The organism is Butyrivibrio sp. TB (assembly GCF_900110805.1).
Classification (GTDB): Bacteria; Bacillota; Clostridia; order Lachnospirales; family Lachnospiraceae; genus Butyrivibrio; species Butyrivibrio fibrisolvens_C.
Map to the genome: position 1 here is coordinate 57,672 of NZ_FOER01000010.1, position 97,357 is coordinate 155,028.

61 protein-coding genes and 1 pseudogene (1 of these 62 running past the window's edge) are annotated in these 97,357 nt (G+C 40.5%); 12 read left to right on the plus strand and 50 right to left on the minus strand.

Annotated features, from left to right (window positions below; genetic code table 11):
• On the minus strand, positions 1-1,223 hold the 5' portion of the coding sequence (locus tag BMX21_RS08385) for an MFS transporter (protein WP_092043293.1). Its footprint begins 256 nt before the window's first position; only the first 1,223 of its 1,479 coding nucleotides appear in the window; its start codon is at positions 1,221-1,223; its stop codon lies off the left edge, out of view.
• A gap of 287 nt (positions 1,224-1,510) precedes the next feature.
• Between BMX21_RS08385 and BMX21_RS08390 the strand changes: the two genes are divergently transcribed.
• Positions 1,511-2,734, plus strand: a complete 1,224-nt coding sequence (locus BMX21_RS08390; protein ID WP_092043296.1) for an AraC family transcriptional regulator — start codon at positions 1,511-1,513, stop codon at positions 2,732-2,734.
• Between the two features lie 131 nt (positions 2,735-2,865).
• Here BMX21_RS08390 and BMX21_RS08395 read toward each other — a convergent pair whose 3' ends face one another.
• From BMX21_RS08395 to queA, 3 genes are all read right to left on the minus strand, one after another.
• A complete protein-coding gene (locus BMX21_RS08395) occupies positions 2,866-5,211 on the minus strand; it encodes a glycoside hydrolase family 2 protein (RefSeq protein ID WP_092043299.1) in 2,346 nt (781 codons plus the stop codon).
• 817 nt (positions 5,212-6,028) lie between these two features.
• Positions 6,029-7,000, minus strand: a complete 972-nt coding sequence (locus BMX21_RS08400) for a hypothetical protein (RefSeq protein ID WP_092043302.1) — start codon at positions 6,998-7,000, stop codon at positions 6,029-6,031.
• Positions 7,001-7,087: 87 nt separating this feature from the next.
• Positions 7,088-8,176, minus strand: a complete 1,089-nt coding sequence (gene queA / locus BMX21_RS08405; protein ID WP_022752995.1) for a tRNA preQ1(34) S-adenosylmethionine ribosyltransferase-isomerase QueA — start codon at positions 8,174-8,176, stop codon at positions 7,088-7,090.
• A 490-nt stretch (positions 8,177-8,666) separates the two neighbouring features.
• Here queA and BMX21_RS08410 point away from each other — a divergent pair, with 490 nt between their 5' ends.
• Positions 8,667-9,470 (plus strand): FRG domain-containing protein, encoded by an 804-nt coding sequence (locus tag BMX21_RS08410; protein ID WP_092043304.1) that lies wholly within the window; start codon positions 8,667-8,669, stop codon positions 9,468-9,470.
• 228 nt (positions 9,471-9,698) lie between these two features.
• Here BMX21_RS08410 and BMX21_RS19675 read toward each other — a convergent pair whose 3' ends face one another.
• From BMX21_RS19675 to BMX21_RS08425, 3 genes are all read right to left on the minus strand, one after another.
• Positions 9,699-12,161 (minus strand): hypothetical protein, encoded by a 2,463-nt coding sequence (locus BMX21_RS19675; RefSeq protein WP_242952899.1) that lies wholly within the window; start codon positions 12,159-12,161, stop codon positions 9,699-9,701.
• 118 nt (positions 12,162-12,279) lie between these two features.
• Positions 12,280-13,389 carry a sensor histidine kinase gene (locus BMX21_RS08420; RefSeq protein WP_092043307.1) on the minus strand — a complete coding sequence of 370 codons (1,110 nt, stop codon included), beginning with the start codon at positions 13,387-13,389 and terminating at the stop codon, positions 12,280-12,282.
• A gap of 89 nt (positions 13,390-13,478) precedes the next feature.
• Positions 13,479-14,162: a response regulator transcription factor gene (locus BMX21_RS08425; RefSeq protein WP_092043310.1), complete on the minus strand. Its 684-nt coding sequence runs from the start codon at positions 14,160-14,162 to the stop codon at positions 13,479-13,481.
• Positions 14,163-14,463: 301 nt separating this feature from the next.
• Here BMX21_RS08425 and iorA point away from each other — a divergent pair, with 301 nt between their 5' ends.
• The 5 genes from iorA to BMX21_RS08450 all read left to right on the plus strand — a co-directional run bounded on the left by iorA (position 14,464) and on the right by BMX21_RS08450 (position 19,159).
• Positions 14,464-16,212, plus strand: a complete 1,749-nt coding sequence (iorA, locus tag BMX21_RS08430) for an indolepyruvate ferredoxin oxidoreductase subunit alpha (RefSeq protein WP_092043312.1) — start codon at positions 14,464-14,466, stop codon at positions 16,210-16,212.
• Positions 16,209-16,787, plus strand: a complete 579-nt coding sequence (locus BMX21_RS08435; RefSeq protein ID WP_022753001.1) for an indolepyruvate oxidoreductase subunit beta — start codon at positions 16,209-16,211, stop codon at positions 16,785-16,787. The genes iorA and BMX21_RS08435 overlap by 4 nt, the downstream gene beginning before the upstream one ends.
• A 103-nt stretch (positions 16,788-16,890) precedes the next feature.
• Complete coding sequence (locus tag BMX21_RS08440; RefSeq protein ID WP_177173975.1) at positions 16,891-17,301, plus strand: PaaI family thioesterase; 411 nt, start codon at positions 16,891-16,893, stop codon at positions 17,299-17,301.
• Positions 17,302-17,369: 68 nt separating this feature from the next.
• Positions 17,370-18,671, plus strand: coding sequence for a phenylacetate--CoA ligase family protein (locus BMX21_RS08445; protein ID WP_092043318.1), 1,302 nt, complete (start codon positions 17,370-17,372; stop codon positions 18,669-18,671).
• A gap of 68 nt (positions 18,672-18,739) precedes the next feature.
• On the plus strand, positions 18,740-19,159 hold the full coding sequence (locus BMX21_RS08450; protein ID WP_022753004.1) for an ACT domain-containing protein: 420 nt from the start codon (positions 18,740-18,742) through the stop codon (positions 19,157-19,159).
• Between the two features lie 69 nt (positions 19,160-19,228).
• On the opposite strand, the gene BMX21_RS08455 is transcribed toward BMX21_RS08450, so the two are convergent.
• From BMX21_RS08455 to BMX21_RS08505, 11 genes are all read right to left on the minus strand, one after another.
• Positions 19,229-20,722: an aminopeptidase gene (locus BMX21_RS08455; protein ID WP_092043321.1), complete on the minus strand. Its 1,494-nt coding sequence runs from the start codon at positions 20,720-20,722 to the stop codon at positions 19,229-19,231.
• Positions 20,723-21,150: 428 nt separating this feature from the next.
• Entirely contained in the window at positions 21,151-23,571 is a 2,421-nt protein-coding gene (gene pheT, locus BMX21_RS08460) for a phenylalanine--tRNA ligase subunit beta (protein WP_092043324.1), read from the minus strand.
• Positions 23,572-23,677: 106 nt separating this feature from the next.
• Positions 23,678-24,727, minus strand: a complete 1,050-nt coding sequence (gene pheS, locus BMX21_RS08465; RefSeq protein ID WP_092043327.1) for a phenylalanine--tRNA ligase subunit alpha — start codon at positions 24,725-24,727, stop codon at positions 23,678-23,680.
• 572 nt (positions 24,728-25,299) lie between these two features.
• Positions 25,300-25,971, minus strand: coding sequence for a DUF4956 domain-containing protein (locus tag BMX21_RS08470; RefSeq protein ID WP_092043330.1), 672 nt, complete (start codon positions 25,969-25,971; stop codon positions 25,300-25,302).
• 55 nt (positions 25,972-26,026) lie between these two features.
• Positions 26,027-26,770, minus strand: coding sequence for a polyphosphate polymerase domain-containing protein (locus BMX21_RS08475; RefSeq protein WP_092043332.1), 744 nt, complete (start codon positions 26,768-26,770; stop codon positions 26,027-26,029).
• Between the two features lie 67 nt (positions 26,771-26,837).
• Positions 26,838-28,625, minus strand: a complete 1,788-nt coding sequence (locus BMX21_RS08480) for a CotH kinase family protein (RefSeq protein WP_092043335.1) — start codon at positions 28,623-28,625, stop codon at positions 26,838-26,840.
• 150 nt (positions 28,626-28,775) lie between these two features.
• The gene (gene pelG / locus BMX21_RS08485; protein ID WP_092043337.1) at positions 28,776-30,290 is read right to left on the minus strand and encodes an exopolysaccharide Pel transporter PelG; all 1,515 of its coding nucleotides are present in this window, start codon (positions 30,288-30,290) and stop codon (positions 28,776-28,778) included.
• Positions 30,291-30,319: 29 nt separating this feature from the next.
• The gene (gene pelF, locus BMX21_RS08490; RefSeq protein ID WP_092043340.1) at positions 30,320-31,723 is read right to left on the minus strand and encodes a GT4 family glycosyltransferase PelF; all 1,404 of its coding nucleotides are present in this window, start codon (positions 31,721-31,723) and stop codon (positions 30,320-30,322) included.
• Between the two features lie 13 nt (positions 31,724-31,736).
• Positions 31,737-33,542 (minus strand): DUF2194 domain-containing protein, encoded by a 1,806-nt coding sequence (locus tag BMX21_RS08495; protein ID WP_092043343.1) that lies wholly within the window; start codon positions 33,540-33,542, stop codon positions 31,737-31,739.
• Positions 33,539-34,489 (minus strand): hypothetical protein, encoded by a 951-nt coding sequence (locus BMX21_RS08500; protein ID WP_051216884.1) that lies wholly within the window; start codon positions 34,487-34,489, stop codon positions 33,539-33,541. The genes BMX21_RS08495 and BMX21_RS08500 overlap by 4 nt, the downstream gene beginning before the upstream one ends.
• Positions 34,490-34,562: 73 nt before the next feature.
• Positions 34,563-36,695, minus strand: a complete 2,133-nt coding sequence (locus tag BMX21_RS08505) for a hypothetical protein (protein WP_092043345.1) — start codon at positions 36,693-36,695, stop codon at positions 34,563-34,565.
• A 269-nt stretch (positions 36,696-36,964) separates the two neighbouring features.
• Here BMX21_RS08505 and BMX21_RS08510 point away from each other — a divergent pair, with 269 nt between their 5' ends.
• On the plus strand, positions 36,965-38,449 hold the full coding sequence (locus BMX21_RS08510) for a diguanylate cyclase domain-containing protein (protein ID WP_177173976.1): 1,485 nt from the start codon (positions 36,965-36,967) through the stop codon (positions 38,447-38,449).
• A gap of 104 nt (positions 38,450-38,553) precedes the next feature.
• Here the strand turns inward: BMX21_RS08510 and BMX21_RS08515 are convergent, their stop codons facing one another.
• The 12 genes from BMX21_RS08515 to BMX21_RS08575 all read right to left on the minus strand — a co-directional run bounded on the left by BMX21_RS08515 (position 38,554) and on the right by BMX21_RS08575 (position 61,340).
• Positions 38,554-38,853, minus strand: a complete 300-nt coding sequence (locus tag BMX21_RS08515) for a hypothetical protein (protein WP_022753018.1) — start codon at positions 38,851-38,853, stop codon at positions 38,554-38,556.
• 262 nt (positions 38,854-39,115) lie between these two features.
• Positions 39,116-49,018 carry a DUF5057 domain-containing protein gene (locus tag BMX21_RS08525; RefSeq protein ID WP_092043352.1) on the minus strand — a complete coding sequence of 3,301 codons (9,903 nt, stop codon included), beginning with the start codon at positions 49,016-49,018 and terminating at the stop codon, positions 39,116-39,118.
• Between the two features lie 117 nt (positions 49,019-49,135).
• Positions 49,136-49,870: a type II secretion system protein gene (locus tag BMX21_RS08530; RefSeq protein WP_092043355.1), complete on the minus strand. Its 735-nt coding sequence runs from the start codon at positions 49,868-49,870 to the stop codon at positions 49,136-49,138.
• Positions 49,871-49,949: 79 nt separating this feature from the next.
• Positions 49,950-50,498: a pilus assembly FimT family protein gene (locus BMX21_RS08535; protein ID WP_092043357.1), complete on the minus strand. Its 549-nt coding sequence runs from the start codon at positions 50,496-50,498 to the stop codon at positions 49,950-49,952.
• Positions 50,499-50,543: 45 nt separating this feature from the next.
• Entirely contained in the window at positions 50,544-52,958 is a 2,415-nt protein-coding gene (locus tag BMX21_RS08540; protein ID WP_092043359.1) for a hypothetical protein, read from the minus strand.
• A 103-nt stretch (positions 52,959-53,061) separates the two neighbouring features.
• Positions 53,062-54,390 (minus strand): prepilin-type N-terminal cleavage/methylation domain-containing protein, encoded by a 1,329-nt coding sequence (locus BMX21_RS08545; protein ID WP_177173977.1) that lies wholly within the window; start codon positions 54,388-54,390, stop codon positions 53,062-53,064.
• A gap of 109 nt (positions 54,391-54,499) precedes the next feature.
• Complete coding sequence (locus BMX21_RS08550) at positions 54,500-55,252, minus strand: hypothetical protein (RefSeq protein ID WP_092043363.1); 753 nt, start codon at positions 55,250-55,252, stop codon at positions 54,500-54,502.
• Positions 55,253-55,357: 105 nt separating this feature from the next.
• Positions 55,358-57,553 (minus strand): pilus assembly protein PilM, encoded by a 2,196-nt coding sequence (gene pilM / locus BMX21_RS08555; protein WP_092043366.1) that lies wholly within the window; start codon positions 57,551-57,553, stop codon positions 55,358-55,360.
• Between the two features lie 42 nt (positions 57,554-57,595).
• Positions 57,596-58,354, minus strand: coding sequence for a prepilin peptidase (locus BMX21_RS08560; protein WP_092043369.1), 759 nt, complete (start codon positions 58,352-58,354; stop codon positions 57,596-57,598).
• Positions 58,355-58,362: 8 nt separating this feature from the next.
• Positions 58,363-60,312, minus strand: a complete 1,950-nt coding sequence (locus tag BMX21_RS08565; protein WP_092043372.1) for an EAL domain-containing protein — start codon at positions 60,310-60,312, stop codon at positions 58,363-58,365.
• A gap of 144 nt (positions 60,313-60,456) precedes the next feature.
• Positions 60,457-60,672: a hypothetical protein gene (locus tag BMX21_RS08570; protein ID WP_022753028.1), complete on the minus strand. Its 216-nt coding sequence runs from the start codon at positions 60,670-60,672 to the stop codon at positions 60,457-60,459.
• Between the two features lie 53 nt (positions 60,673-60,725).
• Positions 60,726-61,340 carry a LexA family protein gene (locus BMX21_RS08575; protein WP_022759152.1) on the minus strand — a complete coding sequence of 205 codons (615 nt, stop codon included), beginning with the start codon at positions 61,338-61,340 and terminating at the stop codon, positions 60,726-60,728.
• Between the two features lie 287 nt (positions 61,341-61,627).
• On the opposite strand from BMX21_RS08575, the gene BMX21_RS08580 reads away from it, so the two are divergent.
• Positions 61,628-63,046, plus strand: coding sequence for an MATE family efflux transporter (locus BMX21_RS08580; RefSeq protein WP_092043375.1), 1,419 nt, complete (start codon positions 61,628-61,630; stop codon positions 63,044-63,046).
• 104 nt (positions 63,047-63,150) lie between these two features.
• Here BMX21_RS08580 and BMX21_RS08585 read toward each other — a convergent pair whose 3' ends face one another.
• The 3 genes from BMX21_RS08585 to BMX21_RS08595 form a co-directional block, all read right to left on the minus strand.
• Positions 63,151-65,544: an ATP-binding response regulator gene (locus BMX21_RS08585; RefSeq protein ID WP_092043378.1), complete on the minus strand. Its 2,394-nt coding sequence runs from the start codon at positions 65,542-65,544 to the stop codon at positions 63,151-63,153.
• A gap of 37 nt (positions 65,545-65,581) precedes the next feature.
• A complete protein-coding gene (locus BMX21_RS08590; protein WP_143057228.1) occupies positions 65,582-68,575 on the minus strand; it encodes a response regulator in 2,994 nt (997 codons plus the stop codon).
• Between the two features lie 120 nt (positions 68,576-68,695).
• On the minus strand, positions 68,696-70,753 hold the full coding sequence (locus tag BMX21_RS08595; protein WP_092043383.1) for a M13 family metallopeptidase: 2,058 nt from the start codon (positions 70,751-70,753) through the stop codon (positions 68,696-68,698).
• 255 nt (positions 70,754-71,008) lie between these two features.
• On the opposite strand from BMX21_RS08595, the gene BMX21_RS08600 reads away from it, so the two are divergent.
• The gene (locus tag BMX21_RS08600) at positions 71,009-72,748 is read left to right on the plus strand and encodes an ABC transporter substrate binding protein (RefSeq protein WP_092043385.1); all 1,740 of its coding nucleotides are present in this window, start codon (positions 71,009-71,011) and stop codon (positions 72,746-72,748) included.
• Here BMX21_RS08600 and BMX21_RS08605 read toward each other — a convergent pair.
• The 7 genes from BMX21_RS08605 to BMX21_RS08640 form a co-directional block, all read right to left on the minus strand.
• Positions 72,731-73,939, minus strand: a complete 1,209-nt coding sequence (locus tag BMX21_RS08605) for a substrate-binding domain-containing protein (protein ID WP_092043387.1) — start codon at positions 73,937-73,939, stop codon at positions 72,731-72,733. The genes BMX21_RS08600 and BMX21_RS08605 overlap by 18 nt on opposite strands.
• Before the next feature lie 584 nt (positions 73,940-74,523).
• On the minus strand, positions 74,524-74,928 hold the full coding sequence (locus tag BMX21_RS08610; RefSeq protein WP_092043389.1) for a (deoxy)nucleoside triphosphate pyrophosphohydrolase: 405 nt from the start codon (positions 74,926-74,928) through the stop codon (positions 74,524-74,526).
• Positions 74,929-75,000: 72 nt separating this feature from the next.
• Positions 75,001-77,160 (minus strand): WG repeat-containing protein, encoded by a 2,160-nt coding sequence (locus BMX21_RS08615; protein WP_177173978.1) that lies wholly within the window; start codon positions 77,158-77,160, stop codon positions 75,001-75,003.
• Between the two features lie 891 nt (positions 77,161-78,051).
• Positions 78,052-78,363: a glutaredoxin gene (locus BMX21_RS08625; RefSeq protein ID WP_022756098.1), complete on the minus strand. Its 312-nt coding sequence runs from the start codon at positions 78,361-78,363 to the stop codon at positions 78,052-78,054.
• A gap of 77 nt (positions 78,364-78,440) precedes the next feature.
• Positions 78,441-78,758, minus strand: a complete 318-nt coding sequence (locus tag BMX21_RS08630) for an SCP2 sterol-binding domain-containing protein (RefSeq protein WP_092043397.1) — start codon at positions 78,756-78,758, stop codon at positions 78,441-78,443.
• 211 nt (positions 78,759-78,969) lie between these two features.
• Positions 78,970-80,112 (minus strand): glycerate kinase family protein, encoded by a 1,143-nt coding sequence (locus BMX21_RS08635; protein ID WP_092043399.1) that lies wholly within the window; start codon positions 80,110-80,112, stop codon positions 78,970-78,972.
• Between the two features lie 30 nt (positions 80,113-80,142).
• Entirely contained in the window at positions 80,143-81,141 is a 999-nt protein-coding gene (locus BMX21_RS08640) for an asparaginase (RefSeq protein ID WP_022756095.1), read from the minus strand.
• A gap of 260 nt (positions 81,142-81,401) precedes the next feature.
• On the opposite strand from BMX21_RS08640, the gene BMX21_RS08645 reads away from it, so the two are divergent.
• A complete protein-coding gene (locus tag BMX21_RS08645) occupies positions 81,402-82,160 on the plus strand; it encodes a hypothetical protein (RefSeq protein ID WP_092043401.1) in 759 nt (252 codons plus the stop codon).
• Positions 82,161-82,191: 31 nt separating this feature from the next.
• Here BMX21_RS08645 and BMX21_RS08650 read toward each other — a convergent pair whose 3' ends face one another.
• From BMX21_RS08650 to BMX21_RS08670, 5 genes are all read right to left on the minus strand, one after another.
• Positions 82,192-82,752 carry a hypothetical protein gene (locus BMX21_RS08650; protein ID WP_092043404.1) on the minus strand — a complete coding sequence of 187 codons (561 nt, stop codon included), beginning with the start codon at positions 82,750-82,752 and terminating at the stop codon, positions 82,192-82,194.
• A 2-nt stretch (positions 82,753-82,754) separates the two neighbouring features.
• Positions 82,755-83,297, minus strand: a complete 543-nt coding sequence (locus tag BMX21_RS08655; RefSeq protein ID WP_092043407.1) for a histidine phosphatase family protein — start codon at positions 83,295-83,297, stop codon at positions 82,755-82,757.
• A gap of 321 nt (positions 83,298-83,618) precedes the next feature.
• Positions 83,619-86,156, minus strand: coding sequence for a hypothetical protein (locus BMX21_RS08660; protein ID WP_092043409.1), 2,538 nt, complete (start codon positions 86,154-86,156; stop codon positions 83,619-83,621).
• A gap of 73 nt (positions 86,157-86,229) precedes the next feature.
• Positions 86,230-86,553 (minus strand): PilZ domain-containing protein, encoded by a 324-nt coding sequence (locus tag BMX21_RS08665; protein WP_022756091.1) that lies wholly within the window; start codon positions 86,551-86,553, stop codon positions 86,230-86,232.
• A 1,001-nt stretch (positions 86,554-87,554) separates the two neighbouring features.
• Positions 87,555-89,921, minus strand: a complete 2,367-nt coding sequence (locus BMX21_RS08670; protein ID WP_092043412.1) for an EAL domain-containing protein — start codon at positions 89,919-89,921, stop codon at positions 87,555-87,557.
• A gap of 240 nt (positions 89,922-90,161) precedes the next feature.
• On the opposite strand from BMX21_RS08670, the gene BMX21_RS08675 reads away from it, so the two are divergent.
• Positions 90,162-91,502 (plus strand): GGDEF domain-containing protein, encoded by a 1,341-nt coding sequence (locus BMX21_RS08675; RefSeq protein WP_092043415.1) that lies wholly within the window; start codon positions 90,162-90,164, stop codon positions 91,500-91,502.
• A 391-nt stretch (positions 91,503-91,893) separates the two neighbouring features.
• On the opposite strand, the gene BMX21_RS08680 is transcribed toward BMX21_RS08675, so the two are convergent.
• From BMX21_RS08680 to BMX21_RS19540, 5 genes and pseudogenes are all read right to left on the minus strand, one after another.
• Complete coding sequence (locus BMX21_RS08680) at positions 91,894-92,403, minus strand: prepilin-type N-terminal cleavage/methylation domain-containing protein (protein WP_242952900.1); 510 nt, start codon at positions 92,401-92,403, stop codon at positions 91,894-91,896.
• A 286-nt stretch (positions 92,404-92,689) separates the two neighbouring features.
• A complete protein-coding gene (locus BMX21_RS08685) occupies positions 92,690-93,901 on the minus strand; it encodes a type II secretion system F family protein (RefSeq protein ID WP_027203521.1) in 1,212 nt (403 codons plus the stop codon).
• A gap of 44 nt (positions 93,902-93,945) precedes the next feature.
• Complete coding sequence (locus BMX21_RS08690; protein ID WP_092043417.1) at positions 93,946-95,637, minus strand: GspE/PulE family protein; 1,692 nt, start codon at positions 95,635-95,637, stop codon at positions 93,946-93,948.
• A gap of 345 nt (positions 95,638-95,982) precedes the next feature.
• Complete coding sequence (locus BMX21_RS08695; protein WP_143057229.1) at positions 95,983-97,056, minus strand: GGDEF domain-containing protein; 1,074 nt, start codon at positions 97,054-97,056, stop codon at positions 95,983-95,985.
• 57 nt (positions 97,057-97,113) lie between these two features.
• Positions 97,114-97,357 (minus strand): annotated as a pseudogene (locus BMX21_RS19540) (group II intron reverse transcriptase/maturase); the annotation flags it as partial.

Consider the following 97,357-nt stretch of genomic DNA (forward strand, 5'->3'; position numbering starts at 1 on the left):
AGCTTATCAATGAAACTAAAGATTGTTCCGATAAGACCAGGCACATATCTTCCGCTTCTATATACTTCGTAATCTGTACAATCAGCAGTCATAGGATATACAAGACTTCCTGCGATCTGCTTAAATCCTGTGAAGCACACCATAAGTACTACAAAAGCAATTGAGAATGCGTTCCATCCTGTGAACTTGCCATCACCCGGAAGTGAAAGCTGTGTAGGATCGCCAAATGCAAACATTGCTGTAAGTATGCACATGATGATAAGTGCTGCATAGCTTGCAAACTTAAATCCCTTCATCTGTCCAAAGTTTCTGGCTACAAAACCAATACCAAATGCAAGGATAAGTATACTTGGAACAATAGTATATGTTCCGATAAGTCCGTTAGCACCTGCATTGCCGCATACAATAGCATAGATAATGATAGCAACAGTAGCATTACCATTCATCTGTGTAGCAAGCTTGTCTGTGGATGCTGATACTACAAGCATCTGAAGAGCTCTGTTGTGCTTAAGGACATCTATATAGTCTTTAAGTTTAATCTTCTGCTTATCTGTATTACCTGTTCCGTAGAATTCAGGTCTGTCCTTACTTCTTATAGCTATGTAAGTTATAACTGTTAGGAAAAGAGAAAGCGCTGCTACAACCACCCACATCTCCTGGAAGTAGTCCATACCAAATTGATAGTTATGTTTCTTAAGAAGATATGTATATGAGTAAAGAGGTGCAACTGTGAAGAATATTGTATTAAGGGCACCTGCATAGATACCGAATGTAGGTCTTTGCTTAGGATCATTGGTAAGACATGTCTGTGCTGACTTGGTAACTACACACTGGCATGTGTATCCAACGATATATACTGCATAGAATATAACGAAAATCCAGAACTGAGCTGCCTTAGGAAACTTAGGTGTTACAAAGAACATGAATGCTGACATTACAAGCATTATAATCTGACCGCATACAAGGAAAGGTCTGTTCTTACCAAATCTGCCCTTGGTCTTATCAAGGATTATTCCGATGATAGGATCTGTAATACCATCCCATAATCTCATAACTGTAGCAAGTGAAGATGCGATGACAACGCTTGCACCTATTATTCCGTTAAGATAGTAGGATATAAAGATCATCTCCCACATATACAGGTTTGTGGCGATATCATTTACTGCAAGGCCTGCAATCTGCCACCATTTAGCCTTATTTAACCCATTTTTTTCTTGTTCCATTTTAAATTCTCCTTTGTAATCCCCAATAAGGTTTTTCATTGATGTTATGTTATAATAAACTTCGCAAGAAATAAGAACAATGAGTATGTTTGTTAAAAATAGGACAATATTTATATTTTATTTTTTTATATAAATATAGTACAATATTTCCAAAATTTAGTCCGTCTCACAAACTTATTACTCTTCACTTTGGCGAACCAGCATCTCCAAAGCCTTTACAGAATTAGGCAGTATATGGATCATTATCACACTGTTAATCATTTTATGGCAGGAATCAGAGGTTATTTATGAAAAATCAGTACTTAGACTATGCTGTTTCTTTTTTTAACAAATTAAATCTTGGAACCAATATTGTAAATGCAGGTGAACCACTTCCAGATGACATAGACCTCGGGCTCAGAAAAGCCATTATGTCCAAAAAGACTGAATCAATTCTCGATTTTGAAGGAATAAACCAGTCTTTTATCGATCAGCATGTCATCTATATGCTCACAGATATATACAGTTGTCACAGTATTATCATCCCAATTCCCGAGCAGGAACTCAATACCGCTTTATTCGTAGGCCCTTATCTTACCGAAATATCAGGAATCCACCGTACGATAGCAATCTGTGACAAACTTGGGATTCCTAAAAACCTAAGAGTATTTATCAATCAGTTTTTTGCAACTATCCCCTCGATCAGCGACTCATCAGTATTAGAAGCTTTTCTGGAAACACTTGGCGAAAATATATACGGCCCCGGTCAGTTCAAGATAGAATATCTAAAGCAGCAGGAAAACGGCGATGCAGAGTATCTGCCCACCATGGACAAGGACAATTATGAAGATATCATGGAACGCCTGGAATACAGATATCAGCTTGAAGAGAAGGTCATCGATTGCATATCCAGAGGCGATTTTAATGCTGCCATGAAATACAGTACCGATCAAGCGATCAGTAATATCGACAACAGATCCACCAATACCTTAAGAAGTAAAAAAAATAACATGCTGGCATTCAACACAATATGCAGAAAAGGCGCAGAGAGAGGCAATGTGCATCCTGTCCATCTAGATGAAATGTCACGAAGAATGGCTATACTGATTGAAAACATGACTTCGCCAAATCAGGTACAGGACGTTCATAGAGAAATACTAAAAAAATACTGTAATATGGTTCAGCGCAATTCTACAACCGGCTACTCTCCTACAATGCAGAAGGTCATCAATCACATAATGCTAAGCCTTACAGATACAGATCTTACTCTTCAAAGTACTGCAGACAGCCTTGGCCTTAACAAAAGCTACCTTGCTACTCTTTTCAAAAAAGAGACCGGCAAGACCTTCACCACTTATGTTAATGACAAGCGCATAGATCATGCCATCTTCTTATTGAATTCATCGGATCTTCAGGTCCAGGAGATTGCAAGTTCCTGCGGGATCCCCGATGTAACATACTTTACAAGGATCTTCAAAAAAGAAAAAGGCATGACCCCAAAACAGTATCGTAAGATGCTGTCACAAAAATAATGTGCTGTCTCGTTTACTATAGTTAAAGCTCTATAATTCCCACTTGAAAAGTCCATATCCAAGCTGGAATTTGAGTTATAGATAAACGAGACAGTTCGCCATATTTTTAAGTTCTGCATCAAAGGCTTTTATCACTTTTGTATGATCTTGGTAAGTTCTGCATTAAGAGCTTTCATCTCTTCTTCTGTATAATCAGGTTTTGCATAGAAGAAGAACTTCTCCAATGTAAAGGTTCCTACCATATCTCTAAGCGCCTCACCAACGTCGGGCATTCTCTTATCTATAACTGCAGTAGCTTCCTTAGATGCAAGAAGGTCATTTATAGTACTTCTTATAGACAGATAACCCTCAGGAAACAGTTCCTTCTCACTCTGCTCATCAAGGAACCAGTTACGTACGTTAAGTCCCGGGTTCTGATCTACATATACATAAGATGTATCAGCTTCTTCTACTCTTACAAATGTAGCTTCATCGCACACATCTTTTGCCCTTGCAACGATCTTATTATCTCCCATTTCAAGAGGTATATTATCAAAGACTGCACTGCCGTTATCTACCTTGGCACTATATTCATGTCCTGATGCGATAAGAGTCACTTCTTCAAGATTAGAATATACCTTGACTGTGATCTTATCAGCGCACCTGTTCACATATCTCTTACTTGCAATAGATACGAAAGGATCTGATGACCACATTGCCTTGTAGTAATAGAAACTGTCTTTACGAGTCTGTCTGTCAAAAGTCACAAGGCCCTTAATATTCCTATTCTTGATATTGGCAGCTTGTCTTACAGGACTTGTAAAGTCGAACATATTCCATACAAAACTGCCCCAGACAAAATCACGCCCAGCCATCTCAGGATACACGCTCTCATGATACAGAGCCTGAAACTCTTCTGAATAGTCGTTTACCTTAGGATCATCACTATGATAAGCAGTATTGGTATCAGCGCCATACTCAGATATACCAAGAGGCATGTTCGGGTTCACCTTATGGAACTCGTCAAGGAACTTGCCATGGTCAGCGAATTCTCCGTAGTACCAGCCATAATAGATGTTATAAGCTGTAACATCTGTAACCTGATTAAGAGTGCTGTCAGAGTGAACCACATTAAGGTTAGCACAGGTAGACAGTCTGCTGTCATCGAGAGCATGAACCATATCATTAAGCACATGGAGTCTGTCTGCCATATACGGAAACTCTCCGTATATAGCAATCTCATTCTGAATCCCCCAGAAACATATGGAAGGATGATGCATATTCTGAAGGATCATCTCTGTAAGCTGATGCTTGGCATCTTCAAATATGTCATCTTCTTCAGGGAGCTTAAGCAGCGGAATCTCAGCCCATACAACAAGCCCCATCTCATCGCACATAGAATATACTTCCTGAGGATGAGGATAGTGAGACAGACGCACAGCGTTAGCTCCAATCTCATGGATAAGTTCCATATCCTTCTTCCAGTTATCCATAGTAGCTGCCGAGAATACGCCGTCAGTATCCTGATGCTTGGCAACGCCGCGGAGCTTTACATGCTCACCGTTTAAGAAAAAGCCCTTATCCGCATCCATCTTAATACTTCTAAAGCCGACCTCTTTATCAACCCTGTCGACTTCTATACCATCTATATATAAAGATGCTCTTGCAGTATACATATGAGCATCATCTCTTCCATTCCAAAGTTTTGGAGAAGGGATAGTTACAGCTCTGCATAGCTTATCGCCGGACTCACAGTTTGAGAATTTCTTGCCGCTTGTAAGATCCAGATCATTGGCTTTCTGAACATCCATTTCATGAGTCATATGAACATCTGTTTCAGAAGTCTTCTGAATAGCTGTTTCGTCAGCTTTCTGAATATCAATTTCATCAGCTGCAAGCTCTCTGCCATCTTCAAGGATAGAGATCCTGACCTTTGCATTATCTGTATCTGATTCCAATGAACAGATCGTTCTTGCAAGAAGCTCTCCGTCTCCATTCTCATTTACAAGAGTATTAAAAAGGACACCATCACATCCATAGAAGGTTCTGTCAAAGCAGTTATACTCAGTCTCTATGAATTCAACTTTTCTATGAATACCGCCAAAGACTGCAAAATCGCCTGAAATAGGGGATACCATCAGCTTCTTGTCAGTACTTACAAGGACAGTGAATATATTCTCACCATTTATAAGACTATCTGTGAGCTCTACTGCAAAAAGGTTGTATCCACCTGCATGGCTGCCTATCTCATGCCCGTTAAGGAATATCTTACAGAATTTATCTACTCCGTAGAACTTTACAAATACTCTCTGACTATCTTTTTTGACATAATCAAATCTCTTCTGATAGAAAGCTTCTCCCTGATAATAATCACCATCTTTGTACCAGGTATGGGGGACAGTAACTATCTCACCGTCCAGACATTGTGACGGATCGATCTCCTGCCACATCTTCTTTCCAAAGTACCAATAATTGTTCCATTCTACTGTATGTACCATATAAACCTCACCATATATGTTTTTGAAACTTCACGCTCTGGTGGTGCAGTATCAACAAAGGATTTACAGGGGGATGTGGTCCGCGGTGGACAGAATATAAATCATCACCACGCTGTTAATTGTTTTATTATTCATGGCATGCTATCTGGAGCTTTCCATTCTGGGGGCCGAAACTCGCTTACGCTCAAACATGCGGCCCCCTGGCAGAATGAAAATCTCCATCTATCACGCTCATGAATTATATAAAACAATTAAAAGCGTGGTGATGTTTTATATTCTGTCCACCGCGGGCCACATCCCCCTGCAAATCCTTTGTTGATACTAGATCGTCCAAATTGAAAGTTTAGTTACTTATTCGATTCTAAATGTTAGCATATTCGATCAGTAGATAATAGGAAAATATATCAGCAAATAGCAATATTTGTTTCATTCATGATCTTGCCATAAATAATGAAAATTTACAGACTTCCCACTTGGACGGTGCGCTATCGCCAAAGGATTTGCAGGGGCTGGTAGTATATAGATCATTGCCATGCTTTTTAATCGTTTTATTAACTTCATGAGCATGATAGATGGAGATTTTCATTCTGCCCGGGGTCCAACTGCCTGAGCGAAGCGAGTTTTGGACCCCAGAATGAAAAGCACCAGCTATCGTGCCATGAAGTTTAAAACGATTAACAGCATGGCAATGATCTATATACTGCTTGCCCCAGCAAAGCTTTTGGTGATAGCGCGCCGTTCAAGTGGGCAGCGCTGGCGAAAAAAAACATGCCACTGTATCAGTAAAGCGGCATGTTCTGAAAAAATTTATTATCTTTTAGTACTTGAATGTAAAGTCGTAGGATTCTTCCTGACTTACTATAGATCCATCACTTGCAGATACGTAGAATGTTGCTCCTAATGCAAAGCAGTCGATAGTTCCTTCAACTGCTGCGTCATCACTTGTAAACGCAATTACTTCACTACCATCAGAGTTCTCATCTACGCTGCCCCATCCGCGAATCTCTTTGGTATCATCTATATGGATCACGATGTCATAAGATCCGCTTTCCATTCCTTCAGTGATGATAAGATAGCTGTCACTCTTATAATCGCCATAATAGCCGCACATAGTAGAGTCAGGGAAGCTGAAAGTTACCTCTCCCTGAATATCTGCAAGCGAACTTGCAAGGATATAAGCATACCTTTTATATCTCATGGCTGTATTATAAGAATAGATCACCGGGTAGATGCTGCCATCTGCATAGCTATCGCTCATCTTCTGGGCCATAGCTGGTACATATTTTTCCCAGTTATCATATTCTGACTTAACATCCTGATAACCGGCAGGATCACTTGTTTCCATCCTGCCCAGAAGACTAAGACACTCTTCTTTCCATACAACAGTTCCCCATCCGCAGACTTCGTTCATTGCTGTCTGGTTAGGAGCGTTCGTACTAAGACTATCATACTCATCATAAAGAGCTACTATACTTGTAAGCTCATCTGTCAGTGAATTAGAAGAAGCTGTAATCTCTGTAACCTTTGTCTTTATATCATCTGTATAATCTTTGGTGAATTGTTCATAATCACCATCTACAGATTCATCAGTTACAGCACTATCTTCAACTGCTGTATCATCTGCAGATACCGCATCATCACCGGCTTCTGAATCATTACCTTGTTCTACATTTTCATCAGAAGCACCATCTGTAAGATTCACGCCTTCTACATACGGAGCTGATCCTGTCGCGCATCCTTCTAAAACAACTGATCCTGCAAGTAACATTACCAATACATATTTTTTCATATCGTGTCTCCTGGAACTGCATTGAATAAATAATGTTACCCCCAACGAATTGTTCCACTATACCATTAACTTAAGCTACTTACAAATTCACTTTGGCATTTTGTCTGTAAAAAAGCATGCATCTCCAAATGAGAAAAATCTGTACTTAAGCTTTATAGCCTCATTATATGCATTAAGCACATGTTCTCTTCCTGCGAGTGCTGAAACAAGCATTACAAGCGTTGACTCCGGAAGATGGAAGTTAGTGATAAGACAGTCAAGGACCTTAAACTTATATCCTGGATATATGAATATTGAAGTGTTATCAGAGCATTCCTTAAGGTGACCGTTCTCATCAGCAGCGCTTTCAATAGTCCTGCAGCTTGTAGTTCCTACGCAGATAACTCTGTGTCCGGACTCTTTTGCTTTATTGATCTTATCAGCAGCTTCCTGTGTTACCTGATACCACTCTGTATGCATATGATGCTCAAGGACATTATCAACCTTAACAGGTCTGAAAGTTCCAAGACCTACGTGAAGAGTTACGTATGCAAGATCTATGCCTTTTTTCTCAATGGCATCAAGAAGCTCACGTGTAAAGTGAAGTCCTGCTGTAGGAGCAGCTGCTGATCCGTCAAACTTGGCATAAACAGTCTGGTACATATTCTTGTCCTGAAGTTTATGTGTGATATATGGAGGAAGAGGCATCTCGCCAAGAGAATCAAGCACTTCTTCCCAGATACCGTCATAATAGAACTTAACGAGTCTGTTACCATCTTCAATTACTTCAAGAACCTCAGCCTTGAGCCTTCCGTCGCCAAATGTCACTCTGGCACCGGGGCGCATCTTCTTACCGGGCTTTACAAGAGTCTCCCAGACATCATTCTCTCTTCTTTTAAGAAGGAGAATCTCAATTGCAGCACCGGTCTCTTCCTTGGTTCCAAGAAGTCTTGCAGGGATAACCTTGGTATTATTAAGAACAAGGCAGTCTCCGGGCTCAAGATAATCTATGATATCTTTGAAAACATGGTGCTGGATCTCTCCGGTTTTTTTGTCCATAACAAGAAGCTTTGATGCAGCACGGTCCTCAAGTGGATCCTGCGCTATAAGCTCCTGTGGAAGGTCAAAATAATAATCCGATGTGCGAAGTCCGAGCATCGGATCATTTTCTTTGTTATTAATCTCATTGGTACTCATATCTATTACTTCCTTACCGTATTAGTCAAAATATCTCTAATACTTATGATATCAATCCATAAATATGAATGAGTCAGTATACTGGTATGCTGACACTAAGAGCCATATTTATGAACATCATTTAACAATCATTGTCTCGAAATTCTAATTATACTCTATTTCTTTGAATTTTACACTCATATTTTTTATTAGCAATATCAAATAATTCTCGTACTTCTTCATTAGGAATATATGCTTCATTGATCCTTGCATCGTATCCCAGATCCCCAATATGTACAAGGGCTGCAAGTACATCTATAATTTCCAGGATCCAGATACATTCCCATGAACAGCCCCCATCCTTCCGATATACTATAGTTTATTATAAGCTCATGCCAGGATATGTTCAAACGCCGCTTACTCTGTCATAATTAAAGTAACCATTTTACTAAAGATGTGATATACTCTCCAAGTACATAAAGAGTTAATTAGGAACAATAAAGAGGTTTTTATGATCAAAGAAGTACAGATAAAAACATTAGAACAGCTTTTGCCAATGCTTACAGAACAGGAATACAGGCCTGACCTTGACAGAAACAGAAGTCCTTATGTCTATAGAGGAATGTCAGACTCATCTTTCAAGATGTATACAAGTCTTAGCAGGAATTGCAAAGGTCTTCAGAAAAGCTTAGAACCGGCTATTCTTGAGAACTTTGCCAAATATGCCATACAAGAAGACCCTAATATCGGCCATTCCGTATGGAGACAGATGATACTGGGCCAACACTATGGCCTTCCAACAAGGCTTCTTGACTGGACACAGTCAGCACTTGTAGCACTTAACTTCGCTACAACAGAAGAGTCTCTTGAAGAGATGGACAAGCATGACTGCATAGTATGGCGTATCAATATGCATGAGATGGTAGAGATCCTTCCTGACCCATACAAATATGCGGTTAAGAAAAAGCACTCATCCATCTTTACAGTAGATATGCTCAAGTCTCTTACAGGCAACAGCTTAAAGCAGTATGACAGCGATATGAAAGATAATGCAATGGTCATCATAGAGCCTCCGTCACTTAATCAAAGGATCATCAACCAGCATTCATTCTTTGCAGTAGTACCTACAGGAATTGAAGATATCGAGAAGTTCCTTGCTGATAATACTAAGGACACAGTCAAATATGTAATAGACAAGTCTCTTAGATGGCGCGTAAGAGATATGCTAGATCAGCTCAACATGAGCGAGCGAATCGTCTATCCCGGCCTTGAAGGCTTGTCCAAGTGGATTGCAAGACACTACTATGTAAAATAATACATTTTTGAATCAAAGATTCAAAAATGCAGCAATAGAGCCAATTAAGTTCACCTTCGGTGAAGGCTCTATTGCCAACAGATTCATTGAATCACGAAACACGCAGTAAATGCGCGTTTCTGTAATTTACATTCAAGAAGTCATACTTTTTTGAACAGCCCAAAAGCAGGTGGAAGTTTCTAACTTATTAGATACTGCCACCTGCTTTTATTATTCACTCAAACTTCGTTATTCTCCGCTGTTAAACAGCTCTTCAAGTTCGTCCTGATGCTCTTCCAGTACTTTTAGTACCCATACACTCCAGTGTCTTGCATCGCTGTCGGAGTCTCCGAATACATAATCTTCCTGACCATAATCTATTACGTCAAATCCCGTAGTTGACTTGCTGGCGCCTGCAGTTCTGTAGCTTACTGCATCTGCAAGACTAAATGATACTGCTGATGTATCATCATAATCTACCCAGCTGCTGATATCTGTTCCTGTTGCCTCAGTTGCATCGCCATTTTGGGTCTGGGTCTGTGCTTCAGACTTAGTGATCTTAACTGCACCTTCTACGTACTCGCCGTACATAGTATCTACAGTAAGTGCCAGGGACTCACCAAGTACTTCAGATGGTACATGTCCGCCATCCCACTGCCACTCTATTGTTGCGTCTACGCCGCTTGATAAGAATGCAAGCTGCAGGTTAAGTGAATTGAACATCGAGATATCGCCCTCAGCTGCTCCGCATACCATTCTGATCCAGACAGGGTCATCTCCGTCCTCATCTCCTATATAGTTAAGAGGATTGTAGAGTTCTACCGATACATTGCCATATTCATCGCCTGCATAAACTTCTGCAACATCGTTTTGATATGCTTCAAGCATCTCAGCATATGTTGAGTAGTTAGCAGAATCTGTAGAGCTTCCGGCAGACTGAGTTGTGCCCTCATCAGGAGTTCCTACGTCCATGGTATCTCCTGCAGAGTTAGCAGCTACATCTGAGTTTGCAAAGCTTCTGTCATCTTCAGATTCAGCATCTGCAGTTTCTACATCTGAGTTTTCTGTATCAGTGTTTTCTGTATCAGAAGCTTCTGTATTATCAGTATCTGCTGCCTCTGTCATATCTTCAGGCGCACCTGTCATGTCACCATCAGGAGTCTGACCCATATCGCCGCCGGGGCCGCCTGTCATTCCATCTGGTTTCTCACCGTTCATCATGCCCATTCCGCCGCCAGGGCCTCCCATGCCGCCTTGAGATGAGCTGCTTTTAGCATATCTTCCTTCTATAAATGCTGTAGCTTTATCCTCAGAAGTCATAGCTGCAACTTCTTCATCAGACAGAGCATTGCCATCTTCATCAAACCATGTCCAGCCATCAGCATAGTCAAGGTTATCGAGATACCACTGAAGATTGGATTCAAACTCCGCAAGATACAGATCAAGATATGTTCCGCCATATCCGTTGGTATCAGCATATTTTTCCAGATCATATTCTATATAAAGATCTATGGTATCCTCCATGTCACCGTCGCCATTGATGTCCAGTTCTACATCAGCTTCACTGACTGTAAGATTCTGGTCATTGATATAAGTCATATACTCTTCAGAGAGGTACTTGGCCATCTGCTCCTGGAACGATGTATTGAAGTCATAATCAGTATCCATGTAGTACTCAAAAGCCATAGCCATATCAGCTTCGTATAAAGAAGTGATAGGTGAGTATGCAACTGCGCCCCAGGCTCCGTCAGACAGATCATAGGTTACACCATCAATCGTAACAGTTGTATCATATGTACCATCTTCATTGACATATACACCAACTGATCCAACCTCGATCTGATAGTCATAAAAATCTGAGCTGTTGGATGTAGCTGCAAACATTGTCGCATGAGCTCCGCCGCCGCTGCCTCCTGTTGATACCCAGTACTCTGTGCTTCCGGGAAGATTTCCAAGAAGGATATTGTATCTTACGAATCTTGCTGCCGCCTTTTGATCTGCAAGACATGAAGGCGCATCACCTGTATAGGATTCATTGCCGTCTTCATCAGTAACAGTATCATTTTTACCTCTGTTACCACAGGATACATTGATATAGCCTTCTGATGCATATGATGTAGCTGCAGTAGTATTAGTTGATGAGCTATAGCCTGCAGCTCCTGTATTGAGTATCACAGGCGCGGTAGATGCTGTATACACCTGACCATTTGAGCTTGTAACCTCAGCTTCGTAGTCTATGACAAGCTGTCCATGCACAGCTTCTGTATAGGAATCAGCTGTGATATCAGCTTCACCGTCGCCGTCTGTATCTATACCTTTAATATATGCTCCGGGAATACATACAGATACGCCCTCTTCATCTTCAATCTCTGCATATGCAACTGCTGTTACTATGCTCATGATCCATGCATCAGCATCAGCATCATATGTCCAGGTAACCTCTTCATTATTGGCTAGGTTAAGTGTCTCTTCGATATATGCTCTTTCTTCAGCTGATGTAGCTTCAAGTGATGAAGTAGCCGTGCTTTCTGACTCATCAGAGGTCTCCTGTGCGGCTGTTTGAGCAAGATCTTCTGCTTCATCTGCAGATGACTCACTTGCACTACTGGTAGTATCAGATGATGTCGTAGTAGATGCAGCACCTGAACATCCTACAATAGATGTTGTAAGTGCTGTTGTTGTTAAAAGAGTAAGAAGTTTCTTTTTCTTCATATACGCCTCCAGATAATATATTGCGATAACTCGCATGTGTTTCTCATTTGCTTATATCTACATTATCAACACGAACATTGAAGTAACATTGAAGATTTCTTAAAGAATAATAAAGCTTTCACAGTTCTACAGTAAACACATTTACGCCGCCACCGCTCTTAACACTGATAGACCCTTTATGAGAAGTTACTATCGCCTTTGCAATAGCAAGGCCAAGTCCATAGTGCCCGTTATCACTATGAGCTTTATCTGCTCTATAGAATCTTTCAAACAGATTCTTCATATCTTCATCTGTGATCTCATCTCCGGGATTACTAATGCTTAAGATAACCCGTGACCTGTCTTTTTTTAAAGATATATTAATAGCTCCATCACCGCTTGCATGGTCTATGGCATTGTCAATAAGTATCGCTGCAAGCTGCTCCATCTGCCCTTTGTCTGCATGTATCACTATATCATCATCTATATCTGTCTCGATAAGATACCCTTTTTCAAAGGCAACAGCTTCATAAACAAGAGCGCTTCCCATAACTATCCGTCCAAGATCAACATCTTCCTTGATATTCTTAACAGTCTCAGTCCTTACAAGATCCAACAGCTGCCTGATAAGCTCAGTCATGCGCCTGCTTTCATAGCGGATGTTGTCAAGCCACTTGTTGTCTCCGATATCACCGTATAGAAGCTCTGCATTAGCATCTATAGTTGCAACCGGAGTTTTAAGCTCATGCCCTGCATCTGATATGAACTGTTTCTGCCTCTTATAGCTCTCTTCCAAAGGCTTCAATATCCATCCTGCGATGAAATAAGATAAAGAGAACACGAGGATGACTATGAACAGACCTATTCTAAAAGTATTCCTGATAAGAACACCTACAAAGCGCTTTATAATGCTAAGCTGAGCCTCCATATCCTTTCGGGGAAGACTACTATGATCATAGCCCCACTCAGTACCTGATTCTTCACCGCTATCCTCACCGCCTGTTTTTTCAAGAGCCGCCTCTCCACTTGTTTTTTCAATGCCGTCTTCACTACCTGTTTTTGTAGCAGCATCCTCATCCGGCACCGAATATTCGAACAGTTCCAATAATCCGTTCTTATCAGCTCCCACTGTCTGGTTATATTCTTCTATATACGAAGACAGTGCTATCGCCCCAACTGTTCCTACTAGCAACAGCATAACTGTCGTCGTTATGAAGATCATTATCTTAAGCCTTGTCCTTTTAAACATATCTGTATACCTTCTAAATTTGTTTACTATAAATATACTCACTAGAGCTCACCACTTAAGTGCTATGGCATCCCTAAAGTTTTTATCTATCATCCGTTTTTTGGCTGAATCCGGTATCCGATTCCTCTATGAGCCTTTATCTCCATATCAGTTCCTATAAATGCAAGCTTTTTTCTGGTAAAAGAGATATAGACTTCCACATTGTTATATTCAGCCTCATTTTCAAATCCCCATATCTTAGTAGCTATCTGCTCTCTTGATACTATCTGTTCCTGATTAGAAATAAGATATTCCATGATCCTTAGCTCTTTTTCACTAAGCCTTACTGTCTGAGAGGTTTTACTGCAGGTAAGATTGCAGCCTTGCACATCCAGCGACAAGTCTCCTGCAGTAAGACTTCCATCTGTAGACTGAACATTCCTTCTTAATAGCGCCCTTAGTCTTGCAAGAAGCTCCTTTGTCATAAAGGGCTTAGTAAGATAGTCATCCGCCCCGCTATCAAGGCCGTTGACCTTATCATCAAGTTCGCTCATGGCAGTCAGCATCAATATCGGCGTCTTGATCCCATTAGCGCGTGTCTTTCTTGCAACTTCAATTCCTGAAAGCTTCGGGATCATCACATCAAGGACAATAGCATCATAGACACCGGTAAGAATCTCAGAAAGAGCACTCTCACCATCATCTACTGCAGTTACATCATATCCCTCTCTTTTTAATATCTCTTTTAGAGCAGACTGCATCTTAAGTTCATCTTCTACCAGCAATAATTTCATTTTAAACAGACACCTCTATTTCCCTATTTCTCTTTTTTTATGTTAAGACTTCCACTTATATTTCATATCAGGTAATGTTACATAAATATTTCGACAATTCTGTGAACATAATTAACAACGCACTTTTGAGGATCAATATCCTCTAAGACATAGTAAGCGAAGGTCAGAATACAGATTTTTGCAATTGACACTTCCATACTTTAACGCTTTAATATATAATAGAAAGAAGTATTGGCAAAAAGGATACACGCGCGGGGCAATATAGCGTGTATATTCTAAATATATTAGGAGGAGAACGGACATGAAAGAAATAATGTTAGGCAATAAAGCCCTTGCTCGTGGTCTGTACGAAGCAGGTGTATGCGTTGCCAGCAGCTATCCCGGTACACCCAGTACCGAGACCACGGAGGAAGCTGCCAAGTATGATGAAATCTACTGCGAATGGGCACCAAATGAGAAGGTAGCGCTGGAGACAGCCTTTGGTGCATCACTTGCAGGTAAGAGAAGCTATTGCGCCATGAAGCACGTAGGTCTTAACGTTGCGGCAGATCCCCTTTTTACAATAGCATATACAGGAGTTAATGCAGGTCTTGTTATCAATGTAGCTGATGACCCGGGCATGCACTCATCTCAGAATGAGCAGGATTCACGTCACTATGCGATCGCAGCCAAGATCCCGATGCTTGAGCCATCTGACTCTCAGGAAGCCCTTGATTTTGCCAAAAGAGCTTATGAGATCTCAGAACAGTTCGATACTCCTGTCCTTCTTAAGATGTGCACAAGAGTTGCTCACTCTCAGAGCATCGTAGAACTTCATGACAGAGTAGAACTTCCTGTCAAAACTTATGAAAAAAATCCCTCAAAATATATCATGACGCCCGCTAATGCCAAAAGGCGCCATCCTTTCGTTGAAGAGCGTACCAAAAAGCTTATCGAGTATGCTGAAACATGTGACCTTAACCGAGTAGAGATGGCAGATACCAAGATAGGTATCATCACCTCTTCTACTTCTTATCAGTATGTCAAAGAAGTATATGGGGACAGCGTAAGCGTTCTTAAGCTCGGTCTTATTAATCCTCTTCCTGTTAAGCTTATCAAGGACTTCGCAGCCAAGGTTGAAAAACTTGTAGTAATCGAAGAGCTTGATCCTATCATCGAAACTCACTGCAAAGTATTAGGTCTTACAGTAACAGGCAAGGATGTTTTCCCAATGATAGATGAGTTCTCACAAGGCCTAATTGCTTCCAAGATGGGACTAGAGGAGAAAACGCACTGCACTCCTATCGAGAACCTCCCTGTCCGTCCACCTGTTATGTGCGCAGGCTGCCCTCACAGAGGTATGTATTATGCCCTTTCCAAGAACAAGATCACAGTCCTTGGCGATATCGGCTGCTACACACTTGGATCTGCACAGCCACTTAATGCCGTTGATACAACAGAATGTATGGGCGCATCAGTAAGCTCCATCCACGGATTTAATAAGGCTCTTGGCAAAGAAAGTGAAGGCCGAACCGTAGCTGTTATCGGTGACTCAACTTTCATGCACTCCGGTATGACAGGCCTTGCCAATATCGCTTATAACCAGACCAACTCTACAGTGCTCATCCTTGATAACTCCATAACCGGTATGACAGGACATCAGCAGAATCCCACAACAGGCTATAACATCAAAGGTGATCCTGCAGGTAAGATCAATCTTGAAGCCCTGTGCCGTGCTATGGGTATAGAGAACGTGCGCGTTGTAGATCCATATAACATATCTGAGTGCGAGACTGCTGTCAAAGAAGAACTTGCCAAAGAGGCTCCTTCTGTAATCATCAGCCGTCGTCCATGCGCACTTTTAAAACAGGTCAAGCATAACCCTCCTATCAAGGTCAACACAGATAAGTGCAAGAGCTGTAAATCCTGTATGAAGATAGGATGTCCTGCAATCTCTATGAAGAATGGCAAAGCCCACGTTGATCCTACTCTCTGCGTAGGGTGCAATGTATGTACTCAGCTGTGCCACTTCGAAGCTTTTGAAACACAGGAGGGGGTAACAATAAAATGAACAATACAACAAATGTAATGATAGTCGGTGTCGGAGGACAGGGCTCCCTTCTTGCAAGTAAGCTCCTGGGTCACGTAATGCTCAAAAAGGGCGTAGATGTTAAGGTTTCAGAAGTTCACGGCATGAGCCAGAGAGGCGGAAGCGTTGTAACTTATGTAAGATTTGGCGACAAGGTCTACTCTCCTATTATTGATAAAGGAGAAGCTGACTACATCATCTCTTTCGAAACTCTTGAAGCAGCCCGCTATATGGCCAACTTAAAGCCCGGCGGCCAGGTTATCGTCAATGATCAGCAGATGGATCCAATGCCTGTAATCACAGGTGCAGCAACCTATCCTGAAGGTCTGATCGACAAGATGAAGGATGCAGGAGCTAAAGTTGATGCCATCGATGCTCTTGGACTAGCTATGGAAGCCGGAAGCGCAAAGGCTGCAAACGTAGTTCTCATGGGACGCTTTTCAACATATTTTACCGATGTGACAGAAGCAGAATGGCTTGAAGCATTGGAAGAATGCGTACCACCAAAATTCATCGAACTTAATAAAAAAGCCTTCGACTTAGGACGTAAGGCATAATTATAATGCCCATCACATTTTAGTGATGGGTATTTTGATTATTTTAAAAGTTTAGTTCTAATATATGGATCATTAAAATTCCTAACTCAAACTGGAGATGACATTGAAAACACTAGATGAAGTTCGTGATTTTTTTTCTAATGACAAATACGCAACAAAGGTTACGGGAATTGAAATAGTCAAAGCAGATCCCGGACATAGTGAAGTCAGACTCAAAATAGATGATCGGCATATAAATGCTGTTGGCGGACTCATGGGCGCAGTCTTTTTTACTATGGCAGACTTCGCTTTTGCAGTTGCAGTTAATTCAGATATCGATTCGGAATATGTAACCGTGACACTTCAAAGTTCTATAAGCTTTATGAGAACTGTTGGAAGCGGCACCTTAACTGCCAAGGCTGACGTTGTTAGAGACGGAAAATCCACCTGTGTATATGAGATCAGCATCTATTCTGATGACAATACGGAACTATGCAGAGTCGTAACAACAGGATCCAGGGTAAGAAAAAAATAAATATCTATTAAACAAAGGCAAAATAAAAAGAGATACGAAAAATAAAAGTATTTGGAGGAGACAAACACATGATATGGAATGAAACCAAAGAGTGCATGTCACGTGATGAACTTGCAAGTCTTCAAAGCGCAAGGCTTGTCAAAGTCGTCAATAAGGTGTACCACAACGTTGAGTATTATCGTAAGAAAATGCAGGAGCTGGGACTTGAGCCAGGAGATATCAAAGGAATTGAAGATATAGAAAAGCTTCCTTTCACAACTTATGAAGATCTTAACAAAACCTATCCTTTCGGCCTTGCTGCTGTTCCAACATCTGAACTTGTAAGAGTCCATGCATCAAGCGGAACTACAGGTAAGCCCAAGATCGGAGTATATACAAGACGTGATATTGAAGTATGGTCAGAGTGCGTTGCAAGATGTCTGTCTATGGCAGGTATCACAAGAGATGACATAATCCAGGTCGGCTACGGTTATGGCCTTTTTACAGGTGGTCTTGGTGCTCACTACGGCGCTGAGTATCTTGGAGCTCTTGTTCTGCCTATGTCTACCGGCAATACTCAAAAGCTTCTTGATATGATGATTGACTGCAAGGCTACTGCTATTGCCTGCACACCATCATACCTTCTACATGTAGCAGAAGATATAGAAAAGCTTGGGCTTCTTGATAAAATAAAGCTCAAAACAGCCATCTGCGGAGCTGAGCCCTGGACTGATGAGATGCGTGATCAGATGGAGAAAAGGCTCAATATCAAAGCCCATGATATCTACGGCCTTACAGAGATCTGTGGTCCCGGTGTTGCCTGCGACTGCGAGTACCACAAGGGTCTCCACATCTGGGAAGATCACTTCCTTCCTGAGATCATCGATCCTGCAACACATAAGGACCTTCCTGCAGGATCAGACGGCGAACTTGTTATTACTAATCTGACAAAAGAAGGTATGCCTCTTATCCGTTATCGTACTAAAGACCTTACATCTCTTGAGATCGACAAGTGTGAATGCGGCAGAACCATGGCAAGGATCCAGAGATTTAAAGGCCGTACCGATGACATGCTTATAATCCGAGGCGTCAACGTATTCCCTTCACAGGTAGAAGCTGCTCTTCTGAATATAGATGGCACAACTCCTCACTACATGCTGGTTGTAGACCGTGTTGACAATACAGATACACTTGAAGTTCAGGTTGAGATTGCAGAAAAAGTTTTCACAGATGAAGTAAGAGGACTTGAGAAACTTTCAAATGAGATTCATAATAAACTTAAGAGCGCAATAGGTCTTAATGCCAAGGTTAAATTAGTAGAGCCCAATGGTCTCGTACATTCAGACGGCAAGACCAAACATGTTATAGACAAGAGAAAGCTCTATAGCTAAATCTACGCCCAAAAATCATAATATAGCAAAGCAACTAACAGCCATCTTTTTGAAAGAAAGGAATATCTATGTTTGTAAAACAGCTTTCCGTATTTCTTGAAAATAAAACAGGACGCCTTAACGACGTCCTCTCAATTATAAGCGGCAACGGTATTAATATCTTATCTATCTCAATTGCAGATACAAGCGAATTTGGCGTTCTTCGTATGCTCTGCGAAGATCCTGCAAAAGCCCATGAACTTTTAAAAGAACATGGTATCACTTCTAAGGTCAACGATGTCATCGTAGTATCAATACCTCAGGAAGTCGGTAGTCTTGAAAAGGTGGTAAGAAGCCTTGAGCAGAATGATATAAATATACAATACGTATATGGACTGTCACTTGACGATGAAGGCGCTTCTATCGCAATGAAGACAGATGATCTGGAAAAGACACTGGAAGTTCTTAAGAACGAGAATGTGAAGCTCTATAGCCAGGATGATATGTAGAACTCAATATGGCATAAAAAAGGAGCGCCTGAATAATATCAGACGCTCTTTTTCTATACTAATATTTAATCAATATACAAGATCCATATCTGTAAGGAATGCCTTGTATCCGCGAAGTGACTCATAAAGGTCAGCCTTGGAGATTGCTTCCCATGGAGCGTGCATGTTAAGAACTGCTACGCCTGAATCTACAACGTTCATTCCGTAAAGTGCAAGGATGTAAGCGATTGTTCCGCCGCCGCCAACATCTACCTTACCAAGCTCAGCTGTCTGGTATACGATCTTGTTGTCATCGCATACTCTTCTGATAGCTGCAAGATACTCAGCATTAGCATCATTAGAGCCGCTCTTTCCACGAGCGCCTGTAAACTTATTGAATACAAGACCGCCGCCAAGAAGTGCTGCGTTCTTCTTCTCAAAGCTTGCTGCAAATGTAGGATCATAAGCAGCACTTACGTCTGAAGAAAGCATGCAGGAATTTGCAAGGCATCTTCTAAGTGCAAGATCATTGTAACCTTCTTTTGTAAGATTCATAAGCTCTGCAACAGCATTTTCAAAGAACTTACTCTGCATACCTGTTGCACCGACTGATCCGATCTCTTCTTTATCAACAAGGATGCAGCATCCTGTTCTCTTAAGATCCTTAGTTTCAAGAAGTGCTCTCATAGAAGGATAAGCACATACTCTGTCATCATGGCCATAGCCAAGGATCATGGATCTGTCAAAGCCTGCGTCTCTTGCTTTACCTGCAGGAACGATCTCAAGCTCAGCTGAGATGAAGTCCTCTTCCTCGATACCATACAGATCATAGAGGATAGCCATTACGCCTCTCTTTACAGCATTGCTTGCATCGATAGAATCTGTGATCTCCTGCTTTACATAGCCTATAGCATAGTTTTCACCGTCTGTAAGCTTAGCATCAGCCTTAGTCTCTTTCTTAGCCTTACCGGGAACCATAAAAGGTCTGCTACCAACGATAAGATCAAGAGCCTCACCCTCGATAACCTTAGCAGCCTTCTTGTCCATCTGCTCTGCAGCAAGGTGGATCAGAAGATCTGAGAAGAAGAATACCGGATCGTCCTCATCTTCACCGACATTGAGCTGTACTGTTGTTCCGTCTTTCTTAACAACAACTCCGTGAAGAGCAAGTGGCATAGCTACGAACTGATACTTCTTGATACCGCCGTAGTAGTGTGTATCGAAGTATCCGATTCCTTCTTTCTCGAAAAGAGGATTCTGTTTAACATCTACACGAGGAGAATCAATGTGAGCACCAAGGATATTGAGACCCTTTTCAAGTGGCTCAGATCCAATCTGGAACATAACGATAGACTTGTTCATCCATACGCTGTAAACCTTATCGCCCTTCTTGAGCTTAGTCTTGCCGCCGATAAGAGTATTAAGCTCTCTGTATCCGGCTGCTTCGATCTCGTTAACGATAGTATCAATTGCTTCACGCTCTGTCTTAGCATTGTTGAGGAAGTTCTTGTAGTCATCTGCAAACTTCTCTACAGCCTTAAGCTGTGTTTTGTTATACGTATTCCACGCATTTGTTTTAAGCATATTATCACACTCCTTAAAAATACAATTAAGATTATTATCAGAAATCCAATAAAACCGGATTTCAGTAGATACTACATATCGGGAAGATACAGGATGTATCTAGTACATGCCCAGAAATACAGGGATGTATTTCTATGTACGGGAATAGATTAGTTGAACTTTATTAATCCCTTTCATTACTCTTAAATACGCAACTAGAGAATCACATTAATTTCACTCTATTACGGTTCAATATTATAGCTGATTATTTCCTACTACAATAGTAGATTTCGGAAATAATCAGCTTTTTTTAATAAAAAGCAAATAATTATTTTATTATTAGCATCACCTAACAACAAATGCATCATAAAGCGCAAAGCTTATATGATGAGTATCTTGCATACGCAACACCTTACATAAGTAGCTTCGCGCTTTATATATAATTATGATCAGCTTCTAAGCTCGATGCCCATTGTGAACTGAAGTTTTCTAAGCATCTTGTCTACATATCCGCTTATAACTTCATCTGTAAGCTCTTCATCCTTAGGAGTGAAGGTTATAGTGAAGGCCATGCTCTTCTTTGTAGGAGGGATAGGAAGTCCTTCATATACGTCGAAGAGTTTAACATCTGTTACATACTTGCAGGAAGAGTAGATAGCTTCTTCTACTTCGCCGCAGGTTGTTGTCTTATCCATAATAAGAGCAAGGTCACGCTTCTGTTTATCGAACTTAGAAAGCGGAACGAATGTAGGTACATTCTCATAGTACTTGGAAAGAGCATCAAGGTCGAGCTCTGCAACATATGCAGGAACTCTCATATCCTCAGCATCCTGGATCTCATATGTAATCTGTCCAAGGTAGCCGACTTCAACACCGTCGCACAGAATCTTAGCTGTTCTGTAAGGATGAAGGAATGGCTTATTGCCTACTTCATATTTGAAACTTATGTGAAGAGTATCTGCTACGTTATCGCAAAGGCCCTTAAGTGTGTAGAAATCCTCGTCCTGTCCAAATATACCGATGCAAAGTGTTACCTTCTCATCCGGATAATCTGTAAGAGGAAGGCTCTTAGGGAAGAATCTGTTACCAACTTCATAAAGTCTTCCTTCAAGAGTACCCTTCTTCTGGTTTCTAGATATAGCATGGATCATCTGAGCTGCAAGAGTTGTTCTCATAACTGAGAGATCCTCGTTGATAGGATTAAGAATCTTAACTACTTCTCTTTCCTTAGCATCATCAGCATATCCAAGAAGATTAAGGTCTGAAGGTGAGAAGAATGAATAGTGCATACATTCATTTGCGCCCTGAGCACAAAGAGCACGCTTAATCCTAAGCTCTGCCTTCTGCTTCTGGTTTCTGCCACCCATTGTTACAGCAGCGCCTTCAAGGAATGTGCCATGTACGTGGTCATAGCCATACATACGGATAACTTCTTCTGCGATATCAGGATAATCTTCCATATCCTCTCTGTATGCAGGAACCTTGATAGTAAGCTCATCGCCATTTACTACTGGCTCGAAGTTAAGGTTTGTAAGGATTCTAACAATATCTTCATCAGGAACTGTGATACCAAGAACTCCGTTAACCTTCTTGATAGATGCCTTCATCTCTTTTTTCTCAAGGCTGTTACCTGTGTTGACGTCTACGTGTGTCTTGGAGATCTTACCACAACCAAGCTCCTCAACAAGGTGAAGTGCTCTCTTCATAGCCATAACGGTTGTGTACTCGTATACGCCCTTAGAGAATGCTGCGCTTGAATCAGATGACTGTCCAAGAGCACGTGATGACTTACGGATGTTGTCACGAGCGAACTTAGCACACTCGAAAGTTACAGCTGTTGTAGTATCTCTGATCTCGGAATTGAGACCGCCCATGATACCTGCAAGAGCTACAGGCTTAACGCCATCGCAGATTACAAGGTTGTCATTCTTAAGAGTGAACTCTTTTTCATCAAGAGTTACGATCTTCTCGCCATCATTAGCTCTTCTAACGACGATCTTGTTGCCTTCAAGGAAGCTTCCGTCGAAAGCGTGCATAGGCTGACCGAACTCTCTCATGATGTAGTTAGTGATATCAACCATGTTGGAGATTGAGTTGTTGCCTACAAGTGCAAGTCTTCTTCTCATCCAGCGTGGGCTCTGACCGATCTTAACATCATGAACATAGTGAGCAATATATCTCGGGCACAGGTCAGGAGCTTCTACAGATACTGTAAAGCCCTCGTTCTCTGTATCATCTTCTGTATAAGAAAGATCAGGCTCTTTTAAAGGCTTCTCAAGAACTGCAGCTACTTCTCTTGCAAGACCGTAAATACTCTGACAGTCAGGTCTGTTAGCTGTAATAGAAACATCGAAGATCCAGTCGTCAAGGCCCAGGATAGGCTTAACATCAGCTCCAACTTCTGTATCTTCAGGGAAAACAAGAAGTCCGTTGTATCCTGCGCCTTCGTACATATCCTCTGTTACGCCAAGCTCAACACCTGAGCAGAGCATACCTTCAGAATCATATCCGCGAAGCTTGCCCTTCTTGATAGTAGCAACGCCTACAACAGTAACATGATCCTTGGCAGTCTCAATAACTGTAGCGCCGTCAAGTGCAAGAGGATACTTGCCACCTGCCTGAACGTTATCAGCACCGCAGACAACCTTGAATGTTCCATGAACGCCGGCATTAACTGTGCATGCATGAAGGTGTGTATCCGGAATAGCTTCGCAGGTCTCTACCTGTCCTACTACAACCTTAGAAATATCCTTACCGACTTCCCAGCTCTCTTCTACTTCGAAACCGCATGAGAAGAGCTTTTTCTCAAGTTCTTTGGGTTCTATATCTATATCTACATAATCTTTAAGCCAACTTAAAGGTACTAACATATTTTCCTCCTTAGCATAATGCTATTATTTAGACTTTGCTACGATGGTATACACTTCATATATTTCACTTTCCATCAAACTGATATTCAGTCTATTTTCTTATTTTTTATTCGTAATGATTAATCTGGTTCAGTACGTCTATATCTGATTCAAACAGCAGTTTGATGTTATTGATACCGTATTTAAGCATTGTTATACGCTCGATACCTATACCAAATGCGAAACCACTATACTCATTAGAATCAATTCCGCAGTTCTCAAGTACCTTCTTGTTAACAACACCGCCGCCGAGAACTTCGATCCAGCCTGTACCCTTGCAGAGGCTGCATCCCTTACCGCCACACTCGAAGCAGCTGCAGTCAACTTCTACAGACGGCTCTGTGAATGGGAAGTATGAAGGACGAAGTCTTGTCTTAGTACCTTCGCCGTATATCTTCTGTACGAATAGATCAAGTGCTCCCTTAAGGTCACAAAGGTTGATGTTCTTATCAACTACAAGGCCTTCCATCTGAGAGAACATAGGTGAATGTGTTGCATCATCATCAGAACGGAATACCTTACCTGGTGAAAGGATCTTGATCGGAGGCTTCTGGCTCTCCATTACGTGGATCTGACCTGCTGATGTCTGTGTACGAAGAAGATATTCAGGACTTAAATAGAAAGTATCCTGCATATCTCTTGCAGGGTGATCTGCAGGAGTATTAAGTGCTGTGAAGTTATAGTAGTCATTCTCTATCTCAGAACCTTCGAAGATCTCGAATCCCATACCTGCAAAGATATCGATAAGAGTCTCTCTCATCTGAGTTACAGGATGAAGGTTACCAGGCTTTCTGATCTTAGCAGGCATTGTTACATCGATCTTCTCGCTCTCATAACGAAGCTTTGCTTCCTTTTCTTTCATCTTCTTATCAAGATCTTCAAAATGCTCAAGCGCCCATGCCTTAAGCTCGTTTACAGCCTTACCATACTCAGCCTTGGACTCCTTGGGAACATTTTTCATCTCCTTCATAAGTGCGCTGATCTTGCCAGTCTTAGGATCCATAAAGCTCTTTCTTGCTTCATATACAAGCTTTGATGAATCCAGACTATCAGCTTTTTCCTTGATCTCTGCTCTTATGGCTTCGATCTTCTCTGTTAATGCAGCATTCTCTAACATTTCATTCCTCCGTTTCTGTCTGAAAACGATTATATTATCTGGACATTCTTAATCTCTCACCTTGGATCTGATCTCATTGTACAAATCAAGGCAACAAAAAAGTCCCTTGTAAATGCTCTATGCATCTACAAGGGACGAATTACCATAATAATCCGCGGTACCACCCGTGTTCCTGCCTATATACTGACCGGCAGACTCTCAAAACGCTTAACGCGCGCAACGAATCAAACTAATTGGAAACCAGATATAATATCAATCTCAATATATCGTGGTCCGTTCATAAGATCTGCTCCGGTGCGAATGTTCCGATCATGTCTTTACCCCGAAGGACTTTCAGCCGGTGATCCTCCGTCTCTTTCTATCTGATTTTTAAAATCTCATTAGGGAAAACAAGTCTTCTTAGCGATAATCGCTACACCATCTTTGCATTTGTCTTACATTTTAAATATGCTCATGACAAAAGTCAAGGTAAAAATACTCTAAAGTTATATATTCTCACACGTAAAAAGGACGATCCTGCTGGCTCTGAATCAGCAAAAACCGCCCTTTTATCTTTCGGCTATTTTTATTTATCACGCATGATATTCCCCGTTATACTGTATGAGTGTGATATCCTTTACATTCTCAAGATTTCTTATCTTCTCTTCAAAGAACAGATCATTTTTCCTAACAGATACTTCCAGAGCCATTTCTGTCTCCTGGCCTCTTAAGGTCTTAGACTTAATACAGTACTTAAGCTTGCCAAGTTCCTGCAATATCTTATCGCCAGTATCATCCCCGGTATAATGGACAACTGCCACATATACAATCTTACTAGATGACCTTGAATAGAAGATTATGATGACTACAAGCATTATGATACTGCTGCTGACTGCCAGAAGGTACATCTGCGCACCCGCTGTGATACCTGCAGTTATAGCCCAGAACAGGTACAGAAGATCAAGCGGATCCTTGATAGCTGTCCTGAATCTTACGATAGACAACGCGCCGACCATACCAAGGGATATAACAACATTGGTACTGATCGCCAGTGTTACCATACAGGTCAGGACTGTCATGCCCACTATAGTCACTGCAAAGCTCTTAGAATAGATGACCCCTGCGTAAAAGACTCTGTATACCAAATATATAAAAAGTCCTAAAAGCAGTGCTGCAATAAGTGAGACAACTATCTGCTCTACATCTGTTTTGGTAAAACTGTCATTACTTAAAAACGAATTTTTAATAACGTCTTTTACGCTCATAAGATCCCTCCTAGTTAAGTTAAAGCGTGCCGACTCCAGTGTACTGCCCGTTCCTCTATTTACGCATCATATCACTTGGTATCCCTGTTTCTTCGTAGTAACTAAATCCATGAAGATAAGCTGTTTTCATAGCGCATATCCCGAACTTGGAATATGCAGTTATATCTGCTGCCCCTGCCGGGATCATCTCCTTCACCATCCTTGGCAGGAACTCAGTAAACTTAACTTCCATGATGCACCTGCCATCTTCCATACAGGAAATAGAAGGAAGCGCATCATCAAATATATCATTTGAAAGTACGGCAGCTCTAACGTCAGAGTCGAAAGTCACTCGCACTGTCCCTTCCGGCAATATAAAGGGAAGTCTGTCATAGTCTACTATAACCCGCGGCTTCATAAGCTTTGTAATACATTCCACATAGAACTGCCGCAGTAGTTCATTATCTTTTTTTAGTAAAAAAAGATAATCGCCTCCTATAAGCCTCATAGCCTCATCTTTCGATAACGATGCCGCCTCCTTATAGATATAGCTTCCAAACTTCTTCTTCCTCTCAAGCTTAATAGATGAATCAGAGCAGTTATAGATCCTGATCCTCCACTTTGCTCTTTCAAGGATACCGGCTTCTTTGTCATTAAAAGCACTATTCCAGTAGTCATCAAAGTATATGGACCTTATCATATACCCGTCTTCACCAGCGTGAGGATCAAGCTCCATAAGATACTTCAGGCGAAGCTTCAAAAGCTCTGCATCACTTCTTTTAATTAAATATTTAAGTTCATGCCTGTACTTTTCACCCATGTTAGGCCTCTAATATCTACAATCAAAAATTCTTATAGCTTAAATGCGAAATTCAATAATTTATTCCTTATTCCGTAACCTCAAAATCCGCTATAACACTACCGTCAAGATCCAGATAGAAGCTCTTCATGCCATAATAATAGCTGTCGTTGGCAATATAATAATCAAATGCTCCCTGCGAATATCCCGACTCATTGGTAGCAGTCACAGCCAGAAAGTACTGATTTCCGGGCTCTAAGTCTATCTGCTGCGATATATTGGTCCAGACTCCGCTATAGGTAGCGATCACGTTTTTGAGTTCATAATCTCTTGCTATCGTAACAGTATAGGTTATAGTCTCCTGGTCAAAATCATATGATGAATCCCACATGGTTGATAAGATCCCGTTTTCATAAGATATATCTCCAATATAGAAAGGCTGCGGCTTTTCAAGTGAATTTAGATACTCCTGATAATAATACTGTGGCTCATAAGGTATCTTACTTACCAAAGTGTCATATTGCTCCTTGGTAAGAGAAGTATAAAGAGCATCTCTTCCTGAGAAAACATATGGTTTTACTACTTTACTGTACTCAGAGATCATAGAGCTAAGCCTCTCCGGAGTCATATATGCAAGTTCATCCTGCACAGCCTGATCCAGTACCTGTCTGAACTTGTCAGACTTAAGACATCTTTGGAACAGCACATTGCCCCAATAGGTACTAACGCCCATCTGCCATCCGCCGTATTCGACATTGCCCCTCATCTCTCTCTCTGTAACCATGAAGCTGTCATCATTGTCCCAGGACAGGATATACCAGGTATCTACATTGACAGGACTATATAGATAGAAGTTACGACAAGATGTATCTACATTACCTGTAAGTATATGGAAGGCCAGCCAGTATGCCAGATTCTCCACATTAAAATGCTTTTCAAGCACCGTATCTATAGGAATAGAATAGTCATTGACATCTTCTATCATCTCTATAAGCTTGGTATTATCATTGCTACCCTTGATCTCCATATGAGTTTCAAACTCAGCAAGATCAAAATCAGGATCATCCACAAGCTTAATAGCATCTTCATATCTGAAGAATTCAAAATAATTGATCTTGTACAGATATCCGTTTTTATTAAGGCCATGGGTTTTAAGAGCCGTCTTATTGAGCTGCTCAACCTGAGTATAAAGGCCATAATCTTCAAATCCGTCATCAGAGCCGTCAGTTAAGTCATTGACATACAGATGCACGAACTGAGTTCTAAGGCTCATCATCTGATCTATCCCTGTCATAAGATCAAAGCAGAGCTTATTCCTGAATCTAAGACCGTCCATCTGATGCTTATTAAGAGCTATAGTAGTCTGGCCTCTAAAATCTCCTCTATTGTCCTTTATTTCAATCTTATAGTTCTTCTGGTCATAACTTGTAGATGTCTGACCTCTGATATTGACAGTAGCATTGGGCGCAGTCTCACCATATCCAAGCTCTCCAAACACAGGCCCATTCTCATCTCCAACCTGTAAGAGCCCTGCTACCTTGTATCTGTCAATTCCAAGCTCTTCGTATTCGTAGGCACTGTAGGTATTGATCTCTTCCCATGTATGATCAGTTCCTTCTGCGGCATTGCCCTGCCTTACAGTCAGATACATAGTGACAACATCATAAGGATCGTCATTTATATACAGCGCGAAATTGTCAGAAATATTATCTTTAAGGATATCATCACTACTAAATACCACATCCTGTGCTTTTTCTGATGAGCCTTTGTTTTTCGCGTTTTCTTCGACAACCGCATCATAACCTGACTGGAATATGCCAAGCATTATAAGCGCCACTATCAATATGAACATAGATACAAATCGGCTGACCTTCATACAGCAATCGCCTCCTGATCATTTTTCTTCGTTTTTATGCTGATTCTTTTCTTTACAGTCTTGTTACTCTATTTCCTTATCTGGTCATTTCCCTATTCTTTTTACTTATTCTATTTTTGTATCTGGTTACTTATTCTATTTCTTTACCATTTACATATTTTTATCTTTCATTTTATTGTCCATTTTTTCATTTAGATCCAGCCTTACCTTCCTGTACTTATCAAGGAAAAAACTATTCAGCTCTTCACCAAGATATGTAAATACGCTCCGCCTCTCTCTTCTGACCATAGGCTGCGACGCAAGTATGTGATACGGAATATTACCAAGAAAGTCATACAACCTTATAGTGCAGAATATAAGATATGCCAAGGCTCCAAATGCAAAGGCGAAGCCGTAAAACCTGACATTTAGTCCTATCGAATAAATTGAACCAACAGTTGAAACTACAGCAAATATAACTGTAGAAATGCCTGCTCCGTCATAATCTGTAAAGTACATAAGTATCAGCATGATAACATTACCAATTGCATATATTCCGTATCCCACGCACAGTACCCTAAAGTACCCATCCATAAGATCATCAAAGCCAAGCGGCAGTTTATTAAGAAGTGTCATCCCAACAGAGAGCATGATCGCTGTAGTATAGAACTGACGCCTTGCAGTATATACAAGCTCGTGCAAAAGGACCTCTTTCATCTCCTTCTCAGCAACCTGGATCTCCCCTATCGAACCTTTACCATTAAAAAGGTCATAATACTTTCGGTATTTGGGATAGAAGTGAACCTCAACCGAAGCTACAAAGTTGATATTGGTTATAAGTATAGTCAAAAAAGCAAAAAGAGCTGCAATGTCATGCTGGGGGGCTCCGTAGTATAACCCGTATATATGCTTGCCGACTCCCGAGAACCAGGCTATAACAAGGTGCGAATACAGTCCTATACTTGAAAAGACGCCTACGATCACCAAAGGTCTGTATTCATCTATCCAGTGAAGGAATGAAAAAAAGTCACTGCCTTTTGCAGGAAAATACTGGTATAAAAGGACCATATCAACACACATCATGATCCCGTATCCTATACATACAAATACAAGTAATAAGTTAATAGATACCTCTATAAAAAGACACACTATATATGCACCGCCAAGAGATACTGATATAGAGGCAACATATCCAATAAGTATACCCTTATAATTCTTGATAGCAGTCAGATAATTCATCATCATCCATACACACAGAAGCTCTGCAAACATAGACAGATTCAAAAGTATCTGGATAAGACTACTCCCTGACATCATCAAAAATATTCCATATAGAAGACAACCTATAGGAAGTATTACAAACAAAGATCCCGAAAGTGAACCTATGACTTCCTCTTCTTTATCCTGATAGAGAAGGTCTGAAACATATCTTGTAACAACCATGCTAAAAAAACCTGTCACAATAAGAGATATAAGAAGATTGTAGGATATCATACTGGTAAGAAGCTCTCTGCTATGCTGCTCAAGCCCAAAGTGATTGCCAATAACCCCTATGCCCATCAGATAGAAGATACCCAGCAGCATAGGACCTGCAGTTATCATGCCTGTATAACCGTAGGCACGAAGAACCCCAAGTACTCCGGTAGCTCTAAAAAGTTTTTTAAGCTCAAAACCTATACCAGCCATATATCAGCCTTTCTGTAACCATTTTGTATTCATGTAACGCTCTTATAAAGCTCTTCGTACCTTTTGATCATATCCTCATGTCTATAATAAGCTTCCACTCTTTTTTGCCCTCTTATCCCCATCTTCTCACGGTCCTGCCTACTCCTGCACATCTTTAGAAGAGCACTCGCGATACCTTCTCTATGCATAGGAGGCGCAAGGTATCCTGCAACACCAAACTCATCACCAGGTCCCCCTTCAAGGAGGTCTCTGCAGCACCCTACATCAGTAGTAACACAGGGTCTTCTGGCAGCAAGCGACTCAAGTACAGACAGAGGCTGACCCTCGGATATCGATGTCAGAACTGTAAAATCTATCTTCCTTAGATACTCGATCACATCTACCTGACCTGTAAATATAATGTCATCCTTAAGTCCCAGTGAATCCACCAGATTAAGGCACTCTTCGTAGTACTCGTCTTCGTCAACGCCTCCCAGAATATGAAGCCTTACATCAGATCTCTTACTCTTAAGCTCATGGAAGGCATAGATAAGACTCTTAACATCCTTGATCTGCGCTATCCTTATAACAGCTGCAAAGTCTATGATCCCGTCCTCTTCCTTTAGAGGTATATCACAAAACCTCTCATATCTTATCCCGTTAGGAATAACAGAGCATTTAGAAGGATCTGCGCCAAGCTCTATCTGGGTCTTCATAGCTCTGTCAAAAAGTGATGTAACTTTAAGCGCCTTCGTGTATATCGCATCAGACAGCATGTAGAAAAATTTGATCCACTGCCTTTTAAATGCCGGCTGAACCCACTGAGCTCTTATGATCTCCTCTTCTCTTTCACGAGAATATATACCGTGTTCTGTAAGAAGTACAGGTTTCCCGGTCTTATACCCTGCTGTTATGGCAAGTATTCCTGCATATCCTGTACAGATAGTATGATACATGTCAGCTTCGGGTACTTCCTGCATCAGCATATACAGAACCGGCAGCAGCATAGATCTCATTGTATGGAACGTGCTTGCAAAAGGCACATATGGATACTTCTCATTACACAGCTTCTCTAGTACATCAAGAAACTCCTGACTCATAAGAAATGATGACGGATTAACATGTCTGTCCTGAAAAAGGTGTAACAGCACTTCCCAGTCAGGATGTTCGCAGTCAAGAAGAGCTTTTAGAGCTTCTTTTTCTTCTGCCTTCATAGGAGGGAGCTTCTTCCTGTCAGGCCTTATCCTAAGTGCATCATCAAGGAACACTTCTTTGATCTTGACTACATTATCAGGTACTTCATAGAAGTATTTACCCTTATCACTGGCGCGCGAACCTATAACCCAGAGCACGAATTCATGCTCTTTCATCGCATTTATCATCTGATGTGCCCATGACGATACGCCGCCATGAGTATACGGGTAACTACCCTCTAATATCAGACAGATTCTCAAGATATGGTCCTTTCTAATCTATGCTGTAACTAATCTCCACATGTGGCTTTGTGATCTCTAGAAGATACAGATCACCTTTTAAAGGCGTAAGCGATCCGCCCTTTACGTCTCCTACAGTTCCCGTGTTAACTCTTACGATGCAGTAGGCACTGTCTATAAGCCCGTCTACTTCTATCGTTATGCCGTCATCTCTTTGGTCTATATCAAGCATAAGATTGGTATACCTTTGCACTGCTCCTGCTATGCCGCTGCCTGTAAGATGTCTCATTGGAGGAGCAGATTCATTAAGCCACTTCATGTACTCATTTATTGTATCCTTGGCAGATTCCCAACCAAGAGCCGCTCCCCTGTCTTCATCCAACAAGTCATCAGGATGCATAAAATGAGATGCTGCCAAGTGGAAGTTAAGTTCTGAGAAGGCTGTAAATCTCATATAATCATCCTTAACTCCGCCTGACACGATCCTGGGAGTATTGATCATACCGCTTGGGTCAACATCAAATTCCTGCCCATAGGTATCTCCGTCAGGAAGGTATATCGATGCTATAGTAGTGATATCATCAAATTCATCATCCAGTATCTTCACGCTTTCCTTGGATATAACATTGGACGGAGGCACATAGACCTGAAGCCTTGCTGTTGGAAAAAGACCTGTCGAGAACTTAATAACTTCTGTCATGGCATCACGTATCTCATTATTGTTATCCCAAAGGTTATATCCAAGATCCACAGTATATACAAAGTCCTGATTGCATAAAGGCTGATGATTGTAACCGTGATAGCCAAGCTCGCCTCCTGCATTAAGGAGCATATTGCCGTAGTAATAATAGTCAGCAACATCTGTATTAGTCTTTAGCTTGCCACTTACCTGATCTTCGTAGGTCTCTATGATAAGTCCTGTATACTTAAAGTCATACTTTGATCCAAGTGAAAGAAGATCCGGCCACCATACATTGGTATAAAACTCCGCTATATCCATTCCGTAGTCACGTCGTATGTACTTGCCATCTCCGTTTGGAACAGGCGATGGAAAGTCGTCAAGGTAAAAGACTGCGCCGTTGATAACAGGATATATGCATACATCATCAAGTAATGAATAAGCACTACTATAGATCCCTCTATAAGCCTTCTCACAATATCCGAAATTACATACTACAAAGCATCCTTCTCCGTACTTCCTCCTCCAGATAAGAGGTGTAGTACCGCAGGTTGCGAACACTTCGCTCTCCTCATCTACATTGACCTGCATAGAGGAGTTAAAATAATCCTCAAGAGAAAAAGGAACATCACTTGATCCCAGCATAAAATCATCAACAGGATCAAAGTAGTCTACAACCTTGTTATCAAAGCTAAGATCGGTAATGCCAAGCTTGGCACTTATGATATCAAGGGTATCTTCTCTTTCCAAAGGGATCCAGAATATAAGCCTTCCGCCATCATATACATAATCGGTATACTCAAGTATCTTTTCACCAAATGCAGACAGATGCTTGACCCCCATCACCACCTTGTCATAACCGGTAGGATCAGGTATACCCTCTGCAATATCAGCTATGTCATAAGAAATCCTCATGTCTATAAGGATCTGTTCCAGATTGTGCCTTGCTTCTACTGCATTATCATCGCCGGAATCTGTTATAAAAAGGCACTTATGGTCTCCATTAGACTCTTTAAAGTGTGTAATATTACTATTATCTACAATAAGAGAATTGCCTTCTGCTGCCTTGTAAGGAATCCCCGCCCTTTCTATATGAAGGAGTACCAGAAAGGCAGCAAAAGCAGCTATTATTCTAAGCAGAATAAAAACATTCCTCTTCATGCCCCTGTTTTCTCCTTTACATCACCTTCATCTATGCTTTCATGACTATCTATATCAATATTTCCATCATCAGTTTTCCAGAAATCTATAAACCTTCTAAGTTCGATCGACTTATATTCTTCCTTCATGTCATACTCTTTTATAAGATCACCAAGAAGCTGTCCCTGCCTTGTCTCATAGTAATAACGTGCCCTAAGCTGGAAGGCCTCTTCATCACCGGGATACTTGTCAAACAGATAAGTTGTAAGCTCATCTGCAAGCCCCAGCTGTCCCGAATCCATATAGTTTGATGCAAGTTCCTTATAACGGTCCTTGGTAGGACGTATCCTGATAAGTTCTCTTAACAGCTGCTGGTATGTATTCCTCTGGATCTCAAGAAGCTGCCCCACGCACAGTCCGCTTCCTATATAGCTCGAAAGATAAGATGCATACTCTTCTATAAATGCTTCATTGGCAGGTTCCTGAGCATATCTTGACGCATACTGCTGAAGTCTTAGTTCATACTCTTTAGAAAACTCCGCCATTGCAGTCGTGGCATAGTGTACTACTTCTACATCATCATTAAGACGGGCCTTACTAAGAGCATTAACATATCTGTAGTTATTTTCCATAAGTACGTCCAGCATGACAGATCTTCTGACAGCAGGATCATCAAGGATAAGGGCATCTTCCAAAGGGATGTCATTGACAGACTCCTCAACTCTTGAAGGTTCATCATCCTGTGGCACAAGAGATGCTTTCATATTCTCAAGCTGGGCATATTTGGCTCCTGCTCTTCCACTTACAAAATAGGCATGGATCACCAAAGCGCATATAGGGCCAAAGACAGGCACCCAGAATACGACCGTAAGAAACGGTCCGGGTATCTTTATTAAGTTAAAGGTAAACAGTACACAAAATATAACAACCACTACTATGTGTACAAGTATTAATGATATAAGTAGCATCTTCGTATAATACCCTCTAACTGTAATATCTAAGTTGTGCCGCTTGGTCGGTGCAGGCCCCCCGAAGAATTGATTATTTACTTTCTTTTGATTCTACGCCTTCTTTTGGATCATCTAGCGGATACATTTCGTCGATCTTGATGCATTTTAGTCCTGCTTTTTCGAATCTTCCAAGTATTATCTCTTCGCCCTTTTCGTCAACTTGTGTTGCAAGGATGTAGATGTTGCCATCATTGCCAAGGCAGATGGAGTCGTTGTATCTGGTCTTGCCACGAAGTATTGCTTCCCACTCGTCTGCGCTTCTTCCTTCTCCGTCAATCTTGAAGAGTCTGTAGTCGGTGATCTCGTTGTCGGACATATCACGCTGGACTTTGAGCTGCATGCGGAAGTAATCTTCGTACATAATACCGCCGCCGTTATAGAATTCACGCTGTCTTACAGCACTTTGGTACTGCCATGCTTTGACTATGAAGTTCTCAAGGAGACCTGCAAGTACGCGGATAAGATTCGCATAATACACACTCATCTGAGAGAAGGCGACATTGTATATAGCTATGAAAACAGTAACATGACCGTCATTAAGAACACCTGCCACGTAGCAGGGCTGTCCTTCCTGAGGCTTTTTGTTGATCCATAGTTCACCTTTTTTCAGAGTTTCTATCACATCTGCATATTCTGACAGATCCAGTGATTTCTTGGCCCGCTTTGCCAGGCCTTTGGATGCAACTTCAAGTCTTGCAAACCTTGCAGCAGCATCATATATCGTATAGATAGCTATGGAGTGATTATCAAGGATATCTTCTATTACAGGGATAGACTCAGCGAATATAAGCTCAGATCTAGACTGATTAAGCCTTGTTACAACATCGAATATACGACCAAACCCCTGCCTGGACAAAGTGAGATTCTGTTTATATTCATTCTTGTATTGAAGAGCTTCTTCATAAAGATCTGATACGAATGCATTTTCATTTGTAAGCTTTGTATTCTCATCACGTACAAATTCTGCCTCGTCTTCTTTTCTCTGACGTGTATAACCGCAGATAGCAGCTGTGATATAGAACAATATAAAGGGAACCCAGTTGCCGGGATCATAGAAGAGCATAAGCCACTCTGTGCCGTTCATATAGTAGGCAAGAGCAAGAGATGCGACCATAAGGGACGCTGCGATAAAACCGGCAGTAGACCCCCAGATAGTTGACATTATAACTACAAACACAAGTCTAAAGTCGATAAGCCTAAACTGTACACTAGACCTTGAAATATTAACAAAAAGCTCTACTATAAATGCTCCTATGATCAGCTCGATCACCATAAGGATTTTTTGAGGAAGACGTATTCTTGACCTAAGCCTTTCAAAAAAGCCGAGCTTATTATGCTCATTTTCATTAAATTCCTTGTAAAGCCCGGGAACCATATCTGTAGTTTTCTGAAGGGCAAGCCAGCCGTAGCGTTCTCTTGCAATCCTTTCTTCAGGCTCAAGATAGTTATCTGATGCCCCGGGTGCAGGCATAATATCAGCATCAGGGACAAGGCTCTTAACAGAAGATATCAGATCATCAGTAGTCTCATAGCCTGAAGGAAGCAGATGTATAGATTCACTTACATCTCTCCAGTCGTCAAGGAGCCTGTACATAAACGTAGAAAAGTCCTCATGACTTATGAACATAAGCCTTGAGCCTGCAGTCTTATCAAGTATAACTTTCTTTTTATTTTTGATATCTGTAAAAATCCCTGTAAAAAAGCCACCCTTGTGAAGATGTCCCACTATACCGGGACTATAGATTATCTTAAGTGTAAAGCCATACGTATCGCGGTAATATTCCAATAGTTCGATAATGCCGCGAAGTATGATTCCCTTATCACTGCCCTCTTCCTCTTCCGAAAGGTATGGTGCTATGAAGATGAATTGTCTGAGCTTTATCTGTCTTACAAGTGATAATATTGCATCGAGTCTGTAGATCTCGTCGTAAGAAACAAATCCGGGCTCTGTATAGCGCGACAAAAAGATCACTCTTTCAAAACCATATGTCAGAAAGAGCTTTTTAAATTTGTCGTCCAATGGAGAAATTGGTATCCATCTGATATGTCCTTCTTTTCTAGGTGTCACAGAAGGATCTGCGATTATAACGGTATCGTCTCCAAAGATCTTTACAATATTTTCATCAGAAATAGCATTAGCATTACCGGTAAGTAAAGTATCCATGACCATCCCTTCATGAACAAATATTGATTGAATAAAAAAACAAATATTAGTATTCTCTTCTATTTCGGCATTTTCCCGGAATTTATTTAGTTTATTTGCAGACTTCCCACTTCATGATAAATTTTACTAATAATTATCCCTTTTTATGTCGAAATAGAAGTAACACTATGTGTGATCATATCTTGTGCTAATATAATGCACCATCATTATTGCCGGCTCATCGTCCACATTTTTTGGCATATGGCATGAGATTTATGGAGGTTGTTGTGATGTCCTTATTAGAGTTCTTGTTAGAACACTATATAATGCTCGCTGAACTTATTGGTCTGTGGCTTTTGATGGATTCCGGAATCCATCTGACCAAAAAGACCATACTGGTGACAAGGATTGTCATCATTTTGATCTTCACAGAGTCAGTTCTATGGTCTTTAGAACTCTGGACACGAAGCTTTGAAACCTTGTCTATAGCAAGGCCTATACTCTCTTCTACTATCTATCTGCTCCATCCGGCTATAATGATAGGCATAATAGGCATGGGTGATGGTATCCGGAAGCAGAAAATGTGGATCTGCATACCTCTTACAATAAGTATCCCTCTTATATATACTTCTCAGTGGACTCATCTTATTTTCTGGTATACCGAAGACAATGTGTATAAAACTGTGAATAGCTTTTTCAGATATTATCCCTATATCCTGTTTTTCTTTTATGCCTTTGCTCTTGGAATCTTCCTTATAGAGAACTTCTCTCTTTTTTACAGAAAGGCCAGAAAAGGAATCTTCTTCACGCTTGTATTCTCACTTATGGGAGTTATATTACACGTAGTCGTAGATGTTGATACTGACTACAGTACTCTCTTTGCATCCGTTCTGATACTATATTATCTGTTCCTATACATGAACACTTCCAAGATGGATCCGCTTACAGGGCTTATGAATCGTCAATGCTACTATGCTGATTCTAAAAAGGGCAGAGAAAGAATAAGTGCTGTCGCATCAGTTGATATGAATGATCTAAAGAAGATCAATGATACGATGGGACACAAAGCCGGTGACGAAGCTCTTCAGACAGTTAGCAGGTGCCTTAATTTCAAGCGCGAAAGAGCCAAGAATGTATATAGGATAGGCGGCGACGAATTCGCAATATTCTATTATGCCAAGGATGAAGATTATGTCAAAAATGACCTGGAGCTTATCAAAAAGGAACTGTCCAAGACACCTTATGTATGTGCCTTCGGATACACTATGACAGGCAGATCAGAAACGATCGACTCTGCAATGACTGATGCAGATCAAAAGATGTACAAAAACAAGGCACAGATCAAGCACACCAATATCAAGAACATCGCAGAAATGAAGCAAGCTACTATTGAAGTAATTCATGAAGCCCTGAATTCCGGGATGTGGGGAATGGATTTTGATGAAGAAGGGAATATGATCAAAGTCGAGTGGAGCCAGCAGTTTCGGAAGATGATAGGCTTTGACAATGAATGCGACTTCCCTAACGAGCTTGAATCCTGGTCTGATCGTCTGCACCCTGATGACAAAGAAAGAGTTCTTAAAGAATTCAACGATACAATTGCAGATTATACTAATCAAAAGACCTATGATGTTGAATATAATTTTAAGACCAAGGACGGCCAATGGCGCAGATTCCATGCCATCGGCAAACTTCTCAGAAGAGACAATGGTGTTCCTATATCTTATGTTGGAATATTTGTAGCTATACCAGATAGAGCGAATGCCGTCTCATGAAGCACTGACAATATACAGCAATAGAAAAAGGCCAATCCCAAATTCCATTAAATGGTATTTAAAGGATTAGCCCTTTTTTATTCTTTTTTCTGGGATTATGCTAATTATACATTTAAGCCGTGGAGCTTACCAACCTTTTCAAAAAGGTCGTTGCCATTAAGATTTAAAATGCTGTGGAATGCTCCAAACTCCTTAAGTGTAAGATCATAATCTCCGCTATAGAAATCCTCTACGCACTCCGGTGTCATCTCTACGCCGTACTTTGCAAGTACTTCTACTACCTTCTCGGGTCTATCAAGTCCAATGCTGTCACAGTAGCCCTTGATGACCATACCAAGATCTCCCATACCGTTAACTTTGGTCTGTGCTACTCTTTGCTCTTTGTTCTCGATTATTGTCGACATCCTTATTCCCCCTTTTCATCCTTGGAAAAAAGCCAGATAATCCCGAAATTCCAAACATCTTTCGGAATCATCACTACGATTACCGGGTCAAAAAATGTTCTTGACCCAAAGTCATTATACATGGCATCAGTGCGAATTCCCACACTTAAATTATCTGTTTTTTGTAATGTAGTAACGTTTTTATGATAACGCCTGATAAAGCCAGTATTCATGCAGAAACAAGAAACACCTGAATCTTTATATCGTGGCTATTCTCCCGTCTTTAATCCAGATCATAAAGTTCCTGCCTTAGCAGCGACATGGAGTCGGTGCTGTGTACGGTAGATGTTACGCCGTTGACTTCACCTGTAAGGGCTGCATGTACGTAGACATCGAGGGTGTCCGACTCGCCCATTGCAACTCCGGAGCCGTTGTTATTAAGGTCATATATAGGAATGTCTACTTCTATGTAATAGGTCACAAAGGCATTGGACGTTAGCTCGCCGTTATAGATACGATAGTATCCATCTCCTTCTGCCGTAAGTCTGGAGCGCTCTCCATCTTCTATGATTCCATTGCCGTTAGTATCTGCGCACAGATATGCAGGATATGGAGTAGCAGGCGTCGTTGACGAGCTGTAGGATGCTCCGTAAGGTCCAAGAGCATAGGTACCCGTCTCCGAATTATAGTTCGTATACTGCTGACTTCTCTTGCCATAGCTGAAATTGACTCTGATATTCTGCGTCTTAATTCCTACGTTAAGGTCTGTCAGAGAGAAGTATACAGGATAGTATGCATCTACATTAAGTGAATCTACTGTATCCCCTTCTTCATTTATAGCAGTATTAGCCTGCTCATCTGTTACATACAATTCCTGTGCATACGCATCATATGGAAGCTTATCTGTTGTCAGCTCCTTACTGAAGGCTTCATCTGTTATGGATATACTTGCAGCCTTAACACCGGAGTTATATGCCATGATCATGGTGTTAATAAAGAGCTGTACTTCAGGGGTTGTACATTGAGTTACTGCACTGTGCCCTACACCTGAATATGATATATTACCCCTGTTGTATATATAATAGTTGTTTCTTACATCATGAGGTGATGCCTCATATACATCATTGGCTCCGTTTTTGGTATATGTGGATACGAAATTCTGAACATGTTCTCCGGGCTCAACAGTACCGTTTCCATTGGTATCCATATCTCGGCTGTCAAGTGTATACCACACTGTGATATCACTTTCTCCATCAGCATTATTGTCCATATCAAGGTTTAGCTGGAAGTACTGACCATGGGTACTTGCTACGAACATCTCATCTTCCAGATCATATGGGTACTTGGAAATAGTACCTTCATTAACAAGTGATACATAGTATGCATTCTTATTAGAGTTTCTGTTAGTATAACCTCCAACTGCAAGATTCTTATATGCATTATTCGTACCATATATGGAATGATTGGTTGTAGCAAGCCTGTAAGCACCGGATAGCGCATTCCCCGAGTTAGGAAGATACGGTGTAGGATCATATATTGTACTATAGGCACTTCCATATACATTATTAGCACCAACATACCCGAATCTGTCCATGCCACACAGATCTCTTATAGCATTACTAAGATATGAACTGGCAAACCAGTCACACCACTGAGACTGAATTACAAACTGTCTATAGGTCTTACCTGCAGAGTTTGCATTAAGTCCAGCCCTTCCATACCCGGAAGTATCATATACCCATGAAGTAGTATCATGTGTAAAGAGCATGGCGCGTCCGCTCTTACCATAGGTAACCAGCGACTTAACAGCATTCTCGTTAGGGATATTAGGGAACATGTCTGTAAATCCTACTATGATCATATCGTAAGATGAAAGCTGAGTCGGGCCTGTCGGTCTTTCATTGGCATCATCAGTATCACCGTCACCATTTCTATCTATTGCTTCATTAAAATTACCTGCTATAGTTGTCGGCGATACAAGGTGACCTCCTTCAAGTTCTACTTCAAGGATATCGCTTTCTTCTGTGATCTTAGATGCATCATAATTCTTTTCATAAGCTATACCAAAATCATATGAACTTATAGAATAAATATTGACATCATAACCCGGTATATTCTCAAGCATGCTATACCAGTCGCTTGATGGATTATAATATTGAAGATATGAAATATCCCTGCTTACAGCTCCTGATATATCATAACTCTTGGCAATATCTGAACCTCCGCCGGCACTTGTACTGTTAGGAATATACGGGAATACTTGCAGTACGTTGATCTCAACTCTCTCTTCTACACCTGATGGGATAACAGCACAGATACCGCTTATCGAATCATGCGAACACAGAGATGCATTCTCACTATTGGGCTTGTTATTGGTAATCTTGAGTTTCCATGCAACACTTCCATAATATCCGTTTGGAAGCTGTCTTGTCAGATGATAAGTTGTATAAGGCATAAGAGATGTAGTAGAACCGCCTGTTATAGAAAGGTTCATGATCTCTTCTGTAAAAGTCTTATCAATCTGATCGTTGGACTTGGTCTCATCTGTTGATCCTGCAAATCGTCCATCGCCATTACTGTCAAGGAATAGCTGTACAGAATATGTAGCATCCAAAAGATCCGGGTTAGCTACATCCGTGATCATAAAATCAAAGTCAAGATAATACTGTCCGTCAGACCCCGGCGATAGAAATACACACTGATTAGGATCTAATATGTTACCATTTGTAACAGCTACATATTCTGTAGGAACAGATGTTACATCCACGGTAAGCTTAGACTTATTCAGACCCTCTGTTATAAGATCTGTGAACTTAGATCCCATTGTCTCCGTCACGAAATTAGTATACTTCCTGCTGCTAAAGCTATCACCCATACCGGCTTTGATGAACTTGTACATCTGGGAATTGGTATCTAGTCTTCCTGCAAATGTTCCGGATGTAGTTGTTAATTTAGAAGCACCTGCACTTATTCCATTTGGTACAATGATAGACTCCAGTCCATTTCCATTAAGATTTGTATTAAAGGTAAAAAGGTCATCAGATACTATTACCGGGTAGCCAAGCTCTAAGAAGTTCTCAAGCTCTTTTTCCTGAATGCTTGTGATATCATTGCCGGACAGCCTGAGGTTCACAGATGTATTATGTGTGACAGCAACTGATCCAAAATCTGCACCATCGACATACATAGCACTATCATTCATAGAATCGCCAACGTGGGTATATAGTATACCATTCATATTAGAACTGTTATAAACAGAATACTTACTTGTCTTATACCACTTAGTACCATTCCAGTTATATACTGTTCCATCATTAGCTGTATAGCTAAGTGTAGAAGGTACTCCCTTATTAGATTTGTAATTGCCTTTATTGTTTCTTAAACGCCAACGGCCAGAACTGTCGCTGACTTTGTTTTCAACGTACCACTCCCAAGTTCTGCCATTATTATCCTCGATTCCGGTCACAGTTTCCGGCATTCCCGTGCACTGCTCCGTAGTATCTTTAATGTTCATGATAGCCTTAGTCGTATTTTTGATACCATAATAATACGTAGTGACAGATTGGTTAGTAACTCCATAAGTATAAACGGCAGTATCAATTGTCTGTGATCCTATATAGATAACATCATAATCTTCGCAAGGATCTCCGATTATGCCTGCAAACTCAGACGTAGTCATGCCTGTAATCTTGATCCTGTTAAGGATAGTCGTCTGGGCAGCACTTCTCTGTGAGAATGTACCTGTCATATAATCAGGATCTTCAAGAAGTGAAAGGTTGGGTGCAAACTTCTCTGCGAAGACTTCCGCCCTCTGAGCCTGCCTGTACTCAACATCAGCTCCGCCGTCATCATACTGGAAGTACTTGAAGGCATAGCAAGGCTCAAGCTCAAGGACACGGATTGACGACTTATACAAGGTCAGATCACTTCCTGAGAAAATAAGTATATATTGAACTACTACAGACGGACTGATGGTATAGCTCATGTTACCTATGCTCTTACGGCCTCTGTATACGTTCTCTCTTATGATGAATTCAAGCAGCTCTTCAAAACCCGATGATATCATCGGATTGGTATAGGTCTTGGCAAAACTTCTATTGAAGACTTCCGGAACATTCTTGTACTCTACACCGAAGCTGCTGGTGAAGTCGCCGGTATTATATTTTCCTATAAATATATTCTTATAATTATAAGCTCCGCTTACCTTGGTTACGTCCTTGGAAGCCTCATAATTACTACCTCCTGTGGAAAAAGAGGTATAGTTTGAAATACCTTTAAGTGAAGATGAAAATGTACCGTCATCATCGCTTGAAAGACCAGGCGTATTAAGGATGATATTGTCCTTAATATCAGTCATCAAAAATCTTGAAAGTGCGTAATACGTAGAAGCCTTAGAGTTAAGGGCAGAAGCTGCATTATTGTCATATATACTTCTATTAACAATAACCGCCTGTGGGTATACTCCTGTAGTACCTGACTGTGAGTATGAGCTTGTAAGTATCTGCCTTGCGCAGTTAACAGGGATATCGTAAATCTTCCTGGTATCAGATTCACCATCTCCTATCGCGCTCTTACCATCTAATGTCATACCATCAGCAGACAGATATACAAGATCTGCATCTGTTATGGAACCTACGATATCATTTATCTCCTCATTATAACCTTCACGTTCCTTATCAAAAGTATCGCAAAGAGTATACAGATACAAAGTCAGATTGACATTGTTGTCATCAGTCCTAGTCTCATCATCACCAAATACGTAGTATTTGAGCCAGTCATGATTGATCGTGATGTAGTAGGCGTAGCCGTATCCTGCAAAATAGTTGCCGCTGCTAGGCTTTGTAAGTGAGAAATTGTACCTGTCAGTTTCTGCTACGCCGCTAAGTAGCGAAGCATCTTCGGCGCAGCTAAGGACATAGTATCCCCCTTCCATCTCTTTGGCATTGTCATACTTTTGTGTGCTGTCAACTATCTCGTCAGTATCGGAGTCTGTACCTGATCCGGTATTTGTTCCGGTCCCTGTGCCTGAACCTGTGCCTGAACCGGTGTCTGTACCTGTGCCTGTACCGGTTCCTGTAGCTATCATCACATTGCGGTGTCTTAGTCCTGAAGGTTCGGAAGATGCAGGTGTTCCCTGATCATTGATAGTATTAGAAGATCCGCTTCCTTCTGATGCATTGGCGCTTCCTGACTGACCGGAATCGCCTGAGCTGCCGCCATCTCCATCACCGCCTGAATTATTGCCTGATTCGTTGCCATCTCCATTATTGTTATTGTCATCGGATCCGCCGTCTGTATTATTGTTATTATTAGTAGTATTATCTGTATTATTGTCCTGACTTGGGTCTTGTGTATTATCTCCGGAACCTGAGCCTTCTGTATTACCGCCGGAGCCAGTACTTCCCGAGCTACCGCCAGAACCTGTACTTCCTGTACTTCCGCCAGAGCCTGAACCACCTGCGCTGCTACCTGATCCGCCCGCACCTGCGCCTGAAGATGTCTTGCCTGTAGATGCTGACCCGGAGCTAGTAGATTCATCAGATGAACCGGAAGATGATTTTGAAGAGTCCGCAGAACTCTCTGTAGAAGCTGAACCTGCAGCATCCGCTTCATCGTCGCTACTACCTGTACTTGCAGATGATGATGATTTTGTAGACTTCTTAGAGCCGGTAGATTCGCCATCTTCTTCATCAGCGATAACTACGATCTTGATAGTGATATACTCGGACTCGTCATCACTTCCAGCTGGTTTTATAGTAATTGTATATATACCGGGCTCTGAAGGAATGATTGGAAGAGTATAGATATATGTCTCATCATCTACTGATGATTCCTTTACACTTGTATCTCCGGATATATCTTTACTTCCTGACTTGCCGGAACCTTCTTTATCCTCTAAGTCTTCGTCATCTTCTGTATCAAAGTCGTCTTTAGCAGAGCCATCTTTACCGGAATCATCTTTATTAGAGTCATCTGCAGTATTGCCGGTCTTAGAATCGTTATCAGAACTTGATCCGCCTTTATTACCTGTATTATCTGCACCAGAATCAGAGCCGGAAGATCCTGTACCATCACCACTTCCGCCGTTATTACCTGATCCGGAGCCGCTTCCGTCAGAACCCGAGCCACTGCCATTATCACCTGACCCGGAACCATTACCACCATCGTCTGAGCCTAAGCCGCTGCCTCCATCATTATCAGATGATTCTTGATTCCCAGAGCCTGAGCCACTTCCGCCCTCACCAGCTGCTGTCGCAGTCATATAGAGCCTGTCGCTGCTTTGGCTATAATTATCAAGCCTTGCCTGACCATCAGATGAATCGTCGCCACCTTCTCCTCCGCTGTTATTACCACCACCTGATGAGCCGCCATCTCCTTCTGATCCATTATCGTCACCTGACGAGCCGCCGTCTTCTCCGGATTCATTAACGTCACCTGACGAGCCGCCGTCTCCTCCGGATTCATTAACGTCACCTGACGAGTCGCCATTTTCTCCTGCTCCACTACCACCACCTGATGAGCCACCTTCTCCTCCGGATCCGTTGTCTCCACCTGATGTATCTGTGTCAGAGCTACTCTTATCAGAATCCTCGTCATCTTCGTCATCTTCAGAGCCGCCATTTGAATTTGAGCCACTTCCTGCGTTCTCATCAACCTCAAATGACTGTTCTATATCAACCTGCATATTGGTCTCAAGTACGAAGTTAGCTATCTCGCTAAGGGACATAGTAACAGTGTGCTCGTCACCTGCTTCGAGATCTTCTTCCTCTTCACTTGTCGTAGGTGCGCTATCAATGTCATCTATGTCATCGATACCTTCCGAATCATAGGTGGAGTAATACATATATGTTGAAAATAGTACTGGTTGTACAGTAATTGTAAGTTTTAAAAGGTTTTCCTCTAAATCACTTCCTAAAGGGCCAACTATGATTGTATAATCTTTGGAATCACGACCTGTTATGTTATATTCCAATGTCAAATAATCTAATATTTTAATCTCCGGATCGTCAGTAACTATCTGACGGTTTTCAGATAAACTTGCAGTACATCCATTACTTGATAATTCATCTACATTTTTAACTTCCAACTTTGTAGATGCACTATTAGATCCAATTGTATATTTAAAAGTCTTTCCATCTTTTGCGTCGACTGAATCTAAAGAAAATGAAGAACCCGCTTCTCCATTATTAACAGCAGGTATATCATTAACCTTATAAAGAATAACTGATGAAAATACCAGTGTCAGATAATCATCTGTATTGTCACTATTCTTTGGCCCTAATACAAGAGTAAGAATTCCACTTTCAGATAGATTAACTACCAGTTTTTTAGCTGTCTTAATATTGGGATTTTCTCCTTCGTACGTATTCAAATCACTAACACTAATATAATTTAAGTACGATTTTGATTCTCCCAAAGTTGTTTTAAAATCTGATAAAAGTCCTTTGACTTCAAAATTCTCATTTGAGGAACCGACATAGTATGTTCCAGAAGTCATTTTTTCTGAAGGATAATATGTTCCGCTAATCTCTTCTTCTGTATCAAAAGTTGCAGAAGTCGAAATAGAGTATACGTTATAAAATGAGAACGAAATATAAAACCTTCCTGTATTAGGATCAATAGAAGAATCATTTACTGAAAGATCAAATGAATATACCCCTGTTTCAGTTGCGCCAAGCTTTACTGATGAATTTTTCTCCTCTAATTTGTTTAATTTAGTCAGAACACCTGTGTCTGTATTTACTACCCATGTATAACTATAGGTACCGGATTTCTTAACAAAAACTTCTTCGTTATCAACAGTAACAACACTACCAACACACCCTGTTATTACTGCTGTTTCGTCCTTATTAGTAACCTTTATAGGGTTAGTACTAGATATACGATTTTTAGACGCATTATAATAAGAGCCGTTATATTCAGCATATAACAACGTCTCTCCAGTAAAATTAAATAAAAGATAATAAACTGAGTCAAAAGCCTGAATATGCGTGTTTGTCTCTTTATTATAGACTTCGACATCAACTTTTACTTTATAATCAGTATTACTGCCAGTATATGTAAAACGCGCCGTATTATTTTCAAGTATTTCTTTAGATACATCGTTTTTGTCAACACGCCATTCGAACCTATATAAAGATGAATTCTTAGAAACATGATTAAGCATATCATCTTTGTTAATCACACTTGCAGTCAGATCTATTTTATAGGCGATTTTCTGCCCCTCTTGTGTTTCTACTGTTTCGCTATCCGTCACCCCTATATAATCGCCGCTATGATAATAATTATTCTTATTATCTCGTACAGTAGATATATAATTCAGTTCAAACCTAAGTCTATCAGAATCAGATACTGATGTTTTTTCAGGAGATACTCTAGCCCATGCATTGCCTGTTCCAATTGGTTTTAGATCTAGAGTATATGTGTTATCTCCATTTGATTTTAATTGAATTGTACTTATTCCTTCTACCGTAGTAGAATCCGATATATTTGCCACTTCTACAACAGGCGACAGTTCAATAAATGAAGATGTATTCTCGTCCCATCCAAGATATTTAATGGTATAGGTATACATATTGGTATCACTATTATAGTCATCTTCAGACATAGTAATAGTAGGTATACCCGATGAGTTGCCCGAATCTATTGCCTTTATCTGACCTTTATAGTTATATACAGCATAAAATGTATCAACTACCACTACATCAAACGAGAATGCATCGGGCATTGGATATCTGTACTCGTTATTTGGGCTGTAATCTGCTACTAGACTTAATTCCGTGTATTTATTAGCTGCATTCGCTTTTAATGTAATGCTTTTTCCAATACTAGTCTGAGTTGATCTATTAATACTATTTGTATTATCTGTAGTGTTTATATCAAGATTATCATAGTAGTCATTTGTCCATGTATAAACAAATCCTGTGTCATAGTTAGATACCGGTTTAAACTTGCCTTCAGATGTAAGGACGCCAATATAGGCGTTTAATTTTATACCGTCTTTTTTGCCAATATAGAGATTGATCTTCTTATTCTCTGTTTCATTTATTTTTTTATAATAATATATTGGATTGCCATCACTATCTTTTTCTCCGTCTATACTGATTCCAAGGCAATAAACGATCTCCGCCGCCGGCTCCGCGCATGTGACCATGGCATTATAAATTCTGTAGCCTCCGTTGGTGTCAGAGACCACATACCTGTTCTCAATATTATCTATATTGCTCTGGGATATCTCAGAAGTATTAAGGCTTACGACCTTGGCAGACACATAGGTATTGCCAAACTCAAGGCCCTTAATTGTTATAGTCGTAAGAGGCTTATCACCATCTTTACCGGTAAAAAAGTACAGATTGTCCTTGGTCTTACCTGTACTGACAAGGCCGGTTGTCGGTTCTGCAACATTTATGATCTTGGTACTGCCGATAGTCCAGATGACAGCCTTTGAGGTATCTGAAACTGTGCCTTCAGGAAGGCTGAAGGTTATGGTATTACCTTTACCCACAACTGTAGCTTTAATCCCTGCTCCGGTTCCTGTCATCTCAAGATCTGTCTTATCGGAAGTCTTGGCATCACGTATATCAATTACACTTTTATCCTCGTAATAGCATCCGCTACTGCTCTGGACATAGTAACCCGGCACAAGTTCTCTGCCGATAAGACCGGCTCCTGCATTAAGGATATAATAGTCATCATCAGGATTGCCACTTTCATCTTTAATGACATAAGGAGGCTCACCATGATTGTAGGCTTTGAGCTGATAAGTCATAGGATAGTCAGTCTCACCTGCATCAGGATCTGCAGACATGATGCTCTCTTCCTGAAGCGCAGTTACTACATCTCCTATACCAACTGTCGGATTGTATTCATAACCATCAGTCTGATTCTTAACATCCTGATACTCTCTGAAAGGCTCATACCCGGAAGCAAAATATCCCATGGACGCCTGTTCGTAGTCATCTGCTATCTCTACAAGGCTAAAATCAGACGATCCTGCAATTCTGTCATTAAGATCCATGAAGGTGTCGGCTGCTGCCAGCGACCTGTTCATAGAACTAAATGGCAGCACAGCAACCACGCTACCTGCTACAACAGTTGCAAGTACTTTGGCAGAGCGTCTTTTTACAACTTTCTTATTAAGATTCTTCTTAATATATGACTTAATATGACTTAAGGTATACTTCAAATCCGTCTCCCTCCCGGCCATTAATTGTCTTATCGGAAAATGTTATGAATATTTATGCCACTAGCCTTCTGATTTTCTTATGTATCTTTATTTCTCCATTATCTTATTTTTCTACTCTCAATACCGATATTCACTTTCAGATCCTTCTGTGCTGCTTTCAGATTCTTCACTGCTTTTAGGCCCATACATACTCGTATCATTTCTAAGAGCTACTGTGAAGTCATATGTATAGATTCTCTCTGAATACTCAAGTGCCATCTCAACATTTACAACCTTAGCATCATCAACGACTTTGACCTTAAAATCAGAAACATAATCAGACAGCACAGGCCAATCAGCCATATCGTCAGAATACATACTTTCGGAATCTGTAATAGTAACTTTTTTGACCTTACCATCTTCAAATTCTGCTAATACAGGAATCCCATCTGCTGAGCCTTCAGCTCCCGCAACATAATAGATCTTACTTTGTTCGCTGTCATATGCGATGATAGCAGCTCTTGCATGGATCGTCCCGTTTTCAAAATCACTCTGTTTCTGAGCAGAACCTTTTTCCTTATAGTATTCATTATCAATTGACAATACAGCAAACATACTAGAGCTTTCATCTGCACCTTCCGGCATATAAAGCCCCAGATCGGCATTAGTTATATAAGTCGTGATCTGACTTTGTAATAGCTGGGACCTTGTCTGAAGGTTTAGATCCTTGTTCTGTCTCTGATACAGATTAACTCCTGTAGTTATGAGCGTTACCAGGATCAGACCCACTATAGCCAGTATCGCGATCACTATAACAAGCTCTACGAGGGAAAAACCTTTATTCAGTTCATCTGGTCTATCGTTATTATTCATAAATGACTATGCTCACCTGCTTATTATTGCGAATCATTTATAAGCTGCTTTTATATATATTCTTTGTATACCTCTATCACTATTCCATCGTAGCCTTACCTGTAGCAGGAGTCATGTTGATGGTATAGCTCTTGCCCTGTTCGAATGTTAGTTTAGTTATGTAGCCTTCATCTGAATACTTAAGGAAAGCTCCTGTGGCTCTGTCATAAGCTATTTTTATGTCAGTTCCTGTAAGGTTCACTTCTTTTTTGTTTATTTCTGCTATGATATCTACATTGGCCGCGCCTACACTTATCTGGTCGACTACAATATCTCCTTTGACCTGCATTATCAATATGCGGCCACCGCCGTCAGGTTTTATCTCAAGATATACATCTGCATCAGATGCCTTTCCGGATGGCGGTGCACCGGCAGACTTACTAAGTGTTAATACTCTGACCTTGGACAGAGCCGAAAGGGTATCCTGCGCACACTCTCTTGCTGCCCGGCCGTTCAGGATGCTGATCATGGATATAAGGCCTGTAGATAGGACAGCCATAATAGCAATGATAATTATCAGCTCTACCAGGGATACGCCTTTATCATTTATGCATTTATTCTTATTTTTAATATAAGGATTCTTATGCATTTCTCGTCACCAATTACAATCATTTGACAGACACTTACCAAAGTTTTAGTACTTCTTCCATCCGCTATAAGTGATAAGATCCGCTGTATTGAAGGTCGCATCGCCCATAGCATCTGCATTGTCTGATTTTTCCAAAAGAGAGAAATCTTCTCCGGAGGTAAAAAGGTTAGCAACGCACAGACCTGTTGACTCATCTTGTAATGTAAATACGCTGCTAAGAGCGTCCGGATCATTTTTTATCTCACTTACACCTGTCATAGTGATCTTGCCATCGCAGATGATGGTACCTGTAAAACTGGTACTGATATTCACATCTCCGCCTACAGTGATTATCATGTTGAGTCCGTCAACATCGGAACTATAATTGCAGTCTCCGTAATATACTCTGACTCTGTCCTTGCCAGCCTCATCTTTAAAGACAACATAGTTACCGCTTTTACTGGTACTTGATCTTAACTTCTCAATATTCTTCTGACTTATAAGATTCTGATATACGCTGTCCTTCTCATCTCCGGTAAGACCTTCATAATTGACCGATAGATTGGTACACAGGGTATAATAAGACTTCTCATATATCTCTGATTCTATGTCTGTATCGATACTGCTGTACTGACCGGAAGTAGCATATGAATCATCAACCATCTGCCAGGATACATAGCCGTTTTCATCTTTTATCACACCTCCGGCGCTATCCATCTGAGGTATCAGGATATTGCCAGCGAGATTGAGCCTTATAAAATCTGACCCTGTCGGGAACTTAAAATCAGACACATACGCACTTAGATACCTGTTCATCTTCTGGGGGTTAGCTTCATAATATGCTTTGAAGAAATCTCCTGCTGCCTTCATAGGGTCAGTTGCAGTTGACTTACCAAAATCCATATAGAAATACATCCATCCGTCCTGATTGATGACAGTAGAGTATGCCTTGTCATTTAGTCCATATGAAGATTCGTCCATCAAAGACGATCCAAGGCTTCTAACTGTAGCGCCGTAATATACAGGAAGCATAGTTTTGCCTGTAGCTGCGCTGTAATCTGTATAGTATTCATAATAATCAGCATAAGGCAGCGGATTTCTTTGAAGGACAGGTGAATAGTAAGTCGCCCCACCATCTACATAGGAGTACCAGCCCACACATTCATAAGGAACCAGATAAGCGATCTGCCCTGCCTTGGAAGTCATGGATTCTCCCATAGGGAGATTGTCTTTTTTGTCATCAAGATAGGATATACCGATGTATGCATTTCCAAGAAGTTCAAAACTATCAAGCTTGGAAAAATCGGCGCTCACCCCGGTTCCATTGAAGATAATGGAACTACTACGTGAAGAGTCGATATCCTGACTATGGCCATAACCATAGTAGCTGCCTGCAAGTTTCACAGAAGTCTTTCGACCTCCTATAGTAAGATCATCCTTGACATAAGTATTGCCAAGAAGTTCTAGATTATAGGCCCCATTGCTGGCAGGAAATGCCTTTTCATCCCTGTCACCAACTTTAATATTTCTGGCCCATACATTAGAAGGAACGCCACTTGAAGATGTGCTATTATCCTCATGATCTACATGGAAGAAGCCGTTTCCTATAGTCACGATAGTGCCGCCTACTGTATTATAGGGATCTGCAGCATCCGCTTTTCTGTCTCCTCCTGCAACGATATATGGACAGTTAACTATCTCTAGTCCTGCTCCGCTATCTATTTTGATAGAATAGTCATCACCAGCCTGACTAGCAGCAGCTCCTGTATCATGTCTTCCTGCATAGACGCTGACTCCTGATATCTTGGTAGTTCCGCTTGTAACCTCGATAGAATTGTCCGCAACAAGCGCATATCCTACCACTATAGGAAGTGAGAACTTAGTATTAAAGCCAAGATCCGGACACTTTATATTAATATCAGTCTCGATTATAGATACGTCACCTGTCTCATCAGTATAGGTAACCTTAACACCTGATATTCTGATAAAATCCTCAAATTCAGTAATATCAGAGGAGCTTGTAACCTGTACATATGGCGGCTCTGGCTCTAAAGCTTTACTTCTTGTAACAAATTCGGTGAAATCCTTGGTAGAGAGACTTGACATAAGGCTTGTCTTATATTTTTGCCATACAAGTTTTGAAGATTCTTCCTTCTCTTTGTCTGTTAACGATTCCGAATAATTCTGCATTATTGATATATATGCATCGGAGAAGCAGATCGAAGCTTCCTTCTGAAGGCCTGCAGCAATCTCATCCATGGCTACTTCTGCAGAATAGTAGTTCTCCTGAATCTTGAACTGCTGACTTTTCATCTCAAAGTTATACAAGGACATATACATGATAATAGACAGCAGCAGTCCTACAAATGAAAGAACTACTATCGCCATTACCATGGACATACCACGATCATCATCCTTAACTTTTTGAAGTGAAGAAAGAATACGACTATTATATTTATGTAATGAGAATCTGTCTTTCATATCTTGTACCCATCTATGCTAATATGTTCGTCTTTGATCATATGTAGAAGTTGTCAAAAGTATCTTTTGCCACCATATAGTTTGATTAAACACATATATAATCTTAGCTTTCTTCTTCATCACTTGTCATGACTACAACAGGTGTAACCGATCGGCTGTAATTCTCAGTAAACTTCTCATACTCGCCGTCTTCGTAGAACTCAACTGTAGTATCATAGACAACATTGCCTATAGCCTGGCCTCCATCAAGAGGCAGAACCTCCATAAGGTTCATATCGTCCAGCCAGCAGTTAAGATTCATGGAGCCTGAATTGTAATAATATTCAAGAAAGGCCTGATTGGTGTCTTTACTTCTTTGCGATAGCTTCACGATATTGTATCCAAGATTGGTTCTGAGTGTTACATTAGGGGAACTTTCTGACGGGGACTTGCAGTTTGGATCATTGACAATAAGGTGCATCCAGTAATTGTCCGCACCTATAGCTGTACTAGCGCTTCCATCTTGAACATTTTTTTCCTGCATAGCTACAACAAGAGAAAGTTTCTGACTTGTCTCGTTATTAACAACGATATAATCCAACAGATTTCTTGCAGAATAATCAGAATAATAGTCAGGATAATAACATATAAAGACATTCCTCGGGTACGGAACTTCAGGATTCTTAGCGTTCTGACGATAGGTGCCACCGGCATATGTCAGTACGGAAGATGGCTGCGTAGCATCCCCAGGATAGTAGTACTTAATATTGGCGGTAACTGTAGAACTTCCGGATGATGAGTTATCATCAATTGTTATAGTTATCTCTCTTCTGACATTTTTCTTGAGCTCTTCATCTGAAATAGTGCTGTCATCTAAAAGGACCCTTATAGCTTCATATGCATCCTCATCATCTTCTTCATTCATAAGAAACATATAGTCGAAGTTCTCATCATAGACAGCAGCAGTACTATATTCAAAGGCGTTGTAATTATAAGCTGATGAGTCTCTTGCTGCAGAAGAAGATTCATCGCCCATATAGTGACTGGCATCGTACTTCACAATGACATCGTACTTTTTGTCACTGCCGGAAGATACCATAAGATCATTGATGGCGAACTCATATATGTTATTGTCCGAACCTATAAAGCTTCCATCTTCGGCGTAGTAGTTTCCAAGAGGTCTGAACCTGGAATACTGGGAATTTGGGATAATAAAAGGTGATGGCGCATCCTCATTGAACATAAGCGCGATATCTTCTATTGTAAAATTCCAGCTTCCTTCGAATATGGTCTGTGACAGTGTTTCGTACTCTTCAAGTTCTCCGGCTCTTTTACTAAGCTTCTGCGTGACTACAAAGCCCCTCATAAGAGGAACTACCAGAATCGCAACTATGATGACTGCTATGATGACTTCTATTAGAGAAAAGCCGCTATTGTCATCTTTTAACCTCATGTCAGTTCTTTTATCTTCGACCATGATCAGTATAAGTTCCTTTACTAAGTTCTCTTATAACTGCCTATATCATGAGTGTCATATTATTTTTATAAGCATAAGCAAAGGCTCATTGTCCGCTGCTCTGAATATCTGTCACATCTCCAAATATATTGTCTGTACCATGATTGATAAGTCCGGGACTTGGGAAGGTGTACTCTTTGTCAGTACCTTCAAGATAGTAATAATCTATAGTCATATCTCCTGAGAGACGTCCTGTTGATGAATCGTAGCTTGCATTAAGCTCTGTCACATTTTTAAAGTCTTCATTATTGACCACATTCAAGATGATCTGCTTAAGTCCGTTATATGTTGTATCAAAGGTCATGACTTCTACAGAATCATAGAACATAAGACCGGTAACATCAGGTATGGTCCCGTCTGATTCGTACTGATTACTTGCTATAAGCCCTGTAACATCTGCTCCTGCACCTGAGAGCTGATCTTCTCTCTTCGGAACCATGATATCCATAGCTACAGGCTCATTCAAAACTGCCTCATAGGTATAGGTGGGAACAAGGATATTGGTCAGAAGCTCTGTATACATGATCTTATCAGCAGTAGTCACAAGAGACGGATATCCTGCCATTATCTTGTTGGTATTCAGGATATACCGGTCTGTATCATTGACATAGGTGTCCTTATTGGCAGAAACCGTAGTCAGAAGCTGAACCTGATTGCTTAGTGTCACATTCTCATCTTCTATGACTTTGGTCTTCTCATTAAGGCCATAGTAGCCATAATAGTAGGTAAGACCTGCGATCACAACGCCTCCGAATATCATAAGAAGAGCTTTATCTCTCTCAGTGATTGTTAATGCCATAATAACCTCCGAATCTCTGTCTATAGCCAAAATAAGCTTTGAAATAAACCATTTACTATAACGAAACTACTTCATCACCAGATCAGATTACGTGATCGCAGGATATCAGCCTACAGCCTCGCTACTATTACTTCCTGCATCTTCTGTACTTCCATCATCTGTATTTCCATCTTCTGATGCTCCGTTTTCACTGTCTGTTTCTTCTTCGCCGGATACGTCCGGGCTCTCATCACCTGTTGTACCTGCGCCTGATACATCTGCATCACCTGTTGACCCGCTTGAAGCAGCACTGCTATCATCTCCTGTAGATTCCTGACCGGCATCATCTGATTCATTGCCTTCCGGTATGATGTCTTCTGTATCGTTTTGAGTTTCTGCGGCATCTAATGTATCTTCTTCACTTCTTTCAGCATATAAGCAGACGGCTGTAAATGTGACGTATCCTTGGCCTTCATCAGAGGTATCATCTGAGATCCTGTCTATGACTACGCTATCTACTGATTCAAACATACACAGCTGCTCGTATACGTCTGCTGCTTCTTCCTTGGTGCCAACTGTCATAGTGATGGATACGCTAGTATTATCGCTGCTGATATTTTGTACCAGAATATCTGCAGGCATCTTCTCTTCCATCTCTTCGAGGAATTCGACTATATGAGCTGTCGGCTCATCTTTTAATTTATAAGCTTCATTTACATATTCATAAGCCTGTTTGGACAATGTATATTTCTGGTATATAGGTATGATGGACACTACCGACTGAAGCTGACTTCGAAGCGACTTATTGGTATTAGTGGCACTGATATAAGGCGGAAGCGATACAGCCAGAAGTACTGCGGATAAGCCTACACATCCTATCAGGACCAGTCTTCCTATAGCTACTATATCTGTTCCGGAGGATTTTGCTTTTTTCTCCGTAATAAGGAAATTTACAGGGCTTATAGTAGCGCCTATACATCCTATGTATTCACCAAATACGCCGTTTTTAAATACCTTGCCAAGCTGCACGCCTTCAAGTGTTTCTATCTGCTTAGCTGGCACATCGAGAGTATTGGCGATAAGATCATCTATTCCCTGGATAGTTCCGCCTATACCGGTTATCACCACTCTGTCTACCTTCTGGCCTTTGGTTCTCGAATAGTACAGATCCAGAACAGTAGAAAGACCGCTTACAAGATTTTCAAAAGAGAATGTTACATTCTCTCTGAGCTCTTTCATCTGGGGTGAAAGCTCTTCCTCCTCTTCTTCAAGCGGTAAAACAGCAGCTTCCTGCTGCATTGAAGCAGTACTTTCTCCTGCAGATTGGGTCAATGATTGCTGAGATCCAAAATCACCTGAAGCACTTACATCAGAGCCGGTAGTACCATCGTCAACTCCCTTTTGTTCATCAGATGATCCAAAGCCAAAATAATCACCTGTTCCAACATCAGTTCCGGTTCCTGCACCATCAGGATTATCTACCGCTTCGCCATCACCGCTTTCACCTTCTTCTGCGGCTTGGGCCTGTTCTAATAATCTCATCCTCTCCTGCGCCTTGGCCTGCCTATATGCTTCCATGTCAAAAGAAGGATTCACACACTTCATACCTCTAAGAAAGCCTATCGCTTCAGAGTATGTTGTGTTGTCAGAATAGATATGGCTATAGATGATAGTATCTACAGCTTCTTCGATTCCGTAAGGAACAGTTCTTGTAAGGCTCTGTACTCCGTCCTTCATAACAGTAACTATAGAGTTCTTCTCATCTATCTTGATAACTATCTGGCTACCGACACTGCATTCTTTTTTGACAGCCTGATACAGTGAGTTGCCATCATAGTCAATCGCTTCCAGCTCAAGTCCTGCTGCCTTTGCAAATTCCTTATAGCTTTCCAGCATTTCAGAAGGCATAGCAAGCGCATTGACCCTAAGCGCCTTAGCTCCCTCTTCATTTTGAAGCTTCTCCAGAACAGTATAAGAGATGCTATAATCTGCAATGTTTACAGGAAAATAATCCGAGGCATTGGCCAATACGAAATCCCTTATCTGATTTTCTTTAAGGAAAGGAATCTCCACTTCTCTGCTGGCTATCCTGTTTGAAGATACAGAGAAGATAGCTCTTTTAGCCTTAAACCCCTTAGCTTTGAGCATCTTACTAAGAGCCTGAGCATAGTTCTCAAAGCCGTAGAGCATTCCATCATCCATGACTCCTTCGGGAGTAGACAACATAAGGCTTTTGTAGATTCTGGGATTTCTGACCTTATAATCCATCTCAACAATTTCTGTTAATGTAGATCCGATCTCGATACTTAGGACTTTTGCCATCCTTTTTGTCCTCCGGAATAATATGTTTACTACCTGTGACAGTTACATGATCTTACCAAAGTACCAACTGATAATTCTATCTCCAACAAGTATCGCAGTCATGACGCCTCCTGCCAGATACGGTCCAAGCGCCAGAACATGTCCTTTATGACTTACCCTCATACGGATTATGTGTATGACACTTCCATATATACATCCTAGGAAAAAAGCAAGAATATTAAGCTTCCACCCTACAAGCAGCCCCGTTGCTGCCATAAGCTTTATGTCTCCGCCTCCAATCCATCGCCCTTTTGATATCGTATACAAGATAAACAGGAAAAGGGCTACGGATACAAACCCAATCAGATAACTTGCAAAATTTTTGTAATCTACCGCCATCCTAATAATTCCAAGTATACATATAGTATAATTCAAGCCAGGTGGAATTACCATTGTGCGATAATCTATAACTGATATTGCGATAAGTAAGGACGCTGCAAGACAAATCAGTACTGTATCTACACTTATTCCATATACAATTCCAACCAGCACATATACCACTCCATTAAGAGCCTCTATAAGTGGGTATTGGGCTGAGATCTTCTGACCACAATTTCTGCATCTGCCTCTGTAGATGACCCATGATACGATAGGTATCAGATCAAACCATCTAAGCTGGTATCCGCAACTCATGCAGTGCGAACGTATCTTCACGAAATCTTCGTGTTTAGGAAGCCTGTATATCAGAACATTTACAAAGCTACCTATGACAATGCCATATACAAATAGTATTAAGTAGAATATCACTAGCATCCCCTGCATATTAGTCCTCACTTTTTCTTGGAAAAGTATTTTCTAAGATCGCTGATAGGTACAGGCTTTGCATAATGGAATCCCTGAATATAGTCAAAGCCATGAGTGATACTATAATCCTTGTGAGCATCGGACTCTACGCCTTCTACGAGGGTATTGATTCCGCTGCTTTTCAAGGTTTCTATCATATTTGAGACAATGCCGTCCATACGCTCATCATCTATTGACTGATACAAAAGGGTTTTATCGAACTTAATGATCCTGAACGGAAGGTCTATGACTCTTGCCATAGCCGAATATCCTGTTCCAAAGTCATCAAGATAGAAAGATACGCCCTTTTCCCTTAACAGATACATGTTGTTCCTAAGTTTGTTGCTGTCATCTGCAACTGCACTCTCTGTAAGCTCAAGTCTGATCTTTTGGGGATCAACATCATATCGCTGAAGGATATCCAGGATCTCATCTGCAAGTCCCGGAAGCGTGAACTCTGATGCAGAGCAGTTGATACTGATGCATTGGAATTCATACTCTTTTTCCAATTCTTTGAGTTCCTTGCAAACCTTACTGAGCATTATAAGAGTCAGAACATGTATGCAGTCTGTCTCTTCTGCGATCGGTATGAAGAGCCCCGGACTTACTATCTGACCATCAAGCTCAAGTCGCATAAGAGCTTCCGCAGTTCTGAAGGATTCTGATTCTACCTCATATATAGGCTGTGCGTAGCATACAACCCTTGCATCCTCCATATCCCTTTTAAATCTTATGTCCATGAGCTCCTGTTCTATTCTGTATCTCTCCTGGAACTTCTCGTTATCTTCTTTGGTCGCTACATATCTAAAATTCTCAAGAGGATTAAGCTTATTTCTTATAATCTGATTGACCATCTCTCTGGCCATTGCTATAGATCTGATCTGTTCAAAGCAAGGAAGCACTACCATTATGATCCTTGCAAGTTCATCTATCTCACTAAGCCTTTTTTCTGCAAGATCTGCAAGTGAGTCAAGTATCTTGTCATGCTCATCACTTTGCATGGCTTCATATATGAAGGTGTAGGTTCCGGCGCTTTGCTTGTATATATGCAGGTTTGGATATTTGGATTCTGCCATCCTGCAATAATCTATGATTTCTTCATAGCCTATCCCCATCTTGGAAGACGGGCCGGATATATCCGATCTGTTAAAAGATGGAATGATAAGATAACCGATGTAAAATGGCTTTTTTAATAAGATATCGTCTTCGAAACGACTTTCAAGTGAGTACGTATTCTGAAGCCCCAGAATCTCATCATATGGATTGGAATGGAATAATATATAGAATATACACATCGGAACAACATAAGTCATCGCGATTATGATGTCATCTGTATTGGACCTTTGTACCAGAAGCAGCAGAACATTAATTGGATATACTGCAAATATGATAGTCCTTACAACCTTGGGCATATCCTTGGTAACAGTAAGTGCAAAGATCATAGAAGCAGTACTGCTGACCATACCGCAGTTGACCATCTTGATGACAAAAAATGAGATATCTGCAACCTCTCCTCCATAGTATGAAAACATAGTGCCTTTGAAGATAGCCACCATGCAATAGAAAACCATGAAGAATACAAAGCAGAAGCACAATATCCTGTAGTTTCCTTCCTTGCTCCTGTTCCTATAGGGAAGTGTACACAGATACATAGACAAATTGAATAATATGAAAGAATACACAAAGATATATGCAATCATAACACATTGAAGCATTACGATTCCATATATTTCGATATGAGAAGCCATATATACGATCAGAACCATAAGAAAGGGAGCCACTATACAGAAGAACATTCCGAAAAAATCATAAACATAGCTGGAAGTCCTACGTGGCTTAGTTCCGATCATCATTATAAAAAAAATAAATGAAACTATAAAAAATGCTATTTCAACATCTACGTTATATGCCAAATTCCCGATAAGTGCAGATAGCATATGCTCACCTCATAAAAGCATCAACTTATTATCATATCTTACGTAAATATATCGGCTAAAACTGTGATAAAAAGAATAGCTTTATGGCAAATAACTAAAAGGTCTGTTTATGGTATATCCGCACTTTAATAATGTTGAACCGGATCAATATTCTACATCCTCTGCCAGCAATATCCCTTGATTAGCATAATAATCATTCATACTGTCTCTGCAAGTCTCGATTCCTGCATTGATATGCCTTATACCGGCAGATGCTACGAACAGATTACGTATTGTAAAGATAAGAAGTGTGATCGTAAGGATCATGATGATACGCATTACAAGGTTGTATACTCTTCTGGATACATAAATATTTCTCATAATCTATTACCCCTCTTTCTTATGAGAACACCAATACCTATGATACTGATACTTTAAGCAAATCTCTTGATCACTGAAGAAAGGACACCTTGAATGATGATCTTATCCGGTCGTATGTCGTCATATCCTCTTTGAACATTTTCAGGATGAAGCACCAGCCTCTTAAGATCCGCATCATACTTAAGTCTCTTAAGTGTATTCTCTCCATCCTCGTTTAGTGCTACTACTATATCTCCCTGTCTTGCAGTCGATGCCTTCCTGATTACAAGAAGATCTCCCGAATCAATGCCTGCATCTATCATAGAATCTCCGACTGCATGAAGTATAAAAAGCTCTCCGCTTCCAAAAAGTGCTGTAGGAAGCTGTACATAACTATCTATATCACTGCTCTCAGTCTCCGGAGCGCCGCAAGTGATGCCATCCTGCATAAGAGGAGCTGAGGTCATGTTCTCATCCATCTTCATAGTAGAATCTGTACTGATGCGCCCCTCACTATAGTCGAGCATTCCCTCTTTGTTCATAGCCACAAGATATCTGTATGCTGTACTCTTATCTATCGAAAGGCCTCTTCCAATCTCTGCAGTAGAGGGATCACGCATATTCTCTTTATGAAATTGTATGATGAAGTCCTTAATCTTCTCCTTAAGTTCAGGGCTTTTTGATCTCATATAATGCTCCCGCCTTTTGTTAACTGCAACACTTTTTCTATCTGCAACGACCCGTTGCTGATAGAAATATAATACCATACTTGTATATAAAGTCAATATCTTCTTTTACTGTTGCGATTAAATCACGCACAACGTATAATGGTCTATGCTATATTCACTGATAGCTGCAACCTATAAACGGCTGGTCCTATTGGAACAGATCATAGGCAGCACTTATATACTCTTTGATATAAGACAAAAGCAAAAACATCTATCTAAAAATAATCATTACAAGGAAGAATAATTGTATGGCTAATACCTATTCAAACAAAGACAATTCAAAATCCCTAATCGCACCACGCCCTTTCTATGGCCATGTTCTGGCCGTTGCTGTTCCTATCATGATCCAGAACGGCATAACCAATCTTGTTGGTATGCTGGACAATCTCATGGTAGGTCAGCTCAGTACAGAAGCCATGTCCGGTGTTTCAATCGTCAACCAGCTACTGTTTGTATTCTATCTGTGCATATTTGGAGGACTTGCCGGAATCGGCATATTCAGTGCCCAGTTCTGGGGCAAGAAAGACCTTAAAGGAATGCAGTACACTATGCGTGCTAAGATGATTCTTGCATTCATGATCACTATAATAGGCGTACTGGTTCTGTATATATTCAGAACATCCCTTATCGGAATGTTCCTTCATGAAGGCGGTGACACAGGAGATCTGGAGCTTACATTGCAACATGCCATCTCTTACCTTCTCGTAATGTACGCAGGACTTCTTCCTATGGCTATCACCAATGTCTATGCCTCTACTCTTCGTGAGACAGGCCAGACTCTTGTACCCATGAGTGCGGGAATCATAGCAGTATTTGTAAACCTTATTGGTAACTATATCCTTATTTATGGTAAGTTTGGTGCACCTGCTCTTGGAGTTACAGGTGCTGCTCTTGCTACAGTGATATCAAGATTTATAGAGATGTTCATAGTTGTCTCTTGGACACATAACAATCCTGATAAGAACCCCTATATCAGAAGATGCTATAGCAGTATGTATATTCCTTCTGATCTTGTATTTAAGTTCATAATCAAAGGTGCTCCGCTCCTTGCCAATGAAGCACTCTGGTCTATAGGAACCACTATGCTCGTTCAGTGCTACTCTGTAAGAGGACTTAATGCAGTAGCTGCTTTTAACATATCCAACTCTCTTGCCAATGTATTCAATATAGTATTTATAGCAATGGGAAGTGCCACATCCATACTCCTTGGTCAGGAACTTGGTGCAGGAAGACTGGATGGCGCCAAGCTGTATGCACTAAGACTTACGACCTTCTCTGTGATACTAAGCTCTATATCCGGTTTGATGTTATTTATAATAGCTCCTGTATTCCCGGATCTATATAACACTACAGATAATATCAAGCACATAGCTTTGGGCCTACTACGTGTCAACGCAGTATGTATGCCTTTGTATGCATTTACAAACTCCGCATACTTCACCATCAGATCCGGCGGCAAGACTTTTATCACATTCCTCTTCGACAGTTGCTTTTGCTGGGTAGTATCTTTTCCTGTTGCATTTGTACTATCCCGCTATACGAACATGCCTATCATATGGATGTTCCTAACTGTTCAGTCTATGGACCTGCTTAAATCTGTAATTGGTTTCATAATCGTAATGAGGGGTAAGTGGATACACGACCTTACTAAATACGCAGGGAACTAGCTTCGGGCGGTAGCCCCCAAACAAGTCCCAGCTCTCGGGCAGGCGAAGAAAAAAGCCACTCAGCTCTCGGGTGCCCGAGAGCTGGGTGGCTTTTTCTTTGGTCACTACCCACGTTCGATCTTCTCTTCCGGTAGCAGCTTTAGCAGCAGCTTTTCAAGTTCCTCAGAATCCACAGGTTTGGACATATATGATACGAATCCTTCCTTGAGATACATCTTCTCGGCTCCTGGCGTGGCATTGGCAGTAAGAGCTACAACAGGGGTTGCATAGCTAAGAGCCATATAGTCATTCTTTAGAAGGTGAAGCGTCTGTATACCATCAGGTTCCGGCATCATATGATCCATGAATATAATGTCATATTTTTTCTTCTTGGCTTTCTCTATAGCTTCCGTTCCGCCTCCTGCACTATCTATCTTGATCTCAGTCCTTTTAAGAAGTCCTACGAACACTTCAATATTCATCCTGTTGTCATCAACAACCAGAACATTGGCAGTCGGAGCCTTGAAAAGTTCTTTGTATGTCGCATTATTTACTGTATACTTTCTTATAGCTTCTTCAAGATCGCCTATCGGTTCATCAGATATTACTACTTGTGGCAATAATATTGTAAAGGTAGACCCTTCACCATAGACGCTTTCTACGCTTATCTGACCACCCATGGCATCCACAAGTTTCTTTGTAATAGATAATCCAAGACCTGTTCCTTCTATATGACGATTTTCTTTTTCGTCGGCCCTGTTATAACTGTTGAATATCTCTCCTATATCCTCTGGTTTGATGCCAATTCCTGTATCCTTGACTATTATGCATAGATTGAACTTGCCGTCTATATATCTTTTTTCTGCCACAAAGGTAATGGTACCTCTGTTAGTGTACTTGACAGCATTGGTAAGGACATTGGTTATTATCTGCATGATCCTTACAGAATCACCATACAGGATTGATGGAAGGTCTTTACTAACCTTATTCTCAAAATCAAGTCCATCCTGTCTTGCTCTTGATATCAGAAGACTTACACAGTCTACAAGAAGCGGGGCAAGATTATATTCATCTACCTCAAGTTCAACTTTGGACTTGGCAGATCTATCCACATCCAGCATGTCGTTGATAAGTGACATGAGCATACGTACAGCATTCCTTATACTGCTTGCATAGGCTTTGATATCGGGGCTCTTAGTCTCTCTTTCAATAAGTTCTGCCATTCCGGATATGGTATTGATAGGAGTCCTGATCCTATGTGACATCAAAGACAAAAACTCAGACTTTCTCTCACCGGATGCTTCTGCTATTATCTTCTGGCTATGGACTCTTATCATACTGACAGCAGCTTCAACCACTACAGAGATAAGCAGGAGCATAAGTCCCAATACGTATACAAGGGAGGATGTTGCAGCTATATCATTGAACTCTCTTATAAGCTCTATTACCATCATTATCATGAAGATGATAAGTCCTATGATAACCGCCTTATGCTCTTTGATCCTGCCACTTACTATATCTATGATCGTGATAAAAAGAACGCTTGAAAGTGACATCAATATCACTATAAAGGTGTAAGTAAGTGTCCCGGCAAAATATACTACCCCCGTGTAATGAAGAAATGACACCGTAACAGCATATACGAAGCACATATCCTCCATTATCTTATAGAATCTTGTGTATCTACCGGCATGAAGACAGTCAGCAAAAAGAAGAAATGGTACCGGAAGAACTACAAGTATCTGGCATGATGTTTCAAACATTTTGGCATAATCAGCAGATTCATACTGCATAAAGGTATTGCTTGATGGTGTTGAGCCAAGTCTCCACATACATACACAAAAGATCCCCATTGCTAGGTACAGAACCGCAGACGGTCTTTTTGTAACAAAGGCAAAATATGATGAAATAAGTATAGTTATTATTGATATCGATCCCAAAACCAGAGTTATCATGGATGACATCATTGAATTTTTGGCATAATATCCCCATATTCCGCCCTGAGAGCCTAGTATTACTTCTCCAACCCAGCCTTTGAACATGGACTCTGATTCGAATTCGATAGTTACAGTTTTACCGGCATCTTTTTTATATAATTTGGCAAAAACATGTGCTGTGGGACTTGTTCTTGCCCCAATACCGGTATCTCCGGGTTTAAGCGAGTATTCCGTTCTTAATTCGTCTTCTATGTATATCTTTACGATAGATATATAACCTGTTACAGCAAGCCATTTTCCCTCTTCTATCGTATCCGGAAGTCTGTTGACTATCACAACCCTTCCATCAGGAGTTGAGAATTTGGCCGGCAGCTCTTGTATATCTGACAAGCTACCATCCTGTACTTGCTTCCATCCGGTGTTATAGCGTACAAACTCGTACTCATTGTCGCCAAAGTCATTGAACCTTATACTCTGGCGTGCAAACAGCATGACAACTACAGATACGACAGCAACAACGCATCCTATCATCAATATCTGATATAAATTCAGTTTTGGAGTCTTCTTGATATCAGTAATCATCCGAAAACCTCATATCCTATTCAGATCTTTATTCAGATCATTCCGCCTTGATCGCCTTGATTATTCTGTCATTATCAACTGCTGCAAGTCCTTTCTTTATAAGAGCTATCTTCTTTTTATCTTCATCACTAAGCTTATATCCTGCAAGTTCATTAAGTATCTGCTCTATGCTGTCATAGTCAAGGCTTATGGTGCACTCTTCTATGGCCGAATACGCATCTTTTAGTTCATCAGGAGTTATCTCCATAAGACTATCCTCATCAGTCGCCACTTCATGTTCCTGACAGATAGCTTTTAGTCTGTCTGTAAGCTCTATATATTCTGTAAGAAGCTTCGGTACACCATTCCAGAAAGTCTCCACGTCTCCCTGATCTCCGCGCTCTTCAAGAAAGGCTGCATGCTCCGACAAGGTGCCGCATCCTATGACTCTTGCATTGGACTTAAGAGCATGAACTTTGATGACACCGTTTTTAAGATCCTTAGAATTGATAAGATCATTAAGCATCTGTATATTATCATCAGAAGTATCTACAAAAGTCTTAACAGCATTAACAAAAAGCTCTTTGCTTCCGCAATATTTTATTCCATTATCAGTATTAATTCCGTCAACACCCTTGATACTGTCAAAGATATCATCATAAGGGTAGCTCTCATCCACTACCTCAGGAGGACTTTGGGCCATATCTTCACAATATGTCCACAGCATCTTCTCAAGATCAAATGTCTTAACAGGCTTAGATAGATAATCATCAAATCCCATCTTCAGGTACTCTTTCCTTGCACCTTCAAATTCATTGCCTGTAAGAGCTATTATTACTATTTTCCGGTCAATCCTTTGGTAGTGTTTTCTTAGCATATTCATGGCTTTCTCGCCGCCCATACCTGGCATGCGATGATCCATGAAGATAACATCATATTGTTCTAATATAGCAAGGCTTACTGCCTCTTCACCGGATGTTGCAGTCTTTATACTTGCTCCGGTTCTTTTTAGAAGTCCCTCTATAACAGACAGATTCATAGTTGAATCGTCTACGCACAGGACGTTTAGTTTCTCCGAATAGTATCTTCCTTTTTCTTTTAATATACTAAGATCCGGTTGTATAGGCTTGGTATTCCATCCTGCAATCTCTATCTCCCCAGCTTTTTTCTGTATTATGTCAAAAGAAAACTCAGATCCCTTGCCAAGTCTCGACCTGACGCTCAATCTGCTGCCCATTGCCTCTAACATCCTATTAACAACAACAAGGGACATGCCGCTTTGACCGTCTTTCTCTCCTGTGTTTTCAAAAGGATCGAAGATCTTCTTAAGGTCTGTATCACTTATTCCAACGCCTGTATCAGTAACTCTTATAGAGAACATGACAAGATCATGCCCTGTCTCATCAGTCTTGTCCAGATCTTCTATAAAAGCCTCAAGCGTAACCTTACCTTCATCTGTGTAGTTTATAGCATTGGTCAGGATCTCACCTATCATTTTGCAGATCTTCTCATTGTCACCAAGAAGGAGCCTTCCCTTTATACCGTGCTCCCTAAGTTCCATTTTCAGACCTTTTTTGTCAGCAATAGGTTCGAATATCTTGTACAAAGATGTTATAGCTATCTCTGCATCAAAGGTTTCTTCTATAAGATTGACATTACCTGATTCAAGCCTTGAATAATCAAGGATCTCATTGACAAGCCTAAGAAGTGACTTACCATAATCTCTTATATTCCTGGCGTAGGCTGTTATCTCTTCTTCTCTTGATTCGCGCAGGATCAGCTCATCCATACCCATGATGGAGTTTATGGGAGTTCTGATCTCATGGGACATACTGGCGATGAACTGGGACTTGGCTGATGATACTTCTTCTGCGACTATCCTGTCCCTTCTGTCTATTACATAAGAATGGATCATGTCAACAACTGCGCATACCATGATCATGATCATGCCAAGATTAACTATAGGAGTAGCAGGTGTGTCAGGCTTTATGGCAAAAAATACTCCCGCAATAATACCGGAAAAGGCAAATCCAAGATAACCGGATATCGTGATCTTATTTTCCACAAGTCTTTTTTTGAAAATATCTATAAATATAGTTATGAGCATGTAGATTGTAGACAAGACTGCTCCGGCTACAAGATAAGGCATTGTGAATATAAAGGCCACATGCCCCATATCATTAAGATAACCTGTAACCAACGATAATGATGCGACCATAAAGGCGCAGAACATATTGGACTTGTGATACCTTTTTTGCAAAAGGATATCAAGACTATATAAGAAAGGAATCGGGATCAGTGAAAAGATCATATAGGCAGCATCGGATGCAACGCTGATATTATAGAACAGGAGCTGCCTTAGGTGGGAATCACACACTTCCCATGAAGAATAGAGTAATACGCCAAGTCCCAGAAATATGAACCTGCGACTTGTCTTACTATAAATACTCACGATAAGGAGGATACTCAGAACTCCGATCGCTATAAAAAATACTATAAGAGGCAGTACAAACCCGGAATAATCCTTGATAGTGTAGTAATACCAGATTCCCATCTGATTGCCCATGACTACTTCATTGATATTATAGGCAAAAGAACTGTATGCAGAAGATCCGACTATCCTGATGTTTTTGCCTATGTCATCTTTGTGCAGCTGAACGAACAGATAGAAACTTGGAACAGTAGTCCTGCCATACTCTTCAAAGTTCCTGTAATAGGACTTTCTAAGTTGTCCATCTATATAGATGTAGATATTCTGACGGGTGCTTCTTATAGATAGCCAGGAATGCTCTGTAATAGAATCAGGGAGTGTGCTTTGTATTTCGAATCTGTTACTTCCGTCTTTCACAGCATCGCCCGGGACTTCTGCGGGCACTATACTTCCATCTGCAAGTACCTGTTCCCATCCTTGTGACAGCACACTATAAGAAAGCTCATTTTCAATGTAGTCATTGGATTTAAACAAACCACTTGAAAAGAGCTTAGCTGCAATTAAAACCAGCAAGACGTAGCATATAATTGATTCAAAACTGAATTTGGTCTTACTAATCATATCAAGCAATATATCGGTTTATCTTACTTGAAAACTTATAATAAAACATGCTCAAAAAAACTGCTGCCAGAACTTACGTCCTGACAGCAGTTTGCTTGATAAATCATCAGTTATTAAAAATTATTTCCAAATACCTACACGGTCTTCGGGAGCTACGTACATTCCGTCGCCTTCCTGGATATCAAAAGCTTCATAGAATGCGTCCATGCTGGATAATACAGCATTAACTCTGGCACGTCCCGGTGAGTGTACATCCATCATAAGGAGCATGCTTGCATATTCGTAAGTCATCTTCTCAGCCCACATGTTAGCATATGATACAAATGCTTCCTGAAGGGCATCCTTGTCATGACCGATGATCTGAGTTACTGCATACATACCACCAAGGTCAGCGATGTTCTCTGTGATAGTAAGAGCACCATCAACAGTTGAACCTGTCTCTACTGAAGGGAATACATCATAGTAGTCGATGATATCCTGACACATATTGGTATATGTGATGTACTCATCTTCTGTCCACCATGGGTTGTAGTTGCCGTTAGCATCATACTGTGATCCTGATGAATCAAATGCATGGCTGATCTCGTGACCGATTACTACACCGATAGCACCAAGGTTAGCTGCTTCTGAAGCGTCAGGATTGTAGAAAGGATCCTGCATGATACCTGCAAGGATTGTGATACCGTTGTTAGCAGGATCATAGAAAGCGTTGATAGTCTGAGGTGTAGCGATCCACTTTGTCTTATCAACTGGCTTTCCAAGAAGTGAAAGCTCATAAGCTACGTATCTCTGGTGCATTGTGATTGTGTTAGCTGTAAGTGATCCGCCCTCTTCCTTGCCGGCGATAGGAGCTTCAAGGCTTAAGTAGTAGCTGAAATCATCAGGATATCCAACTTTAACCTGAAGTGTATCAAGCTTGGCAATAGCTGCCTGCTTAGTAACATCACTCATCCAAGTCTGAGCACCAATGATGTTCTTGTACTCAGCGATGATCTCTGTGATCATGTTTGTAACTTCTTTTTTGGCTTCTTCTGAGCAGTAATTGTCTGTATAGAGAAGTCCATAGTTCCACTCAAGTGCTGCAGCAGTCTGAGCCATCCAGTAATACTCGTTAGGTCTTGCCTCTGTAATACCGTTGAGCTTGTTGCTAAGCTCTACTGTAAGATCATAAGCTGTCTGAGTTGTTATGGAAGCAAGGTCAGAAACGAGGACAGTTGCAGAATAGTCCTTGAGCACCTGAAGGTTATCTTCTGTAAGAAGGCTTGCGCACTCTGCAAACTTATCTTCATCAGGAACAAGGTATCTGTCCTGACCTGCAAATCCAAGAGCCTGCATATAGCTTGCCATATCAATAGATGGGAATGCAGCTATGATATCTGCTTCTGTATATACATTGTATATCTTCTCAATATCATAGTAGTCAGTTCTCTCAAGCTCTACAGAAGCAAGGTCTCTGGCAACCTTATCAGTATTGGCAACCATTCTCTGAGCATCAGCTTCTGAGAATCCGTTTACAACAAGAAGATTACCAAGATACTGATTATAAAGTTCAATATAAGCTTCATAGCCTTCTGTCTCATAGTAATCCTTGCCCATTAAAGAGTCGCCGGCGTCAGCTACAACTACATACTGTGTAGAGTCAAGATCGTCCTGTGATACATCAAATGAAGGAAGGATTGAACCATATCCACAGTCTACAGAGAGGCTCATTACAGCAGTAACATATTCTGTAAGATTCTGTGAATTTACAATAGCATCCAGATATGACTGGAACTCTCCAAGTCCATCAGCATTTCTTGCTTCTGTATCAGCATAAAGTTCATACAGATCATGAAGCTTCTGCTCAGGTGTTCCCTTTCCATAATTTTCTTTTGAATTAATTTCATTGAAGATCTCTTCCATCTGAACGTCCTGTTCATCAGAAAGTTCTCCAAACCATGACCACTGTGCACTTGTTGCAGGGATTTCATGAGAAGCGAATGTTGTTGCATTAACAACGTCATAGAAGTTATCCTTGTAGCTTGTGCCCGTAGCCTGAGACAGAGTTTCGAGCTGAGTCTCAATGCTTGTTGTAGCAACTTCATCAGCGAATGCTGTGATCGAAGCCTGAGGCACGATCATTACGGAAGCTGCCAGTATCACTGATAATAGTGATTTAGATTTAGATAATCTGAGCATATATCTTTGTCCTTTCTAAAATGTCATAACATCCTATTATAAGATGTTAATTGATAATCGCTACTCCTACAGTTTAGCAATATATATATTGGCTTGCAAGAAAAAAGTATATTAAAATTAAACTTTTTTAATCATTTTGAATATCTGCTGCAGCAAATGCCTGATATTCATATCTTAATACGATACTTATTTTTTTATGATTCATGACGATATAGATATAAGACGTACCAAGTCCACTCAAAAGGAACACTACGTATGAAAAAGAACACATCTGGCATTTCAATGTTAGTAATCATAACATGCTGTATATTTATAGCATGTTTTTTGATCATGCCTGTTTTCAATAGTATCATTACCCCAAATGCAAATATTAATTCAGATGGCAATTCACAAAGTGCCTACAGTTATGATTCGAATTCTTTCACTCATGTCCATGCGTCAGGTTCAAAGGATACTATAATTCCATTTAACATCCTATGCATATGTTCTTATAACTATTCTTATGATACTGTTCCACAGCACATACAAGGGATAGAAGCAGGACTTGGCGATCTTTCATATGAGATCACATATGAAAATATGGATGCCAAAAGATTCTACGAAGCGGATGATATCCAGGAGTTCTATAACTACCTTTCTTATAAGATTGATAAGATAGATGCACACTATGATCTTATTTTCGTAATAGATGATACTGCACTTAGATTTGTGATCAATTACAGGAACGAACTTTTTGGAGACGTTCCTGTAGTATTCATGGGTATCAATTCTGTTTCTGATGCCACAACTTCTGCTGCTCTTCACAATGTTACAGGTATATCAGAGACTCTTGATTTCGAATCCAATTATGATCTTATGAAAGCTCTTTTTCCTGACAGAAATGAGATCGTAGTATTATGTGACGGATCCAATACAAGTTCCGGCGAGTATGTGGAATTTTTGAAGTTCACGGAAAATCACCCCGAGATCAGCTATAGAGTCCTTAATGCTTCATATTATACGCAAAAAGGGCTAAAAAGGGCTCTGTCAGAGCTTGATAATAACAATATAATCTACTATCTTGAATTCTCTCAGGATGGAGATGGCAACCTGTATACTATCAACTCAGCTTCCTCTTTTGTTGATAATAATGTTACAAATGTGCCTGTGATAAGACTTACTATGGCCAATTGTACAAACAACATCTTAGGTGGTATATCGTATTCGTATACACATGCCGGAGAAGTTGCAGGCAAGATGGCAGGCAAGATATTAAATGGTGTAAGTGCTGACAATATCGCGCTTATCAGTGATACCATAACCGAAAGCTACTTCTACCAGGACAAGATGGATGAGTTCGGTATCAAGTCATCCCAGCTTCCGGCAGATAGCTATATTGCCAACGAAAGATTCAATCCTATCCGCTACTATCAGGAGAATGCTCTTATCCTGAACCTGATAATACTTATTATCATACTTTTGTTCATAATAATAGTCATTCAGGCCAAGGCCAACCGCCAGCACGAACGTATGCTCAACAACGATTATCTGACTCAGATACCTAACCGTCATTATATCAATCAGAAGATCGATCAGCTCAATTCTACTTTCACGCCTTACGGACTCGCCATGATAGACGTAGATCACTTCAAAGACATCAATGATACCTATGGACACCTTGTGGGTGATGAAGTTCTCGTGGAGATAAGTACCAGATTTTCAAGTATAGCATCCAAATATATCACCTTCGCCAGAATAGGTGGTGATGAATTCATGATGCTCATAACAGGTCCCGAAATAGACAATGCCGACAATATATGCCGGCAGATTCAAAATATAATACGTAATGCAGTTGTCATTAATAAGAAAAAACTGGAAATAACCCTTAGCATAGGCTGTGCTCTGTATCCTTCTGATACCAACGATCCTACTCAGATCATGGCTCTGGCCGACAGGGCTCTGTATTATGTAAAAGAAAACGGAAGAAACGATTATAAACTATTCGGCGACCTGTAAGCTTCCGTCTTCAGATAGCACATATGTTCCGTAATTGTCTACCAGTTCCTGCACCATATTGTCACTTGTTATCTCTACAGGTTCAAGGAGAAATGCGGGAACTACTATCTTGCCATTATCATATGACTGGGTATCATAGACACATTCATAGTCAAGATTCCAGCTATCTATCAGGGACTGTGACATCACTTCCCCATGATACAAAGAGTCTACGAGCATGACAGTCACATAGGCTTCATACGCCAGATTCTTGTAAACATCCATAGACTGTCTTCCATCCATAAGTCTGCGCAGGTTCTCTACATCACAGTCCTGACCTGTTATCACCACATCATTGCCACCATTATAACTGTCTCTGATCGCATCCTGTACTCCAATAGATGTAGAATCATTGGAACACAGCACAGCATCAAGTTTTCTGTCACCGGAATAATAAGAACCTATCAGGATCTGAAATCTGACATTAGCAGTCTCTGTTGACCACTGAGAAGTTGATACTGTATAGAAATCACACTGGCCTGAGGGAACATTCAAAGTCCCCTTGTCTATATATGGCCTTAAGACATCCATTGCTCCGTCAAAAAAGAATCTTGCATTATTATCAACAGAATCTCCTGCTGTAAACTCTATGTTATAGATCTTGCCTGTAACTTTATCAAGTTCCAGAGCATTCTTTATATACTCTCCCTGAAGTCTTCCCACCTGATAATTGTCAAAAGATACATAAGCACTCACATACTCTGTGTTACATATGAGTCTGTCATAGGCAACAACCGGTATCCCGGCTTCATAGGCTCTCTCCATGACTTTACCAAGTGACAGTCCATCAACTGCACCTATCACCAGCACATCAACACCATCATCTATCATCTCATAGATGGCGTCAATCTGAGTATCTATAAGGTTTCCGGCATAGTGCAGATCAACTTCATATCCAAGTGCTTCAAATGATGCTTTTAGATTGTTGCCATCACGGGTCCATCTCTCAAGATACTGAGTGGGCATACTGATACCAATCTTGTCAATGCCGTCTTCTGAGTGGGTATCGACTATTCTTGTATCGTCTGTATCAGACTGTGCTGTATTATCCGGCGCGGAAGTCTTTGAAGCAGTCGAGCACGCTGACACCATAAGGCTTAATGTAATGGGAGCTATCAGATATCTTGTATAATGCCTATTAGAAAGTACCATATACGATCACCCTTTCTGTAAAAGAAGCTGGATCTTGCACTCAATTTATGATCAATAGAAAAAGTATACCGCTATGGATATCGGATTAATACGCGAATAACTGTAGGTTATGGGGGAGATTTCGTATGTATTTAGGTTATCGCTGCATTCGGATTTGCCGGCGAGGGATGTTTAGTAATAGTTTTAGCATCTTGATAGTTTTATTTGCAGACTTCCCACTTGGACGGGCCGGCATCCCCAAAGTCTTTACAGGGGCAGGCAGTATATAAATCATTTCCACGCTGTTAATCGCTTTATGAATTCATGGCATGATATCTGTAGCTTTTTATTCTGGGGTCCAAACTCGCTTCGCTCAGACAGGTGGACCCCTGGCAGAATAAAAAACCACAGCTATCACGCTCATGAATTCTATAAAACAATTAAAAAGCGTGGAAATGATTTATATACTGCCTGCCCCTGCAAAGACTTTGGGGATGCCGGCCCGTCCAAGTGGGAAGTCTGCAAATAAAACTCTCAAAGATGCTAAAACTATTTATAAACAGCCCTCGCCGGCAAATCCGAATGTTGGTAAACTTATTTATATATCAGTGATCTATGTGTTTACATATTTCATCTACCACTTTTAAATCTGCAGGGAGCCAGGATACGCTGTAGAGCTCATCTAAGGGAAGCCACTTGGCAGCTTCGTGCTCTAGGAGGGATAATTCGCCCTCAGCTACTGCCACATAGAAGCAACTCATGTGGAGATGGAAGGTGTCGTAGTCGTGGTCTACTACGCAGGCAAGTTTGTGAACTTTTATTGTTGCGCCAAGTTCTTCTTTGATTTCACGAACAATAGCTTCTTCGGGAGTCTCTCCTTCTTCTATCTTGCCTCCGGGGAATTCCCAGCCATCCTTGAACTCGCCGTAGCCTCGTTGTGTTGCAAATATTCTGGATATATTATCATAATCATCGCAGATGATAGCTGCGACGACGTTTACTGTTTTCATATACTACTGTGTCTCCTGCCTTTTCTTTCAACTTAGTTGCATAATATCGTTTTTTCTAGATTAGTTAGATAGTTATTTTATGATCTCCTGCCCTTTACTTAAAGTCACTTGAATAACTCCATTTGACGTAGATGCCAGTTCAAATTGAGGTTCATATATCCAGTTACCTTTGGCATCGACAATTCCGTATTTCCCATCTGTAGTCTTTACAGCAACCATAACTTCGCCTTTTTCTAACTTATTGTAGTTATCGGAACGTAACACTTCAATATATTCATATTCAAAGTCAAGTAACAGATTACAGTCCTGATCATAAAGTCCATACAATCCTGATACCTCATCCTTAACAGCTACTATCTCCATACTTATATCAGAATCAGTAATTCCAAGGTATTCGCCTTTGTAGTTATATACCTTGGAACCACTCATTCCATCAATACTTACTTCGATCATATTATTATTTATATGCGCGAAGTTAACTGTATCATTAATCTCTCCCACTGTACTTCCATCATACATAATAGTCAGATGATTGTTTTCGAGCATTACCAGGAGTGTTTTGTCGTAAACCGTTGCTACCTCCACATTATATAAAAAGTCATTGAATTCCTTAATGATATTTCCACTTGCATCTATAACATAATCTTTCTCTTTATAGTCTACATAATTCTTGCCCAAGAAAAGGTCTCCTCCAAGATATTCCAAACTACCAAAATGGAATTCTTCCGGGAGGCTATCCGGCTTTAGGACAACCCACATATTATTGGCAAATTCGAAATACAGCATATCTTCATCAGAAGCATATCGATAAGATCCTTTATCATAATTATCCTTTATGCCTTCATATAACCTATAGTTCTGCGGCTCAATAACATTTTCACCATTCTTAGTTACAACACCAGTCCTGTTATCATTCGTAATGACTATGTATTTATCACCCATCTCTTTAGTATACATGTTATGTCTTAAGATTTTTTTATAATTAAAATCAATCAAAGTCTCTCCGCATATATCAATAACACCATATTGATCATCTAATACGGCAATCATGTATCCTTGATCATAATGCTGTGATTCAAGTTCAGAATATTTGAAATCAAGCCGGATATTACCAAAGCAATCAATTACTCCGTATTTGTCATTAGTTTTTGCAATATAAAAATCACCCGAACCATCTATATCTTCCAAATAGTCATAACTATTATCCGATAGCAATTTTCCATCCGGATCACAGAAATAATACTTACCATTCTGATCTTCTATTACGAAAATATATGGCATATCATTATCTTCTTCCTGATTTACAAGCTTTATGGATTTGTAAGAAGCTCCAAGAATATCATTAAGCTCAAAGTCAAGAAGTCTATAATTAGATTCTTTATCTTCTACTACAATTCTCCGAACTTGTTTTTCTACCGAGATACTTGTATATACCGGCTCAAGAAGCTCCTGCCCCTTATAATTATATATTCCATAACGTTTATCCTCTGGATCAACATAATCAGAGCCATCTGTATCATCTATTTCTACAATCATAAAGTCATCTTTAAAATCGATATTACCGTAATACGGCCCTATTATTGCATTTCCTTCATAGTCATATAATGAATAAAAGCATGTGTAGCCTTCAAAACTATGAGCAAAAATAAAGTCATCTTTAAGTTCAATATATTCGTAATCAGGTTCGATCAGTATATTATAATCAAGATCAATTACTCCTAATTCTCTCCGGTAATATGATCCTTTGTTAACTATTATGATTCCCTTGTCTGCATAACTGACATCTATTCCCTGGTACTCCGGGGATAGAATCCAATTCCCGCGTATATCAGCTATCCCATATCTACCTGTTTTTATGTCAAATAAAAACAGCTTTCCATCATCCATACCGAAGGATCTATTATCAACCACCTCTGATTTAAAACTATTTTTCTTTGCCATCTGGTATATAACATCTTTCTTAGGGGAATTATAATAGAAATCATCCCAAAAAGAGCGTATGTATCCTGCATTTGACATATTTTCAGGTATACTATTTTCATCGGAGTCTATATCATAACTACCATTTACAACTCTGTATAATTCACTTCCTTCTTTCCAATGATTCGAATAAGTATATCCTATATTGGGATAATTCTCTGTATCCAAAGGAGTAGCGCTTGAAATAGAAGCAATAATATTCCCTTCCCTATCAAGTATGTATCTTTCTTCTCCAGCATCAAAGGAATTCATATATAGCAGAAATCTGCCCATTATAAATGCTGCGATAATAAAAAAAACCGATATTATTATATTTACCAATAATTGTTTTTTTATCTGACTCATATTTTAACCTCAGTTTTTCTGCACTACATAGCGTATCAAGTAATATAACCTTATAATTTGCCATATTAATATACAAATAACTGCGAAGGCAAAAAGAATAACAATATATATGCCGAGACCATTTATATCTATATTTATTTCAAGTATTTTCAAAAATAAAAAAAGAGCGACCATTAAATTACAAAAAAACAAACAGTCTTTTAATGCTCCACCAGTTTTATTGATCATTACATATAAAGCCAATGATTCAGTCAAAAATTCAACTAAAAAAAATAAACTATATGCTACTAATAGAAAATTTCCCCCATAGTTGTACTTGCCATGCATACACACTGTAAAAACAAATTCCAGTAAACAAATACCTGCGTAGACTATAAAAAACTTGCTGGACTTTATACGCTTTTCATCTGCCCTGAATACATATAGCACATTATACGCAAAAAGAAGGATAACAATTATCCTTACTATATCTATTATGTAGCCGTACAACACGCTTCCCTTATCCGTGATACTGAGATATGTGTACAAAACAAAACTAATTGGAATGTATATGGCATAGATTAGTGAAATACACTTAGATACCACATTAGAGATTATTAGACCTATTCGATTATTCTTTTGTTGCATTGTTATAAATCCTGTCCTCACATTAAAACTTAAATAAATAAAACCATTATATTCTAGCGTAGCTTTCTGCTTTTTACAACTTTACGTTATGCCATGACAAAAGCTCCTGATATAGTGATAATTAATTTACCATACCAGGAGCCTGACGTCTTATCTAAGCTTCTTTTTGTATCAGCAGCCTTTTCTGCCACTCTTATGATCGTCTATAGAGCAGGCATCCGGAGACCCATACTCAACAAGTCCTGCATCTGCTGGATCGATCGATACCCTGCCATCTTCAAATACAAAGGCAGGAATTCCTACATCTCCAATCTCTTTGCAATGATCAAACACAGGATTGGTATCACGTAGCCTTGTAAAAGCGCTCATATTACGAATATTCTCACCAATATTTATATACTGGAATTCATCTTCTCTACCCTTGATCTGTTCGTGTACAAAATCACAATACGGGCAAGTTGGCATTCCATAAATCTTGATCATATATACCTCCTTAACGCAATCATAGCTGCAGTTCCATTTTCATACATCTTTAACCTCATGTTGCGAGAGAAAAAGAATCATTTTAGCAGATTTGAAAACTCCAGTGCCTTACCAATATCTCCGTCGACCTTGAGCTTACCAACAGTAAATGCCGCCACCGGATCAAGTTTACCCGATATAAGCTTATCAAAATCATCAGACTTCATGGATATGGCACAATTCCTGTCATGATAATCATAAGGCTCTACATTCACCTTATGATCCTTAACCTCAACATAGAACATCCCCGGATCACAATCCGTCAATGTAACCTGTACCGCCAGAAAATCAACATTAGATACATCCGCATCTGCAGCCAGCTTACGCACCTTAGATATAACAGTTTCAAGATTCATTTTATGTTACCCCCTTGTATAGTTACTATACCCAAACATGTATATCTATTATATACTTCAGCGTCCTTTCCTGCCACACTTGTATTATACTATGATGAAAAGCCATGGAATATACCGACCATTCATAACAATCTCCATTCTACCGCCCTTGGCTAGCGGTACTAACATGGTTAATACCATTATGAAACATTGCTAGGAACAATATCACATTTCAGTAATAATATGCCATTATAAGCCTCATTACCTGCTTGGCTGTTGCTGTCAGGTTATCCTTGGCATTCTGAGGATTCATGGCTTCTTCAAGAGTTGTTATACCTCTTACTATCGGGAAGAAAGCATCTATTCCTTTTTTATTGCACTCTTCAGCGTCCATTTTTACCGCACCTGCGAATGCTATTACTTTCTTGTTGTATTTCTTGGCAAGCCTGGCTACTCCTATAGGAGCCTTGCCCATTGCTGTCTGATGGTCAAGCATTCCTTCGCCGGTCACTACAAGGTCGGCATCTTGTATATAGTCTTCAAGTCTGGTTTCTTCTATGACTATGTCTATACCTGGCTTTAATGTCGCATTTGTAAATGTCTTGAAGGCATATCCCATTCCACCTGCTGCCCCTGTACCGGGATATTGCGGGTCTGCATTTTCTTTAATATCACGACATATTGATGCATAGCGGCTTAGCCATCTATCCATGTCCTCGATCATGGAAGGTGTTGCACCCTTCTGAGGGCCATAGATCACGCTGCAGCCATTAGGACCGCATAGAGGATTGGTCACGTCGCAGGCGATCATAAACTGACATTCCTTAAGCTCAGAGATGACGCCATCTTCATCAATGGTCTTAAGATCTTTTAGGCCGATCGCACCTCGAGGGATCTGATCTCCTTTTTCATCAAGGAGTCCATATCCCAGCGCCTGGAGCATCCCTACTCCGCCATCATTGGTAGCGCTGCCTCCTATTCCTATTATGAATCTGCGACAGCCCTTATCTATCGCATCTATGATCACTTCCCCCACGCCATATGTAGTTGCATGAAGCGGATCAAGATCATCCTTTGGTATTAATGTGATGCCGGCGGCTCCGCTCATCTCTATAACTGCGGTCATTGTCTCTTCTATCACCGCATAAGTACAGCTTACAGGTATTCCCAAAGGACCTGTGACTGTTATCGTATAAAGCCGTCCATTCATGCCCTCTGCAAGAGCTTCTACTGTACCTTCTCCGCCATCAGCAAGAGGACATACTACTACTTCTGCACTATTATTTACACTTCTAAAGCCGCTTGAAACCGCATAACCTGCTTCAAGGGATGATATACTTCCTTTAAATGAATCGATTGCTGCTACTATTTTCATAGGCCGTATCCCGGTTTTCTTTTTTATTTTTTAAATCTTAGCCATCTCACCTGCCATATTGATGGAGTAATAGTCACGGATTTCCTTGACGTCCTCAGTCATTCCCAAGATCCACATAAGCTTTGTAAGCGCGGCTTCGCTTGTCATATCACGAGCTTCGAGAGCGCCTATTGCCATAGCTCTTTTGCCGGTCTCGTATACATCCATCTTGGTGCCTTCGTATCTGCACTGGGTACCTACTACCACGGTCATGCCTTCCTGTATGACCTTATCAAGTGCTCCTATAAAATCATGCTTTATAAATGGCATACCTCCGATTCCGTAAGCTTCGATATATAAGCCTTTATAGCCCTGACCCGCGATGGATTCGATAAGACTTCTATGGATACCCGGGAACATCTTGAGCATGCAGACCTTATCAGAATACGTGTTGGATAGCTTGAATATTCCTGTTCGCTCAGGAACAGCTGCTGTCTCGATCTTCATACCAAGAGAACTGATGGTTGCTATATTAGGATAATTGATACTCTCAAAGGCATCGAAACTAAGCGACCTTACTTTGGAGGCTCTGCATCCTAATATAACCTTCCTGTTGAATGCCACAAATACTCCAGGGATCCTACTGGCTGCCATATGGATAGCACATCTGCAATTCTCCATGGCATCAGCCACAGGGTTAGTTATGGACAGCTGCGAACCTGTGATAACTACAGGGATATTGATATTCCGTAGCATGAATGAAAGCATGGATGAGGTATATGCAAGTGTATCAGTTCCATGTATTACTACGATTCCGTCATAATCATTCCTACATTCACTGATCCTCTTAGCAAGTTCACACCAGTCTTCCGGGAAAATATTAGCACTGTCCACAGAGCAGAAATCTTCAATCTCTATGTCAGTGTCTCCTGACACCATCTGAAGCTCTTTTTGCATATCATGTATAGACAGTCCGGGGATAAGCCCGTTTTTCTTCATAACAGAAGACAGGGTACCGCCTGTATTTATTATTAGTATTTTTCTACTCATAGATCATCCTTCTTGATTCTTCTTATCTATTTACTTGACTTTATCATATTCTATAGATTTTTAAAAATACATTTCTTATTCAAACCACTAAATACTTAGTAGGTTGAGTTTCTTATAAAAAATCTGCCTGAAGCTTTTATCGAACGATGTAAGAAATCAGATATACAATAAATATACAACAAATATTAAATTCTTCTCTTCTTCTCTGCTATTTTTGTGGTACTATAGTTATTGCCCCAAAATCATTACCGGAGATTTACATGAGATCAGAAGAGTTCATATGCCCTAGCTGCGGCAGATCAGATATTATTAAGACCAATAGAAAGATAGTGCGTTGCAAATACTGTGATACTCTATTAACTGTAGAGTATGATCCTGAAGATACAAAGATTTCGAAACCAAAGGCACCTGCTCAAGACTTCAAAGGTCAGAAAAAACAAAAGCTCGTCTCCTGGATACTTATCGGTATCATATGTGCCTTATTAATATATTACTATTGTTTTAATTCCAAAACCCAGGCTATGAACTTCTCTGATAGTGAGAATCCAACCGGAACAGAAGCTAGTACCAATATATACGAAATAGGTTATGTTTCAAAACTATCCGAAATCCCTGAAGACACCTTTAACAGCTTTGAAGATACGGCTTTAGACGCAGTATCTTCAATATATCTATCTACTATGGACACCATCGCAATGGTTGGCGAGCCGGAGTGCATAGGAGTATACCTTTTGTGTAATAAAAATGATGATACTAACTTGCTCTATTATGCATATCATGTCACATGGGGGAGAACTCTTAAAAACGGCGATGTTGAAACAGTAGAAGCTTATCCAGCATTTTATTTTACCAATATAATGCTGATGTCTGATGGCAGCGTCCAATCCGACTTCAAGACATGGAATGAAAACCCTTCTATCGTTCTTGGCAACAGTTTCGTATTTGGATATAATTCTAAAATCGATTTCTATAATAAATGCATCTCGTCAAGACCGGACTATAAAGTCAAAAAGAAATGATGATATAAAGAAATCCCCATCATGCATAGCATCAAACCTGACAACTTCTATTAACGCAGTCCTTATTGCCACACATACTGCACATGCCTTTTTTGTGAACCTTATCTTTGCTTAGGTCTGCCTTGAACAGAACGCTCTTTTTGGGTGTCAGAACATATGCATTATTGTATCTTATCTTCTTCTGACCTAGCTTTCGCATGATATCAGGCATAGTCTGCAGCGGAAGTCTCTCATCTCCCACAAAGGTGTAATCTCCAACATACATGCCTGTCAGTTCATGAATTCTGTCATCTATGCCCTCATAAGCTTTATCAAGAAGCTGTATTCCAAGACAATCAATGATATATGCCTTTTGGATATCTCCTTTTTTAAGGAAGCTGTCCTGAAGGCTGTCAATTCCTCTTCCAAGGCTGGCTATGACATATATGCTACCTTTTTCGATCACATAATGGAAGATGGCATGCACCCGTGGATAAAGCTGTTTGTAGAGACGCACTATATCTTTTTTATCATTATCATTAAAATGGTATCGTCTGATGAGATCTGACAGGCAGTTCTCATCAAGCGATACTTCTACAGGTTCGAAATACATTTTCAGTTTTCTCCGAAATCATATCTTTTTATTTCGCAGTTTTTTATTCCACATGATGAAAACTCTTCATTACTCATCTCGCGGAAGTATGATTCGACCATTCTGGTTATCCCGTTATGAGCTACCAGTATCACTTCCCTGTCTCCTTCTTTGATATCATCAAGGAGATTATAGATCCTTTGGGCAAGATGAAGCATTGATTCGCCTGTTCCAAACCTGCTCGCCATGTCTTTTTTGGCTTCATGAAACTCCTTGCCGTCTCTTGGAGTTGATTCATACTTGCCAAAGTTCTGCTCTTTGAGTCTTGGCTCAACTTCCATAGGGATTCCTGTTATTTCTGATATATGCCTTGCAGTCTCCTTGGCACGAACTAAAGGTGATGTAAGTATTATATCTGCCTTTATTCCCATTTCAAGAATCTTCCTACCGGTCTCGATTGCCTGCTCATGCCCTTTTTGAGTCAGTTCAATATCCGTAGCTCCGCATATCTTGTTCTCAACATTCCAGACAGTTTCGCCGTGTCTTATAAAATAAAAATGATCCATTGATCCTCCCTGTAAAGCTTTGCTTTGTATTTAATGAGCATACCACAGCCCGCCTTATACTTACAACCAGGATGTTCAGAAGGATGCTTTACTAATTTATAACTGACTTCGCACTTTGGTGATACTGCACCGTCCAAGTGGGAATTTTGAGATCTCTAAATCTATGAAGCTGTGATCCTCTTTATGTCTATCGGCAATTTCTTTTAAATAACGCAGAATCTGCCGCCGGCCTAGGGGCCACGCGGCAGATTCTGTTTGCCTTGTGTGTTTACTTTTTTATCGGGGGATGTATAAGCTTCTATGATCTTTTGCTATCTTATATTACCTTTCATTGACTCTTTTAACCTTTTCAGATACGTCTCTGGATCCTGCTATAGCTCCTGCGAGGATCAACAGCCACCACCAGAACAGATCTTTCTTCTGAGTATTCTGAGTTGTAGGGAATGCTGTCTTAGCACTTGCTTCGTCGTCTATGATCTTAGGTGCTCTTGGTACTACTGTATCTGAAATTTGCGCCTGTGCTGTCTGTGTCTCTTCTATAGCGGCTTCGATAGAGTTAAGATCTTCGATCTGAGGCATCTCTATACCTGCTGCAAGTATAGCTTCGCCATCTTCTATTGTAGTAGCTCCTCCAATTAGCTGTGCGTCTCCTATAACCGATGTTTCTGTAACAGGAGTCATAGCTATCATCTCAAGTGCTGCCTGGTCTATTGTTACTTCCTGTGCTGCGGTTTCTGCATCTGCTACTGCCATGTTATCTGCTGTAAGAGTTTCATCAGAAGGTGCTATAGCTGTCATAGCTACTGCAACAGCCTCATCTGAAGGTGCTGCTGGTGTTGCAGGTATTACATCTTCTGCGATCACATCTGCTGCCATCGGTACTGCTACTTCTTCTATAACCACTTCAGTTCCTGCTGTTTCTGCACTTGGAGCTTCTGTACCAGGAATTGCATCTGCTACTATAGCTTCATCTCCTGTAAGGCTAAGTGCTATCTCATCAAGCTTTTCATTAAGAGTATTAAGTGTAGCTGTAGCCTCTTCTACTTTTGCATTTGCTCCTGCAAGCATTGCATCAAGGTATGCTATAGTTTCACGAACTGTCATGTTGTTAAGGACATCTGCCTGATCCTGTGTTACTTCGATTCCAAGATATGTTGCCACATCGTTTACGCCAAGAGCATCTACTGCTTTGAGAACAGGATTGCCATGTTTATTTTTAAGTGTTCCTATAGCTCCTTTGAGCTCGTCTACTTCATCCTGGGCCGACTCTACAGCTTCTTTAGTGTCAGTTACTACTGAGCTAAGTGCCTGATACTGATCTGCTGTAGCATCTGCATTTGCAAGGAATGTTTCAAGGTCAGGAGCATTGGATGTATCGATTATATATTCACCGCCGCGAACTTTGCTGTTAGCTGCCTGTACTACTTCTGTAACTACAGTTCCTGCCAGCTCTTCATTTTCCTGCGTAAATACATATCCATCAGGAGTCTGTACTACGTCGCCTCTTTCTATAGCAGCATTCAGCTCTTCTCTTACCCAGTATGTCTTGTTATTATCAGCATCCTCATATACGAATACATCTAATTGGCCTGAATTAGCCATGCTCGTTAATTCATTTCTGGTAAAAGATGCTCCGTCATAATAATCGAAGAGATGATTATTAGCTTCGATCTCATCTTGAGACTTCTCATATACTACGATCTGCTCGCTGGTTCCAAGATTGCTATATCTGTTTTTGGAAAGCTTCTTGTCAGCACGGTCGTAATTGAAGAATCTTGTAACTTCATTGCCCTGAGAATCTGTGTAGGTAAAAGAGTAATAATTGTAATCCTGTGTATCGAAAGAATCCGGTCTATCAACAACTACTGTATCAGGGTCTATCATCTCTACTTCCATCTGAGGAATGATATAATTAACTACCAGAAGCTTTAGATAAGCTCTCTGAGAAGCCCAATCACATTTAAGTGTTGCATTATTGATAGCATCTGCTGCTGCCTTCTCATAATCAAGCTTGTTCTGTGCTTCTTCAAGAGCACTTTCGATATTTTCTACAGTTTCCTGTGCATTGGCAAGTGCATTTTCTGCTTCTTCTACGTTTCCTTCTGCTGCATTTACAGCTTCTTCATACTTAGCTTCTGCTTCAAGGAGCGCTTGCTTAGCGTCATCATACTGCTGTGTCATCTCATCGATGTACGCCTGCTGCTGATCTACTGTTTCCTGAGTCTGAGCTACAAGAGTCTCAAGTTCTGTATATGTATCTCGTGCCACGTCTTTGTCATCAGTATTTTCAATTGTTTCAACAAGTTCATCTGCCTTGGCATTTGTATCTTCTACAAGACCTGCCATGTTATCAGCTGTAGTTACAACTTCATTGACAGCTTCTACTGTCTCTACTGCTGCTTCATTTGCAGTTGTATCATATACTGCTGCTTCCTCAACCTGTGTGCTGACTTCTTCAACTGTCTCAGAAGCTTCCTGGATATTCTCTACAAGCTGATCTTCCTGAGCCTGTGCTACTTCTTCTGCAAGATTTTCAACTGCAGGAGAAGCGATAGTGCCGCCATCATCAGGAGTAACTGTCTCGCTCATCTGAGTCATCATCTCTTCTGCGCTTGATGCTGCTGTATCAACTGCTTCTGTAGTCTCCTGTACCTGCTCTACAACCTGCTGTGCAGATTCCTGAACTTCGGACGCGGGAGCTTCTACGTTCTGCTCTACAGTTTCATTTGGAGTATTAGCATCGGCTACAGCATCTTCACTTTCTGCATAAGCAGTGATCCCTGTATTTAAGGCCATCATTGTAGAGATGCCTACAGTCAAAGCGAAAATAATTTTGTTATCCTTCTTGTTCTTCATCATAGTGTCTCTCCTTTCATAATTGGCGGCATAATGAAACTTTGTCATTATGAAGAGAATAGTTGTTACTTACATCTCACTTGGCATCCTGAGGTGATATGTGTTCGAACAGATATTCGAGCACATCCTGTGTGAACCTTTTAGCTGTGAAGGCCACTAACCTCTTACCGTCATCGGCATCTTCCTCTCGTACTGCATCTGCGTACATGATCAGCGTCTCTGCTACTATGATCACGCTCTGCCCTAGAAGAGAAGGAGTGTCTTTTGGAACTAATATCGCTATACCAAGCGGAGAGATATTTTTTGTGGTTCCAATATATTTTTCAGCTGAATCCGGAAGTACTATTACACTTTTACTTTCATAATCAACTCGACTTAACTGTCTTCTTTCTTCAATCATCAATCCATACCTCCAAACATTCACCATCAAACATATTATCCTCTGCTTGTTTAATCATATTTCGGCTCGATTTTGTAATAATATCATAGTTTGTGATGAATTTTATTAGCTTTTTTAATTATTTTGCGATTCCAGCGTTTTCCTATGATTGTACCCATTTTAAAAATTCAGTTTCCACAGCACCGCGTATTATTCCGCCAAAATTTTTTTTTAAAAAATAGCGTTTCTTGTCTAATAAAAGATTTCTTATGTACTCAAACTTCGCACTAGCCAAACATACGCCAGCCCTTGAGGCAGTGCCGATGCGGATAGTTTATAATGCATTTTCATATCTTGAAGGTGTTATAATTCAGGGCATGATATCTGGATTTTTATATTCTAGGGTCTGAAACTCGCTTCGCTCAGAAATGCAGACCCTAAGAAGAATATAAAAATCCAGCTCTCATGCTCCTGAATTTTATAACACCTTCAAAAGATATGAAAATGCATTATAAACTATCCGCATCGGCACTGCCTCAAAGGGCTGGCGTATGTTTGGCAAATGCGAAGTTTGAATCACTTTATTAAAATCTCAACTTCCAAAAATTATTTTCCACAAATAAACCTTTCCCTAAAAAACAGCTATTATAATCTTCTTCCAAAAGCAATAAAAAATCCCATCAGCCTCTAACCATCTGATGGGAATCGCATATTTGTATTTGATTTCTAAAACTTCCCACTTAGACAGGCCGGCATCCCCAAAGTCTTTACTGGGGCAGGCAGTATATATATCATTGCCATGCTTTTAATAGTTTTATTAAATTCATGAGCGTGATAGATGGAGATTTTCATTCTGCCCGGGGTCCACATGTCTGAGCGAAGCGAGTTTGGACCCCAGAATGGAAAGCTCCAGCTATCATGCCATGAATTATAAAACTATTAACAGCTTGGCAATGATATATATACTGCCTGCCCCAGTAAAGACTTTGGGGATGCCGGCCTGTCCAAGTGGGTAGTTTTATCTATTTATCCAATACTTCTTCAAATTCTTTTTCAGGCATCGGTTTATAGAAATAGTAGCCTTGTATGTAGTCGCAGTCGTAGCTTTTAAGGAAATCAAGCTGCTCTTTGGTCTCAACACCCTCTGCAGTAACCGTAGCACCTATCATATGGGCAAGACCTATCGTCGTTATGATTATGGATTCTGCCTTTTCATTAATACCTATCTTTCTGATAAATCCCAGATCCAGCTTGATGATATCGAAATTGAAATCTTCAAGCATGGACAGAGAACTCATACCACTGCCATAGTCGTCCAGAAGGATACGTATACCATTGGCCTGCATGTTATTAAGATACTCCATAGCCTTAACTTCAAGATCCGTATATGCTGATTCTGTAACTTCAAATCTGATCATAGACGGGTCTATGTTAAGATCTTTGATTCTCTCCATTATACTTTCTATAAAAAAAGTATCGTAGAAATCAACTCTCGATAAGTTAATAGCGCATGGGACAACTTTTTTCTTCTGATATGATCGTCTTGCTGCAAATTCCATGCCACGGTTCACTATGAAGTTATCAAGCACTGAGATCTTACCTTCAGACTCTATTACAGGTATAAAATCTCCGGGAGATACCATGCCAAAGTCCTTGTGGTGCCATCTTATCAGCATCTCTGCGCTGACGATCTCTCCGGTCTTAGCATCTACTATAGGCTGGTAATAAGGTTCAAACTCATTCTCGTACAGCCCTCTTTCAAAATCCGCCAGAAGGAATCTCTGCTTAACATAATTTTCCTTCATATAATCATCATAATACGCATAGAGAAGGCTTCCTTTACCTGTCTTGATGTTCTTCTCAGCAAGTTTGGCTCCTGCTATAAGATGCGCCACATTCATATTCGAATTATGTATTGCAAAAATACCGCAGCGTATCTCATAGTTGTATTCCTTGTTCTCTATTCTGAACACCTGATTGCACAAGGCATTGAGATTCTCTTCATTAAGGTTCTTGTCTTCTGTTATGAGGACAAAGTGATCGCTCTCAAGTCTTCCCATTATGACAGGTTTTAGGTATTTTCTAATAACATCTCTTGTCTGGAATATTACAAGATCTCCGCTCTTGTCGCCAAACAGCTCGTTGACTGCCTTAAATCCGTTGACATTGGTATATACCAAAGAGAACTGTCCCTTCTCAGAGAATTCAGATATAAATAGCCTTGCCCTGTCCATGAATCCTGTTCTTGTATACTCGTCCGTCATCCAGTCGTGGTCTATGGATGTAGTGATATCGATAAACAGGAACATCAGCCAGTCAGGATATCCCGGTACCTCCTTGACCCTGATATTCTTGGCACGTCTTCCAAGCGGTGTATCTATATGAACCGTTCGTACGAAATTGCCTCTTTCTGCAAGCTCATCTCTGATAAAAGACAAGTCGCTTTCATTGACGAAGGCATCTCTCTCATCATCTACTATCCTCTGAGCTATCCTGAAAAAGATATCCTTGTACGTAAGCTTGGCTCCTTCAAATACGCTAAGAAGCTTTTCATCAAGATGATATATCTCACAGACATCATTGGTCGTATTGACAGTCATAACGATGTCATACCCTTCTGATAGAAGCGCTCTGACAACGGGCTGTTCTATAACGCCCATATAAGGGATGATCGGACCTTCCTTGAGGGGTGATATAGTTCCGTCTTCGATGACCTGTCCTACTCCTTTGAATTTGGTCTTGCCGTTTTTGGATTTAAAATAGCTACCGTCTTCGACCAGGTAGAATCTCCTGCCATAACTGTCAGGAAGTACGATATCTTCTATGAATCTAAGGCCGTCAATAACTGCATCCTTCATAGTCTTGGCATGAGGAATCATGTCGATATTGGTCAGATCGAGTCCATCAGTAAAGCGGACATAGTTAGGATCTGCAGCTTCGCCTTCAAGTTCCGGTATAAGATATACATCATATGCAGCATTAATAGAACCGGCACTAAGTCCTATGATTATGCCGGGATAGTCTGTCAGCGCATCTTTGAGTCCTATACGTTTCATGAAAGCCAGCTGCGTAGGCGCATGACCGCCTCCCATATATATGACATCAGACCAGGCGATAAGGCCTTTGAGGGCATCATTACAGTTATCATCTAGTGTCTTAACTTCTGCCACTTTAAGATCTTTGTATTCAAAGGCGTCGATCACTTGTTGTATCTGGTTTTCATTATCTATGGTAAGTGTGGGATCAGCCGGCACGAAGAGAACATTTGCAGCTTCCGGCCATTCTTTTTTCAGATCATCAAAAAATCCATAGCATTCCTCGGGAGGTGTCTTCTTGTATTCTCCCGGCTTCTGATATGGAATGAAACTACTCGTAAGGTATAAAACCATATATCTTCTCCGCTAAAGATGTTATCTGTCCGGTAACTTGATTAACGTTTCTACATAGATATTAATATTGTATCACGTATTATAATATACGTCTTCTAATTATAAATAAACTATAGCTTTAATTAATTCGGTCACAAACGAGATGCTTTCCTATCGTTTTTTAATAACATCATGAACGTTTTTAAGTGTATAATAATAATTGGAAGTGTTGTCTAAAAAAGGATTAAGGTTAAGTTAAGTATGAGCAGAATCAAACGCTATTATGTTGAGATAAACAGCAACTGTCAGGTTCTTAAATGCAGTAATGACTTTCTTGCATATATAGGCAGGAAAGAGCTTCTTAATATTGAGAGTATTATCAAGGATAGCGATATCAATAATCTTAAAGATGCTGTCTCTTCGCTTGAGAAAGGGGACAATACTCTTGTGGCTTTTCGCACAGTCTGCCAAGATGGTAGACTGTGCTGGATGTCTGCGAACGTACATAGATCCAAACATGATGCTTCTATTATAAAGCTCGACATCTACGATCTTCATTCCTTTGAGATGGACAAGGCAGAAGGCTATTACGACGAGATGACAGGGCTTTTGTCCAAAAGTGCTATAACGGATTATGCCAAAAGGCTGATGGAACAGACTAATACTCCGCCATTTTATTTTTTCCTGATGGATATTGATAATTTCAAATCTATCAATGACACATATGGTCACATGAAGGGCGATGAGGTTATAGTCGAAGTTGCAGGTATACTAAAAAAATGTGTCGGTGACAAAGGAGCTGTCGGACGTATCGGCGGAGATGAGTTTCTTATGATACTGGAAAAGATTCATACAGAACCGGAACTTCGCGATGTCCTTAGGAATATAAGATATGATGTCAGGGAAAAATATGCTGACGAAGACAACAACTATACTATAACCACTTCTCTTGGCGGAGCCCTGTTCCCAACAGACGCCTCCAATTATGAGGATATGTTCAAGCTTGCCGACAAGATGCTATATATAGCTAAAGCCAAAGGTCGTGATCGGTATATCATATACACACCGTCTGTTCACGGCGATGCCAAAGTTGATACAGAGGTTGTGACAATCACACAAAGGGCGATGCAGAATCGTATCAAGAATGCTCTTATCATGGATCTTATGGAGGGTTTTCTTCTAAATAATAAGATATCTCTTAAGGAAGCTTTTAATAAAGTTATAGATACCTATATGCTTGATGCTGTCTATCTTGTTGATAAGAAAACGGGGCATTCTTGTTTTGGCCTATCACAAAGCGGCGAGGATACTGCTATCGATCTGTCAGGTCTTGATCCTTCAGACTATCAGCCTATATTCGAGACCTATCCTATCAAGGTCATCAATATGTATGATCTTCAGAAAGACAACTATCTGAAGTTCTCTGAATTCATGCTTCTTAACGGATTCAGGATCATAGTGGTCTATTATATGCGTAATGTCCCCGATGGCGGATATCTTATGTATGTAAGCAGTGTTAACAGCAACTGCAGATTCTCAGAAACTGACTTCTCAGATCTTATCTACTTCTCAAGGATGCTGGAACTAAGCGGGAAGATGTGAAGATGCAATATTGGGGGCAGTATGCTTGAAGGTTCTACAGTAAAGCAAATACCAAGGGCAGCCAGAATATAAATAATTGCCGCGCTATAATTATTTTATAAATTCATGGCATGATATCTGTAGCTTTTTATTCTAGGGTCCAAACTCGCTTCGCTCAAACAGGTGGACCCTTTGCAGAATAAAAAGCGACATCTATCATACTCATGAATTTTTATAAAACAATTAAAGCACGGCAATTATTTATATTCTGGCTGTTCTTGGTACTTGCTTTACTGTAGAACCTTCAGGGATGCAGCTTAATAGTGAATAAAAAACGAGCCCCTGAAAAACAAATGATCGTTTTTCGAGGCTCGCTTGTTATTAATAATATATATTCAGATGTAATTCGGGATTAGTCGCCTGTAGTTGTAGATACACTGCCATTTGCCATGTAGTTAGCAAAATCATCGCCGCCATACTGAATATCAACTGAACCATCTGCTTCAAGAGTAAATGTTATAGAATACTCTGTCCATGATGTACGGCTCTTACATGTAATATCAGAATCCTTATCATATCCTGCAACCTTAAGAGCTTCTGATACTACAGTAGCTCCGTCTCCTTCAGCTTTAAATCCTTCACTTGTAACTGTAACTTTACCCTGCTTATTCTTTTCCCAAGAAGAGATATCATAGCTAGGATCAGCAACATATGTCTGAACTGCAGATACGATACTTGTAGCATTAGTAGCATCTGTTGAATTTCTTGATCTCTCAACATACTGTAAGAACTGAGGTGCAAGTACAGCTACTAAGATAGCCATGATAGCAATTACGATAATAAGCTCAACAAGTGAAAATCCCTTGTTATCTTCTTCATTGTTTTCTGTGTTGTTTTTGTAGTTGCGCATGAATTTGATCATTTGTTTTTCTCCTTCTCCTGCTGGTACATGCCGCAGGTGTCAAACCCGCCGTAATTCCTTTTACACGGCACTCTTCATTTCTTACCCGTACTATCAGTCGTATCGGTCTTTCATAAAATTCAAACTGCAATATGGAATGAAGACATGTTATAGAAAACGTACATATCATAATTTGAATCATATTTACATTTTCTTTTGTCTTCGCGCATGATTTATATTATTACCACCTCCCCATTTTGTCAATACATAATTTTGGAAACTTTTTCACGTTATTTAGTTTTTATATTTATAAATTATCAAGTGACTGATACATGGTCACCATAGGTGACATAATAGCTGCAATAAGGAATCCTACTACTCCTGCAAGGACTATGATGATCATAGGTTCCATAGCTGCCATAAGAGCTGCAGTTGCAGATTCTACTTCCTGGTCATAGTACTCGGCCAGCTTTTCAAGCATCTCATCTGTAGAACCGGACTCTTCTCCTATCCTTATCATGTGATACATCATAGGTGGGAACATGTTAGTATTTTCAATGGCCAGTGACATAGGCTGACCGGCTATTACGGCATCTTTGGTCTCATTAAGAGCATTCTTATATAGGACATTGTCCATAGTCTTAGCTGTGATATCCAGTGAATCTACTATAGTTACACCGGATGCAAAAAGGGTCGACATAGTTCGTGACAGGTTAGAACAGGCTTTTTTCTGAGTCAGATCTCCTATTATCGGAAGCTTCATCTGAAGTCTTCCAAGTGTCAGCTGGCCTACAGGAGTAGAGTTAAACCACTTGAAGAAGATGATAACAGCTGCTGCCACAGCGATTATCACATACCACTTCCCTATAACGAAGTCGCTCATCCGTACAACCAATTTAGTGATAGCTGGAAGTTCTGTTCCCAACTGATCGAACATGTCCGTATATGCCGGAATTACGACTACAAGCATTACTCCTACTACGCCTATTGCTACGATAAGGACGATGATAGGATATACCATGGCCTTTTTGACCATATCTTCTACCATGGCAGTTTTCTCAAGCTGAACAGCCATTCTCTCAAAGGCCATATCAAGGTTACCTGACGCTTCTCCGGCTCCAACTGTAGTTATCAGAAGATTTGGGAAGATCTTCTTGTGCTTCTCCATAGCAGTTGTCAGGGTCTCGCCCTTTTCAATATCCGTAACCATCTCCCTGATGGCACTCGCAAGTACCTTGTTTTCAGTCTGTTCTGACAACAGCTGCATGTTCTGAATGATAGGGACTCCGGCCTTGGATATACTCACAAACTGCCTACAGAACATAGCAAGTTCTTTGGTCTTAACACCTCCCACTTCAAAGTTTATATCTCTGGTCAAAAGATTCTGACTTTCAACTTTGACAGGTGTTAAGCCTTTTAACTTGAGTTCCCTCAGAACATACTCACGGCTGTCGCCGTCCATACTGCCTTTAACTTGTTTTCCCGAAGCATCAAATGCAACATATCCAAATGAAGGCATGGTAGTCCTTTCCCTATAGAATCATCATACTTTCTATATATTTGCTATACATCAAACGAAACCTTCTTCATCTCATCAACTGTAGTGATTCCTTCAAGAACATATTGGGTAGCACTCATTCTGAGCGTCTTCATGCCTTCCTTGAGCGCCTGATTCTTGATCTCATCTGCAGTTCCTTTTCTCTCTATTATCAGTTTGAGGTCATGCGTAACTTCCATGATCTCATATACACCGGTACGTCCTGCAAATCCGGTACCGCTGCATTTAGGGCATCCTACTCTCTTGTATAGGGTGAGGGGTTTAGCAGGGTCTACGCCCAGTAGATTTTTTTCCTGCTCAGAAGCTTCATATGGTTGCTTGCAGTCAGGGCACAGGCGTCTTACAAGTCTCTGGGCTATGATACCTATAACAGAGTCAGCGATAAGATAAGATTCAAGGCCCATGTCTTCAAGTCTTGTAACTGTGCTGGCTGCCGAATTGGTATGAAGTGTCGATACTACAAGGTGACCTGTGATAGATGCCTGAACCGCTATAGAAGCTGTCTCTCTATCTCTTATCTCACCTATCATGATGATATCCGGGTCCTGACGCAGGATAGATCTAAGTGCTGAGGCAAAAGAAAGTTCTGCCTTAGGATTGACCTGAACCTGATTAATGCCGTTGATATTAGCTTCCACAGGATCTTCGACAGTTACTATGTTAACGTCTTCTCTGTTCAGTTCTGAAAGAGCTGTATAAAGGGTCGTTGATTTACCGGATCCTGTAGGTCCTGTAACCAGAAGTATTCCATTTGGATTGGACAAAATTCTGTCAAATACTGTCATCTCATCAGGCTTAAGCCCCAGCTGATCTTTACTTCTGTTAAGGGCCTGTTTGGAGGCAAGTCGCATTACGACCTTTTCTCCGTATACGGTTGGAAGCGTTGATACACGGATATCGTACTCAAGCTTATCAACTATCTGTGTCATACGTCCGTCAAGGGGTTTCCTCTTCTCTGATATATCCATCCCGCTGACGATCTTGATACGGGTGACTATGGCACCTAGAAGATTGTTGTTATAATTGGCTCTTTCGTACAACGCGCCGTCTATTCTGAACCTGATACGAAGATTCCTTGCACCGGGCTCTATATGTATATCTGATGCACGCTGACGCACAGCTGACTCTATCATGGTGGTAACAAGCTGTACGATAGGCGAATTGGTTACTTCCGCAGTCTCCTGAGTGATCTCTTCCTGTACATGGGTTCTTTCCTTGGCATACTGCTCTGCTGCATTCTTGAGATCTGTATTGCCATAATACTTATCAAGCGCCAGCATGATGCTTTGGGACGTGCTAAGTACAGGCTCTATAGACAGATTGGTAACGATTCCTATATCATCGATCGCTACTGTGTCCATAGGGTCTGACATGGCAAGGTGCAGTGTATTGGGAGCACCCGGTTTATATTCAAACGGTATAACCTTGTGTTTTCTAAGGATCTGGGGCGGGACCATGTTAAGAATGTCATCCGGAATCTCTATAAGCTGCAGGTTGACAATTCCAAGGCCCATCTGATTACTTAAAGCTGTTGCAAGCTGTTCACCCGTAACGAAGCCGTTCTCAACCAGGAGTTCTCCAAGCCTTTTTCCGCTGCTTTTCTGAAGAGCAAGGGCTTCATCCAGTTTTTCCTGAGTTATGAAATTCTCATTTAAGAGACATTCTCCGATCCTGATACGCTTTCTGATGAAAGCCATGAGTTATCCTCCATACCGCATTACGACTGAATCTACGCTTAAATCTTATTAAGGTCTTTCTTTCGACTAATGCAAAAAACTCTAATATCTATATCGGCATCACTTCCTAAAATCTTGAACATATCCAAGGCAAAAATAAAAAAGCCTTCCGTACAATTTTAGGCGCCCCCCTTCGGATTAGCCTGTACCGGAAGTTCATAAATGCTTTTCGTATATTCTTGTTGTTTTACTAAAAACATCCCATAAAAATGAACCGCATCCACAAGATTTTTGCAGAGCAGGCAGTATATAGATCATTACCACTGCAAAGACTTTGTGGATGCGGTCCGTTCATAAGGGACTTTTTCAGCCTTCTTTAGATTCAAGGAGTTTCTTGACATACTCGGAAGCTGTCATGGTTCTCTTATTCTTTTTTGTATATAGGGCTTCGTCGGCCTTAGCCAGCACTTCTTCGTATGTCAGATCATTGGAAGTACATTTGAATGTACCTATACTAAAATAAAGATCATATCCAAGATCACTTATGTTACTAAGTTCCCCCGTCAGAGCTTCTTTGAAGCCATCTATAAGCCCGGGGGCTTTACCTGCTATAACGAATTCGTCTCCGCCCCATCTTCCTGCAATAGCATTTTGAGGAGCTACTACTTTTTTTAACGCCTTGGACAATACTATAAGAGCCTTATCGCCCTCGTCATGCCCCAGTGTATCATTGATACTCTTAAAGTAATCCATATCCACCATGATCACTGATAGAGGCTCTTGTATACTGCAGTTTATTAACTCTTCATTGATGAATTCTGTGATGCGTCTTCTGTTGTTGAGCTTAGTCAGGGCATCTGTATATATCTGAGAGTCCTGAAGTTCTACAAAGAGTTTTAATACAACAGGAAGCATGCACACTTCGATTGCGGGCAGGTCCATCATCATTCCTATTATCCCTCCGCTTATGGTGAAGAAGATGATGAATACGATCTGCATTGCATATTTCTTTTTATCAGTCTTGGTACTGGCTCTCTTCCACTGCCTTAAAGATATGATCGTCGCAGCTATAAGATATATGTAGTCCATAGACAGTATGAACAATACTGTAGGTTTGGATATCAGTTTAAAGTCCCGGAATTCAAAAAGGAATCTGTTAAGAGGGGTGAACAGCAATATAAGACATATAAATAACGGGATATGAAGTATCAGGCCATCAATTATTATCTGCCTCTTAGTACGATGTTTAGTCAGTACATTATGTCCATAATATACATGCAAAAACCAGAAAAAGCATGACAATGTCATGGCCATCATACCAAGGCTTGTTGTAAAAAGAATAAAAAACTTAGGGAAAGTCCTGTAGAAGCTATCTCCCATAACAAGTCGCAGGTCTATAAGTGCGTACAGCATAATCGAGTAGGAGGGAGATTTAATCAATCTCCCGACCTCTCACACCACCGTACGTACGGTTCCGTATACGGCGGTTCAATCAACTTAACAAGTAACGCACCTATCGGTGTAGTAATCTAACATTGAGACTAATCCAAATGAGGTTAGTCTCTTTGTGCTTATAGCTTTCTGTACCCAGCCATTGTGTGCAAGTCTAGCATATCTGTCGCCATTGTAAGCGATTTTAAAAGCCGCCCATCTTGGCACATTAAGCTTCATCAAGTTCTTTGCCCTGTTCTTTGGAGTTTTCCAGTGCTTCCAAATACACATGCGAAGCCTGAATCTTATA

Bases quoted from the DNA above. Each gene is read 5' to 3' on its own strand.
- BMX21_RS08625 (WP_022756098.1), bottom strand. From the start codon at position 78,363: ATGATCAAGATTTATGGAATGCCAACTTGCCCGTATTGTGATTTTGTA.
- BMX21_RS08530 (WP_092043355.1), bottom strand. From the start codon at position 49,870: ATGAATAATAACGATAGACCAGATGAACTGAATAAAGGTTTTTCCCTC.
- BMX21_RS08600 (WP_092043385.1), top strand. From the start codon at position 71,009: ATGAAAAAGAACACATCTGGCATTTCAATGTTAGTAATCATAACATGC.
- BMX21_RS08395 (WP_092043299.1), bottom strand. From the start codon at position 5,211: ATGGTACATACAGTAGAATGGAACAATTATTGGTACTTTGGAAAGAAG.
- BMX21_RS08570 (WP_022753028.1), bottom strand. From the start codon at position 60,672: ATGAGAAATATTTATGTATCCAGAAGAGTATACAACCTTGTAATGCGT.
- BMX21_RS08670 (WP_092043412.1), bottom strand. From the start codon at position 89,921: ATGGTTTTATACCTTACGAGTAGTTTCATTCCATATCAGAAGCCGGGA.
- BMX21_RS08580 (WP_092043375.1), top strand. From the start codon at position 61,628: ATGGCTAATACCTATTCAAACAAAGACAATTCAAAATCCCTAATCGCA.
- BMX21_RS08450 (WP_022753004.1), top strand. From the start codon at position 18,740: ATGTTTGTAAAACAGCTTTCCGTATTTCTTGAAAATAAAACAGGACGC.
- BMX21_RS08650 (WP_092043404.1), bottom strand. From the start codon at position 82,752: ATGTATTTCGAACCTGTAGAAGTATCGCTTGATGAGAACTGCCTGTCA.
- BMX21_RS08510 (WP_177173976.1), top strand. From the start codon at position 36,965: ATGTCCTTATTAGAGTTCTTGTTAGAACACTATATAATGCTCGCTGAA.
- BMX21_RS08655 (WP_092043407.1), bottom strand. From the start codon at position 83,297: ATGGATCATTTTTATTTTATAAGACACGGCGAAACTGTCTGGAATGTT.
- iorA (WP_092043312.1), top strand. From the start codon at position 14,464: ATGAAAGAAATAATGTTAGGCAATAAAGCCCTTGCTCGTGGTCTGTAC.
- BMX21_RS08480 (WP_092043335.1), bottom strand. From the start codon at position 28,625: ATGAAGGTCAGCCGATTTGTATCTATGTTCATATTGATAGTGGCGCTT.
- BMX21_RS08665 (WP_022756091.1), bottom strand. From the start codon at position 86,553: ATGATTGAAGAAAGAAGACAGTTAAGTCGAGTTGATTATGAAAGTAAA.
- BMX21_RS08660 (WP_092043409.1), bottom strand. From the start codon at position 86,156: ATGATGAAGAACAAGAAGGATAACAAAATTATTTTCGCTTTGACTGTA.
- BMX21_RS08615 (WP_177173978.1), bottom strand. From the start codon at position 77,160: ATGAATTCCTTTGATGCTGGAGAAGAAAGATACATACTTGATAGGGAA.
- queA (WP_022752995.1), bottom strand. From the start codon at position 8,176: ATGAGTACCAATGAGATTAATAACAAAGAAAATGATCCGATGCTCGGA.
- BMX21_RS08575 (WP_022759152.1), bottom strand. From the start codon at position 61,340: ATGAGATCAAAAAGCCCTGAACTTAAGGAGAAGATTAAGGACTTCATC.
- pilM (WP_092043366.1), bottom strand. From the start codon at position 57,553: ATGGCAAAAGTCCTAAGTATCGAGATCGGATCTACATTAACAGAAATT.
- BMX21_RS08680 (WP_242952900.1), bottom strand. From the start codon at position 92,403: ATGATCAAATTCATGCGCAACTACAAAAACAACACAGAAAACAATGAA.
- BMX21_RS08455 (WP_092043321.1), bottom strand. From the start codon at position 20,722: ATGCTTAAAACAAATGCGTGGAATACGTATAACAAAACACAGCTTAAG.
- BMX21_RS08435 (WP_022753001.1), top strand. From the start codon at position 16,209: ATGAACAATACAACAAATGTAATGATAGTCGGTGTCGGAGGACAGGGC.
- BMX21_RS08690 (WP_092043417.1), bottom strand. From the start codon at position 95,637: ATGGCTTTCATCAGAAAGCGTATCAGGATCGGAGAATGTCTCTTAAAT.
- BMX21_RS08410 (WP_092043304.1), top strand. From the start codon at position 8,667: ATGATCAAAGAAGTACAGATAAAAACATTAGAACAGCTTTTGCCAATG.
- BMX21_RS08640 (WP_022756095.1), bottom strand. From the start codon at position 81,141: ATGAGTAGAAAAATACTAATAATAAATACAGGCGGTACCCTGTCTTCT.
- BMX21_RS08560 (WP_092043369.1), bottom strand. From the start codon at position 58,354: ATGCAGGGGATGCTAGTGATATTCTACTTAATACTATTTGTATATGGC.
- BMX21_RS08500 (WP_051216884.1), bottom strand. From the start codon at position 34,489: ATGCTACTTATATCATTAATACTTGTACACATAGTAGTGGTTGTTATA.
- BMX21_RS08630 (WP_092043397.1), bottom strand. From the start codon at position 78,758: ATGAATCTTGAAACTGTTATATCTAAGGTGCGTAAGCTGGCTGCAGAT.
- BMX21_RS08470 (WP_092043330.1), bottom strand. From the start codon at position 25,971: ATGAGCGTAAAAGACGTTATTAAAAATTCGTTTTTAAGTAATGACAGT.
- BMX21_RS08635 (WP_092043399.1), bottom strand. From the start codon at position 80,112: ATGAAAATAGTAGCAGCAATCGATTCATTTAAAGGAAGTATATCATCC.
- BMX21_RS08540 (WP_092043359.1), bottom strand. From the start codon at position 52,958: ATGAAAGACAGATTCTCATTACATAAATATAATAGTCGTATTCTTTCT.
- BMX21_RS08390 (WP_092043296.1), top strand. From the start codon at position 1,511: ATGAAAAATCAGTACTTAGACTATGCTGTTTCTTTTTTTAACAAATTA.
- pelG (WP_092043337.1), bottom strand. From the start codon at position 30,290: ATGGCTGGTATAGGTTTTGAGCTTAAAAAACTTTTTAGAGCTACCGGA.
- BMX21_RS08400 (WP_092043302.1), bottom strand. From the start codon at position 7,000: ATGAAAAAATATGTATTGGTAATGTTACTTGCAGGATCAGTTGTTTTA.
- BMX21_RS08535 (WP_092043357.1), bottom strand. From the start codon at position 50,498: ATGCATAAGAATCCTTATATTAAAAATAAGAATAAATGCATAAATGAT.
- BMX21_RS08565 (WP_092043372.1), bottom strand. From the start codon at position 60,312: ATGCTATCTGCACTTATCGGGAATTTGGCATATAACGTAGATGTTGAA.
- BMX21_RS08550 (WP_092043363.1), bottom strand. From the start codon at position 55,252: ATGGCATTAACAATCACTGAGAGAGATAAAGCTCTTCTTATGATATTC.
- BMX21_RS08515 (WP_022753018.1), bottom strand. From the start codon at position 38,853: ATGTCGACAATAATCGAGAACAAAGAGCAAAGAGTAGCACAGACCAAA.
- BMX21_RS08585 (WP_092043378.1), bottom strand. From the start codon at position 65,544: ATGATTACTGATATCAAGAAGACTCCAAAACTGAATTTATATCAGATA.
- BMX21_RS08420 (WP_092043307.1), bottom strand. From the start codon at position 13,389: ATGTTTAAAAGGACAAGGCTTAAGATAATGATCTTCATAACGACGACA.
- BMX21_RS08590 (WP_143057228.1), bottom strand. From the start codon at position 68,575: ATGATTAGTAAGACCAAATTCAGTTTTGAATCAATTATATGCTACGTC.
- BMX21_RS08545 (WP_177173977.1), bottom strand. From the start codon at position 54,390: ATGAGGTTAAAAGATGACAATAGCGGCTTTTCTCTAATAGAAGTCATC.
- BMX21_RS19675 (WP_242952899.1), bottom strand. From the start codon at position 12,161: ATGAAGAAAAAGAAACTTCTTACTCTTTTAACAACAACAGCACTTACA.
- BMX21_RS08605 (WP_092043387.1), bottom strand. From the start codon at position 73,939: ATGGTACTTTCTAATAGGCATTATACAAGATATCTGATAGCTCCCATT.
- BMX21_RS08495 (WP_092043343.1), bottom strand. From the start codon at position 33,542: ATGAAGAGGAATGTTTTTATTCTGCTTAGAATAATAGCTGCTTTTGCT.
- BMX21_RS08610 (WP_092043389.1), bottom strand. From the start codon at position 74,928: ATGAAAACAGTAAACGTCGTCGCAGCTATCATCTGCGATGATTATGAT.
- pheS (WP_092043327.1), bottom strand. From the start codon at position 24,727: ATGTTAGAGAATGCTGCATTAACAGAGAAGATCGAAGCCATAAGAGCA.
- BMX21_RS08505 (WP_092043345.1), bottom strand. From the start codon at position 36,695: ATGGATACTTTACTTACCGGTAATGCTAATGCTATTTCTGATGAAAAT.
- BMX21_RS08475 (WP_092043332.1), bottom strand. From the start codon at position 26,770: ATGGGTGAAAAGTACAGGCATGAACTTAAATATTTAATTAAAAGAAGT.
- BMX21_RS08425 (WP_092043310.1), bottom strand. From the start codon at position 14,162: ATGAAATTATTGCTGGTAGAAGATGAACTTAAGATGCAGTCTGCTCTA.
- BMX21_RS08685 (WP_027203521.1), bottom strand. From the start codon at position 93,901: ATGCCTTCATTTGGATATGTTGCATTTGATGCTTCGGGAAAACAAGTT.
- BMX21_RS08675 (WP_092043415.1), top strand. From the start codon at position 90,162: ATGAGCAGAATCAAACGCTATTATGTTGAGATAAACAGCAACTGTCAG.
- pheT (WP_092043324.1), bottom strand. From the start codon at position 23,571: ATGTTAGTACCTTTAAGTTGGCTTAAAGATTATGTAGATATAGATATA.
- BMX21_RS08445 (WP_092043318.1), top strand. From the start codon at position 17,370: ATGATATGGAATGAAACCAAAGAGTGCATGTCACGTGATGAACTTGCA.
- BMX21_RS08595 (WP_092043383.1), bottom strand. From the start codon at position 70,753: ATGCTCAGATTATCTAAATCTAAATCACTATTATCAGTGATACTGGCA.
- BMX21_RS08645 (WP_092043401.1), top strand. From the start codon at position 81,402: ATGAGATCAGAAGAGTTCATATGCCCTAGCTGCGGCAGATCAGATATT.